114 protein-coding genes, 3 pseudogenes and 1 riboswitch (1 of these 118 running past the window's edge) are annotated in these 111,698 nt (G+C 70.2%); of the genes and pseudogenes, 61 read left to right on the top strand and 56 right to left on the bottom strand.

The annotated features are described in order from the left end of the window. On the bottom strand, positions 1–219 hold a 219-nt coding region (locus C2865_RS41145), incomplete at its 3' end, for a hypothetical protein (RefSeq protein ID WP_232835957.1). A 12-nt stretch (positions 220–231) separates the two neighbouring features. Between C2865_RS41145 and C2865_RS41650 the strand changes: the two genes are divergently transcribed. From C2865_RS41650 to C2865_RS34295, 4 genes are all read left to right on the top strand, one after another. Continuing rightward, the gene (locus tag C2865_RS41650) at positions 232–357 is read left to right on the top strand and encodes a hypothetical protein (protein ID WP_269802768.1); all 126 of its coding nucleotides are present in this window, start codon (positions 232–234) and stop codon (positions 355–357) included. 18 nt (positions 358–375) lie between these two features. Beyond that, positions 376–1,263 carry an aminoglycoside phosphotransferase gene (locus C2865_RS34285; RefSeq protein WP_106402817.1) on the top strand — a complete coding sequence of 296 codons (888 nt, stop codon included), beginning with the start codon at positions 376–378 and terminating at the stop codon, positions 1,261–1,263. Positions 1,264–1,349: 86 nt separating this feature from the next. Further along, positions 1,350–1,700: a class I SAM-dependent methyltransferase gene (locus C2865_RS34290; RefSeq protein ID WP_157964014.1), complete on the top strand. Its 351-nt coding sequence runs from the start codon at positions 1,350–1,352 to the stop codon at positions 1,698–1,700. Positions 1,701–1,703: 3 nt separating this feature from the next. Next, positions 1,704–2,210, top strand: coding sequence for a hypothetical protein (locus C2865_RS34295; RefSeq protein ID WP_106402819.1), 507 nt, complete (start codon positions 1,704–1,706; stop codon positions 2,208–2,210). 1,287 nt (positions 2,211–3,497) lie between these two features. Here the strand turns inward: C2865_RS34295 and C2865_RS34300 are convergent. From C2865_RS34300 to C2865_RS34310, 3 genes are read right to left on the bottom strand one after another with little or no spacing between them, the layout of a single operon-like run. Next, a complete protein-coding gene (locus tag C2865_RS34300) occupies positions 3,498–4,097 on the bottom strand; it encodes a hypothetical protein (RefSeq protein ID WP_157964015.1) in 600 nt (199 codons plus the stop codon). Then, positions 4,094–4,402: a hypothetical protein gene (locus C2865_RS34305; RefSeq protein ID WP_106402821.1), complete on the bottom strand. Its 309-nt coding sequence runs from the start codon at positions 4,400–4,402 to the stop codon at positions 4,094–4,096. Before C2865_RS34305 ends, C2865_RS34300 begins: the two co-directional genes overlap by 4 nt. Beyond that, positions 4,392–9,221 (bottom strand): HD domain-containing protein, encoded by a 4,830-nt coding sequence (locus C2865_RS34310; RefSeq protein ID WP_106402822.1) that lies wholly within the window; start codon positions 9,219–9,221, stop codon positions 4,392–4,394. Before C2865_RS34310 ends, C2865_RS34305 begins: the two co-directional genes overlap by 11 nt. Positions 9,222–9,888: 667 nt before the next feature. Here C2865_RS34310 and C2865_RS39720 point away from each other — a divergent pair. After that, on the top strand, positions 9,889–10,449 hold the full coding sequence (locus C2865_RS39720; RefSeq protein ID WP_157964016.1) for a hypothetical protein: 561 nt from the start codon (positions 9,889–9,891) through the stop codon (positions 10,447–10,449). Between the two features lie 214 nt (positions 10,450–10,663). Beyond that, positions 10,664–11,449: pseudogene (locus tag C2865_RS34315) on the top strand (IS5 family transposase); the annotation flags it as partial. 154 nt (positions 11,450–11,603) lie between these two features. On the opposite strand, the gene C2865_RS34320 reads toward C2865_RS34315, so the two are convergent. Continuing rightward, entirely contained in the window at positions 11,604–12,845 is a 1,242-nt protein-coding gene (locus C2865_RS34320) for an IS256 family transposase (protein ID WP_106402823.1), read from the bottom strand. A 292-nt stretch (positions 12,846–13,137) separates the two neighbouring features. On the opposite strand from C2865_RS34320, the pseudogene C2865_RS39725 reads away from it, so the two are divergent. Further along, a pseudogene (locus tag C2865_RS39725) lies at positions 13,138–13,381 on the top strand (hypothetical protein); the annotation flags it as partial. A 118-nt stretch (positions 13,382–13,499) separates the two neighbouring features. Here the strand turns inward: C2865_RS39725 and C2865_RS34325 are convergent. Genes C2865_RS34325 through cysD form a run of 6 tightly spaced genes read right to left on the bottom strand, consistent with a single transcriptional unit; the run spans position 13,500 to position 19,835 of the window. Beyond that, positions 13,500–14,561, bottom strand: a complete 1,062-nt coding sequence (locus tag C2865_RS34325) for a DUF1214 domain-containing protein (RefSeq protein WP_106402824.1) — start codon at positions 14,559–14,561, stop codon at positions 13,500–13,502. A gap of 38 nt (positions 14,562–14,599) precedes the next feature. Next, complete coding sequence (locus C2865_RS34330) at positions 14,600–15,760, bottom strand: sulfotransferase family protein (protein ID WP_232835958.1); 1,161 nt, start codon at positions 15,758–15,760, stop codon at positions 14,600–14,602. A 21-nt stretch (positions 15,761–15,781) separates the two neighbouring features. After that, the gene (locus C2865_RS34335) at positions 15,782–16,591 is read right to left on the bottom strand and encodes an SDR family oxidoreductase (protein WP_232835959.1); all 810 of its coding nucleotides are present in this window, start codon (positions 16,589–16,591) and stop codon (positions 15,782–15,784) included. Continuing rightward, the gene (locus C2865_RS34340; protein ID WP_106402826.1) at positions 16,588–16,965 is read right to left on the bottom strand and encodes a nuclear transport factor 2 family protein; all 378 of its coding nucleotides are present in this window, start codon (positions 16,963–16,965) and stop codon (positions 16,588–16,590) included. The genes C2865_RS34335 and C2865_RS34340 overlap by 4 nt, the downstream gene beginning before the upstream one ends. Positions 16,966–17,013: 48 nt before the next feature. Continuing rightward, complete coding sequence (gene cysN / locus C2865_RS34345; protein WP_106402827.1) at positions 17,014–18,915, bottom strand: sulfate adenylyltransferase subunit CysN; 1,902 nt, start codon at positions 18,913–18,915, stop codon at positions 17,014–17,016. Continuing rightward, entirely contained in the window at positions 18,915–19,835 is a 921-nt protein-coding gene (gene cysD, locus C2865_RS34350) for a sulfate adenylyltransferase subunit CysD (RefSeq protein WP_106402828.1), read from the bottom strand. The genes cysN and cysD overlap by 1 nt, the downstream gene beginning before the upstream one ends. Before the next feature lie 164 nt (positions 19,836–19,999). Between cysD and C2865_RS34355 the strand changes: the two genes are divergently transcribed. Further along, on the top strand, positions 20,000–20,638 hold the full coding sequence (locus tag C2865_RS34355; RefSeq protein WP_106402829.1) for a TetR/AcrR family transcriptional regulator: 639 nt from the start codon (positions 20,000–20,002) through the stop codon (positions 20,636–20,638). A gap of 320 nt (positions 20,639–20,958) precedes the next feature. Continuing rightward, positions 20,959–21,831 carry a TIGR03619 family F420-dependent LLM class oxidoreductase gene (locus tag C2865_RS34365; RefSeq protein WP_106402830.1) on the top strand — a complete coding sequence of 291 codons (873 nt, stop codon included), beginning with the start codon at positions 20,959–20,961 and terminating at the stop codon, positions 21,829–21,831. A gap of 316 nt (positions 21,832–22,147) precedes the next feature. On the opposite strand, the gene C2865_RS34370 is transcribed toward C2865_RS34365, so the two are convergent. Together C2865_RS34370 and C2865_RS34375 are read right to left on the bottom strand one after the other, a co-directional pair. Next, a complete protein-coding gene (locus C2865_RS34370; protein WP_106402831.1) occupies positions 22,148–22,975 on the bottom strand; it encodes an alpha/beta fold hydrolase in 828 nt (275 codons plus the stop codon). 201 nt (positions 22,976–23,176) lie between these two features. After that, positions 23,177–23,635, bottom strand: a complete 459-nt coding sequence (locus C2865_RS34375) for a DUF4279 domain-containing protein (protein WP_106402832.1) — start codon at positions 23,633–23,635, stop codon at positions 23,177–23,179. 206 nt (positions 23,636–23,841) lie between these two features. Here C2865_RS34375 and C2865_RS34380 point away from each other — a divergent pair, with 206 nt between their 5' ends. Then, positions 23,842–24,285 carry a nuclear transport factor 2 family protein gene (locus C2865_RS34380; protein ID WP_106402833.1) on the top strand — a complete coding sequence of 148 codons (444 nt, stop codon included), beginning with the start codon at positions 23,842–23,844 and terminating at the stop codon, positions 24,283–24,285. A 189-nt stretch (positions 24,286–24,474) separates the two neighbouring features. Continuing rightward, a complete protein-coding gene (locus C2865_RS34385) occupies positions 24,475–25,122 on the top strand; it encodes a DNA-3-methyladenine glycosylase I (RefSeq protein ID WP_269802769.1) in 648 nt (215 codons plus the stop codon). A gap of 96 nt (positions 25,123–25,218) precedes the next feature. Here C2865_RS34385 and C2865_RS34390 read toward each other — a convergent pair whose 3' ends face one another. Further along, a complete protein-coding gene (locus tag C2865_RS34390; RefSeq protein WP_106402834.1) occupies positions 25,219–25,548 on the bottom strand; it encodes a MerR family transcriptional regulator in 330 nt (109 codons plus the stop codon). Between the two features lie 491 nt (positions 25,549–26,039). Continuing rightward, positions 26,040–26,720: a TetR/AcrR family transcriptional regulator gene (locus C2865_RS34395; protein ID WP_232835960.1), complete on the bottom strand. Its 681-nt coding sequence runs from the start codon at positions 26,718–26,720 to the stop codon at positions 26,040–26,042. A 112-nt stretch (positions 26,721–26,832) separates the two neighbouring features. On the opposite strand from C2865_RS34395, the gene C2865_RS34400 reads away from it, so the two are divergent. Then, positions 26,833–27,681 carry an SPFH domain-containing protein gene (locus C2865_RS34400; protein WP_232835961.1) on the top strand — a complete coding sequence of 283 codons (849 nt, stop codon included), beginning with the start codon at positions 26,833–26,835 and terminating at the stop codon, positions 27,679–27,681. Positions 27,682–27,781: 100 nt separating this feature from the next. Further along, complete coding sequence (locus tag C2865_RS34405; protein ID WP_106402836.1) at positions 27,782–28,312, top strand: hypothetical protein; 531 nt, start codon at positions 27,782–27,784, stop codon at positions 28,310–28,312. 48 nt (positions 28,313–28,360) lie between these two features. Here the strand turns inward: C2865_RS34405 and C2865_RS34410 are convergent, their stop codons facing one another. After that, a complete protein-coding gene (locus tag C2865_RS34410; protein WP_106402837.1) occupies positions 28,361–28,960 on the bottom strand; it encodes a Type 1 glutamine amidotransferase-like domain-containing protein in 600 nt (199 codons plus the stop codon). Between the two features lie 578 nt (positions 28,961–29,538). Continuing rightward, a pseudogene (locus C2865_RS34420) lies at positions 29,539–30,120 on the bottom strand (TetR/AcrR family transcriptional regulator); the annotation flags it as partial. Positions 30,121–30,197: 77 nt separating this feature from the next. Here C2865_RS34420 and C2865_RS34425 point away from each other — a divergent pair. Then, the gene (locus C2865_RS34425) at positions 30,198–30,608 is read left to right on the top strand and encodes a VOC family protein (protein ID WP_106402839.1); all 411 of its coding nucleotides are present in this window, start codon (positions 30,198–30,200) and stop codon (positions 30,606–30,608) included. 3 nt (positions 30,609–30,611) lie between these two features. Here C2865_RS34425 and C2865_RS34430 read toward each other — a convergent pair whose 3' ends face one another. The 5 genes from C2865_RS34430 to C2865_RS34450 form a co-directional block, all read right to left on the bottom strand. Beyond that, positions 30,612–31,436, bottom strand: coding sequence for an ABC transporter ATP-binding protein (locus C2865_RS34430; RefSeq protein ID WP_106402840.1), 825 nt, complete (start codon positions 31,434–31,436; stop codon positions 30,612–30,614). After that, positions 31,433–32,512, bottom strand: a complete 1,080-nt coding sequence (locus C2865_RS34435) for a FecCD family ABC transporter permease (RefSeq protein ID WP_232835962.1) — start codon at positions 32,510–32,512, stop codon at positions 31,433–31,435. The genes C2865_RS34430 and C2865_RS34435 overlap by 4 nt, the downstream gene beginning before the upstream one ends. Continuing rightward, the gene (locus C2865_RS34440; protein WP_106402841.1) at positions 32,509–33,549 is read right to left on the bottom strand and encodes a FecCD family ABC transporter permease; all 1,041 of its coding nucleotides are present in this window, start codon (positions 33,547–33,549) and stop codon (positions 32,509–32,511) included. The genes C2865_RS34435 and C2865_RS34440 overlap by 4 nt, the downstream gene beginning before the upstream one ends. After that, on the bottom strand, positions 33,546–34,586 hold the full coding sequence (locus C2865_RS34445) for an iron-siderophore ABC transporter substrate-binding protein (RefSeq protein ID WP_198653809.1): 1,041 nt from the start codon (positions 34,584–34,586) through the stop codon (positions 33,546–33,548). The genes C2865_RS34440 and C2865_RS34445 overlap by 4 nt, the downstream gene beginning before the upstream one ends. Before the next feature lie 210 nt (positions 34,587–34,796). Continuing rightward, positions 34,797–35,570: a helix-turn-helix domain-containing protein gene (locus tag C2865_RS34450; RefSeq protein ID WP_106402843.1), complete on the bottom strand. Its 774-nt coding sequence runs from the start codon at positions 35,568–35,570 to the stop codon at positions 34,797–34,799. A gap of 97 nt (positions 35,571–35,667) precedes the next feature. On the opposite strand from C2865_RS34450, the gene C2865_RS34455 reads away from it, so the two are divergent. The 5 genes from C2865_RS34455 (at position 35,668) to C2865_RS34475 (ending at position 39,521) form a co-directional block, all read left to right on the top strand. Then, positions 35,668–36,300 (top strand): pyridoxamine 5'-phosphate oxidase family protein, encoded by a 633-nt coding sequence (locus C2865_RS34455; RefSeq protein WP_106402844.1) that lies wholly within the window; start codon positions 35,668–35,670, stop codon positions 36,298–36,300. Positions 36,301–36,514: 214 nt separating this feature from the next. After that, positions 36,515–37,135 carry an L-threonylcarbamoyladenylate synthase gene (locus C2865_RS34460; protein ID WP_106402845.1) on the top strand — a complete coding sequence of 207 codons (621 nt, stop codon included), beginning with the start codon at positions 36,515–36,517 and terminating at the stop codon, positions 37,133–37,135. A gap of 7 nt (positions 37,136–37,142) precedes the next feature. Then, positions 37,143–37,661, top strand: coding sequence for a GNAT family N-acetyltransferase (locus tag C2865_RS34465; RefSeq protein ID WP_106402846.1), 519 nt, complete (start codon positions 37,143–37,145; stop codon positions 37,659–37,661). A gap of 121 nt (positions 37,662–37,782) precedes the next feature. After that, positions 37,783–38,484, top strand: coding sequence for a TioE family transcriptional regulator (locus tag C2865_RS34470; protein WP_106402847.1), 702 nt, complete (start codon positions 37,783–37,785; stop codon positions 38,482–38,484). 194 nt (positions 38,485–38,678) lie between these two features. Continuing rightward, positions 38,679–39,521 carry an undecaprenyl-diphosphate phosphatase gene (locus C2865_RS34475; protein ID WP_106402848.1) on the top strand — a complete coding sequence of 281 codons (843 nt, stop codon included), beginning with the start codon at positions 38,679–38,681 and terminating at the stop codon, positions 39,519–39,521. 3 nt (positions 39,522–39,524) lie between these two features. On the opposite strand, the gene C2865_RS34480 is transcribed toward C2865_RS34475, so the two are convergent. Then, the gene (locus C2865_RS34480) at positions 39,525–40,268 is read right to left on the bottom strand and encodes a maleate cis-trans isomerase family protein (RefSeq protein WP_106402849.1); all 744 of its coding nucleotides are present in this window, start codon (positions 40,266–40,268) and stop codon (positions 39,525–39,527) included. Positions 40,269–40,467: 199 nt separating this feature from the next. Here C2865_RS34480 and C2865_RS34485 point away from each other — a divergent pair, with 199 nt between their 5' ends. The 9 genes from C2865_RS34485 (at position 40,468) to C2865_RS34525 (ending at position 49,339) form a co-directional block, all read left to right on the top strand. Next, positions 40,468–40,914 (top strand): phage holin family protein, encoded by a 447-nt coding sequence (locus C2865_RS34485; RefSeq protein WP_106402850.1) that lies wholly within the window; start codon positions 40,468–40,470, stop codon positions 40,912–40,914. After that, complete coding sequence (locus C2865_RS40345; protein WP_106402851.1) at positions 40,911–41,582, top strand: DUF3618 domain-containing protein; 672 nt, start codon at positions 40,911–40,913, stop codon at positions 41,580–41,582. The genes C2865_RS34485 and C2865_RS40345 overlap by 4 nt, the downstream gene beginning before the upstream one ends. A gap of 19 nt (positions 41,583–41,601) precedes the next feature. Next, complete coding sequence (locus tag C2865_RS34495; RefSeq protein ID WP_198653812.1) at positions 41,602–42,627, top strand: YihY/virulence factor BrkB family protein; 1,026 nt, start codon at positions 41,602–41,604, stop codon at positions 42,625–42,627. Between the two features lie 54 nt (positions 42,628–42,681). After that, positions 42,682–43,935: a serine hydrolase domain-containing protein gene (locus tag C2865_RS34500; protein WP_106402852.1), complete on the top strand. Its 1,254-nt coding sequence runs from the start codon at positions 42,682–42,684 to the stop codon at positions 43,933–43,935. Positions 43,936–44,078: 143 nt separating this feature from the next. Then, positions 44,079–45,188 carry a zinc metalloprotease gene (locus tag C2865_RS34505; protein WP_198653813.1) on the top strand — a complete coding sequence of 370 codons (1,110 nt, stop codon included), beginning with the start codon at positions 44,079–44,081 and terminating at the stop codon, positions 45,186–45,188. Beyond that, positions 45,185–45,502: a hypothetical protein gene (locus C2865_RS34510; protein WP_106402854.1), complete on the top strand. Its 318-nt coding sequence runs from the start codon at positions 45,185–45,187 to the stop codon at positions 45,500–45,502. The genes C2865_RS34505 and C2865_RS34510 overlap by 4 nt, the downstream gene beginning before the upstream one ends. Positions 45,503–45,511: 9 nt before the next feature. Further along, a complete protein-coding gene (locus C2865_RS34515) occupies positions 45,512–47,497 on the top strand; it encodes a DNA/RNA non-specific endonuclease (RefSeq protein WP_106402855.1) in 1,986 nt (661 codons plus the stop codon). A 22-nt stretch (positions 47,498–47,519) separates the two neighbouring features. Next, positions 47,520–48,431 carry a hypothetical protein gene (locus C2865_RS34520; protein ID WP_106402856.1) on the top strand — a complete coding sequence of 304 codons (912 nt, stop codon included), beginning with the start codon at positions 47,520–47,522 and terminating at the stop codon, positions 48,429–48,431. After that, entirely contained in the window at positions 48,428–49,339 is a 912-nt protein-coding gene (locus C2865_RS34525) for a hypothetical protein (protein ID WP_106402857.1), read from the top strand. The genes C2865_RS34520 and C2865_RS34525 overlap by 4 nt, the downstream gene beginning before the upstream one ends. Here C2865_RS34525 and C2865_RS34530 read toward each other — a convergent pair. The 3 genes from C2865_RS34530 to C2865_RS34540 are packed head-to-tail and all read right to left on the bottom strand — an operon-like array spanning position 49,336 to position 52,391. Then, positions 49,336–50,898, bottom strand: a complete 1,563-nt coding sequence (locus C2865_RS34530) for a CotH kinase family protein (protein WP_106402858.1) — start codon at positions 50,896–50,898, stop codon at positions 49,336–49,338. The genes C2865_RS34525 and C2865_RS34530 overlap by 4 nt on opposite strands. A gap of 6 nt (positions 50,899–50,904) precedes the next feature. Continuing rightward, positions 50,905–51,582, bottom strand: a complete 678-nt coding sequence (locus C2865_RS34535) for a DUF4956 domain-containing protein (protein ID WP_106402859.1) — start codon at positions 51,580–51,582, stop codon at positions 50,905–50,907. After that, a complete protein-coding gene (locus tag C2865_RS34540) occupies positions 51,579–52,391 on the bottom strand; it encodes a polyphosphate polymerase domain-containing protein (RefSeq protein ID WP_232835963.1) in 813 nt (270 codons plus the stop codon). Before C2865_RS34540 ends, C2865_RS34535 begins: the two co-directional genes overlap by 4 nt. A 111-nt stretch (positions 52,392–52,502) precedes the next feature. Here C2865_RS34540 and C2865_RS34545 point away from each other — a divergent pair, with 111 nt between their 5' ends. The 3 genes from C2865_RS34545 to C2865_RS34555 all read left to right on the top strand — a co-directional run bounded on the left by C2865_RS34545 (position 52,503) and on the right by C2865_RS34555 (position 55,669). Beyond that, complete coding sequence (locus C2865_RS34545) at positions 52,503–53,591, top strand: DNA alkylation repair protein (protein ID WP_106402861.1); 1,089 nt, start codon at positions 52,503–52,505, stop codon at positions 53,589–53,591. Positions 53,592–53,662: 71 nt separating this feature from the next. Next, positions 53,663–54,727, top strand: a complete 1,065-nt coding sequence (locus tag C2865_RS34550; protein WP_157964018.1) for a ligand-binding sensor domain-containing protein — start codon at positions 53,663–53,665, stop codon at positions 54,725–54,727. A gap of 42 nt (positions 54,728–54,769) precedes the next feature. After that, positions 54,770–55,669 carry an LLM class flavin-dependent oxidoreductase gene (locus C2865_RS34555; protein ID WP_106402863.1) on the top strand — a complete coding sequence of 300 codons (900 nt, stop codon included), beginning with the start codon at positions 54,770–54,772 and terminating at the stop codon, positions 55,667–55,669. Between the two features lie 267 nt (positions 55,670–55,936). Here C2865_RS34555 and C2865_RS34560 read toward each other — a convergent pair whose 3' ends face one another. Both C2865_RS34560 and C2865_RS34565 read right to left on the bottom strand, forming a co-directional pair. Beyond that, positions 55,937–58,090: a hypothetical protein gene (locus C2865_RS34560; protein WP_106402864.1), complete on the bottom strand. Its 2,154-nt coding sequence runs from the start codon at positions 58,088–58,090 to the stop codon at positions 55,937–55,939. Positions 58,091–58,285: 195 nt separating this feature from the next. Further along, entirely contained in the window at positions 58,286–58,744 is a 459-nt protein-coding gene (locus tag C2865_RS34565; protein ID WP_106402865.1) for a MarR family winged helix-turn-helix transcriptional regulator, read from the bottom strand. A 51-nt stretch (positions 58,745–58,795) separates the two neighbouring features. On the opposite strand from C2865_RS34565, the gene C2865_RS34570 reads away from it, so the two are divergent. Beyond that, entirely contained in the window at positions 58,796–59,329 is a 534-nt protein-coding gene (locus C2865_RS34570; protein ID WP_106402866.1) for a hypothetical protein, read from the top strand. A 78-nt stretch (positions 59,330–59,407) separates the two neighbouring features. Here the strand turns inward: C2865_RS34570 and C2865_RS34575 are convergent, their stop codons facing one another. Next, on the bottom strand, positions 59,408–60,190 hold the full coding sequence (locus C2865_RS34575; protein ID WP_198653815.1) for an SAM-dependent methyltransferase: 783 nt from the start codon (positions 60,188–60,190) through the stop codon (positions 59,408–59,410). A gap of 329 nt (positions 60,191–60,519) precedes the next feature. Here C2865_RS34575 and C2865_RS34580 point away from each other — a divergent pair, with 329 nt between their 5' ends. The 3 genes from C2865_RS34580 to C2865_RS34590 all read left to right on the top strand — a co-directional run bounded on the left by C2865_RS34580 (position 60,520) and on the right by C2865_RS34590 (position 63,050). Then, the gene (locus C2865_RS34580; RefSeq protein ID WP_106402868.1) at positions 60,520–61,488 is read left to right on the top strand and encodes an SDR family oxidoreductase; all 969 of its coding nucleotides are present in this window, start codon (positions 60,520–60,522) and stop codon (positions 61,486–61,488) included. Positions 61,489–61,554: 66 nt separating this feature from the next. Continuing rightward, positions 61,555–62,349, top strand: coding sequence for an SAM-dependent methyltransferase (locus tag C2865_RS34585; RefSeq protein ID WP_106402869.1), 795 nt, complete (start codon positions 61,555–61,557; stop codon positions 62,347–62,349). A gap of 44 nt (positions 62,350–62,393) precedes the next feature. Beyond that, positions 62,394–63,050 (top strand): pentapeptide repeat-containing protein, encoded by a 657-nt coding sequence (locus C2865_RS34590; RefSeq protein ID WP_106402870.1) that lies wholly within the window; start codon positions 62,394–62,396, stop codon positions 63,048–63,050. Between the two features lie 16 nt (positions 63,051–63,066). On the opposite strand, the gene C2865_RS34595 is transcribed toward C2865_RS34590, so the two are convergent. From C2865_RS34595 to C2865_RS34615, 5 genes are all read right to left on the bottom strand, one after another. Next, positions 63,067–64,311 carry a PP2C family protein-serine/threonine phosphatase gene (locus C2865_RS34595; protein WP_198653816.1) on the bottom strand — a complete coding sequence of 415 codons (1,245 nt, stop codon included), beginning with the start codon at positions 64,309–64,311 and terminating at the stop codon, positions 63,067–63,069. 323 nt (positions 64,312–64,634) lie between these two features. Then, positions 64,635–65,825 carry an FAD-dependent monooxygenase gene (locus C2865_RS34600; protein ID WP_106402871.1) on the bottom strand — a complete coding sequence of 397 codons (1,191 nt, stop codon included), beginning with the start codon at positions 65,823–65,825 and terminating at the stop codon, positions 64,635–64,637. Positions 65,826–66,089: 264 nt separating this feature from the next. Further along, positions 66,090–66,704, bottom strand: coding sequence for a DUF4328 domain-containing protein (locus C2865_RS34605; RefSeq protein ID WP_157964019.1), 615 nt, complete (start codon positions 66,702–66,704; stop codon positions 66,090–66,092). 310 nt (positions 66,705–67,014) lie between these two features. Further along, the gene (locus tag C2865_RS34610) at positions 67,015–67,212 is read right to left on the bottom strand and encodes a DUF397 domain-containing protein (RefSeq protein WP_106402873.1); all 198 of its coding nucleotides are present in this window, start codon (positions 67,210–67,212) and stop codon (positions 67,015–67,017) included. After that, entirely contained in the window at positions 67,209–68,021 is an 813-nt protein-coding gene (locus C2865_RS34615) for a helix-turn-helix domain-containing protein (protein ID WP_157964020.1), read from the bottom strand. The genes C2865_RS34610 and C2865_RS34615 overlap by 4 nt, the downstream gene beginning before the upstream one ends. A gap of 299 nt (positions 68,022–68,320) precedes the next feature. Between C2865_RS34615 and C2865_RS34620 the strand changes: the two genes are divergently transcribed. Continuing rightward, positions 68,321–68,788, top strand: a complete 468-nt coding sequence (locus C2865_RS34620) for a glutaredoxin domain-containing protein (protein WP_232835964.1) — start codon at positions 68,321–68,323, stop codon at positions 68,786–68,788. Here the strand turns inward: C2865_RS34620 and C2865_RS34625 are convergent. Then, positions 68,768–69,205: a helix-turn-helix domain-containing protein gene (locus C2865_RS34625; RefSeq protein ID WP_106402875.1), complete on the bottom strand. Its 438-nt coding sequence runs from the start codon at positions 69,203–69,205 to the stop codon at positions 68,768–68,770. The two genes, C2865_RS34620 and C2865_RS34625, sit on opposite strands and share 21 nt — an antisense overlap. 27 nt (positions 69,206–69,232) lie before the next feature. On the opposite strand from C2865_RS34625, the gene C2865_RS34630 reads away from it, so the two are divergent. Next, entirely contained in the window at positions 69,233–69,985 is a 753-nt protein-coding gene (locus C2865_RS34630; RefSeq protein WP_106402876.1) for an MBL fold metallo-hydrolase, read from the top strand. 32 nt (positions 69,986–70,017) lie between these two features. Here C2865_RS34630 and C2865_RS34635 read toward each other — a convergent pair whose 3' ends face one another. The 3 genes from C2865_RS34635 to C2865_RS34645 all read right to left on the bottom strand — a co-directional run bounded on the left by C2865_RS34635 (position 70,018) and on the right by C2865_RS34645 (position 72,531). Further along, positions 70,018–70,722 carry a dienelactone hydrolase family protein gene (locus C2865_RS34635; RefSeq protein ID WP_106402877.1) on the bottom strand — a complete coding sequence of 235 codons (705 nt, stop codon included), beginning with the start codon at positions 70,720–70,722 and terminating at the stop codon, positions 70,018–70,020. Positions 70,723–70,907: 185 nt separating this feature from the next. Beyond that, positions 70,908–71,888: a hypothetical protein gene (locus tag C2865_RS34640; RefSeq protein ID WP_106402878.1), complete on the bottom strand. Its 981-nt coding sequence runs from the start codon at positions 71,886–71,888 to the stop codon at positions 70,908–70,910. 253 nt (positions 71,889–72,141) lie between these two features. Next, positions 72,142–72,531 (bottom strand): hypothetical protein, encoded by a 390-nt coding sequence (locus C2865_RS34645; protein ID WP_106402879.1) that lies wholly within the window; start codon positions 72,529–72,531, stop codon positions 72,142–72,144. Positions 72,532–72,804: 273 nt separating this feature from the next. Beyond that, positions 72,805–72,884, top strand: a riboswitch (S-adenosyl-L-homocysteine riboswitch). 19 nt (positions 72,885–72,903) lie between these two features. On the opposite strand from C2865_RS34645, the gene metH reads away from it, so the two are divergent. From metH to sigJ, 3 genes are all read left to right on the top strand, one after another. Further along, entirely contained in the window at positions 72,904–76,539 is a 3,636-nt protein-coding gene (metH, locus tag C2865_RS34650) for a methionine synthase (protein WP_232835965.1), read from the top strand. A 264-nt stretch (positions 76,540–76,803) separates the two neighbouring features. Next, a complete protein-coding gene (locus C2865_RS34655) occupies positions 76,804–77,151 on the top strand; it encodes a DoxX family protein (protein WP_106402880.1) in 348 nt (115 codons plus the stop codon). Between the two features lie 17 nt (positions 77,152–77,168). Beyond that, complete coding sequence (sigJ, locus tag C2865_RS34660) at positions 77,169–78,080, top strand: RNA polymerase sigma factor SigJ (protein WP_106402881.1); 912 nt, start codon at positions 77,169–77,171, stop codon at positions 78,078–78,080. A gap of 185 nt (positions 78,081–78,265) precedes the next feature. On the opposite strand, the gene C2865_RS34665 is transcribed toward sigJ, so the two are convergent. Further along, entirely contained in the window at positions 78,266–78,736 is a 471-nt protein-coding gene (locus C2865_RS34665; protein WP_106402882.1) for a MarR family winged helix-turn-helix transcriptional regulator, read from the bottom strand. Between the two features lie 111 nt (positions 78,737–78,847). Between C2865_RS34665 and C2865_RS34670 the strand changes: the two genes are divergently transcribed. Continuing rightward, on the top strand, positions 78,848–79,981 hold the full coding sequence (locus C2865_RS34670; RefSeq protein WP_106402883.1) for an SGNH/GDSL hydrolase family protein: 1,134 nt from the start codon (positions 78,848–78,850) through the stop codon (positions 79,979–79,981). Here the strand turns inward: C2865_RS34670 and C2865_RS34675 are convergent. From C2865_RS34675 to C2865_RS34690, 4 genes are all read right to left on the bottom strand, one after another. Continuing rightward, positions 79,978–81,189 carry a hypothetical protein gene (locus tag C2865_RS34675; RefSeq protein ID WP_106402884.1) on the bottom strand — a complete coding sequence of 404 codons (1,212 nt, stop codon included), beginning with the start codon at positions 81,187–81,189 and terminating at the stop codon, positions 79,978–79,980. The two genes, C2865_RS34670 and C2865_RS34675, sit on opposite strands and share 4 nt — an antisense overlap. A gap of 83 nt (positions 81,190–81,272) precedes the next feature. Continuing rightward, on the bottom strand, positions 81,273–81,836 hold the full coding sequence (gene pspAB, locus C2865_RS34680) for a PspA-associated protein PspAB (RefSeq protein WP_106402885.1): 564 nt from the start codon (positions 81,834–81,836) through the stop codon (positions 81,273–81,275). A gap of 22 nt (positions 81,837–81,858) precedes the next feature. Further along, positions 81,859–82,137, bottom strand: coding sequence for a PspA-associated protein PspAA (gene pspAA, locus C2865_RS34685; RefSeq protein WP_106402886.1), 279 nt, complete (start codon positions 82,135–82,137; stop codon positions 81,859–81,861). After that, the gene (locus C2865_RS34690) at positions 82,134–82,859 is read right to left on the bottom strand and encodes a PspA/IM30 family protein (RefSeq protein WP_106402887.1); all 726 of its coding nucleotides are present in this window, start codon (positions 82,857–82,859) and stop codon (positions 82,134–82,136) included. The genes pspAA and C2865_RS34690 overlap by 4 nt, the downstream gene beginning before the upstream one ends. Positions 82,860–83,347: 488 nt before the next feature. Here C2865_RS34690 and C2865_RS40350 point away from each other — a divergent pair, with 488 nt between their 5' ends. The 6 genes from C2865_RS40350 to C2865_RS34715 all read left to right on the top strand — a co-directional run bounded on the left by C2865_RS40350 (position 83,348) and on the right by C2865_RS34715 (position 87,608). Continuing rightward, entirely contained in the window at positions 83,348–83,497 is a 150-nt protein-coding gene (locus C2865_RS40350; RefSeq protein ID WP_198653817.1) for a GPGG-motif small membrane protein, read from the top strand. Between the two features lie 61 nt (positions 83,498–83,558). Further along, the gene (locus C2865_RS41150; RefSeq protein WP_232835966.1) at positions 83,559–84,278 is read left to right on the top strand and encodes an SRPBCC family protein; all 720 of its coding nucleotides are present in this window, start codon (positions 83,559–83,561) and stop codon (positions 84,276–84,278) included. A gap of 49 nt (positions 84,279–84,327) precedes the next feature. Then, positions 84,328–84,522, top strand: a complete 195-nt coding sequence (locus C2865_RS34700; protein WP_106402888.1) for a hypothetical protein — start codon at positions 84,328–84,330, stop codon at positions 84,520–84,522. Positions 84,523–84,907: 385 nt separating this feature from the next. Further along, positions 84,908–85,432, top strand: coding sequence for a hypothetical protein (locus C2865_RS34705; RefSeq protein ID WP_106402889.1), 525 nt, complete (start codon positions 84,908–84,910; stop codon positions 85,430–85,432). Between the two features lie 59 nt (positions 85,433–85,491). Then, a complete protein-coding gene (locus C2865_RS34710; protein ID WP_106402890.1) occupies positions 85,492–86,169 on the top strand; it encodes a response regulator transcription factor in 678 nt (225 codons plus the stop codon). Next, on the top strand, positions 86,166–87,608 hold the full coding sequence (locus tag C2865_RS34715) for a sensor histidine kinase (protein WP_106402891.1): 1,443 nt from the start codon (positions 86,166–86,168) through the stop codon (positions 87,606–87,608). Before C2865_RS34710 ends, C2865_RS34715 begins: the two co-directional genes overlap by 4 nt. A 46-nt stretch (positions 87,609–87,654) precedes the next feature. Here C2865_RS34715 and C2865_RS34720 read toward each other — a convergent pair whose 3' ends face one another. Further along, positions 87,655–88,614 carry a sporulation protein gene (locus tag C2865_RS34720; protein WP_106402892.1) on the bottom strand — a complete coding sequence of 320 codons (960 nt, stop codon included), beginning with the start codon at positions 88,612–88,614 and terminating at the stop codon, positions 87,655–87,657. Positions 88,615–88,744: 130 nt separating this feature from the next. On the opposite strand from C2865_RS34720, the gene C2865_RS34725 reads away from it, so the two are divergent. The 7 genes from C2865_RS34725 (at position 88,745) to C2865_RS34755 (ending at position 94,548) form a co-directional block, all read left to right on the top strand. Next, positions 88,745–89,674 carry an ion transporter gene (locus C2865_RS34725; protein WP_332873409.1) on the top strand — a complete coding sequence of 310 codons (930 nt, stop codon included), beginning with the start codon at positions 88,745–88,747 and terminating at the stop codon, positions 89,672–89,674. 89 nt (positions 89,675–89,763) lie between these two features. Then, on the top strand, positions 89,764–90,129 hold the full coding sequence (locus tag C2865_RS34730; protein ID WP_106402894.1) for an ArsR/SmtB family transcription factor: 366 nt from the start codon (positions 89,764–89,766) through the stop codon (positions 90,127–90,129). Further along, complete coding sequence (locus tag C2865_RS34735) at positions 90,126–90,611, top strand: SRPBCC family protein (protein WP_106402895.1); 486 nt, start codon at positions 90,126–90,128, stop codon at positions 90,609–90,611. The genes C2865_RS34730 and C2865_RS34735 overlap by 4 nt, the downstream gene beginning before the upstream one ends. A gap of 31 nt (positions 90,612–90,642) precedes the next feature. After that, positions 90,643–91,074, top strand: a complete 432-nt coding sequence (locus C2865_RS34740; RefSeq protein ID WP_106402896.1) for an SRPBCC family protein — start codon at positions 90,643–90,645, stop codon at positions 91,072–91,074. Positions 91,075–91,272: 198 nt separating this feature from the next. Further along, complete coding sequence (locus C2865_RS34745) at positions 91,273–92,223, top strand: ABC transporter ATP-binding protein (protein ID WP_232835967.1); 951 nt, start codon at positions 91,273–91,275, stop codon at positions 92,221–92,223. A gap of 1 nt (position 92,224) precedes the next feature. Beyond that, positions 92,225–93,379, top strand: coding sequence for an ABC transporter permease (locus C2865_RS34750; protein WP_106402897.1), 1,155 nt, complete (start codon positions 92,225–92,227; stop codon positions 93,377–93,379). Continuing rightward, positions 93,376–94,548 (top strand): ABC transporter permease, encoded by a 1,173-nt coding sequence (locus tag C2865_RS34755; protein ID WP_106402898.1) that lies wholly within the window; start codon positions 93,376–93,378, stop codon positions 94,546–94,548. Before C2865_RS34750 ends, C2865_RS34755 begins: the two co-directional genes overlap by 4 nt. 36 nt (positions 94,549–94,584) lie before the next feature. Here C2865_RS34755 and C2865_RS34760 read toward each other — a convergent pair whose 3' ends face one another. After that, a complete protein-coding gene (locus C2865_RS34760; protein ID WP_106402899.1) occupies positions 94,585–95,364 on the bottom strand; it encodes an alpha/beta fold hydrolase in 780 nt (259 codons plus the stop codon). A gap of 262 nt (positions 95,365–95,626) precedes the next feature. Here C2865_RS34760 and C2865_RS34765 point away from each other — a divergent pair, with 262 nt between their 5' ends. Then, positions 95,627–97,120, top strand: coding sequence for an Ig domain-containing protein (locus C2865_RS34765; RefSeq protein ID WP_157964021.1), 1,494 nt, complete (start codon positions 95,627–95,629; stop codon positions 97,118–97,120). 110 nt (positions 97,121–97,230) lie between these two features. On the opposite strand, the gene C2865_RS34770 is transcribed toward C2865_RS34765, so the two are convergent. After that, a complete protein-coding gene (locus C2865_RS34770) occupies positions 97,231–97,821 on the bottom strand; it encodes a PepSY domain-containing protein (protein WP_106402900.1) in 591 nt (196 codons plus the stop codon). A 107-nt stretch (positions 97,822–97,928) separates the two neighbouring features. On the opposite strand from C2865_RS34770, the gene C2865_RS34775 reads away from it, so the two are divergent. Together C2865_RS34775 and C2865_RS34780 are read left to right on the top strand one after the other, a co-directional pair. After that, positions 97,929–98,603, top strand: coding sequence for a response regulator transcription factor (locus tag C2865_RS34775; RefSeq protein ID WP_106402901.1), 675 nt, complete (start codon positions 97,929–97,931; stop codon positions 98,601–98,603). 1 nt (position 98,604) lies between these two features. Further along, entirely contained in the window at positions 98,605–100,023 is a 1,419-nt protein-coding gene (locus tag C2865_RS34780; protein WP_232835968.1) for a sensor histidine kinase, read from the top strand. A 62-nt stretch (positions 100,024–100,085) separates the two neighbouring features. Here C2865_RS34780 and C2865_RS34785 read toward each other — a convergent pair whose 3' ends face one another. Genes C2865_RS34785 through C2865_RS40355 form a run of 3 tightly spaced genes read right to left on the bottom strand, consistent with a single transcriptional unit; the run spans position 100,086 to position 100,971 of the window. Beyond that, positions 100,086–100,277, bottom strand: coding sequence for a CsbD family protein (locus tag C2865_RS34785; protein WP_106402902.1), 192 nt, complete (start codon positions 100,275–100,277; stop codon positions 100,086–100,088). A gap of 40 nt (positions 100,278–100,317) precedes the next feature. Further along, on the bottom strand, positions 100,318–100,767 hold the full coding sequence (locus C2865_RS34790; RefSeq protein WP_106402903.1) for an SRPBCC family protein: 450 nt from the start codon (positions 100,765–100,767) through the stop codon (positions 100,318–100,320). Positions 100,768–100,821: 54 nt separating this feature from the next. Further along, positions 100,822–100,971, bottom strand: coding sequence for a GPGG-motif small membrane protein (locus C2865_RS40355; RefSeq protein WP_198653818.1), 150 nt, complete (start codon positions 100,969–100,971; stop codon positions 100,822–100,824). 290 nt (positions 100,972–101,261) lie between these two features. On the opposite strand from C2865_RS40355, the gene C2865_RS34795 reads away from it, so the two are divergent. Beyond that, positions 101,262–101,453 (top strand): hypothetical protein, encoded by a 192-nt coding sequence (locus tag C2865_RS34795; RefSeq protein ID WP_106402904.1) that lies wholly within the window; start codon positions 101,262–101,264, stop codon positions 101,451–101,453. A 7-nt stretch (positions 101,454–101,460) separates the two neighbouring features. Here the strand turns inward: C2865_RS34795 and C2865_RS34800 are convergent, their stop codons facing one another. Both C2865_RS34800 and C2865_RS34805 read right to left on the bottom strand, forming a co-directional pair. Further along, positions 101,461–102,708 carry a cytochrome P450 gene (locus C2865_RS34800; protein WP_106402905.1) on the bottom strand — a complete coding sequence of 416 codons (1,248 nt, stop codon included), beginning with the start codon at positions 102,706–102,708 and terminating at the stop codon, positions 101,461–101,463. Positions 102,709–102,835: 127 nt separating this feature from the next. Beyond that, positions 102,836–103,390 (bottom strand): hypothetical protein, encoded by a 555-nt coding sequence (locus C2865_RS34805; RefSeq protein WP_106402906.1) that lies wholly within the window; start codon positions 103,388–103,390, stop codon positions 102,836–102,838. A gap of 118 nt (positions 103,391–103,508) precedes the next feature. Between C2865_RS34805 and C2865_RS34810 the strand changes: the two genes are divergently transcribed. Continuing rightward, positions 103,509–104,144 (top strand): NAD(P)-dependent oxidoreductase, encoded by a 636-nt coding sequence (locus C2865_RS34810; RefSeq protein WP_106402907.1) that lies wholly within the window; start codon positions 103,509–103,511, stop codon positions 104,142–104,144. Here the strand turns inward: C2865_RS34810 and C2865_RS34815 are convergent. Next, positions 104,134–104,880, bottom strand: a complete 747-nt coding sequence (locus C2865_RS34815; protein WP_106402908.1) for a phosphatase PAP2 family protein — start codon at positions 104,878–104,880, stop codon at positions 104,134–104,136. The genes C2865_RS34810 and C2865_RS34815 overlap by 11 nt on opposite strands. Positions 104,881–105,251: 371 nt before the next feature. Between C2865_RS34815 and C2865_RS34820 the strand changes: the two genes are divergently transcribed. Continuing rightward, complete coding sequence (locus C2865_RS34820) at positions 105,252–106,163, top strand: UbiA family prenyltransferase (RefSeq protein ID WP_106402909.1); 912 nt, start codon at positions 105,252–105,254, stop codon at positions 106,161–106,163. A 19-nt stretch (positions 106,164–106,182) separates the two neighbouring features. Here the strand turns inward: C2865_RS34820 and C2865_RS34825 are convergent, their stop codons facing one another. The 3 genes from C2865_RS34825 to C2865_RS34835 all read right to left on the bottom strand — a co-directional run bounded on the left by C2865_RS34825 (position 106,183) and on the right by C2865_RS34835 (position 110,042). Further along, a complete protein-coding gene (locus C2865_RS34825) occupies positions 106,183–107,187 on the bottom strand; it encodes an alpha/beta hydrolase (protein WP_232835969.1) in 1,005 nt (334 codons plus the stop codon). A gap of 122 nt (positions 107,188–107,309) precedes the next feature. Beyond that, positions 107,310–108,392, bottom strand: coding sequence for an FUSC family protein (locus C2865_RS40360; RefSeq protein ID WP_106402910.1), 1,083 nt, complete (start codon positions 108,390–108,392; stop codon positions 107,310–107,312). 39 nt (positions 108,393–108,431) lie between these two features. Further along, on the bottom strand, positions 108,432–110,042 hold the full coding sequence (locus tag C2865_RS34835; RefSeq protein WP_232835970.1) for a dolichyl-phosphate-mannose--protein mannosyltransferase: 1,611 nt from the start codon (positions 110,040–110,042) through the stop codon (positions 108,432–108,434). A 124-nt stretch (positions 110,043–110,166) separates the two neighbouring features. On the opposite strand from C2865_RS34835, the gene rsmI reads away from it, so the two are divergent. Next, positions 110,167–111,003 carry a 16S rRNA (cytidine(1402)-2'-O)-methyltransferase gene (gene rsmI, locus C2865_RS34840; protein ID WP_106402912.1) on the top strand — a complete coding sequence of 279 codons (837 nt, stop codon included), beginning with the start codon at positions 110,167–110,169 and terminating at the stop codon, positions 111,001–111,003. Here the strand turns inward: rsmI and C2865_RS34845 are convergent. Further along, positions 110,963–111,698: the 3' portion of a hypothetical protein gene (locus C2865_RS34845; protein ID WP_157964022.1), read on the bottom strand. It continues 638 nt past the right edge of the window; the window shows 736 of its 1,374 coding nt (coding positions 639–1,374); its start codon lies beyond the right edge, outside the window — the gene reads right to left on this strand; it ends in the stop codon at positions 110,963–110,965. The genes rsmI and C2865_RS34845 overlap by 41 nt on opposite strands.

The raw sequence follows: 111,698 nt of genomic DNA on the forward strand, positions 1-111,698 counted from the left end.
GACGACGCGGCCTGAACCACACCGGCCAGGTGTGGTGAAGAGCTGCAAGCTCGGCCCTTCAGGGCCGAGAAGCTGACCTCCACCACCCGCGCCGTCTTCGACCTGTCCGACGAGGAAGGCGACCTGCTCGACGAGCTCTACCACGGCGGCTGGTTCAACGAGACCCGGCGGCTCGAACTCGTCCGCGCCCACACCGCCCTCGGCGGCCGGCTCGTGCACGGCTGCCAGTCGGTGCCCGACCAGACCGGCGGCGCCGTCGTCCCCTACGGCGCTCCGCTCCAGAAGTTCCGCGAGGAACTGGCCAGGATGAAGAGCACCTGGATCGCGACCGTCGAAGCCTGCCGGGTCACCCGATAAGTCCCGAAGGAGCCGTACATGGACACCACCGAAGTCGAGGCGGTACTGGACCGGCTGCTGGGTGGTCTTCCCTCGCCGCCGACCGCTCGTGAGGAGATTCGCGTCTGGGCCCGATCGGGTGTGGAACGCCTTCACCTGGCGGACGGGACCTCGGTGGTGTTCAAGTACGCCGAAGGACCGTTCATGAATGAGCACGCCGCCTTGGACGTGGCTGAGCACGCGGGCCTCCCCGTTCCCGGACGGCTGGGTGCCGTCCGGTCGCGAGATTTGCTGGGGATGCTGCTGGACGACCTGGGACCGGTCATCCGGGAGGCCACTGACCAGGAGGGCGCGGCGTGGGCGGTGGCAGTCCACCGGGTCGGTGAAACCGGCTCCCTTCCTGTAGTGGACGCCCAGGGGCTGGCCGCGATGCCAGGGCGGATGCTCGATCGTTTCCGGCGGCTCGACCTGGCGGATCCCATGCGAGAAGCCGCTCAGGCCCTGGACAAGGTCGCATCCCGGCGAGCCGAGGGAGCGGAGTCGCCACCGTTCGGGCTGTGCCATTCGGAGTGGCACCCCACCTCGCTCCACGTCGGACACGGCGGGGTTCATCTGCTGGACTTCGCACGAGCCTTCCGCGGTCCCGGCCTGCTGGACCTCGCGTCCTGGCACGGAACCCTCGACAAGCCCGACATCGAACGGCTCACCAGCCTGATCGAGGACTACCTGAAAGCAGGCGGCCCGGCCTCAGCGGCAGAGGAACGCGGAGGGCTGCCCGCAGCCCGCTGGGCTCTGGGCTGGCACCGGGTCTGGGCGGCGGACTGGTTCACCTACCAGTTGACCATCGGCTGGGCGGACGGAGCGGAAGAAGCATGGACCACAGCGATCACCCGTCACCTGACCGAAGCGGTCGACCTGCTGGGCTGAGCCGGATCCGCGACCACTTCGCATGGACCCGAGCCCCCGGCCTCGGCCCGCCCCTTTCCCTCCTGGGAGACCTACGAGGAAAACGAGTGGCCGAACTCGGATGCGGCGGCGGCCACAACCTCGCCCACCTGGTCGTCTCCCACAAAGTCCACGGTCTCGGCATCGACCACGATCCGGCCAAGATCCAAAGAGCACGTCACACGTACGGGACCCTCCCAGGCCTCACCTTCATCGAAGCCGCCGCCGCAACCTACCTGGCCTCCCGCCCCGCGGCCTCCCTCGACCTATGCCTCTCGATCTTCGGCGCCTTCTCCTTCAGCACCCCGGCACCCCTGCTCACCGCGACAGCCCACGCACTACGCCCCGGAGGCCTGCTCGCCCTGACCTTCCGCGAGAGCGACGACACCGACCTGGTCCTCATCCTCCGACGGAGATGACACATGTACCTGCTCTGCGACATCGATGGCGTCCACATCCCTTTTCCCGCCCCCAACGGCGAAATCCCCGTCGGCTTCCAGCCTCAGTTCGTCACCCCCACGGGTCACGACGAACCCGTGAAGATCTGGTTGAACCCTGCCACCGGCCGCCTCCTCCTGAACGCGATCGCCGACCTCCCCCTCACCCCGCTGTGGTGCTCCAGCTGGCGCGCCGACTCAGCCCCCCTCATCGGCCATCCCCTGGGCCTCCCCACCTGGGAACACCTCGACCTACCACTCCTGTCCATCACCACCAGCCACCCCAACGGCTACCTCTGGAAACGCGACACCGTCACCCCCTACATCGGCGACCACCCCCTCATCTGGATCGACGACGACTTCACCCCCGCCGACCACACCTGGGCAGCCCACCGCACCACCTCAGGAACCCCGACCCTCCTGATCCAACCGGACCCCCACCAGGGCCTACGCGCAAGCGACCTGGCACCCCTCGAAACCTGGAGAATCTGAACCGCCGTGGGCCGAACCAGTCGATGAACTGCTTGTTCCACCGTTCAGCACTTCCTCGGGAGCTCGGGGAACGACCAAGGCGGTCACGCAGAACCGCGAGCGTTCACTGATCCCGATGACGGCTTGCACCCGATGCCATCGGTCAGCAGAACGCCACCGACGATGTCCATCTGCCACAGCGCCATCGGAGCATCCCGCTTCTCCCTGCGAGGATCTTCCCTCCGACGCCTGCGCCTGCCTGTTCCGCCAGGCCGAGCGCATCAGAACCCGGTAGATGCCCATCCGCAAGGGGACCGGCTCCAGCCCGGCCCGGCCGATCTCATAGACGATCCGTGCAGGCCCCCACTGCGAGTGCTCCCGCCGCATCCCACACCCCACGGCCTCGATCCCGGCGGACATCCGCCCCGGAGACGAGGCCGGCCGCTTGGACCGGTCGGCCAGACCAACAAGCCCTTCCTGGTGAAGCGCTTCATACAGGTATGCACGCTCTGACGCGACGCCCCTGTCCGAAGGGCGGCCTCGGTCACCGGGACCTCTGACAACACCTCCAGCACCGATCCCGGCCCCTGACCTGTGCAACGCCCGCAAACGAACACGCTACAGCCAAGCCGAACAAGCACCCGTCAAGCATCTGGTGGGACAGGGGCGTCAAGTATCTCCCGGGACGGGACAACGACAGCCCGCCGCGCTGAATGAGAACTTTCCTTACGGGTTTCAAGCCGCCCGCCGCTGGCGGGCGGGGCCGACCCGCCGCCGGGCGTGCGGCCTGTTCCGGCCGGTCCCGACGCCCGGTCGGCCCATCTATCGCCATGCAACCGGCTCACGAGGAAGACCACAGGGGCCAAGGACGGACACGGGTAGAACCGGGTAGGGCGCTTCTGCGGGAGCGGATGACCGTAGGCGGTACGTCCCGAATATGAGCCTTCACGTCGGTTACGGGTTGCCTTTCAGTGGCTCAGGTTCCAGAAGCGAAGGAGAGCGTTTTGGTTCGCCGTTACCGGTTTGATCCAGGCGACGGCTGTAGGGATCCCGGGCGGTGCACCCCCACGGGGAGTACGGGGGTGAGAGCTCAGCGGGTCGGTTGAAGATGCGCAGAAAGGACGAGCGGGTCGCTCCTATCCCGAATGGAAGACAACGATGGGCTTCTGAAGGATACGCATCTAGCTGGCATCCCAGTTCTCGCGCAGCTTGCTGCGACGCAGACGCCACGGAATGAACGCGGCAGCTCCGGGAATGTCAAGACCCCCAGCTGAAACCGTACCGGCCCGGTGCTGGACCAAAGTCATATCAGGCGGGGCATTTCTCGACGGTCTCCAGCCTGGTAACATCATCCAGCCTGACAACGTGCCACGTTTTTTCCACGGCGACGACGATCTCCCCGTTCGCGGCTGATACTAGGCGCCCGCAGTGCCGAACGTCTCTGACGTCTACCTGCACGAGCGTCCCGGACGATTCCTGGGCCGGAGCCAGCCACGTCACGCCGACAGCGGTGACTACGGCTGCTACCCCGGCGAGGGTGAGGCCCAGGGCGAGTCGCAAGAATCGGCCGATTCGCTCGACCTCGACACGCGTCCAGTCCCGTAGGTCCTCCGGCGTACCGAGGATCTCGCTGTCGGCCGGCGAGCCGTGGGCGGCTGACAGCGCGAACAGCGCCGCCGCCACCAGCAGCACCAGTGCGAGCGCGAGGAACACAACCGCTGCCCACCGCCACCCGCCCGCAACCCCGCTGAACCCGTCCCGCCCCTTGACGACGAGGACGACCCCGAGGAGTGTCGCCAGCCCAGCCAGGCCCGTTCGCCAACTCTCCGCCTGCCGCCGCGCCACCTCCAGCTGCCCGAATCGAATCTCGTGCAGTTTCCGCGCCCAGTGGTACATGTCGGCGCTCACGGCAGCACGACCTGCCACTGCGCACCGCACCCCTGGTCGAAGAACTCCGGCGGCTTCTCCGGGTGAGTCCTCATGCAGTCGCAGATCACCGTCCGTGGCCCCGGCTGCGGCACCCGTCGCCGCCTCGTCCCTTTCGTTCCCATCAGCCCGAACGTCATCTCCTGACGGATGTGCGCGCCACATCCCGGACACTCGCCCGTCACGCTGTACCCGAGGCCGTCGCTCAAAGCGTTGACGACGAACGCCGTCAGCAGCCCGTGGTTCCGACGTTCGTACTCCACCGCCTGGTGGTTCTCAATCGCCATCAGTGGCTTTCTTGATGCGATAGCCGAACAGTCCTGCATACTTCCGCAGCCGTTCCACCACTTTCTCCTCCGACTCCTCCAGGTCCTCCGCTGCCTTCCGCACGTGCTCCCGCCCCACGAGCCCGCTGACCACCGGCGCCTGCCCGTCCAGCCACTCTGTGACGGCTAGGAGGTCCTGCCAGTACACGATCTCGTCCAGACATGCGTCCCGCGGATATCCCAATTCCAACCCCAAGGGCACGAACCGCGCAAATCTCTCATCCGCATACTTTACGGTCCATCCGAACTGCCCAGCCGTCTGCAAGAGATAGAACGAGTCGACTCGGGTGATGGGGACGGAATCTCCATAGTTAACGACGCTCGTCAGCATGGCGATGTCATAGGCGTCGGGAACGTATGAGGCCAGCGTCTTCTGCTCGGCTTCGGCGAGTTCGGGGACAGGAGCGCCGAGGACACGAAAGCGGGCCAGGTCGTCGAGGAACTCTCCGACCGACAATCGCGCGAGCTGGGAACCCCTCACGATATCCCAGGGTGTGAGCCGCCATGTGAGCCTCTCGCAATTATAGCTGCGGGAACTCCAGGGGCCTAGGAGCGCGTGTGACTCAGCAGCGCTGTCACAGCGCACGGTCGATGCCTGGGCAACGGCAGGAATATCCGTCAGGTCAGCGGTCCCGGGGAAGAGAACCTGGTAGTGCTTGACGGCTTCAGTGAAATTGGACCCCAAGGTCAGGCTGGCATCGAGTAGTTCTGCTGCGGAAACAGGACGCTTGAGCGCACAGATACGCAGAAGCCGCTGGTGCTCGCCCCTGTCTTTCGCGTGGTTGCGACTCTCGGGAACGCCGACCGAATCGATAAGCTGATCAACGACGTTCCAAGCTCCGGGACGATATCGGATGTGGTTCGCGTATTCCTGAAACCGTGCAGAGAGGATGTTCTGCTCGGCCTCAGAGAACTGTTCGTCCACGGCGTCGCCGAGATCGGGCAGGACGAGGAAACCCAAATTCTGAAGTCTTTCCAGTTCATCGGCGACACTGCGTGCTGGCCGGCCAAGCTTGGCCGCGAAGACAACGAATTCAAACTCTGTCAGCTCGGCCCCGAAGTTCGGGATGTAACGCAGCGCCTCAATTTCGGTCGGAGTCGGGGATTCCGGATAAGCGTGATCATCGGGGATCTCGCAGCCGAAGCCCGCCAGGCGCCGGAACATTGGCAGAATTACAGAAAGCGGAAGATCGAGATCAGCGCTCGCTCCAGCGGCGATGCGTGGGCCGATGACACGGCTGCCGCTGTCCCAAGCCCGGTGGAGCAGCCGCAGGTCAGCGGCCGTGACGGTCTCCAGGGGGAGTGTGGCTGTGTCCAGCGGTATCGGAGGCGTCCCGGGGATCAATTGCTCTATTCGCCGGATCGTCTCGGCGACCGGCACATTCAAACGCTGGGAAGCGCGGGCGAGTCCTTGGCCGTCCGGCCATCCCGACGGAGAAGCAGACCACGCCGCCAGAGCGCTGTAGAGGAATCGCTCGTCCTCGTCGAAGGGATGCTCGGGGAGAGGGACTTCACGCAGGCACGAGACGTCCAGACCGGTGATCGCGTATCGGCGCAGCCTCCGCAGCGCCGAGGGCGGCTCATCGTGCTGCTTCTCGAACATTTCGAGGAGCAAGGCGGCGGTCGGCCGAAAATTCGGTGGAGCATCGCGTCGGCTGTTAGCGGTGAAGACCTTAGTAAGAGCCGCTGAGTCCTCTGGCCCTGCTGCGGGGAATCCTGCCAGGTCCTGCGGTACGGGTAGATGGCGTTCTGCACTGACGTTCGCCACCTGCGCCCAGACGCCCTGCCGCCATGCCAGCAGCCATCGGCGATCCGCACTGTGCCACCCCCAACTCTGGATGCCAACGATCATGTGATCGAACGGCAGGCAGCCGAGTTCGGTCAGCGGCGCGCGGGCATCCCCCCGGCTTCCGCCTAGCGGCGTCGGGTGCTGCTCGGCGACGAGGAACCGGTAGATGGACTGGGCCACGCGGGGGGCCGAATCGGTGACCTTCCACAACCATGTCAAGGTCAGTTCGGGCCAGTCGAGCAGAAACGGGAGTGCAGCCTGGATCTGGGCTTCGACCCAAGGCTTGTCCCAGTCCTGAAGGGAGTTGCGGTCGACCGTGAAGCGGGGGCGGTGTTCGCCGCGGAGGTTGATGACGAGGCCGTCGATCTTCTGGTTGGTGCGGATGCCGTCGGCGATGAGGCCCCCTTCGCCGGGAACCCACCAGAAGTCAGCGCCGTGACGGAGCGTCTCGGCACCGGTTCCGCCGGGTGGGTGGAGGTCCTCGGGCAGCCAGGTCTCGGCGCCGGTGCCGTGGTGGTTGACCTGGACCTGAAATTCCGACAGCCAGAGGAGATGGCGGAGGGTGCGGAGGGCGGACACCTCGGTCTCACTGGTGAGGTAGAGGCGAATGGTTGTGCCGCCGCTGGGGACGCCGCCAGCCCTCGTGATCTGGAAGAGGCTGCCGCTGCTGGCGATGCGGATGTGGGATGCGTCGATTCCAGGCTGGTCGTCGTCGCGGACGGCCCGGGTGGTGATCTCAATCTCATCGGCGATCATGAAATAGCTGAAGACGCCAATACCGAACTGGCTGTTGGGGACAAGGCGTAGCGACGAGTCCCTCTCTTGCCAGAGAGCCTGCTCGTACCGGAAGTCCTGGCGGTGGACGAATCGTTCGCCAGCGTTTGCGAATGTGTTCTTGAGGGCGCCGGCGGTCATGCCGACGCCGTTGTCGGAGCATTCAATGTAGGCGCGGCCGTTCTCCTCCCCCTGCGTGAAAGAGATTGACCCTCTCCAGTCCGCGAGGGGCTTGCCAAGGGCAGTCAGGTACTGGCGGCGCATCTGCCGGTAGCGGCAGGCGTCCAGCGCGTTCTGGTAAAGCTCACGGACGGCGAGCGACGGGTCGCCGTAGAGTTGGCGGCCCATGAGGAGTTCGCGGATCTTCTCGTCGGATAGGCGGAACGCCAGGAGCGGCAGCTCATAGAGCTTCTCGTCGTTGCGGTGCTCGGGGCGCAGCCTGCCGTCCGTGAATCCGGCGGGCAGGGCTGAGAGAAGACCGGGGTCGCTGCCCGGAATAGCTGCGAAGGACGTGCGGGCCTCTACCGCAAATGATTTCCGGGCGTCCTCGGTTGTCGCAACGACCGTTTCGAAGGCCCGGTGGACCGCGGGATGGTTGCAGACCGCGTCGAGCGCGAGGACCTCGCCCTCTTCTGTCCAGGAAAGATGCTCGATGGCGCGTTGGAGGGTCGACAGCGGGAGCTCGTCGGTGATTCCGATGTGGTCGGCGACGACGGTGGGCATGCGGCGGGCGTCCACGGCCATGTTTCCGGCGACGGCGAGCAGCGCGGCCAGGGATCGGGCCTCGGGCGTGAAACCGGGCCGGGCGATGCGTTCCAGGAGCCGAGGATCGTCGGCGTTGGAGCCGACCGCGTGCATCAGCGCCTGCGTGACTGACGCGAGTTCCCCGCTCGTGAACGGCCGCTGGGCTCCCGCGGAGGAGAGCGAGGAGGACAGCAGTCGTCCAGCTTCGATAGCGTCGGGCCCCTCCCAGAGGCGGGGTCGCGCGATGAGCCACCGATGGACGAGCCACAGCGCAAGATCGTTGCGTGCCTTGGTGTGGCCGCGATTGGCGAGTCCGTCGGCGCGGCGGCATACGCGCTCGAACATCGAATGGGTGAGTTCGAGGTCGTCCCGGTGCCCACCGGTGAACCTCCGGGTGAAGTCCGTCGGTTCGATGACCGCGGCGTCACGCAACCCCGCCGACATGATCGACTCGCGGAGGAAGGGGACGGCGATGGCCATGCCGAGTTCCTGCGGGGACAGGCGGGCTTCCGCCGGGAAGATCTGGGCGAGCGCGGTGAGGACCCGAATAGGGTACCGGGGGGTGGACCAGCGGTCGTCCAAGCCAGTCCGCGCGCTCAGGAATGCCTTCGCGTCCTGCCAGTCCTCGGCGGCCTTCTCGATGACGTCGACGACGGCGGCCCGGACAGGTGCGATGGCGGCCGGATCGCAGCGGGCACGGTTCCACAGCGGTGAGTTCTCGACGGCCCGCCGCCACGCGGTCCTGACCTCATCTCCTTCGCAGATCGCGAGAGCGCTCTCGGTTCCGTCCACCGCCCACCGGATCTGAGGCTTCTGCGGGTCGGCATCAGTGGTGGCCAGGTGGCGGGAAAGACCCGCGATCGAGGTGTCGAAAACCTCGCGAAGGGTCCGGGCGGGGTCGCGCCGAGCCAAGGCTTCGCTGAGATGCTGGGTGAAGTAGCTGCCGGTGTCGTTGAAGCTGCTGGTCTCGCCGTCGGCGCAGCTGGTGACGAGCGCGAATGCGCCAGCCGGGGGGAAGCGCAGGGTGCCGCCACCGAGGCCCGTTCCGCCGTCTCGGCAAGCGTCGATAATCATAACGATGAGCGCGGCGCGGCATTTCTCTACGGCCCGGGGGACGAGGGGGATCAGACTTCCCCGGTCGGGTCGTTGGTCGTCGTCGAGGTCGGGGTAGACGTCACTCGGAACGAGGTAGCTTTCGCCGTCGACGGCGATGCCGTGGCCGCTGAAATAGAGCAGGAGGACGCTTCCCTCAGGTGCCTCGCGGCACGCATGGTTGATCGCGCGCTGAATCGCACCACGGGTCGGCTGCTCCCGCTGATCGTGGTCGGGGGAACAGTACGCAATGTCGTAGCCGGATTCGGTGAGCGCGTCGTGCATCGCGTCGAGGTCCGCACGGACGGTCGCGCCGAGCGGCTCGAAGAGGTCGGCGGGCGTCTCGGGAACTCCTATGAGAAGCGCGTAGTGTCCGCCCAAGTGACTCCGTCCTTGCCGAGAGAGCGCCGAACGGGCATTCTATTCAACAAATCATGGGAACGGGAAACGGTCTGTGGGTCATTTTCGGTCAGGGTCGGTTCCCTTTTTGGATGTGTGGTTATGGAGCTGGGCCTGCTGCGGTGAGAGTCCAGGCGCCCCCTACGTCCGCTGTCCACGCCCAGCTTGGGACTGGCTAACGGTCTTCTACCTGCCGCTCTACACACCCGAGCTCAAGCAGAAGAAGCCCCTTGGCGAAGCGAGTACGCCGCTCAAAGCTAGTCTAGAGCCGAGGCCATAAATCTGCTGGCCCGGGAGGCGGGCACCTCTTTCTCGATCGATACGTTCTGCAGCTGTTGTCTGAGGGCGAAGGCGGGATAGCCCGAAGAGAAGCACTGCTGATTTTGCTAACGCGATGCTAACGCTGAGGCTGGATCGTTATGGACAGGGGTGGACCGCGGAAGTGCAGCTGCGCTGGCTGGGGGACGGATCTGTACGAGGGTAGATGGTTCTGATCTTGCTTGTAAACAGCAAAGCACACAAGGGCTTCTCTGTTTCTTCTATCTTCAGGGCCGTCACAACCGTCTTGTAACGAGGTGTCTGCCTTGAAGGTGCGTGTCTGCAGATTCCGATAGATTGCGTCGGCCGTTCAGATCTGTGGAGGTTGCTGATGAAGGTCGGGCTTATAGGGATGACTGTGGCCGTTGCTGCAGGTGGCGCACTATTTGCTCTCGCTGAATCCGCCCAGGCCGCCGCCAGCTGCGCGATCGGTTCATGGACGGTCACCCGATACGCAGGTGAGGGCAGCGGTAACCCTCCCACCCCGAGCAGCGGTCGCAAGCGGACCAAGCTCAAGATCTCCAAGACCTCGATGGTCTGGAACTTCAATGGGTCAACAGATCTGATGGTCGGATCATGGGATGACGACGTGCCCCCTATCACTATCACCTACCGCAAGACACTCAAGATGAAGGCACGCATCACCGGGGCGAAGAAGGGCACCATCAAGGCCAAGCCGTCATCGGCCACTGGCAATGCCACCTACAAGATCAACTTGCCGGGCACTCTCTCCAAGGGAAACCTCGTGAAGACCGCCAAGGACGGAGCTGAAAGCCACCTGTACGGCGGTCCCTACACCTGTACGGCGAAAACCCTGAAGATTACCGGCCGCCACACCTACAACGACGGTGAATATGACACCTGGACTTGGTGGCTACGCCGCACCCGGTAGCAGTTGCCCCGCAACGGCGAGCCTTGTAGTTCTCGCGAGAACCGACGAGGAGCTTGCTAACGCCGGTGCTAACAACAATGCTGGACAGCGGTGGACGGCCTGGACGCTACTCGTTTGACTCTTACAGCTCATAACAAAATGCTTCTATCTCGCGACATCAGGTGACGGCCTGCTGTGTGGTGGCCTCGTGAAGAAGGGCGAGCAACCCCCGTGGATCGTCTCTGATGGGTTGTGGGAGCGGATCGAGCCGCTGCTGCCGAAGGTCGAGCGGCGCAGGCGCCACCCGGGCCGTCGCCGGCTGGACGACCGCAAGGTGTTGTGCGGGATCTTGTTCGTGCTGCACACGGGGATCCGGTGGGAGTTCCTCCCGAGTGAGCTGGGGTTCGGCTCGGGCATGACGTGCTGGCGCAGGTTGCGGGACTGGCACGAGGCCGGCGTGTGGGACGCCCTGCACCAGGCGCTGCTGGTGGAACTGCACACCGCGAAGCAGTTGGACTGGTCGCGGGCGGGGAAGCGACAGCTCGCACGTCAGGGCTTTGAAGGGCGGCCCAAAACCGGCCGGAGCCCGGTCGACCGAGGCCGAGCGGGCTCCAAGCACCACGTCCTGACCGACGGCGGCGGCATTCCGCTGGCCGTGTCGCTGACCGGCGGCAACCGCAATGACGTCACCCAACTCGTCCCGCTGCTGGACAAGGTCCGGCCCGTGCGCGGCCGGGTGGGACGGCCCCGCCGCAGGCCAGAGAGGCTGCTGGCCGACCGTGGCTACGACCACGACAAGTACCGGCGGCTGCTGTGGCAGCGCGGCATCAAGCCCGTCATCGCCCGCCGCGGCACCCCGCACGGCTCCGGGCTGGGTGCCCAGCGCTACGTCGTGGAGCGCACGATCGGCCTGTTGCACTGGTTCCGACGCTTGCGCATCCGCTGGGAGATCCGCGACGACATCCACGAGGCCTTCCTGCTCCTGGGCGCATCCCTGATCTGCTGGAGACGCCTCGCCCGCACTTTGTTAGGACCTCTTAATGTCATCGGAACTCTCTACTGTGCTCGTGCGCGCGGCTGGTTCCGGGGCATCCAGATCGGTAAGGAGTGGCAGTCCGGTCACGTCCAGCAGGGTGGTGTAAGAGTTGATCTTCGCGTGATCCTGTTGGTGCAGGTTAAGCGGTCAGTGCCGCTGGCTGCTGGTCTTCCTGCCCCGGCTGGCCGGGGATCATTCGCAGGCGGGATTTGGTGAGGATTTCCGGGCCCATGTAGCGGCGGGCTTCGGTCCATTCGTCGGTCTGTTCCATCAGGACCGCGCCGATGAGGCGGATGATGCTGGCCCTGTCTGGGAAGATCCCGACGACGTCGGTCCGTCGCCGGATCTCCTTGTTCAGCCGTTCCTGGGGATTGTTCGACCAGATCTGCTTCCAGATCTCACGCGGGAACGCCGCGAAGGCCAGCAGGTCTGCGGCTGCTTGATCGAGGTGTTCGGCGGCGGCCGGGTGCTTGGCCTCCAAGGCGAGGACGGCCCGGGCATGGGCGGCGGTGACCTCGGCGGCGTCGGGCTGGTCGAACACGGTCCGGACCAGGGTCGCCACCCACGGCTGAGAAGACTTCGGCACCTTCGTCAGAAGATTCCGCAGGTAGTGGGTCCGGCACCGCTGCCAGGAGGCGCCCGGCAAGGTCGCGGCGATCGCGTCGACCAGGCCGCGGTGGGCGTCGGAGACGACCAGCTGAACCCCGGCCAGGCCGCGAGCGACGAGGCCGCGCAGGAACGCCAGCCAGCCTGCACCGTCCTCGCCGGAGGTGACCTCGCAGCCGAGGACCTCGCGGCGCCCGTCGGCGTTCACCGCGGTCGCGACGAGCACGTGGACGTTCACGATCCGGCCGCCTTCGCGGGCCTTCTGGGTGAGGGCGTCGACCCACACGAACGTGTAAGGACCCGCATCGAGCGGCTGGCTGCGGAACGCCTCCACCTGCACGTCCAGGCTCTTGGCGAGTTCCGAGACCTGGCTCTTGGAGATGCCCTTGATGCCGAGCTGCTCGACCAGCTTGTCGACCCGGCGCGTGCTCACGCCGAGCAGGTAGGCCGTCGCCACCACGCTCACCAGCGCCTGCTCGGCCCGCCGACGGCGGTCCAGCAGCCATTCGGGGAAGTACGAGCCCGACCTCAGTTTCGGGATCGCCAGCTCCACGGTCCCGGCCCGCGTGTCCCACTCGCGGGGCCGGTAGCCGTTGCGGGAGTTGACCCTCTCGTTGCTGCGCTCGCCGTAGCCGGCCCCGCACACGGCATCGGCCTCGGCCGACATCAAAGCGTTCGCCATGGTCTGCACCATGGCCCGCAACAGATCCGGCTCACCAGCCCCGATCTGCTCCACCAGCCACCGGCCAGGGTCCACACTGTCACTCACGGCCATCGCGTTTCTTCTCCTTCGGTTCTTGGTCGATTCGAAGGATCACGCGATGGCCGTCTCATGTCATGACGACACCCCTGAGCTGGGGAAACTCATACACCACCCCCGTGGACGCAACCGGCAGTCCCCTCGGCCTGCACGAAGGTGGCGCTCGTGCCTAATCTGCGACCGGGCATAGCTGGGAGCCAGGGCGAGGCCCGTCAGAGCTGGCCGCGTGTCCGCTCCCCACACCAGTGCTTGTACAGCAACACCGCCGTTCTGTGCGACAAGACCCTCGCCGAGGTCCGGCTCGCACTCCGCGTGCTGGGTGACCGCCAACCCGCCACGCCTCATCGGGGTCTTCGCCGAACTCCTCACCCCCGCAGAAGGGGACGACGCGCGGCTCACCGCCGGGATCGCCGACGCCCGCGCTGCCGACCTACCTCACCTGCACGGCATGCTCACCGGCGTCGACCTTGACAGTGCCGCGGTCGACGCCGTCCTTCCGCAACGATCGCACCGAAGGCGTTGATACCCGCACCGAACGGTTCATGAGATAGATGCACGGCCGAGGCGACTTTGACCGCCTCCGCCGTCGCATCCTTCTTCCATGCATCGCGGAGAGCTACCGCTGATCGCGGGCGGAGCCGTTCGCTGAACGGGCCCGTAAGCGCTCCGTCACAGCTTGATGACCTTGCTCGTGGGGATCGGGTGGGATTCCGCTTTGATCCATCGCAGTGCCCAGGTTCCCTCCGTGTGGGAGTCGGTGTCGATCCAGTTTCCGTATCCGGGGTTCTTGGCCGCGACGACGATGGTGAGGGTGCCGTCCTCGTTCAGCTTGGCCGTGTGGTTGTTGATGTAGATGTTCGTGCGGTGGTAGTCGAGGGACTCCACCCAGAAGTTCTGCAGCACGAAGTTGAAGTATTCGCAGTCCGGGACTTCGGTCTCGATGACCCAGGCTTCGTCCTCGGCGAGCTTCCAGTAGCCGTGGAGGTAGAAGATCGTGGGGTCTCCGCCGGCGTTCTGGAACTGGTCCTGGCCCCTGTCGAAGATCTGGTTGGCGTGCGGCTGGAATTTGCGCGACCACTCAAGGAAGGTGTTCGCGGTGCCGCGGACCATGTTGACGGCGTTGGTGAGGCGCCCCTCCATCTGCTCCGGGGTCAGCGGATCGAACTCGGCATCGGGGTCGAGGCATTCGATGGACAGTTCGGCCGGGACCTCGTTGGGGCGGTCTCGGTAGGTCTGCCGTACGGAGATGAGGTTGCTGTCCGGGGCGAGCGGAAGCCAGGCGCCCGTGGCCGGCTTCTCGACGGAGGCGGTGAAGGAGAACCGGCCGTGCTCGTCGAGTTCGAGGTCGTGGCCGTGCAGATCGCCCGTCTGCGTCATCGTGCCGTCGATGTGGTACCGGTTCACGCGGGAGCCGAAGGTCAGCAGCGGGACCGTTCCCCGGGTCCCGGTGATCCGGTAGCCGTACCGGCCCGAGATGTTCGCGCGCATGTACACGTTGTCGGGGTTGTCGGCGCCGATCTTGGTCATCATGTTGGGGTTCGGCGCCGAGGTGAACTGCGGCCAGCGCGGATCGGTGTACTCCACGCAGTTGATGGTGGCGTAGCGCAGGAGCCGGCTCAGGTAGCGAACGCCCTCGGCCTGCGTGAGCGGGTCCTGCGGGACGATCTCGTCCGACAGGATGTTGCCGAGCGAGAGCAAATCGGCGCAGAACTTGTCCCAGGTGGCATTCAAGTGTTTCTCCCTTGCGCTGGTCGTCGTCGGGCTTCTGTTCAGTTCGTCGCGGAGAATTTCTCCTCGACCTCCTCGGCGGTTACGCCGAAGTCCTCGAGGGAGTACTGGTGTGAGGGGCGTCGGTGATCGGCGAGGCTGGCCCGATGCGCCTCCTCGATCGCCGTGCGAGCCGCTTCGGTGAACGGCAGGCCGAAGGCGGCGTAGAGGTTCTCGACGGTGCCGATCGGGTCTGCGACGAAGTCCCGGTAGTCCACGTCCGCGAACTGGTCGGGGTTGTAGCGGGCGCGGGCCCGGTTGAACTCGGAGTTGCCGCGCGACCACAGGTCGAGATGGGTGCGCCCGATGGTCCTGCGGTCGAACGCGCGCGACATGTCGTGCTTGCCCTGCTCGGCCAGGCTGAAGGTCGAGGCCATCGACGTCTGCGGGTCCCGGAAGGTGCGGACGATCAACGCATCCGGGAAGTTCTTCATGAGCTCGTCGATCGCGAAGACGTGGCTGGGGCTCTTGAGCACCCAGCGGCGGTCGCGGTCGTTGAGCCCTATCAGCTGGAGGTTCTTCTTGTAACGGGCGTAGGTCCCGGTCCAGCCCTGCGCCGCGAGCCAGCGCGAGTAGCTCGGGAGGTAGGCGACCGACTCGTAGGAGATCGACAACATGGTCTGCTGGAGCAGCCGCCAGCACTCCTCCGCTTCTTCGGCGCCCATGAAATGGACCTTCATCAGATCCGCTTCTTTCGCCTGCCGGGCCCGGTAGAAGGCGTCGCAGCGCTGGAAGTCGGCGTTGTGCGCCTGTTCTTCGCGCGACGGCCGGGGCTGCGGGTTCTCCGCCAACCACATCTCCAGCCTCTGGTGCGCGGGGTCGGCGCCCAGCAGGCGTTGCAGGGCGGTGCTGCCGGTGCGGGTCAGCCCGCAGATGAAGATCGGGCGTTCGATGACGACGTCGGCGTGCTCGGGGTGCTTCTTGAAGGCCGCCTCGCTGCGCAGCCGCCCGGTCAGCGCCGAGTGGATCATCGCGCGGGCGATCTGGACGCCGTGCGGCGTGAGGTCCGCCTCCCGCTCGAACGAGTCGATGAGGACGCGCAGGCCCTCGAGGTACTCCTCGTCGCCGAAGTCGTCGAGCCCGGTGGCCTCGCGGGCGGCGCGTCGGAGTTCCTCGACGGTCCCGACGTTCACGGTCCGCCTGGCCGAGTTCAACTGTGTCACCGGTCTTCCTTCCCGTGGTGGTCAGTGGTGGGTGTGTCCGCAGTTGACGTCCAGGCACTGGCCGGTGACGGCCCGCGCCGCGTCGGAGGCCAGGAACACCACGGCATTGGCGATGTCGTCGGGTTCAGGCAGCCTGCGAAGGTCGGTCTCGGCGGCCACCTCGTCGTAGATCTCCTGCGGGTCGATCCCTCGCTCCCGGGCCAGCCGGGCGAACATCGCCTTGACCGAGTCCGCCCAGATGTATCCGGGTGCCACGGAGTTCACGCGCACCCCCAGCGGCCCCAACTCGACGGACAGGCTCCTGGCGAGCGCCAGCAGCCCGGCCTTCATCACGCGGTACGCCCCGAAGTCGGGCAGCCGGTTGCGCAGCACCATCGAGTTGATCATCACCACGGAGCCGTGGTGCTCCTGGAGGCCGGGAGCGAACGCGCGCACGAGCTCCAGCGCGGCCAGAAGGTTGATGTCGGAGCTCTGCCGGACCGTGTCGGAGTCGGTGTCGAGCAGCCGCTGATGCGGGGGCCTGCTGAAGGCGTTGAAGACGACGGCGTCCACCCGGCCGAACCGCCGACGGGTCCGGTCCACGAGGCCGGTGATCGAAGCCCGGTCGGTCAGATCGACGGGCACCGCCGCGGCGGTGCCGCCGAGACGGTGGATCTCCTCGGCGATCTCCTCGAGCCGGGCGGTCGACCGTGCCGCCACGACGACCTTGGCGCCCGCCTGGGCGCTGCTCACGGCGATCGCCCGGCCGAGGCCGGGTCCGGCGCCGGAGACCACCACGACCTTGTCCTCGAGCAGCGCCCACGGCACGCGGCCGGCTTCCTGCGGGGTCACGCCGGCTCCGGTCCGCCGACCGTCGCCTGCAGGTCGGGGAGGACCTGCAGGGAAACTATCTTGCAGTCGTCGTCGAACTCGAACAGGTCGGTCGCGACGAAGTCGGGCATCCCCTGTGCCGACACTTTCAACTGGGTGGCCGCGAACCTCCCCACGACGGTGATCGGCGAGAGCCGGCTGACGGTGAAGTCCATCTGCGCGTTCTCGGTGTCGAACCGGCGGATCTCGTCGATGCCTCGGTAGCTCCGCACGCCCAGGGGCTCGTGCTGGACGGCGTCTTCATGGAACAGGGCGACCAGCCGGTCGACGTCGTGGCTCCCGAGGAACGAGACGTACGCGTCGATCGCTCGGCAGATGTCGGTTCGGGTGGGCAACGGGGACTCCTTCGTTCGGTGCCGTGCGGGGTGTCGGATCATGGTCGCTCAGGCGATGATCTGGCGACGGCGCAGGTGTTCGATGATCAGGTCGGCCGCCTCGGCGGGAGACGTCGCGGTGGTGTCGATTCGCAGTTCGGGAGACACCGGGGCCTCGTAGGGCGAATCGACACCGGTGAAGTTCTCCAGATCACCCTGCCGGGCCTTCTTGTACAGGCCCTTCGGGTCGCGCCGCTCGGCGACGTCCAGGGGCGTGTCGACGTGCACCTCGCAGAACCGGCCCTCTCCGATCACCTCACGGGCGGCGTTGCGTTCGGAACGGAACGGCGAGATGAACGAGGCGAGGACGATGAGACCGGCGTCGGCCATCAGACGTGCGACCTCGGTGACGCGCCGGATGTTCTCGACCCGGTCGGCCGGGGTGAATCCGAGGTCGCGGCCCAGACCGTGGCGGACGTTGTCACCGTCCAGGAGGTAGGTGTGGCAGCCGAGCGCGTACAGCCGGCGCTCCACCTCGTTGGCGATCGTCGATTTGCCCGAGCCCGAGAGGCCGGTCAGCCAGACGACCTGGGAGCGGTGGCCGTTCAGGCGCGTGCGCGCCTCCTCGTCGATGTCCACGGCCTGCCAGTGGATGTTGTGGGATCGGCGCAGTGCGTGCGTCAGCATCCCGGCGCCCACCGTGGCGTTGGTGATCCGGTCGATGAGGGTGAAGCCGCCGGTCTCCCGGTTCTCGGTGTAGGGGTCGAAGGGCACCCGGCGGTCGAAGCTGATGTTGCACATGCCGATCTCGTTGAGAACGAGTGTGCTGGTCGCGGTCTTCTCGAGGGTGTTGACGTTGATCTTGTACTTGGGCTTGGTGATCCGGGCCTGCACGGTCATGGTGCCGATCTGGCACAGGTAGGGGCGCTCGGGCAGCATGTCGTGCTCGCTCATCCACACGACATGGCCCTCGAACTGGTCCGCGACGTCCGGCGGGGCGTCCGCCCCCGCCAGGACGTCGCCCCGGCTGACGTCGATCTCGTCGGTGAGCGTGATCGTCACCGACCGGCCCGCGATCGCCTCCTGGAGATCGCCGTCCATCGTGACGATACGGGCCACGGTGGACTCCCGGCCGGCCGGCAGGACGCGCACACGTTCCCCGACCCGCACGGTGCCGCCGACGATCTGGCCGGAGAAGCCCCGGAAGTCGAGATGGGGACGATTGACCCACTGCACGGGCATGCGGAACGGACCGGAGCAGGCCTCGTCCTCGATCTCGACCGACTCGAGGTGGTCCATCAGGGTCGGCCCGGTCCACCAGGGAGTGTTGTCGCTGAGCTCGGTCAGGTTGTCGCCGACGTAGGCGGACAGCGGGATCGCGACGACGTCGGTCAGCCCGATCTCGGCGGCGAACTCGGCGTACTCGCCGGAGATCCGCTCGAACACCTCCTGCGAGTAGCCGACGAGGTCGAGTTTGTTGACGGCGAGCACCACATGGCGGATGCCGAGCAGCGAGACCAGGAACGAGTGGCGCCGGGTCTGGGGGAGGACGCCCTTGCGGGCGTCCACCAGGATCACCGCGAGGTCGGCGGTGGACGCGCCGGTGACCATGTTGCGGGTGTACTGCTCGTGGCCAGGGGTGTCGGCGACCACGAACTTGCGCCGCTCGGTGGTGAAGTAGCGGTAGGCCACGTCGATGGTGATGCCCTGCTCCCGCTCGGCGGCCAGGCCGTCGACCAGCAGCGCGAAATCCAGGCCGTCGCCCTGGGTGCCGACCTTGCGGGAGTCCTTCTCGAGAGCCTTCAGCTGGTCGTCGAAGAGCATCTTCGACTCGTACAGCATGCGGCCGATGAGCGTGCTCTTGCCGTCGTCGACGCTGCCGCAGGTGATGAAGCGGAGCATGGACTTGTTCGCGTGGCGTTCGAGGTACTGCTCGATGTCCTCGGCGATCAGTTCGGACCGGTGCGCCATCAGAAGTATCCCTCCTGCTTCTTCTTCTCCATCGACGCGGCGCCGTCGTGGTCGATCACGCGGCCCTGGCGTTCGGAGGTGGTGGTCAGGAGCATCTCCTGGATGACCTCGGTGAGCGTCCGGGCGGTGGACTCGACCGCGCCCGTCAGCGGATAGCAGCCGAGGGTCCGGAACCGCACGCTCCGCATCTCCGGCTCCTCGCCGGGAAGCAGCGGCATGCGGTCGTCGTCGACCATGATCAGCGTGCCGTCGCGCTCGACGACCGGCCGCTCGGCGGCGAGGTAGAGCGGCACGATCGGAATCTCCTCGAGGCGGATGTACTCCCACACGTCGAGCTCGGTCCAGTTCGACAGGGGGAACACGCGCAGGCTCTGCCCCGGGGACGTGCGCACGTTGTACTTCTGCCACAGCTCGGGGCGCTGCTGCTTGGGATCCCATCGGTGCTCGGCCGAGCGGACGGAGAACACGCGTTCCTTGGCGCGGGACTTCTCCTCGTCGCGGCGCGCTCCACCGAACGCGGCGTCGAACCTGTAGTAGTCGAGCGCCTGTTTCAGGCCCTCGGTCTTCCACATGTCGGTGTGCGTCGCCGAGCCGTGCGTGAACGGATTGATGCCCTTCTCCACGCACTCGGGATTCTGGTGGACCAGGAGCTCGAAGTCGCCCTTGGCGGCGGACTCGTCCCGCAACTTGTACATCTCGCGGAACTTCCACGTCGTGTCGACGTGCAGCAGGGGGAACGGCAGCGGCGAGGGGTAGAAGGCCTTGCGGGCCAAGTGGAGCATCACGGCGCTGTCCTTGCCGACCGAGTACAGCATCACGGGGTTCTCGCTGCCCGCGATGGTCTCGCGCATGATGTGGATGCTCTCGGCCTCGAGCTTCTCCAGGTGGGTCAGTCTCCTGCTCGCGGTGGCGTCGCTCATCGTCCGAGCACCTCGCCGAGGTTTGCCTGCCGGGGACCGATCGACCCCGTGACGGTGGCTTCAGTGTCCATGGCGGTGACATTAGCGATGGAATGAACATTGTTCAATATGTTGCCGAACATTGTTCACTCTTTGGCCGCACGTCGCGCGGCTACAGTGTGCCGATGGGCGAATCCAGCAACAGGTCGGCCTACGGAGACCCGGAAGCCCGACGACGCCAGACATTGGACGCTGCGGCGGCCCTCCTGGACGAGGGCGGGTACACGGCCCTCACGATCCGGTCGGTGGCCAAGCGGGCGGGCATCAGCGTCGGACTGATCTACCAGTACTTCGTCGACAAGCATGATCTCTTCATCACGCTGCTCAACGAGAGCCAGGTCGAGTCCCGCTCCTTCGTGGCGGCGCTCCCGCGTGACCAGGGCGTGGCGGCCCTGCTCGCCCAGATCATGCCCGAAGCCGCACGCCAGTGGGGCCGGGTGGGCCGTTTCGCGGCGACCTGGCGCGACATCGAGGGCGAGGAGCGCGCCAGACGCGAGTCGATCCATGAGGTGCGCCGCACCGCGAAGGAGTACAACGACACCTTTCACGCCGCCCTCCGCGAGGCGGCGGCCGCCGAGGGGCAAGCCCTGCGTCGCGACCCGGCCGTGCTCCCGTTCGTGCTCTCGACGGTGCAGGGAGTGTCCGACACCATCGTCCACCGCTGGGCCCCGGAGCTCGACCCGGCCGAACTGATCGAGTTCACCTCGGTCTCGCTGAGCCGGACCATCACCGTTCCCGCCGGAGCTCCCGAACACGGCGAGTGAGCCCTCGGCGCGGTCGGGCGCCACGACGCCGACCCGCGGGTGAGCGAGGTACCGCTCACCGGGAAGCCGGCCCCGCCTGCTGAGCCGATCCCTAGCATCCCTCCATGGACGGGCTTTCAGGCGTCGATTTCCTGCTCACCGCGGGCGCATCCGGCATCGGCCGGGCCACCGCCGGATTCCTCGCCGGACGCGGCGACCGCGCCGGCGTTCCGCACACCACATGAGTGCCGGTCTTCGCCGACCGCCGCCGTCCGGTGACGGCAGGAACCCCTGAGCCGCATCCGGCCCTACCAAGCCGCCGAACAACTTACGGAGAACTCATGAAGTGGACGCTGGCCGGGGCGATGCTCGGTAGCCGGGAACTGTTCGAGATCGCTCGTGTGGCCGAGGACGAGGGATTCGACGCGATGGCGCTGCCGGACTCGGTGTTCTATCCCGAGCACGTCTCGGCGGACTACCCGTACTCGCCCGACGGCAAGCGGATGTGGGCGCCGGAGGCGCCGATGCCGGACCCGTTCATCGCGATGTCGGCGCTGGCCGCGGTGACCACGCGCCTGCGGTTCTTCACCACGGTGCTCAAGCTGCCGCTACGCGATCCGTTGCTGACCGCCAAGCAGGTCGCGACGATGGCCGAGATGTCGGGCAACAGGATCGCGCTCGGCGTCGGTCTGGCGTGGATCCCGGAGGAGTTCGCCTTCACCCGCACGGAGATGCGCACCCGCGGGCAGCGCACCGACGAGGCGATCGCGATCATCAAGGCGATCTGCGCCGGCGAGGGTCCGCAGTGGGTGGAGTTCCACGGCAGGCACTACGACTTCGACCGCCTGATGATCAGCCCTGCCCCGGACCGGCCCGTCCCCGTCTACGTCGGGGGACACAGCGAGGCGGCGCTGAGGCGGGCCGCCCGGCTCGGCGACGGCTGGCTCTCCACCAACGCGACGTACGACGAGACGGCGCGCGCGATCGGCAGACTGCGTGAGCTGCGGGCGGAGTACGGCCGGGCGGACGAGCCGTTCGAGCTCGACGTGTCCGTCACCGACGTGACCGACCTGGACGGGATGCGCCGCCTCGAAGATCTCGGGGTGACCTCGATCCGGGCCGTCCCGTGGCGCATGAACAACGCGGTCGCGACTCCTGCCGGGCGCCTGGACGCCCTGCGCCGCTTCGCCGCCGCGTTCGTCCACAAACTGTGACCGCCCGAACGGTATCTGACGTTTCCGGGCGCTGAGGTCGAGGGGGATGCGGCTCGACGTTGACGGTTTCCGCTGTTCGCGCTCACAGGACCGTCAGGTGAAACTCCGTTGCCCGTCTCGGGATCGAGGGCGGGCGGCAGCGGATCGGTGAAGGTCGGCGCCGTCGTCGGGCCCGGCCGGGCGTGTCACCGGATGCGGGGCTGGGAGCGCCCGTTCCTCGGCTTGGCGGGGGAGGGGTGGTCCGGGCGATTCTCGATCGCCCGGACCACGAATGCCGTCTTGTGACGGCTGCTCCGCGTCCGGTTCCTTCCCTGGGTCACCGGGTGAGGAAGTCCAGGAGGTCGGCGTTGAACTTCTCTTTGTCGCCGGGGACCATGGCGATGCCGTGTGAGCCGCCCTCGTAGACCTTGAGGGTGGCGTCGGCGATGATCTCGGCGGATTTGCGGCCGGTGGCGTCGATGGGGACGATCTGGTCGTCGTCGCCGTGGACGACGAGGGTGGGGATGTCGAACTTCTTGAGGTCTTCGGTGAAGTCGGTGTAGGCGAAGGCGTCGACGCATTTGACGCCGGCCTCGATGGATTGCTGCATCGCCATGAACCAGAAGGCGTCCTTGTTGCCCTGGGTGACGTTGTTGCCGGGTTGGTTGGCGGAGAAGAATCCGTCGGTGGTCTCTTCCCAGAACTGCGAGCGTTCGCGCAAGATGCCGTTCTTGATGTCCTGGAAGACCTTGTCGGGCACTCCTTGGGGGTTGTCGTTGGACTTGACCATCAGCGGGGGGATGGCCGAGAGCAGGACCGCTGAGCGCAGGCGCGAGGTGCCGTGGCGTCCGATGTAGCGGGCGAGTTCGCCGCCGCCCATGGAATGGGCGACCAGCGTGACGTCGCGCAGGTCCAGGTGGGTGATGAGGTCGTTGAGGTCGTCGGCGAAGGTGTCGAAGTCGTACCCGCTCCAGGGCTGCTCGGAGCGGCCGTGGCCGCGGCGGCTGTGGGCGATGCCGCGGTAGCCGTTGTCGGCGACGGCCTTGAGCTGGTCCTGCCAGGCGTCGCAGTTCAGCGGCCAGCCGTGGATGAACAGCACGGGACGGCCCTGTCCCCAGTCCCGGTAATGGATCTCGACGTTGTCGCGCGTGGTGAAGAAAGGCATCGCGGAGCCCCTTCGGTCGGCAGTGGGTCTGACCGGGACGGCCGCAGGGCGCTCGAACACCGGCTCCCGAGAGGCCGGCGCGCACCGGCTCGTCCCTCCAAGGCGCTGATCCCCCCGGCCACCCCAAGCCCACCCCGGACCCGGGCAAAAACCCCAGCGGGCACCCCTGCCGGAGGCGATCGCGGGCGTCTTTCCTGTCCGTTAGGACAGGTCGTATTCGTCCACGTCCAGGACCGCGCCGACCGCGCTCATGAAGGCCAGGATGTCGTGGTCGAGGTGCCAGCCGAACAGGTTGGGCCTGTCCGTCGTCTCCACCGACGGATCGGTGTCCGGTGAATCGGCTTCATCGTTGAAGTAGCGAACGACCTGGAGCACGGCCGTGTTCGCGGGCTCTTCCTCGCTCAGCCGCTCGGAGAGTTCAACGATCTTGTCGAGGTGAGGGCGAAGCCATGCCAGTACGCGCGAGATCTGTTCATCGACCGGTAGGCCGTCTTCCCGGCACTCGATCTTCCAAGCGTGGCGAACGGGGAGCATCGGCCGGCTGCGGCGGCTCCCGCGCACCGTGGACGCATCGGGTTCGACACCCAGCCACGCTGTCATTTCCGCCGCGGACACGCGTTCACTGAACAAGCCGAAATAGACGTACTGGCGGACAGCCATCCCCGTACGGTACTCGGCAGGGCCCCGGGCGCGGCCTTCCTCGGCCTCGTCGTCTGTCGGCGCCTCCAGCGCTGCCGTGCGCGCAGGCGACCGATCTCGCTAACGCGCGGGCTCGTGCCGTGGGATCCACGGGCTCGCGGGGCGGAGGAGAAGTCGGTGTCCGATCACCGCCAGCGCCGCCGGGCGTCGGCGGGCACGCTGGTGGCATGATCAGTTCATCTGCGACGGACTCGGTGGCCGTCCTCAAGGGCATGTATGCGGCTGAGGCGAAATACCTGGCGGCCGGGGGGCCGGGCGAGGCGTCCTTCGATCTGCTCGCTCCTTTCTTCGCGCCTGACGTCGTCCTGCATCAGGCCGACGCCCTGCCTTATGGAGGCGTCTGGCGCGGGCATGCGGGCATCGAGCGGTTCTTCCTGGAGATGAGCCGGGCATGGGAGTCGTTCGACATGCTGCGGCAGGAGTTCCTCGCCACCGGTGAGACCGCGGTGGTGCGCACCGAGGTCCGTGCCCGTTCCCGGGCCACGGGCCGTGAACTCGTCTTCCCCATACTGCAGACGATCAAGGTCGGGAACGGGCGGATCACCGAGGTCCGTCCGTTCTACTGGGACACGGCCGCGATCGCCGATGTCTGCACGGCACCGGAGGAATAACAGGGTGGCGACCGTGCAGAGCGGTACGTTCTCGACGGCGCGGCCACTGCCGACGGCACCGGCTGCTCATGACCATCCCGGGCGGCGGGCCCGTTCGTCGTGTCGGCGAGGGAGCCGTACGGTGGCTGACCGGCGACCGTTCTCGCCGGAACCCGCACCGCACCCGCCTGGGACGACACGAGGACCGTGATGGAACCCGCTCTGCCGATGACCGACCCGAAGGCGCCGCGCTGCGCGTGGAGCGGCGGATCACCGCAGCTCATGGCCTACCACGACACCGAATGGGGCTTTCCCGTCGGGGACGACCGCCGCCTGTTCGAGAAGTTGTGCCTGGAGGGCTTCCAGTCCGGGCTCAGCTGGCGCACCATCCTGGCCAAGCGGGAGAACTTCCGCGCGGCTTTCAGCGGCTTCGACATCGCCGCCGTCGCCCGCTTCACCGAGCACGACGTCGAGCGCCTGCTCCAGGACAGCGGCATCGTGCGGCACCGCGGCAAGATCGAGGCGGCGGTCAACAACGCCCGCCGTGCCGAGGAACTCCTGCAGGGGGAAGGTTCTCTGGCCGCCTTCGTCTGGCGTTACGAGCCCGCCCCGGCCGACCTGTCGCCGCCCCAGACCGTCTCCACCTCTCCCGCGTCGATCGCCTTGTCCAAGGACCTCAAACGCAGGGGCTGGAAATTCGTCGGGCCCACGACCGTGTTCGCGTTCATGCAGTCCATGGGGTTGATCAACGACCACGCCGAACACTGCGTGTTCCGCCCCGAGGCCGAACGGCGCCGTGCGGCGTTCGTCCGTCCCGGACGGACGGTCTCCCTGCCATCCGCGCCGGCGGCCGGGTGATCGGGCGGACTGACCGGTCGAAGAGGGCCGGGCCCAGACCATGCCCGCCCGTGTTCTTCCTCGGCATGGGGGCCGGGGCCCCGGTCTGGCGGCCGGCTAATCGTCGATCTGCTGCTTGAGCTGGGCGTTGATGCGCAGCGCTTCGGCGAGCTGGTCCTCGAGGATGATGATCCGGCAGGCCGCTTCGAGGGCGGTGCCTTCGTCGACGAGCTCCCTGGCGCGCTGGGCCAGGCGCAGCTGGTAGCGGGAGAAACGGCGGTGGCCGCCTTCGGAGCGCAGCGGCTCGATCAGCTTCGCCGCGCCGAGGGCCCGCAGGAACGCCGGTGTGACACCGAGTGTCTCCGCCGCCATGCCCATGCTGTAGGCCGGGTAGTCCTCGTCGTCCAGCTTGTCCGTTGTGCTTGGTGTTCCTGGTTGTTGTGCCATAGACCTTTCCACAAAACCCGCTATGGGCCCCGGCGCACTCGCGCCGGGGCCCTTCGAATGAGTATCAACACCATCAGCCGACCGTGAGGCCGACCTGTCGTATACGCGTCACCGTCCGTGATGGACGGTTGCGCGGGGATCGCAAATGCTCGACCGAAGACCACCACCTATCTGTGGAACCGCGGTACCCGGTCGTCGATGACCCGACCAGGCGATCCTGATGGCGCCTGCACTCCTTTCTCGACTCCGTACTTCAGGTGTTGCCGAACCGTACTTCCGGACCGGTGGCCAAGCCCCTTCCACTGCGTCGGCCTGGCCGACCGATCCCTCGCCCCCCGCTTGCGGGGCGAGTACCTCCCTTGGCGGCCGTCCCGGCCGCCGGTCTTGCATTCCATCGTTACGGGCAGTTCGTCCTCTGCCTCGATCATGGACTCGTCTTTCCCGATGACAGAAACGCTACCCGACCCGCCACCAAATGTCTACTCCGGCCACTACAGGTTTTCGTCTCCCCTGGCGGCAGACTCCGTCGGCCGCTCGCTCTTCGCCGTCCCGTCGAGGAGTTGGCAGGTCAGCGCGTCGGTGGCCCAGTCCTCCCACTCCCGGGGGCTCCAGCCGCGTTCGTGGACCAGCAGGTGGTAGGTCTCGGGGGCGAGGACGGCGAGGGCGATGTCGGCGGCGCGGGACGCGTCCATTCCGGTGCGCAGGGGGGTCTTGGCGGCCAGGGCCTCGGCGAGGCGCGACTGCACGGTGTGCCGCTGGGCGAGGTTCGTCCGCCACAGTTCGGCGATCTCGGGGTCGGTGGCCGCGGCGGAGCGGACCACCTCCAGAAGGGGGGTGACGCGGTGGAGGATCCGCGCGGCGGCGGCGACCTGCAGGCGGAGCTGGTCGGCCGGGGGCGCCGCCGCGGCCTCGGCGAACCAGGGCCGGTCGAGGGTGGCGACGGGCTCGGTGTCGCCGGCGATCTCGACGTCCAGGAGCTCGGTCAGGATGGCGCGTTTGGTGGCGAAGGTGAAGTAGAGCGTCTGGACCGCCATGCCGGCCCGGTCGGCGATGGCCTTCATGGTGGTGGCGGTGTAGCCGCGGTCGGTGAACAGCCCGCGGGCCGCCTGGAGCATGCGGGTCCGGTTGGCGGCCGTTCTGGCCGCCCTTGCTCCGGGGGTCTTCGCGGGCACGGGCCACCTCCAGTTGACTGGAGAGGCACTCTAGTGGAAATTCCGGGTGGAGCGGCGGAGGATCGGTCACACTCTCGGGGAGTGCGCCGAAAATCCCCCCTTTGGAGGTCTTGTGAAGAACCTCAAGCATGGCGTCGCCGCTGTTCTCCTGGCCCTGGCCGCCGCCGGCTGTTCGGCCAGCGTCGCTCCTGACAGCAAGGGCCTGGAGTACGACGCCGGGCCGCTCTCCTCGACGGAGTTCGACAACTGCAACACCGGGCGGATCTGGCACGGGCCCGCCGACAAGGTGTACGTCTACCCGGTGGGGCAGCGGACCTACCAGTTCGGCGACGACGGCGACTCCGACGCGTTGAAGGTCGTGTCGAAGGACGACCTGGAGCTGACCGTCGAGGGCGTCGCGACGTTCAGCCTCAACGACGACTGCAAGGTCCTGCGCAAGTTCCACGAGGAGATCGGCCTGAAGTACGAGGCCTACGAGGACGACGGCTGGGCGAAGATGCTCCGCGTCTACATCGGCGCGCCGCTGGACCGCGCCATCGACGAGGTGTCGAAGGGCTACTCGTGGCAGGACCTGTACTCCGACCCCAAGGTCAAGCGGGACTGGGAGACCAAGGTCGGGCAGGCCGTCGCGCAGCAGGTCAACGCGATCGCCGGCGACAACTACTTCTGCGCGCCGACGTTCAACGGCTCCGGGGACTGCGGATCGTTCCTGCTGACGCTGCAGCAGCCCCTCCCGCCGGAGAACGTGCGCACCTCGCTGGCGGCCGCGCAGCAGGCGATCGAGGACAACAAGACGCAGACCAACCGCAACAAGCAGATCCAGACCGAGCTCAAGGCCCTCGCGGACTTGAAGAAGGTGCTGGGTGACGCCTACGCGGTGATCCTCTACCAGGCGATCAAGGACGGGAAGATCAAGGTCGTGCCGGTTCCCGCAGGCGGAGACATCAACATCACCGAGTGATTCCGCCGCGAGGGCACGCCACGCGGCGTGCCCTCGCAGCGAAAAGATCGCCGACCGGGCGTCCCCGTGGTGGCTGGCCGTTTCGACGGCGCTGGCGGTCGTGCTCCTGCGCGGCCGGGTGCTCGTGGCCCTGCCCCTGGCCTTGGCCGTCGTGTTCTCGACGGGCCGGGCCATGATGTTCGGAACCGAGGCGACGGGCTGGGCGCCGTTCCTCGGCCCGGCCTACCAGAACTGGGTCTCGTTGGCTCCCTACGGACTGCTGGCCGCCGGAGCCGTGGCCCTCGCGGCCCGCGGTTCGCGAGGGCTGCGCATCCGGCCGTGGTGGTGGCTGGTGATCCCGGCGGCGGCCCTCGTCCTCACCTACGCGCCCGGTTTCCGGGTGTACGGCGAGGCCTGGCAGCTGGCCAGAGCGGGCACGGAGGGCGTCCTCCTGATGGCCGGGCTGTGCGCCACCGTCGTCGCGCGCAGTCCTCGCTGGGCGCTGGCGGCTGCGGTGTACGTCCTGCCGGGCGTGGCCTCGGCACTGGTCAACCCGCCGTCGAGCATGCAGGACATCGGCTACCGGCTGGCGCTCGCCGGTCTCCTGGCGGCCCTGGCCGCGACGGCGTGGCGAACCACGGCCACAGCCTGACGCCTCCGCTGGTCGATGAGGCTGAACAGAAACGAGTGAAAGACCGCATCATGGTGACGCCTGAACCTCCCAGGCGTCGCCCTCCACCACGACCGCCTGGTCGTCATCGATCGAGATGAACCGGTCAGACCCGCCGTACCGGGCGGCGTACCGGTCATGTCGGTCGGCGCGCCCCCGGTCGCGGTGGGGGAGGACGGTGAACGGGACCAGGTCGAGCCCGGTGGTGGAGGCGCAGATCCCGGGGTCCTCGGCATCTTGAAAGAAACGAAGGTCAGGCCCCGCGAGGGCCGCACCCGCCGAGATGCCCGCGTAGGCCAGACGGCCGTCGCGGACGGCTTGGGAGACGAAGCGGTCGAACCCCGTCCTGCGCGCGTGCTGCAGAAGGAACATCGCATAACCGCCGGTCACGAAGACCAGCTGGGCGTCGCGTACGGCAGGCTCGACACCGTCCGCATGCTCCAGGTCGAGGCGTTCGACGACCAGGCCCTCTCCGTGCAGCAGCCGAACGGCCGCGTCGACAAAGGGCGCCGAGGGCAGGGGATTGGCCGCGGTGGGGACGAAAACGACCCGTTCCAGGGCGGAGGGAAGCGAGGCGAGCCAGGCGGGCAGTGCTCCCAGCCCGGCCGAGCCGAGAAAGAGACGTCGCATGACACCTTCTCCACCAGCAGGGCATTCCGCCGTCTTGACTTCAACAAAGGTTGAAGTTCTACCGTGATGATCGTTCGCTTGGCACCCCGCAAGGGTGGGAAGGAGAGCCTGTCATGGTTTTCAAGGAGTACTCGGTTCAGGAGCTCGCGGCTCAGCCCATCGGTTACTGGAGCGGGGAGACCGCCCGCAGGGTGGTCGGGGCTCTGCGTGAGCAGCTGGCTGTGGAAGGGCTCACCCAGCCGCACTGGTGGACGCTCAACCATGTGGCAGGTGCGCCGGGGGCGTGGACGCGCTCGGCTCTGACGGAGAAGCTCGCCGTCTATGACGATTTGGGGATCGATTTCGAGACCGTTTACGACGACCTGGTGGCCCGGGGGTGGATGCGGGAGGTCGGCGGTCTGCTGACGTTGACCGAGGAAGGAGAGGCCGGACGTGCCCGTGCCAGAGAGCGCAATCTGCGAGTCCATGAGCAGGCGCACGCGGGCATCGAAGCCGCTGATTACGCCGCGGCGCTGAATGTTCTGCGTCGTATGGTCGGCAACATGGGCGGCGACAGCGACCTTCCCCGATAAGGAGGCGCGCAGGGCTTCCAGCAGCCGGGACAGGGCGGCCCTGGCGTCGGCGAGGTCCTCGGGATTCGGGGATTCCGCCAGCCAGAGGGCCGCCTCGTTCATCGCTCCGGACAGGAGGCGGGTCAGCGGGGCGACGGGCTGCGGGGCGAGCAGCCCCGCGTCGATCAGCGCGGTGAGCTCCTCGGCGAGGTGGCGGGCCGAAGCGGCCTCGTCCAGTGCGCGCCATTCGTTCCAGCCCAGCACGGCGGGGCCGTCGACGAGCATGATCTGCCGGACGTCCGGGTCGGTGCCCGCGGTGAGGAACGCCTGGCATCCGGCGGTGAACCTCGTCCACGGGTCGTCCTGGGCTTCGGCGGCCGCGGCCACCGCCCGCCCGACCTGCTGCTGCACCTCTTCCACGACGGCGCGGAACAGGGCGGTCTTGCCGTCGAAGTGGTGGTAGAGCGCGCCCTTGGTGACTCCGGCGGCGCGGACGATCTCCGCCAGGCTCACCGCGCCGTAGCCGAACGCCGCGAACAGGCGCCTGCCCTCGCGGATGAGCGCCAGCCGGGTCTGTTCCTTCTGCTGCGCCCTGCCGCCGTCGGCCATCGTGCTCCGTTCTTTGACATACCGGTGGTACGTCAATAGGTTACCTTCACATACCGAAGGTACGTGAAGGAGTCCGTATGAAACTGACCAGCTTCTACCCGGTCGTCTGCACCTCGCGGATCCAGGAGTCCCGCGACTTCTACACCGGCCTGATGGGATTCGAGACCACCTTCGAGGCCGACTGGTACGTGAGCCTGCGCCGCGAGGGGGAGCCGCCGTACGAACTCGCGCTGCTCGACCACACGCACCCGACGCTGCCCGAGGCGTACCGCGCCCCCGTCCGGGGACTGCTGCTCAACTTCGAGGTCGCGGACGTGGACGCGGAATGGGAACGGCTCGTCGTCCGCGGCGGCCTGCGGCCCGAACTGGAACTGCGCGACGAGGACTTCGGGCAGCGGCACTTCATCGTGGCCGACCCCGACGGGGTGCTGATCGACGTGATCACCCCCATCGAGCCCAGCGGGGCGTACGCCGGCCAGTACGTGTGACGGTCAGTCCCGGGCGGCGGCGGACCGGGCCCGGACGTGGTGGCGGCCGATGGGGAGCATCAGGGGGCGGCCGGAGACGGGGTCCTCGATGATGCGGCTCTCCAGGTCGAAGACGGTGCGGACGGTGTCCTCGGTGAGGACCTCGGCCGGGGGGCCCGCGGCGTGGAGGCGGCCGTCGGCGAGGGCGATGAGGTGGTCGGCGTAGCGGGCGGCGAGGTTGAGGTCGTGCAGGACCATCACGATGGTCGTGCCGCGGTCGCGGTTGAGGTCGGTCAGCAGGTCCAGGACCTCGACCTGGTGGCTGGCGTCGAGGAAGGTGGTGGGCTCGTCCAGCAGGAGCAGGTCGGTCTGCTGGGCGAGGGCCATGGCGATCCAGACGCGCTGGCGCTGGCCGCCGGAGAGCTCGTCGACGGCCCGGTCGGCGAGCTCCGTCGTCCGCGTGGCCTCCAGCGCGGTGGCCACCGCGACGTCGTCCTCGTGCCTCCACCGGGAGAACAGGCCCTGGTGGGGGTGGCGGCCGCGGCCGACGAGGTCGAGCACGGTGATGCCCTCGGGCGCGATCGGCGACTGGGGGAGCAGGCCGAGCGTGCGGGCCAGCTCCTTGGCGGGCATGCGGTGCACCTCCCTGCCGTCCAGGACGACGCGGCCGCCGCGGGGGGAGAGCAGCCGGGACAGGGAGCGCAGGAGCGTCGACTTGCCGCAGGCGTTCGCGCCGACGATGACCGTGATCTCCCCGGCCGGGACGGCCAGGTCGAGGGACTCGACGACGACGCGGTCGCCGTAGCCGAGCGTGAGGTGCTCGGTCGACAGGGAGTGTGAGGTGGTCACAGCGCGCCTCCGGCACGGTGGGTGCGGACGATCAGGTAGACGAGGTACGGCGCGCCGAGGACGCCGGTGATGACGCCGACCGGGTAGCGGACGTCGAACGCGAACTGGCCGACGAAGTCGGCGACAAGGACCAGGAGGGCGCCGACGAGCCCGGCGGGCACCAGGAGGGAGCCGCCCGTGCCGAGCAGCCGGGCCGCGATGGGACCGGACAGGAACGCCACGAACGCGATCGGCCCGGCCGCCGCGGTGGCGAAGGCGATCAGGCAGACGGCGGCGACGATCACCAGGACGCGGGTGCGTTCGACGCGGACGCCGAGCGCGGAGGCGGTGTCCTCGCCGAGCTGCATCATCGACAGGTCGCGGGACAGGGCCAGCAGGGCGGGGGTGAGCACGGCCATCGCGGCGAGGGCGGGCAGCGTCTGCTCCCAGGTCACCCCGTTGAGGCTGCCGGTCAGCCAGCGCGTGGCCTCCTGGAGGTCCCATTCGGCGGCCCGTGACAACACGTAGGAGGTGACGCTCTCCAGCATCGCGGAGATCCCGATGCCGATGAGGATGAGCCGCGTGCCGGCGACGCCGTCCCGGAACGCCAGGACGTAGATCAGCAGGGCGACGGCGAGGGCGGAGACGATGGCGAGGGCCGACACCTGGGTGCCGCCGAGGGACAGCGACACGATCGCGATGGCCGCCGCGGCGCTCGCGCCCCAGCTGATGCCGATGATGTCGGGACTGGCCAGCGGGTTGCGGAGCATCGTCTGGAAGGTGACGCCGGCCAGGCCGAAACTGAATCCCGCGACCACGGCGAGCACGGCCCGCGGCAGCCGGAGCCGCCCGACGGTGAAGGACGCGCCCGGCACCTGCTCGCCCAGGATGACGTTGACGACGTCGCGAGGCGGGTAGAACGTCTGCCCGAACATCAGGGTCACGGCGAACCCCGCGACGACGAGCACCGCCAGCGTCAGCATGACGAGGAGGCGCCGGGAGGCGCGCCGGCGGCGGCCGCGGGCGACGTCCCGGACCACGGAGTCCAGGTCGCGGACGGCGGCCTTGGGCGACCGGGCGGCGGCGGGGGCGCTCACAGCTCACGCACCTTCTGACGGCGGACGATGTGGATGAAGAACGGGGCCCCGATCAGCGCCGTCACGATGCCCACCTCGATGTCCGAGGGGCGCGCCACGACACGGCCGACGACGTCGGCGGCGGTGAGCAGGGCCGCGCCGACCAGGGCGGAGAACGGCAGCATCCAGCGGTGGTCGATGCCGACGAGCAGGCGGCACGCGTGCGGGACGACGAGCCCGACGAAGGCGATCGGCCCGGCCACGGCCGTCGCCGCGCCGCACAGCACGACGGCGCCCAGGGCGGCCACGGCCCGGATGACGGCGACGCGCTCCCCGAGCCCGGCCGCGAGCTCGTCGCCCAGCGCGAGCGAGTTCAGTCCCCGCGCGGACAGGAGGGAGACGACGATGCCGGCGGCGAGGAACGGCAGGACCTGCCCGATGCGCTCGTAGGACGCGCCGCCGACCCCGCCGATCTGCCAGAGCTTGAAGCTCCCGGCGATGTCGTTGCGGGGCAGGACGACGGCGCTGACCAGGGACGCGAAGGCCACCGAGGTGGCGGTGCCGGCGAGCGCGAGTTTGAGGGGCGTGGCCCCGCCGCGCCCGAGGGACCCGATGGTGTAGACGAACACGGCGGACACGGCGGCTCCCGCCATCGCGACCCAGATGTACCCGGTCGGCGACGCGAGCCCGAAGAACGCGACGGCGGAGACGATGGCGAGCGAGGCGCCCATGTTGACGCCGAGGATGCCCGGATCGGCCAGCGGGTTGCGGGTCACGCCCTGCATCACCGCGCCGGAGAGGCCGAGCGCGGCGCCGATCAGCACCGCGAGCAGGGTGCGCGGTATGCGCTTGGTGACGGCCGCCTGTTCGAGGGTGCCGTCCGAGCCGCCGAGCGCGGCCCACACGTCGGACCAGGCCACGTCACGCGAGCCGAGGGCCACGGACGCCACCATGAGCACCGCCAGGACCAGCACCGAGACCAGCAGCCACAGGACCCGGACGCGCGCCGGACGCCGCACGAGTGCGGCGTCCGGGTGTTGAGCGGCGACAGATGTCACTTGACCTTGTCCGCGGCTTCGGCGAGGGCCTTGACGTAGTCCTCCAGCACCCACGTGATCGACAGGGGGGTGGGGTTGGCGGCGGTGCCCAGCGGCTTGGTGTCGGGCAGCAGGTAGACCGAGCCGCGCTCGATGGCGGGGATCTTCGACAGCAGCGGGTCCTTGCTGATCTTCGCGAGCAGTTCGCCCTTCTCGTCGCCGTATCCGGTGATGATGTCGACGTCGTCGAACATGTCGATCTGCTCGGAGCTCACCGTCAGGCCGAACTTGTCGGTGTCCTTGGACGCCGCGGTGATGCTGTCGGCGATCTTCAGGCCGAGGTCCTCGAAGAACAGCGTGCGGGTGTCGTGCGTGGTGTAGAAGCCGACCTGGCTCACGTCGTTGGGGTCGAGGTGGGTCATGAACATGACCGACTTGTCCTTGAGCTGCGGGTACTTCGCCACGACCTCGGTGATGTCGCCCTCGATGTCGGTGATGAGCTTCTCGCCCTCGCCGGCGAGCCCGATGGCCTTGCTGTTCAGCCGGATGATCTCGCGCCACGGGGTCGCCCACGCGGCCTCCGGGTAGGCCACGACGGGGGCGATCTGGCTCAGGGTGTCGTAGTCCTGCTGGGTCAGGCCCGAGTAGGCGGCCAGGATCACGTCCGGCTTGGTGTCGGCGACGCCCTCGAAGTCGATGCCGTCGGTCTCGTCGAACAGGACGGGCGTCTCGGCCTTGAGCTCGGTCAGGCGCTCCTCCACCCAGGGCAGGAGGCCGTCGCCGTCGTCGTCGCCGAAGTTCGCGGCGGCCATGCCGACCGGGACGACGCCCAGCGCCAGGGGCGCCTCGTGGTTGGCCCAGTTGACCGTGGCGATCCGCTCCGGCTTCGCCTTGATGGTGGTCGTCCCCAGCGCGTGCTCGATCGTCATGGGGAAGGCGGCGCTCGGGCCGCTGCCCGTGTCCTTCTCGTCCTTGGTCTCCGACGAGCTGCCGCAGCCCGCGAGGCCCACGACGAGGGCCGCCGCGGCGAGGATGCGAAGGCTATGCGGACGCTTCAATCTGTACTCCACTCTCAGAATTCCGCCGGCACCGGTCCTCGCACGTCCCGGATCGCGGTCCTGCGTTCGTGGAGCGGTACGCCGTACTGCGGCAGGCCCCTGGTAGTTAGGTAAGCCTTGCCTTGGTCGAACCCTAAGAGAAGTGGGCGACCTGTCGCAATCAGCCGTTTGGGACAGTCGTTGTCGAGATCGGGACACGGAATCGGAACCTCAACGTGCCCGGAACGTCCCCGGCGTCAGCCCCGTCGTGCGCCGGAAGGCCGCGCCGAACGCGCTCGCCGAGCGGTAGCCGACCTTCTCGGCCACGGCGTCGACCTCCCAGCCGCGGGTGAGCAGCGCGACCGCGTGCTGGACGCGCACCGCCGCGACCCAGCGCGCGAAGCTGGTGCCCGTCTCGGCGTTGAAGGCGCGGGTGATCGTACGGCGGCTCACGCCGAGCTGGGACGCCCAGTTCGCCAGGGTCCGCCGGTCGCCCGGGTCGCTCCGGACGGCGTCGGCGATCGGGCGCAGCAGGTCGGAGGTGGGCATCTGCAGGAGGAGCTCGCGCGAGGAGGGCGTGAGCACGTCGAGCACCATCGCCTCGGTCACCGCGCGCGAGCCGTCGGGCAGTTCCGTGTCGGCGAGCCGCTCCAGCAGCAGCCGGAGCAGGGGGGTGATCTCGACGCCGACGGGGGTGTCGGACAGCGAGGTCATGGTGCCGAAGCCGAAGAAGTTGGCGCGGCACAGGGTGCCGGCGATCGCCGAGCCGGAGTGCAGCGTGCCCGCGGGCATCCACAGGCCCAGGGCGGGGGTGACCGTCCAGGCCCGGGTCCCCACCACGGCCGTGGACGTGCCCCGCTCGTTCCAGAGCAGCTCGTGGAAGGGGTGGGAGTGCGCGTTCCAGGTGGTGTCGTGGGCGATGGTCTCGCTCCAGCCCAGGATCACGAACGGCATCTCGACCGGTCCCGCCGCGAGGGCGGGGAGCGTGCGAGTCTCTCTGGTCATATCAGGACACATGGGGGCACTAGCGACATTCCGCCACCCTAAGGCCTGCGGACATCTCGGCATATACCGCCAGTTAGGCCTACCTTATATTTGGCGAGTGAATCTTTCTGAGATCCGTACGGTGCAGACCGAGGCCGAGCTGCGGGCGATCGTGCAGGAGCCGTCGCAGGTCATGTGGGACAAGGACATCGGCCGGATCGACGAGCACGCGCGCACGCTCATCGCGCACTCGCCGTTCGTCCTGCTGGCCACCGCGAACTCGGACGGGACCTGCGACGTCTCGCCGAAGGGCGACCCCGCGGGGTCGGTGCTGGTCCTGGACGACCACCGGCTGGTGATCGCCGACCGTCCCGGCAACCACCGGATCGACAGCTTCCGCAACGTGCTGGGCAACCCCCGGGTCGGCCTGCTCTTCCTCGTGCCGGGGATGAACGAGACGCTGCGGGTGAACGGCCGCGCCACCCTCGTGTCGGACGCGCCGTTCTTCGACGAGCTGGCGGTCCAGGGCAAGCGGCCGCGGCTGGCGCTTCTCGTCGACGTCGAGGAGCTGTACATGCACTGCGCGAAGGCGCTCCTGCGCTCGTCGTTGTGGAAGCCCGAGACCTGGCCGGACCGCGGCGGCCTGCCCACGCTCGGCCGGATCTCCAAGGACCAGCTGCGCCTCAAGGAGGTCTCCGCGGAGGAGATCGACAAGGGGCTGGACCTGGACGCCGCGACCAACCGGTATTGATCCCCGCAGCACCGGCGGACGGGTCCGAAGCGGTTCTTGCGCGAATCGGCGCGGCCGAACGCGCGAAAAGGTCGCGGTGCGCTCACCCGGGGTCCCGTGGCTCTGACCATCGGCTTCGGGGGGCGCGCCCGCAGAACCGGAAGATTCTTGGAGGTTTTGGACATCTTTCGGGGGACGGGGTGCGAAACGTTCTCGGCCGCTTAAGCTCCGATGCATGGCGAAGTATTTCGATGTGCATCCGGACGACCCGCAGCCCCGGGCGATCCGCCAGGCGGCGGACCTCATCCGTAAGGACGGGCTGGTCGTGTATCCGACGGACTCGTGCTTCGCGCTCGGGTGCCGCCTGGGCAACAAGGAGGGGATCGACCGGATCAAGGAGATCCGCCAGCTCGACGACGGCCACCACTTCACGTTGGTGTGCAAGGACTTCTCGCAGCTCGGCCAGTTCGTCCAGATCAGCAACGCGCTGTTCCGGTCGGTCAAGGCGGCGACGCCCGGCGGCTACACGTTCATCCTCCCCGCGACCAAGGAGGTGCCGCGCCGCCTCCTGCACCCCAAGAAGAAGACGGTCGGCGTGCGGATCCCCGACCACGCCGTCGTGCAGGCGCTGCTGGCCGAGCTCGGCGAGCCGATCCTGTCGAGCACCCTGCTCCTGCCCGGCGAGGAGGAGGCCATGACCCAGGGCTGGGAGATCAAGGAGCGGCTCGACCACGTCGTGGACGCCGTGATCGACTCCGGCGAGTGCGGCTCCATGCCGACCACGGTCGTCGACCTCTCCGGCGGCGAGGCCGAGATCCTCCGCAAGGGCACCGGCGACCCGTCCCTCTTCGAGTAGGGCCGGGTTGATCGTCCGGCTGGAGGCCGGTGAACTGGCCGGATGCCTCGGGGAGCTGGCCGCCCTGTTCGCCGATGCCGTGGCGGCGGACGCGTCCATCGGCTTTCGTGCCGGGACGACCCGGGCGGAGCTCGCCGCGTGGTGGGCCGCTCTGGAGCCCGACATGGCCGAGGGGCGGCTGCTCGTCTGGGTCGCCCGGAGCGGCGGGCAGGTCGACGGGGCCGTGCAGGTGCGCCTGGAGGGGACGCCGAGCCGCACGCACCGTGCGGAGGTGGCCAAACTGGTCGTGCACCGCAGGGCCCGCCGGAAGGGGCTGGCCCGCGGCCTGCTCGCCGTCGCCGAGCGGGCGGCGGCCGAGCGCGGCCGCACCCTGCTGCTCCTCGACGTCGAGACCGCCAGTCCGGCGGAACGCCTGTACCGGGCGCAGGGCTGGACGGAGTACGGGCTGCTGCCGAACGCCACGGCGGGTCCCGCCGGTGACCTCAGATCGACCAGCTACTACTACAAGACCCTCGACGCGGGATGAGCTCCACGAGCACGACGCCGCCCTCCCGGCCCGCGCCGTCCAGCACCACCTGCCGGGGCGGTCCCGCTCCCGCACCCCGCCTGGCCGAGCCGCAGGAACCGCCCAGCCATTGAGACCCGGTATGAGAGAACGCAGACTTCGCCCCGTCGACCTGGCCAGGGAGCACGGGATCTCCACGCAGGCCGTCCGGAACTACGAGGAGGACGGGATCCTGCCCGCCGCCGAGCGCAGCCCGCACGGCTACCGGCTCTACCGGCCGGCGCACGCCGAGGCGCTCCGCGCCTTCCTCGCGCTCGTCCCGGGCCACGGCCACCAGGTCGCGACCGACATCATGCGCGCCGCGAACGAGGACGACATGGAGACGCTCTTCCGGCTCGTCGAGCAGAGCCACGCCCGGCTCCTGGAGGACAGGCGGACCCTCGACGCCGTCGCGAACGCCCTGAGCGATCTCACCTCACCGGACGTCCCCGCCCCGACCGCCAAGGACCTGCACATCGGAGGACTCGCCCGCCGCCTCGGGGTGCAGCCCGCGACGCTCCGGAAATGGGAGAGCGCCGGGATACTCCGCCCGGAACGCGACCGGGCCACCGGTTACCGCACCTACACCGCCGCCACCGTCCGGGACGCGCACCTCGCCCACCAGCTCAGACGGGGCGGCTACCTGCTGGAGCAGATCGCGGACGTCATCGAGAAGGTCCGCACGGCCGGAGGAATCACCCCGCTGGAGTCCACCCTGGAGGACTGGCGTTCCCGCCTCAACGCCCGAGGCCTGGCGATGCTGAAGGCCTCCGCCCACCTGGCCCGCTACCTGGAACACCGCTGAACCCGCCGCCTTCTTCTCTCCTTCTGAGCGGGAAGGAGCACCCGCCACTCGCATCCGGGAGCGTCGTCAGGCGTACATCTCCTGATAAATCGTCGTACACCGTTCGTGCACCCGGTGGGGGATACGGTTCCGGGTTATCCCGCCGGGTCGGATGCCCGGGGCGGGGCCGGTCCTGGTGGGGGAGCACGTCTTTCATGTCCTGGTTCGAAGCGGTGGTTCTGGGGCTCCTGCAGGGGCTGACCGAGTTCCTGCCGATCTCGTCGAGCGCGCATCTGCGGGTGTTCTCGGCGCTGGCGGGGTGGGACGACCCGGGGGCGGCGTTCACGGCGGTCACGCAGCTGGGGACCGAGGCGGCGGTGCTGATCTACTTCCGCAAGGACATCGCGGCGATCGTCAGGGCCTGGACGCTGTCGCTGGTGAAGAAGGAGCACCGGGGGGATCCGAACGCCCGGATGGGGTGGTTCGTCATCGCGGGGTCGGTGCCGATCTGCGTGCTGGGCGTGACGTTCCAGCACAGCATCGAGACGGCGTTGCGGGATCTGCGGATCATCGGCACCACGTTGATCGTCTTCGGTCTCGTCCTGGCCTTCGCCGACCGGTACGCGGCGGCGCGGCGGCCCAGGCCGATCAGCGAGCTGACGCTGCCGCACGCGCTCGGTTACGGGTTCGCGCAGTCGCTGGCGCTCATTCCCGGCGTCTCCCGGTCGGGCGGGACGATCAGCGCGGGCCTCCTGCTCGGCTACGGCAGGGAGGCCGCGGCGCGCTTCTCGTTCCTGCTGGCGATCCCGGCGGTGCTGGCGTCCGGGGCGCTGGAGCTGTTCGAGATCGGCGAGGGACCGGCGCCGGCGTGGGGGCCGACGCTGCTGGCGACCGCCATCGCCTTCGTCGTCGGGTACGCGGCGATCGCCTGGTTCCTCAAGTACATCTCCACGCACACGTTCACGCCGTTCGTGCTCTACCGGGTGGCGCTCGGCCTGCTGATCCTCGGCCTGGTGGGCTTCGGGGTGCTCGGCCCGGACGCCGGGGCCGTCGAGTAGGCCTCAGTGCTCGCGCAGCAGGCTGCCGCTGCCGGTGACGCGGTCGTCGATGCCGTGGTCGCGCAGCGCGTGCCAGAGGGTGGCGGCGTTGATGGCGACGACGGGTTTGCCGAGCTCCGCCTCCAGCTGCTCCGACAGGGCCACGAACGACAGGTTCGTCCCGACCTGGACGATCGCCTCGACGTCGGGCCCGTCCAGGTCGGCGACGACCCGGCGCAGCCGCTCGTCGGGGACGCGGGCGATGTCCATCGCGGTCGGGCAGCGCAGCCCGGTGACGGCCGCGACGTCGAAGCCCGCCTCGGTGAAGAACCTCCCGACCTCCCTGTCGGCGACCGGCTGGTAGGGGGAGAACACCGAGATCCGGCGGCATCCGAGTTCGGTGAGCGCGGCGCGGCAGGCGCTCGCGCCCGTCGTGACGGGCAGCCCGGTGCGTTCGCGCAGCCGCCGCTCGAAGGCCGCGTTGCCCTCGACGCCGCCCCAGAACGTCTCCGCGGACATGCCCATCACCATGCGGTCGGGTTCGGCCGTCAGGACGTCGCGCACCGCGGTGTCGATGGACGCGCGGATCTGGCCGAGCAGCCCCTGGAAGTCCTCGTCGTTCCCCATGGCGGGGTCGGGGATGTACATCGATCCGGCCCGGTGGGCGACGCCGGTGATCCCGGCGCGCCAGTAGTCGTGTTCGACCACGGTGTTGGTGCTGGGCACGATGACCCCGAAGACGGCGCGGGGCCCCACGGCGTTCGTCACTTGTTCTCCTGAAGGAAACGACGTTTCTCTTACGCGAAGCCTACCGCTAGCCCATTTGTGCCTATTTCAAACACCAAGTACTGCAATGTGAGTCATATGTGGAATTTGGGCCGTGCCGGTTTATCGGGCTCTGAACGGGAACGGCTGATGTACGGCCGTTTCACGCGGCCGCTGATCGTCGAGGGGGAGGCGAGAGGACATGACCGAGGGATCCCAGAGGCGGGCCGCGGGAGCGTGGGCCTGGCCGGAGGAGCGGCAGCGGGAGGAGCCCGGGACCGGCGAACTGATCCAGCGGGCCACCGACCAGCTCTCCGACCTGGTCAGGGCGGAGATCCGGCTGGCCGTCGCCGAGGTCAAGGACAAGGGCAAGCGCGCCGGCATCGGCGCCGGGATGCTCGGCGGAGCGGGGGTCGTCGCCGGTTACGGGGTGGCCGCGCTGCTCGTCGCGGCGATCGCGGCGCTCGACCTGGTGCTGCCGCTGTGGGCGGCCGCCCTCATCGTCGCGGCGGTGCTGCTGCTCGTGGCGCTGGCGGTGGGCATGCGCGGCCGCAAGGAAGTGACCGAGGCCGTCCCGCCGACGCCCGAACGGGCCGTCGCCAGCACCCGCAGGGACATCAACGAGATCAAGGAGAGAGCACACCGATGACCACCAATCCTGGTGAGAACAACGGCTGGAAGCCCGTCACGCCCGGGAACACCACCCGGTCGGGCGCCACGGCGCTCAGCACCGAGAAGAGCGGGTCGGCGGAGAGCGGCGAGAACGTCACCCAGCTGCGCGAGGGCATCGAGCAGACCCGCAGGGAGCTCGGCGACACCGTGGACGCGCTGGTCGCCAAGACGGACGTGAAGGGCCGTGCCCAGGAACGCGCCCGCCAGGCCAAGGCCACCGCGCAGGAGCGGCTGCAGACCGCCCGCGGCAGGGCCGAGGAACTGGGCACCCAGGCCAAGGCGACGGTCACCGCCCCCGAGAACGCGCCCAAGGTCAAGGGCGGGGCCGCGGCTGCCGCCGGGGTGGCGGCCGTCGGCGCGGCGATCTGGATGTTGCAGCGGCGCCGCCGTCGGCCCAGGACGCCCTGGGACAAAGCGGTCTGCGCGATGCGCGACGCCGCCGAGCGGGCACGCGGCCCGGTCGGCCAGACCGTCAACGCCATCGCCACCAGCGACGTCGCCGTGCAGGCGGCGGAGAAGGCCAGGCAGGCCGCCGCCGCGCCGGAGGCCAGGCCCCGCGCGGAGGGGGCGGGCGCGGCGCTGGGCGCGCTGCTCGTGCTGACCATCCTGCGGCGGGCGGCCCGGCGGATGCCCGACGGGCGGTGATCGGCGGACGGCCGTGCCGATGGACCTGAAGAAGAAGCAGCCGGAAGCCCCGGACGGGCCGACCGAACTGCCGGGAACGTCCTGGTGGGAGGCGGTGAAGCGCACCGTCGGGGAGTTCAAGAGGGACAACCTCGGCGACTGGGCCGCGGCCCTGACCTACTACGCCATCCTGTCGATCTTCCCCGGCATGCTGGTGGTCATCTCCCTGGTCGGGATGGGCGGCGCGTCGGTCACCGACGGCCTGATCAAGAACCTGGACGACCTGGCGCCCGGACCGGTGAGGGAGATCCTCACCAAGGCCCTCACCGAGCTCCAGAACGCCCAGCTGGGCGCCGGGCTGGTCGCCCTGGTCGGTCTGGGACTGGCGATCTGGTCGGCGTCCGGGTACGTGGCGGCGTTCATGCGCGCCTCCAACATCGTCTACGACGTGCCCGAGGGCCGCCCGATCTGGAAGACGCTGCCGATCCGCGTCGGCGTCACGCTGGTCACCCTGACGCTGCTGTCCGTCTCCGCGGTCGCCGTGGTGGTCTCCGGCCCGCTCGCCCGCAGGGCCGGCGACCTGATCGGCCTCGGCTCGGCCGCGGTCACCACGTTCAACATCGCCAAGTGGCCCGTGCTGCTCGTGATCGTCAGCTTCCTGTTCGCCCTGCTCTACTGGGCGTCTCCCAACGCCAAGCAGGGCTTCCGATGGGTCACCCCCGGCGGGATCCTGGCGATCCTGCTCTGGCTGGCGGCGTCGGCGGGGTTCGCCTTCTACGTGGCGAACTTCTCCTCCTACAACAAGACGTACGGCAGCCTCGCCGGCATCATCGTCTTCCTGGTCTGGTTGTGGATCTCCAACACCGCGATCCTGCTCGGCGCCGAACTCAACGCCGAACTCGAACGCGGCCGCGCCATCACGACGGGGCACCCGCCGGACGAGGAGCCGTACGTGGAGCTGCGCGACACCAGGGCGCTCGACGAGGACGAGCTGCCGGGCCGCGACGACTGCGGCCCGAAAGAAGCCGATCATCACTCACGGTACGGTGACGACTCCCCAGGGTAGTGGGATGATCGGGACGGAATCCCGTTCCGATCATCAGGGGAGAGGTGGCGCGAGATGGCGCGCGGGTTCAGGTACCGGAGTCTTCCTGCGGCCGTGGCGCTCGGCCTGACGGCGCTCGCCGCGGCGTGCGGCGGGGAGGCCGGTCCGGCGGCCGAACGGGCGGGGCTCGGGGTGCTCACTCCGAGCCCCGTGGCCGACCCGCTCTCCGCCCCGGTCACCGAGAAACTGGACCAGGCCGTCGGCCAGGTCATGCGGGAGGCCGAGGTGCCCGGCGCCATCGTCGGCCTCTGGATGGGCGACAGCTCCTACGTCCGGGCGTTCGGGGTGTCCGACAAGGCCACCAAGGAGCCGATGGCCGCCAACCTGTTCATGCGCATCGGCAGCGAGACCAAGACGTTCACCGTCACCGCGCTCCTGCGCCTGGTCGACCAGGGGAAGGTGAAGCTGGACGACCCCGTCTCCCAGCACGTCCCGGGCGTGCCGAGCGGCGAGCGCATCACGTTGCGCCAACTGGCGGGGATGAAGAGCGGGCTCTACCCCTACACCTCCGACCCGCGGTTCCAGAAGGCGGTCCTGGCCGACCCGAAGCGCTCCTTCACACCCCGCGACCTGCTGGCCTACTCCTTCGGGCACCCGCTGGTCTTCCAGCCGGGCGAACGCTTCCAGTACAGCAACACCAACACGGTCCTGCTCGGCCTGGTGATCGAGAAGGCCGGCGGCAAGCCGCTGGCGGAGTTCATCCGGCAGGAGGTGCTGGTCCCGGCGAAGCTGAAGCGGACCCTCTTCCCCAGGGGGACGGAGTTCCCGCGCCCGCACGCCCACGGCTACACCCGCCAGACGGCCGACGGCGGGACCGCCGACGCCATCGGCTGGAACTCCTCCTGGGCCTGGGCCGCCGGGGCCATGATCTCCACCCTGGACGACCTGCGCTCCTGGGCCCCGACCCTGGCCACGGGCACCCTCCTGTCGACCGGCACCCAGGCCGAGCGCATGAAGGACCCGTACGAGCCCTTCCCCGGGCTGCGCTACGGCCTCGGCATGTTCGACGTGCGGGGCTGGCTGGGCCACAACGGCTCCCTCCCCGGCTACCAGACCGTCGTGGTCCACCTCCCCGCGAAGAACGCCACCCTCGTCGTCCTGACCAACACCGACGACAGCCACCAGGGCCGCGACGTCGGCACCCTTCTGGCCCGCGCCGTCACCCGCGTCGCCACCCCGGAGCACGTCTACACCCTCCCCGCCACCCCCACGGCGTCGCCGACCGCGTCGCCGACGGCCTCGCCCTCGGCGAGCAGGGCCCGCGACTGACCCGGAATGGCAGGTGAAAAATAAATAAGTGAATTGGCGCGGTGTTTGTTATTTGTGGGGCTTTGCCTGAAATGTCCAGGGTATGACCGAAGGGTCCGTGAGGAGAGGCGGGTCGCCTTCCGGCGGCCCGGAAGGGGCCTTCCATGGCAGACTCCGGCAGTTTCCCGGCGCCTGTACGTGATCTGTGCGGCACCATGCTCGTCCACCGCAGGCTGCTCAACGAGAGCATGACCTACCGGGGGCAGCGCGCACAAATCGAGAACAGGGCGCTCCAGTATGAGAAAGAGCAGCTCTTCGCGTCTCGCAGAGAAGTGCTCACCATTCCCGTCGTCGTCCATGTGGTACACAATTCACATAATCCTGAACAGGATATCGGCGACGAGCAGATCCACAGCCAGTTCGACGTGCTGAACCAGGACTTCCGGGCGGCCAACCCCGATGCCTCCCAGGTCCCGGACGTCTGGAAGGCACTGGTGGCCGACGCCCGCGTGGAGTTCCGGCTCGCCACCCGGGATCCGTTCGGAAAACCGACCGATGGGATCATCCGGGTCGAGACGGACGTGCGAGGCTTCGACACCGACGACACCGACGACGCCGTCAAGGCCAGGGCCACCGGCGGCGCCGACCCGTGGCCGAGCGACCGGTACCTCAACATGTGGGTCTGCCAGCTGCGCGGCGGGCTGCTGGGATACGCCCAGTTCCCCGGCGGGCCACCGCAGACCGACGGCGTCGTCGTCCTGCACTCGGCCTTCGGCACCACCGGTACCGCGGCACACCCCTTCGACGGCGGGCGCACCGCGACGCACGAGATCGGCCACTGGCTCGACCTCTTCCACATCTGGGGGGACGACGACGGCGCCTGCAGCAACGGTGACCGGGTGGCCGACACCCCGAACCAGGCGGACGGCAACACCGGTACGCCGACGTTCCCGCACGTCAGCTGCGACAACGGACCTCACGGCGACATGTTCATGAACTACATGGACTACGTCGACGACCGTGCGATGTTCATGTTCACACGGGGCCAGAGCGAGCGGATGAACGCCTGCCTGGAAGGGGCGCGCGCCTCCTTCCTCGTCACGGAACGGGTCGGCGGGCCCGCCGCGGAGCCCGTCAGAGAACCCGAGATGGCGGCGGCCGGAGCAGGGCGTGACGGAGACGTGAAGCGGTTGCTCCAGGACACCGAGCGGCTGACCAAGGAGATCCTCTCCGAGATCCACGACGCGCTCGGGCTCGTCACCGGCCGCAGATGAGCGGTGCGCCGTCCGACATCACCGGTTCCTGGCTGCACTCCTTCGAGGAGGACACCGGGACGACGGCGGTCTACCGGCCGTCCGACCACCCCTTCCGCCCCGCGCGCAAGCCGCGCCGGGGCCTGGAGTTCCGCCCGGACGGGACGTTCGTCGAGCTCCGTCCCGGTCCCGACGACCGGTTGCGCGAGGTGGAGGGCCGCTGGGAGCGGCACGGAGCCGACCGGGTGGACGTCACCTTCCCCGAAGGACGGGGGACGCCCTTCGGGATCACCATCGTGTCCCGCACGGAGGACACGCTCACGATCGAGAAATGAAGGCCTGACATGGTGGAGACCAAGAAGGCGGAGCGGCCGGTCGAGGAGGCCGCCCAGCGGGTGCGGGAACGCGCCGCCGAGCGCCACCAGAACGAGTCGCTACTGGCGAGGCCGGGCGGGGTCGCCGCCGCGGACTCACCGGAGCGCATCAGCAAGCGCGTCGACAGGCTGAGCCGCTTCTACGGGAACGGCGGGCTGCCGGCGCCGGAGACGCCGCAGGGCGCCGCCCAGCTGGAGAAGATCATCAACACCGCGGACTTCGTGGGCGTCCGGTACCTCGACGCCGGGGTCGCCGCCGCACGCGGGGTGGGCCGGGTGAACGTCCGCGACGACCGGGAGAATCTGCTCGGTTACGGCACCGGATCGCTCGTCTCGCCGGTGCTGCTGCTGACCAACCACCATGTGCTGCCCGATGCCGGGACGGCGCGCTGCAGCGTCATCGAGTTCGACTACCAGGACGGGATCGACGGCAGGCCGCTGCCGTCCCGGGTCTACCCGTTCGATCCGGACCGGTTCTTCCTCGCCGACCCCGGCCTCGACTTCGCGCTGGTCGCGGTGGACGCGCCGCCCGGGGGACTGGCGGCCTTCGGGTTCAACCGGCTCATCGAGGCCGAGGGCAAGGCGATCATCGGGGAGTTCGTCACCATCGTGCAGCACCCGCGCGGGGACAAGAAGCAGGTGGTGCTCCGCGAGAACCGGATCGTGGACATCCCCGACAGGTACCTGCACTACACGGCGGACACCGAACCCGGGTCGTCCGGTTCGCCGGTGTTCAACGACCAGTGGGAGGTCGTCGCGCTGCACCATGCCGGGGTGCCGGTCCCCGGAGGCGAGGACGGGAGGTTCGTCAACGAGGGAGTGCGGATCAGCCGGATCTGCCGGTTCCTCCGGGACGCCGCGCTGCAGCCCGCGCAGCGGATGCTCGTCGACGAACTCTTCGCCGCCGAGAAGTCGGCCCGGAAAATGGCGTCCGAAACCTCCGTGCCGATGGGACCGGCGAAGGCGCTGGCGGCGGCCCCGGGTACGGCGGGCCCTGTCGTGACCGCGGAAACGGTGCCCGCGCCCGCCCCCGACGGGCGGACTGCCTCCCTCCAGGACGGGCAGGTCAGGCTCTCGGTCCCGTTGGAGGTGACGATCCGGATCGGGGACGTGATGCCTGCCGGGGCCGAGAAGGCGAGGACCGCGCAGGACTATGCCGACCGCGGGGGCTACGACCCGGACTTCCTCGCCCATCCGCTGCCGATGCCCACCGTGTCCGGTGCGCTGGCGGCGGTCGCGTCCGCCGAACTGCGGTACCACCACTTCAGCGTCGTCATGCACCGGAAGCGCCGGGTCGCGCTGCTCACCGCCTGCAACATGGACGGGAAGCTCTCCCGGCGGCCGGACCGGGAGGGCGACTGGACCACCGACCCGCGCCTGCCCATCGGCGAGCAGACGACCAACGCGGACTACGCGCACAAGGACATCGACCGGGGGCATCTGGTGCGCCGCCTCGACCCGGCGTGGGGCACCGAGTCCCAGGCCAAGGCAGCCGACGAGGACACGTTCCACTTCACCAACGCCGCCCCGCAGCATCACTCCTTCAACGCGGGCTCGACGCTGTGGCTCGGCCTCGAGGACTACGTGCTGAAGAACGCGGACAACCATGATCTGGCCGTCAGCGTGTTCACCGGCCCCGTTCTGGCCCCCGACGACGAGGTCTTCGGGGGTGTCCAGCTGCCCCGCCAGTTCTGGAAGGTCGTCGCGATGGTCAAGAAGTCGGGGGAACTGTCCGTCACGGGCTACCTGCTCAGCCAGGCGGCCCTCATCGAGGATCTGCTGACGCGTGAGGCCTTCTCCTACGGCGCCTACCGGACGTTCCAGGTCCCGGTGCGCAAGGTGGCCGAGCTCACCGGCCTCGGCTTCGCCCCGCACATCGTGGCCGACCCGCTGGAGAAGCTCGAGGCGACCCCGTTGCCGCGGGAAATCCTCCGTCCCGAGGACCTGGTGCTCTGACGGCCGAGGCCGGAGGAAACATATGGATGCCTTGAAGAACAAGAAGACGCTGCTGGCGGCTCTGATAGCCGTGGTCTTCGCCGCCAGCGTGATCCTCGTCGTGGTCCTCACCATCTCCAGGAAACCGGGCAAGGAAGGGACGACCTGGCCGGTCAGCGGGGCGACGATCGACAACCAGTACACGGTCGAGGGCTGGTCGGAGGAGGGCTTCGACGGTGACGAGGCCTGCCTGATGCTGAAGAACAAGGGGGAGCGGCTGCCGGTCACGGTGAAGAAGGCGGAGGCGGGGCCGCCGGACGTCTACGAGCAGGAGGACTGCGGCGATGGCACGCAGGCTCCCGGAGGGAGCGGACGCAATGGCCTCCTCGCTCTCGCCCGGGTCGTGCCGTGCGCGACGGGTGTCGTGCTGAAACCGGGGGAGAACTGCTCGCTGGGCGTGCGCCTGGTGGCATCCGGCACCCCGAACGGGAGCCTCGGCGTCACCACCGAGGTCATGTGCGCCTCGCGGGAGATCGCCCCGTGCCAGCTGCTGAAGGAAGGGCTGAACCCGAGCGAGCAGAAACCACTCGCGCTGACCGTCGAGCAGGAGAGTCAGTTCCCCAAGTCCGATTCCGAGTTCCAGATCACCACGAAGGAAGCGGAGCTGACCGCCGTGAAGGCGGAGCCCGACGACAGGACACCCGCCCCCGGGCCCGTCCCGGACACCGGGGAGCCCACCACCGAGCCGGCCCCGGACGAGAGGACCGAGACGGTGACCCCGCCTCCTGAGACGGTGACTCCGCCTCCCGTGACCGAGACGGAGCAGCCGGGGCCGACCGATGAGACGCCGTATCCCGGAGGGCCGGACGACACCGATGAACAACCGGGACAGGAGCCCGAGAACCCCCAGGACCCGGATGAAGGCCCGCCTCCGCCCCAGGTGCCCGCGTCATGACGGAGCAGAACACCGAGAAGGAGCCCGAACACGAGCCGCTCATGGCGCGGCTGGCGCCGATCATCAGCGTCGTCGCGCCGACGACGCTCGTCACGGCACTGCTCCTGTACTTCGGTTATCTGGCGACCAGGGCCAGGTTCAATTACTTCGGCGCGCCCCTCGACCTTGTCAACCCCTCGTCGACCGATCTGCTGTTCTACGGGTCGGAGGCGGTGTTCAAGGCGATCTTGACGCTCGCGCTCGCCACGCTGGTCGGAGTGGGGCTGTATCTGGTGGGCAGATGGCTCATCGCCGATCCCCGAAGGGACGCCGTCACCGGCTGGATCAGCCTGGCGCTGTTCTACACGGGACTGGTGATGTTGGCCATCGTGCTGGTGGTCGTCTTCCACACGCACACCCCCCTGACGAACCGGCCACTGGAGACCCCCGTACTGCTGATGCTGAGCGCGCTGGCACTGAGGTACGGGCTCTGGCTCTGGCAGGCCAGAGCCGAACGCCGGGGAAGAGCCCGGTGGCTTCCCCCCGAAGCCGTGGACATCATCCGGGCCACCCTTCTCATCCTGCTGATCGCGGGTCTCTTCTGGACGTGCAACCTCGCAGCCGCTCTCTACGGCAGGAACAGGGGGGTGGAGACGGCCAGGACCCTGCCGCTCCACCCGAAGGTGGTCCTCTACACCCAGGACGCGATCGACAGCCTGCCCCGCGAGGTCGACCACACCGACCTGGGCGAGGGCCGGAAGTTCCGGCACCGCTACGGTGACCTGCACCTGCTCGTCGAGTCCGACCGGCGCCTCTTCCTCGTCCCGGTCCCCTGGTCCCCGCGTAACGGCCGCGTCCTGGTGGTCGAGAACTCCGCCGACATCAGGCTCCAGCTCATTCCGCCCGAGAAGACCAGGAGGGGCGGCTAGCCGGTGACGGTCTCGTCCGTGCTCAGGGACTCGATCCGGGCCCGCAGCGTGGTGCGGAGGGCGGCGGCGTCGGAGGCGGCGCGGTCGGTGTCGGCGCCCTCGTTGAGCCGGTAGGACTCGATGATCCCGTCGAGGACGGACGCGGCGGTGCCGTCGGCCAGGAGGTCCCGGTAGAGCAGCCGGTACTGCTCGGCGTAGACGTCCTTGAAGGCGGCGCTCTTCAGGAAGCGGTCCTTCAGGGCGTGACCCATGCGCATGCCTCCGCCGGGGTGGTCCTGCCGGGCCGGTCGCCGGTCCTGCGTGTCCTGCCGGGCCTGACCCTGCGGGCGGCCGCCGTTCCGGCCGCCCATGGCGAGGGAGTCGGTGGCGCCGGCCTCGGCGTCGCCGTTGAAGGCGTAGTTGAGGTCCCAGGAGACGACCTTGAACTTCTTCGCGGTCAGGTCGTACCAGAGGTAGTAGTTGCGGCCGGGACCGCTCATGTCGTCGAAGTTGGTCATCAGGTTCTGCAGGGCCAGGTAGCGGGCGAAGGACTCGGTGTCCAGGCGGTCGGCCAGGCCCTGGGCGAACTCCTCGTCGGAGCTGTCCTCCGTCCATCTGATGAGATCGATGACGGGCTGGAGGTCGCGGGCGCCCTTGCGGTTGATCTGCTTGAAGTCGTCGGCGTAGTCCGTCTGGTCCTCGCCCTTGTAGGTGAAGGAGCCGGAGGCCAGTGACTTGTAGAGCACGCCGTCGCCGAGCTCCTCGGCGTACGCCTCGTCCGGGTGGCCGATCAGCAGGCGCGGGGCGGAGGAGCGGCCGTTGACGGTGAAGGAGCCGTAGGCGTACTCCTGGGTCGGCTCGCCGGCCTCCCCGGTCAGGGTGAGGGCGAGAGCCTCGTTCAGCAGGGTCGAACCGTTCAGGGACGGGCGGACGGCGAGCTGGGAGAGGCCCTGGTAGCGGCGGCCGTCCACGAACTCGTCGAAGCTGATCAGCCAGGGGAGGTCCTCCGGCTCCTCGGCCTTGAGCTGCTGCCGGCCGCCGCCTCCGGGCGGGCCGCCCTCAGCGAGGCCCTCCGGCATCCGGCCTCCCTCCGGCGGAGCCGCTCCCTCCGGCACGGCCGTCCCCCCGGGCGGCTCCATGCCCGCGGGCCGCCCGCCGCCCCGGGCGCCGCTCGTCTCGCCCTTCCAGGTCAGGCCCATGAGGGTGGAGTTGCCCTTCAGCCGGACGCCGACGCTCGGGACCGCGGTCCCGTCGATGACCAGGTCGGCCTCCACGTACTTCTTGCCGCCGTCCTCGAAGTACTCCTCCAGCATGTCCTCGTAGGCGGCGTCCTTGAACGTGAGCGTGACGTCGTGCGCGGCGGAGCGGTCGAAGACGTCCTCCAGGCCCGCGATGTCCTGGGTGACGGTCTCGGCCGCGGCGATCTCGGCGGTGGTGGCGTAGGGCCGGATGGTCTCGGTGCCCAGGCCCACGCCGAGGACGAGGACGAAGGCGCCGGAGGCGGCGACCAGCCGCCAGTGGTGGCGCAGCCGTACGGGCAGCCGGTGCCGGAACTTCGGCCGGTGCGGGGGAAGGGGCATGGCCGCCTACAGGTCCGTCTGGTCGTAGCCGGTCAGGACGGTGACGGGCTGGCCGGCGTTGCGGGCCCGCAGCGCGGCGATGAGCTCGCCGGGCTCGCCGCCCTTCTTGATCCGCACGGTGTACATCAGCTCGACCAGCGCGCCGCCGCGGATCGACTCCATGCTCACCAGCTCGAACTCGTCGGTGTACCGGATGAGCACGTCCTGGACGGTGTGGCTGTAGTCCTCGTCGGAGGGGACCTGCACCTTGACGACCTGGCGCTGCACGTTCAGCGCGAACCAGTTGAACCGGTGCATCAGCACGACCACCAGGCAGATGGCCAGGCAGGCCACGACGGCCAGCACGTAGAAGCGGGTGCCGGCGGCCATGCCGACGCCCATCACCAGGAAGATGAACCCGACGTCGCGGGTCTCCTTGATGGCGTTGCGGAAGCGGACCACCGACAGGGCGCCGACCAGGGCGAACGCGCGGGCGATGTTCGAGCCGACCACCAGCATGATCAGCGAGATGAGCATGCCGAGGATGACGAGCGTCTGCACGTAGGACTGGCTGTAGGAGACGTTGCGGTGCGTCGCCCGGTACACGAAGCCGATGATCACGCTCAGGACGAACGAGAGGGACATCGCCAGGGCTACGTCGAGCACGCTGAAGGTGCCGGAGAGGTCTTGGAAGTCGAGGTTCACGGGGTCGGTGCCTTCGTCAGGGGGAACTGGACGTCGTGGCCGGGGACGTGGAAGACGGAACGGGGCGCCCGGCCGTGCGCCTCCACGCTCTGGCAGTACTTGGAGACCCGCACGACCTGGAGTTCGCGGCTCGCGGTCAGGTCGGTGAGCCAGTAGGGGACGCGTTCGTTCGCCTTCACCTCCATGACCACCTTGTGCGGGGGGATGATGAAGCGGTTCTCGGCCGGGGCGCCGAGGCCGAAGTCGCGGTCGCGGCCCCTTACGCGCTGGTCGAAGGTGACGCGCAGGCCGACGTCGGCGCCGCGGCCCAGGTAGGCGTGCCGCTGGTAGCCGGTGATCGCCGTGGCGCGCAGGTCGAGGCGGCTCGTGAGGTCGAGGACCTCGTCGATGAACGGCGCCTCGTCGGCCGAGTGCTCGACCCTCTCGCGCCCGTCGCACAGCCGCAGGGCGTCGCGGTAGCGCATCCGCACGCGGCGTTTCTGGGTGACGCGGTTGACGCGCTGCTTGATCTCGACGAACACCGGGCTGTCGGCGCCGATGGCGAAGCGGTCGCCGTAGTGCCTGATCCGCAGTTTGCGGCGGAACCTCAGGCCTTCGATCTTCTCCCAGTAGAAGCGCAGCTGCCGGGTGTCGTAGTAGACGCTCCAGATGCTGTAGCCCTCGGGGCCGCTGTGGGCGTCGCGGTCGAGCCGCGCCTCCAGGTCGGCCCGCAGGCCGTCCATCCGGTCCGCGTCGACCAGGTACTTGATCTCGTACCGGTTGAACGCGTGCAGCCTGCTCGGCGCGCGCAGGGCATGGCCGGGATCCATGGGGTCTCCTTTCCGGCGGATGCGCATATGCCATCCCACGAATCTGAGAAACATCTGTGAACGTTCTGGGAACGGATCAGAAATGTCAGTGCCGCCTGTGAGGATGCCGAGGTGGCGGAACCTCTGAAGGAACGGATCAACACCGGGTCGGTCGGTGTCCTGGCCGAGGGGCTGGCGGCGGTGTGGACGCCCTTCGAGCGCGAGGCGTTCGTGCGGGACGCGCTGGCGGGGCTGGCCGGGCTGGAGCTCAAGGCACGGGTGCGGCGGGTGGCAGGGGCACTGGAGCGGTGGCTGCCGCTGCCGTTCCCCGAGGCGGGGGCCGTCCTGCGGGAGTGCGCCGAGAAGGTGCGGTTCGACCTCTGGAGCGGCTGGCCCGCCACCGAGTACGTGGGGACGCACGGCACCGCCCATCTGGAGGAGGCGATGGAGACCCTCGCGGTGATCACGCCCTTCTCCACCGCGGAGTTCGCGGTCCGGCCCCTGCTGGAGCGGCACCGGAAGGACGCGCTGGAGATCATGCTCGGCTGGGCGTCGTCACCGGACGAGCACCTGCGGCGGCTGGCGTCGGAGGGCACCCGGGCGCGCCTGCCGTGGGGCTCCCGGGTGGGGTGGCTGATGGAGCCGGGGCCGACGCTGCCGGTCCTCGACGCGCTGCGGGACGACCCCAGCGAGTACGTGCGGCGCTCGGTGGCCAACCACGTGAACGACCTGGCGAAGGAGCACCCGGAGTTCGCGGTGGAGCTGCTCGCCCGGTGGCGGGCCGAGGGCGGCTCCCACGTGGAGGCGGTGCTCCGGCACGCGCTGCGCGGGCTGCTGCGCGCCGGGGACACCGGGGCGCTCGCCCTGGTGGGCGCGGTGCCCGGCAACGGGAGGGTCGAACGGCTGGAGATCGCCGAGCCGGTGGTGCCGGTCGGCGGGCGGTTGCGGTTCACGGTGGCGCTCAGCGCGGAGGAGCCGGGACCCCTCGTCCTGAAGTACGTGCTCCGCCGGGACGGCTCGCGGCGCACGTTCCACCTGGCCAACCGCACGGCCGCCGTCGCGGGGGAGCGGTTCACCCTGGTCAGGGCGCACTCGTACCGGCCGGTCACCACCCGGCGCGAGCCGCCGGGTCCGCGCGTCCTGGAGGTTGTCGTCAACGGGGAGGTGAGGGCGAGCGCGTCGTTCACGGTCATAAATCAGACCGGAGTGGGAGAACCGTAGTGACGGTGCTCCCGGGTGATGCAGTATGGGGCCTTCTGGGTTCTGGCGAGGTGACATCCGGGAGAAGACGCATGGCAGTGGGTACGGCCCCGACCGCTCTGGCACGCCGGTTCGTGATCGTCACGGTCTGCACGTCCGTCGCGGTCACGACGGTCCTGGCGGGCGATGCCGGCGCCACTCCCCGATGGCGGGTGACCGAGAACGTCAAACAACGCATCGACGGCGGGCTCGCCAACTTCGACGCGCTCACCGCGGTCTCCCCGAAGCTGGCCTGGTCGGTGCTGGGACACGGGATGGGCGCGGGCGGGGCGGCCCTGCTGCGCTGGGACGGCACCAGGTGGAACAGGCAGGAGATCCCCGAGGGCATCGCGAACTCGTCCGTCAGCGACCTCGGCGCCTCGTCCCGCACCAACCTGTGGCTGGCCGGGCAGAACGAGGAGATGACGCGGTCGTACGTGGCGCACTGGGACGGCAGGGCGTGGGGGGCGCGGCTGCTGCCCGAGGGCGACACCGTCGAACGCCTGCTGGTGCGCGGCGCCAAGGACGTCTGGTACTTCACCCTCAAGGGCAAGGCCGGGCACTACGACGGGAAGAGGTGGCGCGTCCACGACATGGGGTTCACCGCGTTCTCGGCCGTCGCGTCGGGGGCGAAGGTGTGGGCCGTGGGCGGTGACACCGACAGCGGCATCCCGCGCGCCTCGGTGTGGAACGGCAGGAAGTGGAAGAGCACCCGCGTGCCGGGCGAGGGCACGCTGTACGGGGTGACGTCGTCGGCCGGACGGATCTGGACGGCGGGGATGGTCTCCGGGAGCTCCACGCTGCTGCGCTGGAACGGCAAGGCCTGGAAGAAGATGAAGTCCCCCCATGCCGCGGTGAAGGACCTGGTCCCTGACGGCTCGGGCGGGTTGTGGGCCTCGTCGTGGCCCGGCCACCCGGCTTCGCAATCAGGGATCTACCACTTCAAGAAGGGGCGTTGGTCTCAGGCCTCCATCAAGGGCGTGCCCGACAGCAAGCACCCCCTGGCCGTCAACAGGCTGGTGCGCATCCCGCGGACGAAGGCGTCCCTGTGGGCGGTCGGCGGGCACGACAACGGCGAGACGGACACCACCGCGCTCATCATGAAGTGCGGTTCGTAGGCGGCGGGAATCTTTGTTCCGGCGGGTGCGGTTGGAAAGGACATGCCGGACTACGGGCACGATCTGATCTTCGGTTCCTTCCTCACGCCCGCCAACGCGGCGCCGCAGGAGGCCGTGCGCCTGGCGCAGGCCTCGGAGACCGCGGGGCTGGACCTGGTGACCTTCCAGGACCACCCGTACCAGCCGGGCTTCCTCGACACCTGGACGCTGCTGTCCTACGTCGCGGCCCGGACGCAACGCGTCCATCTCTCCGGGAACGTCGTCAACCTGCCGCTGCGCCAGCCGGCCGTGCTGGCCCGCGCCGCCGCCAGCCTGGACCTGCTGAGCGGCGGCCGCTTCGAGCTCGGCCTGGGCGCCGGCGCCTTCTGGGAGGCCATCGAGGCGATGGGCGGCCGCCGCCTCACCCCCGGTCAGGCCGTCCAGGCGCTGAGCGAGGCCATCGACGTCATCCGCGGCATCTGGGACACCGGCGACCGCGCCCGCCTCCGCGTGGAGGGCGAGTTCCACGCGGTGGACGGCGCCAAGCGCGGCCCTGCCCCCGCCCACGACATCGGCGTCTGGCTGGGCGCCTACCAGCCCCGCATGCTCCGCCTGACCGGCGCGAAGGCCGACGGCTGGCTCCCTTCCCTGTCCTACATGAGCGACCTCGACCAGCTCGCCGAGTCGAACTTCATCATCGACGCCGCCGCCCACCAGGCCGGCCGCGCACCCACCGCCGTCCGCCGCCTCCTCAACGTCTCCGGCACCTTCGCCCCGCTCCCCTCCTCCGACCGCTTCCTGCACGGCCCGCCCGACCACTGGGTCGAGCAGCTCGCCGCCCTCACCCTCGACCACGGCTTCAGCGGCTACATCCTGCAGACCGACGACCTCCTCGACCTCACGCGCTTCGGCCAGGAGGTGGCCCCCGCCCTCCGCGCCCTCGTGGCCGCCGAACGCGCCTGACCCGCCGTCCTTCCCCGATCGGGCTTCCTCGTCCGGCTCGGGCCTCGACCCGTGCTGCCGAGTTCGGGGGCGTGCGGTTTCCGGCCGGATTCCCGCCGGATTCCCGCCGTTGAGGAAGGTCCGTCGCGGCCATCTTCCCTCTCGGGGAGAGCGGGCGGGCCCGTTGTCCACAGGCTGTGGACAACGGGCGGGTTCTCGGCACGGCGGTGATGGAGGCCTCGCACGGTCGCGAAGGAGAGGCCGGACGGCCTGAGGGAGAAGGGGCTCTTAGGGGAGGGCTTCTTCCGCGCCGATCGAAACCAGAAGGTTGCGGGCAGCGGCACGGAGGACGCCGTCGGCGGCGATGTCGTGCGGAGAGTGTTTGCGGGGAACGCGCTGCTCGTGGGTGGCGTAGCCGTGCAGGAGCCTGCGGTGGACCTCGGTCAGGTGCTCCGCGCCGAGTTCGGCGATGACCTCGAAGGCGGGCGAAGGGTCCCGCGCCTCACCCGCGCAGGCGAGGAGAAGGTCGATCAACCGCGCGGGAGAACACCCCGCGGGCGGCCGCCGCCCGTCCGAACAGACCCCGACCAGCGCCCGGACGGTCTCCGGCACCTCGTAGAGGTCGTAGAGCCGGCAGGCGACGCGCTCGGCGAGACCGGAGGCCGCGGACCCCAGCTCCCGTACGGCCCGTACGGCCTTGGCGGCGGAGGAGGGGGCGGCCAGCGCGGCGTCCAGGACGGGCAGCACGTGCTCGCTCTCGCCGGTGAGCCGCCAGACCGTCACGGCCACGTCGACCAGCCAGAAAAGCCTGCGCGGCTTGGGCCGCGCCAGGAGCGCGAGCAGGACGCCCAGCAGCGGCCGGGCGTCCTCCCCCAGCTCACGACACGCTTCCGCGGCCTCCTGCCGCAGAGCCTTGTCCTCCCGCGAGCTCTTCCCCTCGGGCTCTTGGTACGCAGCGGCGGTGTTCTGCCGTGGGGTCTCGCCTTCTTGAGGGCTCTTCCCGCTGGGCTCTCGGTACGCGGTGACGGTGTTCTGTCGCGGGGCCTTGTCCTCCCGGGAGCTCTTGCCGTCGGACTCCCGGTACGCAGCGGCGGTGTTCTGCCGTGGGGTCTCGCCTTCTTGAGGGCTCTTCCCGCCCGGGTCTCGGTACGCGGTGGTGTTCTGCTGGAGGGGGACGGACCGGCGGGTGGCCTTTCCGCCCAGTAGTACGGCTAGTTCGGCGAGGAGAGGCGCCGCGTCCCCGGTGAGCCGCCACAGTGCGCGGGCGGCTCCCAGTCGCGTCCGGGCTTCGCCGCCGGACACGGCCTGCCGCAGGGCAGCCTCGGCTCGCCTCCGCCCGGTCTCGGAGTCGCAGACGGCGGCCAGGGTCGCGGCCAGCCGCTCCAGGACGCCGTCGTCGAGCGTGCGCGTCTCAGCCGGTGTTCGGCTCGGTTCCGGGACGAGGGGGCGGTCGGCGGTCGTCGCGGCACTCGCCCGCTCCCGGCTGGAGAGGGTGCTCTGCGCCGGTGTCCGGTCTGCGGTCCGTGTCCGCCCTCGGGGTGCGCCTTGGCTCGGGACCGCTGCGGACTTCGCCCGTTCCGGAGCGGTGCGGGCGGCGGGCGGTGTCGCGGGAGCCTCCCCTTTCAGGGCGTCGCACAGCTCGGGGAGCGCTTCGCGGGCTTGGGGCCCCCAGGAGCGCAGAAGGGCGAGCATCAGGGCAAAACGTTCGGTTCCGTCCTCCGGCGGGCCCGCGGTCCGCTCGTTTTCGCCGGAGGCGGACGTTCGCAGGTGTTCTCTGATCGCGGTCAGCAGGACGGGGGCGAACGGCAGGCCGTGGTCCACCGCTGACCGCAGCGCGCGAGGGCGGTCGGGCAGGTTCTCGGCGAGCAGGGACGGGCTTCGGTCGTCACCGAGCCTGATGAGGGCGGCGAGGGCACGGTCGGCGTTCTCGGGCGGGACCGCGTCACCGGCGAGTGAGGCGAGCGCGTCCAACGCGGGCGCGGCGTCCGTGCCGAGCTGTCCGATCAGCTCGGCGGCGTCCCCCGGCAGGGAAGCGACCCACGGATGGACGTGCGGCCCCTCGCCGCGCCACGCGAGCACGGTACGCAGCGCCGGAAGCAGCCGAGCCGGAGCCGAGCGGAACTCCCCGCACAACCGCTCCGCCGTCCAGAACGCCTCGTACAGTCCCTGGCCGCCCGCGGAGCAGGCCCGCAGCAGCGCCGCCTCCACCAGTTCGCACGCGGTCTCCCACGCGTTCCGCCGCGCCAACGCGGCGACCACCACGTCCAGCGCGCAGGGATCTTCGTCGAAGGAGTCCAGTGGCACCGCGGTGAGCGCGGGCGTCCATCTGCCCCCGGACGCGAGAAGGGCGGCCACCACCTCTGCCCGCCGCACGGTCCGCCCCGCGGGCCGGGGATCCGCCAGTGCCTCCGCCGCCGCTGCGGCTCCTCCTTCGGCGTCCATCCTGGTGAGGGTATCCAGAATCTCCGCCGCACCTCCGGTAACTCGCCAGGTCTCCCGTTGTCAGAGCCCCGGCGAAGAAACCACGGCCACCTCAGCGGTGACGACTGGGAGGCCGCCTTCGGGGAGGGGCTTGCCTTTCTTCTCGACGGCATCGAGGTCGCGTTGGGGCGGGGGAGGGGAGGGGCGTCGCCGCTCTCATGAGGAGAGGCGGCGGGTCTGGTCGCGCAGGACGGTGGTGGTGTTCTGGATGAAGTCGGCGATGGCGGCCAGTTCGCGTTCGTCGTAGGCGGCGGTGACGGCGGCCATGCGGGATGACAGGTCGGCGAAGGCCGCTATGACGTCGGCGGGGAGTTCGCCGGTGGCGGAGATGGCGGTGCGGCGGCGGTCGGCGGGGTCGGGGGCCCTGCGGGCCAGGCCGGCGTGTTCGAGGCGGTCGACCAGGCCGGTGACGGCGCCGGGGGTGAGGCCGGTCAGCCGGCTCAGCGCGGTGGCCGTCAGGGGGCCGTGGAGGCGGATCAGGGTCAGGGCGCGGTGGTCGGCGGGGGTGAGGCCCAGGCGGCGGCCGACGGCCTCGTGGAAGAGGACGACCGCGGCGCTGAACTCCTGGCCGAGGATCGCGCCCGGGTCGGCGGGCCGGTCGGCGGGCGGCGTCATCGCATCACGTCCATTATTTCAGTCTGCTGAACTATTTAGTATGCTGAAGTCATGGCATTCTCCACCGAGTTCCGCCTCGCCGTCGACATGCCCCGCCGGGCGCTGGTCTTCTACCGGCGCCACCTTCCGGTCATCGGGGGGATCTCGCTGATTCCAGGCCTGGAGCGGTTCGTCTCCGTGCAGGCGGACCTCTCGGGGTTCGTCCCGGTCCTGCTGGAGGTGCTGACGACGGCCGTCCGGGTGGTGCTCCTGGCGGTGATCGCCCGCCTGGCGTTCCGGGAGGAGCCCGTCCGGCCGAAGGGCGATCCGGGGAGGTTCCTGGACGAGCGGTGGCCGAGCCTGGTGCTGCAGAGCGCGATGCTGGTGGCGCTGACGGCGGTCTTCAACATCCTGCCCGAGCGGGTCTTCGCCACCTGGGTGCCCGACGGCGCCGAAGACCTCTACCTCGCGGTGCTGCTCCTGGTGAAGAACGTGACGGTGATCGCGTTCGCCTTCGTGTGGGTGGTGCTGTGCGTGCGCGAGGCACTGACCTACGCCCCTCCGGCTCCGGGCCCCTCGGCCGCCGGAGCGGCGCCGCCGCGGTGATCCGTCCGGCGGCGGTCGCGCGGACGCCCCGCCGTGGCTCGGCCGGGGCCGGGATGGGGCGGGGCGCCGCGGTGGTCGTCAGGGCTTGCGGCCGATACCGCAGACGATGGGCAGGCCCTTGAACTCGGCGGGCGCGCCGGGCCAGTCCTCGTAAGGGACGAAGCCGGGGCCGACGAGGTCGAGGCCGGTGAAGAACTCCCGGATCTGGTCGGCGCCGCGGAGCTTGTAAGGGATCGCCCCGGTGTCGTCGTAGCCCTGCTGGGCCTCGTTCAGCGCGGCGTTCTCGTCGTGGCCGTCGTACAGGGCCAGGTAGCTGCCCGACGGGAGGCCGGCCAGCAGGCCCCGCACGGTCGCGAGCGCCTCGCCGTCGTCGGGGACGTGGCCGAGGCAGCCCATCATCATCAGCGCGATCGGCCGGTCGAAGTCGAGGGTCGCGGCGGCGCGCTCCAGGACGGGACCGGGGTCGCGCATGTCGGCGTCGAGGAACGCGGTCGTGTCCGCGGGGGCGTCGGCCAGCAGGGCGCGGGCCTGGACGAGGACGAGCGGGTCGTGGTCGACGTAGACGATCCGCGCGGCGGGGTCGAGCCGCTGGGCGAGCTGGTGGGTGTTGTCGGCGGCGGGCAGCCCCGCCCCCACGTCGAGGAACTGGCGGACGCCCTCCACGCGGACCAGGTGCTCCACCGCGCTCGACAGGAACGCCCGTCCCACCTTGGCCATGCCGACGATGCCGGGGAACACCTCGATGTAGGCGTCACCGGCCTCCCGGTCGACCTCGTAGTTGTCCTCGCCGCCCAGCCAGTAGTTCCAGATCCGCGCGGAGTGCGGAACGCTCTTGTCGATCTCGGGTCCGTCGTCGGCCACGGTCGCTCCCTTGCACACTGTGACGAGTTCGAGGTGATGGGCTCACCGCAAGATTGTCCGCTTTGCCAGAAAATTACAAGATCCAATAGAGAGTCTCCTTCATCACTCTTATGGGGATATCACCAGGGGTGTGGCCTCTCCGCTCGGAGGCGCACGTGCGCCGGGACATCACCGTCGGCCGAGGGTGCGCGTACGGCCGCACGGCCGTCGCCGGGAGGCCGCCCGCCGCCGTGTCCGGCCCGTTTCGGCCGGAGGAGGTGGGGCAGGAGGGACAGTGGGGGCAGGTCGCCGCGAAGAGGTTGATCTCTCGCGTCAAGGGGGATGGCGGGATGAAGGTCAAGGGGAAGGTCGTGGTGGTGACCGGAGCCTCCAGCGGGATCGGGCGGGCCGCGGCGGCGGCGTTCGCCGGGGCGGGCGCCTCGGTGGTGCTCACCGCGCGGAACGCCGAGGCGCTCGACGAGGCCGTGCGGGAGTGCGAGAGGGCGGGCGGGCGGGCCTGGGCGGTGCCGGCCGACGTGACGGACGCGCGTGCGGTGGACCACGTGGCGCGGCGGACCGTGGAGCGTTTCGGCCGGATCGACGTGTGGGTCAACTGCGCGGCGGTCGCCGTCTTCGGGTCGTTCGGCGAGGTGCCGCTGGCCGACTTCCGGCGGGTGCTGGACGTCAACGTGATGGGCTACGTGCACGGGGCCAGGGCGGCGCTGCCGTACCTGCGCGACAGGGGTCGGGGCGTGCTGATCAACGTCTCCTCGATCGTCAGCGCGGTGCCCCCGCCCTACGGGCACGCCTACGCCATGTCGAAGTTCGCCGTCCGCGCCCTGAGCATGAGCCTGCGCCAGGAACTCGCCCTCGAAGGTGCCCGGAAGATCCGGGTCTGCACGGTCATGCCCGCGACCATCGACACCCCGTTCTTCCAGCACGCGGCCGACTACACCGGACGCCGCCCCGTGGCGATGCCGCCGGTGCACGCGCCGGAGCGCGTCGCGCGCGCGATCGTCAACCTGGTCCGGGTGCCCCGCAGGGAGGTCGTCGTCGGGTCCGCGGGCCGGCTCCTGATGGCGCAGGCCAAGGTGCTGCCCGGTCTCACCGAGCGCATGCTGGCGGCGCAGACGGACCGCGCCCAGCTGTCGCGGACCGAGGCGAAGCAGGACACCACCGGCAACCTGTACGACCCGGCTCCGGGGCGCGGCTCGATCGACGGAGGCTGGCACGGCAAACGCCGGACGGCCGTGCGTCGTGCCGCCACCGTGGCGGCCCTGGCGGGCACCGCGGCCGGGGTGCGGCGCGCGCTCCGGTGAGCTCCCGGCCGTGTCCAGTCGAACTATCCTGACAAAAGCGGAGCTAATACGGTAATTAAGTTACTCATGACAAACGAGACACCCAACCTCAACTCCGATATCCCGCAGACCGCCCGGATCTGGAACTACTGGCTGGGCGGCAAGGACAACTTCGCCGTGGACAGGCAGGTCGGCGACGACATCCTGAAGGTCATCCCGAACATGGCGCTGTTCGCCCGCGCCACCCGCCAGTTCCTCCAGCGCGCCGTCCACCACCTCGCGGCCGACCTCGGCGTGCGGCAGTTCCTCGACATCGGCACCGGCCTCCCGACCGCCGACAACACCCACCAGGTCGCCCAGCGCGCCGCCCCGTCCGCCCGCGTGGTCTACGTCGACAACGACCCGCTCGTCCTCGTCCACGCCCGCGCCCTGCTCGACAGCTCGCCGGAGGGCGCCACCGCCTACCTGGAGGCCGACCTGCGCGACCCCGAGAAGATCCTCGCCGGCGCCGCCGAGACCCTGGACTTCGAGGAGCCGATCGCCCTGCTCCTCATGGGCATCCTCGGCCACATCACCGACGACGACGAGGCGCGCTCCCTCGTCCGCCGCCTCACCGACGCCCTGCCCAGCGGCAGCCACCTCGTCCTCTACGACGCCACCAACGTCGTGGACCCGGCGTCCGCCGAGGCCATCGAGATCTGGAACCGCTCCGCCGAGCCCCCCTACATCCTGCGCTCCCCGCAGCAGCTGGAGGGCTTCTTCGAGGGCCTGGAGCTCCTGCCGCCCGGCGTCGTCTCCTGCCCCCTGTGGCGCCCCGCGCCCACCGACATCGGCGAGGCCGTCGAGATCGACGAGTTCGGCGGGGTGGCCCGCAAGCCCTGACACATCAGCCGGACCTGATCGGTCGCTCGCATAGTATTCCTGCCATGCCCGTCCGCCAGGGGAGAACGCGCGAGCCGATCGCTCCCAAGATTCCGGCCTCCCTGGAGCGGGGTGACGCCCTCGAGGAAGACGGGGTGTACCTCTCCACCGACTTCAGCGACCGCGACCTGTCCGGAACGCGGGCGGACGGCGTCGAGATCGAACGGGCGAGATTCACCGGGACCCGTGTCTCCGGTTGCGTCCTCGACGGCGTCCGCCTGACCGACGTCGTCTTCGAGTCCGCCGACATGGCGAACATGGTGCTGCCGCGCGGCCTCGTCTTCAACACGCTCGTCGACCGCTGCCGCCTGACGGGGGCGAACCTGCAGGACTGCAGCCTGCGGGAGGTGGTCTTCCAGGGCTGCCGCGCGGACCTGGCCTCGTTCAGGTTCGCGAACCTGCGGAACGTGGTCTTCCGCGACTGCAACCTCCAGGAGGCGAACTTCCAGGAGGCCAGGTTCCAGAGTGTCCGCTTCGAGGGATGTCGGCTGAGCGGAGCCCAGTTCAGCGGCGCCCAGCTGGCGGGGAACCGCTTCTCCCGCTGCGACCTGTCGGGAATCGCCGGGGTGGGCTCCCTGAAGGGCGCCGTCGTGTCCAGCGCCGACGCCCAGAGCCTCGTCTACGACCTGGCGTCGGCCCTGGGCATCCGCGTGGAGGACTGAACGCCGGGAGCCGGGGCTAACAGGTCTGGGGCACGGGCGGAGGGCCCTTCCATTCCAGGAGCAGGACGGTGGCGTCGTCCTGCAGGGGCTGGTCGTGGTGGTCCAGCAGGGCGCGGACCAGGCGGCGGAGGGTCTCGGGAATGGGAAGGCCGTCGGCGATGTGGCGGATGACGAAGTCGACGAAGCGCTGCAGGCCGAACTCGCGGCCGTGGCGGTCGCGCGCCTCGACGATGCCGTCGGTGTACAGCAGGACCCGGTCGCCCGGTTCGAGCTGCTCGGTGCACAGGACGACCGGCAGGTCCATGTCCAGGCCCATGGGGTGCGAGGGCGGGCAGGACAGGCTGGTGGTCCAGCGGCCGCCGCGGATCACCACCGGAGGGTGGTGGCCGCGGTTGATCCAGGTGAACATGCCGGTGGCGGTGTCCAGGTCGGCCATGATCGCGGTGACGAACCGGGTGCGGCTCCCGAACTCCTTCAGCAGGACGGCCTCGATGCACTGGCTGACCTCGTCGAGCGGGGTGCCGTGGCGGCGCTGGTTGCGGCAGGCGGCCATCGCCAGGTTCGCCGTGATCCCGGCGGCCACGTCGTGGCCCATCGCGTCGAAGACGGCCAGGTGGACGGTGTCGCCGGAGACGGCGTAGTCGAAGGCGTCCCCGCCGAGCTGGTAGGTCGGCTCCAGCACCGCGCCGATCACCACCCGGTCGCCGGCGAACGTCAGCGGAGGCAGCAGATTCCACTCCATCTCCGCGGCCACGTTCATCCGCTGGGTGCGCACCAGCCGCGCGTAGGAGTCGCTGTAGGGCCGGGTGCTGACCAGCATCAGGGCGACCAGCGAGGCCAGATGCTCCATGCGCTGGACCACCGAGTCCTCGCCCGCCGGCCCGGCGGTGCGCACCCGCATCACTCCCAGCCGCTCGGTGCCGTCCAGCAGCGGCACCCACCAGTACCGGTCCTCGTCGGCCTTCGCCTCCTCAGGCCCTCTGGTGCCCAGGACGCGCACCTCCTGGAACGCGCGCCCGCCCAGCGTTCCCTCCACCCGCAGCTCGGAGACCTCCGGGGCCGCGCCCTCACCGGCGTTCCGGCCGTGGCCGGTCACCAGGCGCAACACGCTCTGCCGGAGATCGACCAGGTAGATCAGCACCTCTTCCATGCCCGCCATGCGCGCGTGCGCCGAGACCAGCGAGGGCAGCTGCTCGAAGGTCGCCAGATGGCTGACCTTCAGCAGCCCCGTCAGCATCCGCTCGATACCGCCGTCGTCCATCGGTCCCACCTGCCGTTCCCCTGGAGTTCTTTGGCCGTACCCACCTTTATGGCAATTTCTTATGATGTGAATATGTGTTCTAGGTCATGCTGCGGGCTCGGTACCGAGATTTCGATGGTATCCGGCGAAACCTGAGGGAGGCCTTTTCGTTCCGCGGACCGGGGGCGGAGCGGATTCCGGTGCGGTGCGCCGAATTTTCGGTTCGGTATGGATAGGGCCTGGTGCGCTAATGGGAGGATCTTGGAATTTCTCCTGATCGGTAATGGTTTCCGGGCGCGTGGCGGAGGCATTCGTGAAGGACGGCCGGCCGCACACGACCGCGGTCAGTAGTCCTTGACCGAGTAGGAGGCGACGACCTGGGTGAACTCCTCGGCGCCCGCCTCCGCCAGGGCCTCGGCGGCCTCGGCGGCGCCGGCGGTCTCCTGGGCGATTTGCGCGCGGCGCTGACGCATGTTGGTGATCGCGACCTGCTGGTTGGCGTGGACGTAGTCGCGCAGTTCCTTCTCGTAGGCGGTGAAGGCAGTGACGTGGTCGCCGTCGGCGGCCTTGAGCTCACCGGCCAGCACGTAGCCGCCGACCATGGCCATGGTGGTGCCCTGGCCGGAGAGGGGAGACCCGCAGTAGCCGGCGTCGCCCAGCAGGACGACCCTGCCCTTGGACCAGGAGTCCAGGTGGACCTGGGCGGCCGAGTCGAAGTGGAAGTCGGGGGCCGAGCGCATCAGTTCCAGCAGGCGCGGCATCTCCCAGCCGTCCCCCGCCAGTTCCCGGGCCACGAGTTCCTTCTGCGCGCGGACGTCGCGGTGGTCGTAGTCGACCGTCCCGGCGGGGTCGAACATCAGGTAGGCGCGGGCCTCGGTGTTGTCGCGCGCGCTCATCACCATGGCGCCGCGCAGCCCGCCTCCCGGCATCTGGTGCATGACCTGCCAGTGGTCCAGGCCCAGGAAGTTCGGGACCGTGCAGACCGCCATGCAGGTCCCCAGGTGCCGGATGGACACCTCGGACGGGCCGAAGACCAGACGGCGGGTGCGGGAGTGCAGCCCGTCCGCGCCGACCACGAGATCGAAGGAACGCCGCAGACCGCTCTCGAACACGACCCGCACCCCGTCTTCGTCCTGCTCCAGAACGGCGATCGAGTCGTCGAAGAGGTACTCGATCCCGTCCCCGCCCGCCGCCGCGATGATCTTCGCCAGGTCATCACGCAGGATCTCGACGTCGGCGCTGTCCAGCTCCCCGCCGCTCACCGTGCGCTCCTGGCTCCGGTACACCTCGACGCCGTCACCGTCCACCACGGACATGCCCCGCATCCCGGTCCCCTTGGCGCGCACCTCCGCCAGAACCCCCATCCGCTCGGCCACCTCCAGCCCGGGCCCGCGCACATCGACCGCCTGCCCGCCGGGCCGGATCCCCGCCGCCCGCTCCACGACGGCCACCTCGAACCCGTACCGGTCCAGCCAGTAGGCGAGCGAAGGACCGGCGATACCGGCACCGGAAACGAGGACACGGGTGTTCTTCATGAGGACTCCATCAGCTCGGTCATCGCCGGCCGTCCCGGCGACGGTCAAGAGCCTCGCCGCCTGCGCTGACCACCCGCTGATCGATCGCTGACCGCCCGCTGACAGAACCCGGTGCGCGACGCGAGGGAAGCCGTAGACCGGCGGCCTCCGTCCCTCCAGCCTCACCAGACCGGAAGCGGCACGGGAGCAGTGCATACCCCGTCCGTCCAGGGACAGCGGGTGGGGTCGAAGTCCTCCGTCACGTGACCGCGCGGGAACGCGGTGTCAGGCGTGCGGTGTCGGGACAGGGACGGATCCCGCTGTAGCGGCCTGCTCCCGCAGTCCGCGGTTCACTCCAAGAACGATCCGCGCGGCCAGGGCCGCCGCGGTGATGGTGACCGCGCCGTCGGCGACCGCGGCGCAGGCCCGCACGTTGAAGTCCCAGACGCTCTGCGTGTCCAGGTTTCCGGCGATCCTGCCCACGAACCAGGAGAGCAGGAGGAACATCCACCAGTAGTCGACCAGTGAGGTGGACGTGTGCTCCGGATCGTCGTCGTCCGCGGGGTTGCCGCCGATCCACAGGTCGGCGACGATCCGGTGCGGGATCACCAGGTTCGCCAGGGGGATAACCCATCCGAAGAACAGCCAGGGCCTACCCCAGCTCTGGGCGTGCCGGCCGAAGGCGTCGACGTCGGCGCGGGCCAGGAAGAGCCAGACGATGAAGACGGCGGCGCACAGGGGCCAGGTGACGGCAACGCCGATCGCCGCGACGCGGTCCAGGTCGGCGAAGGTCTGCAGCTGGACGGCGCTGAGATTCAGCAGGTCACCGTGCAGTCCCCGGCTGATCACCAGCCAGGCGACGGCCGAGAACACCTCGATCCCGGCCGGAACCGCGGTCAACGCCAGCGCTCCCACCACCGCCGGGCCGAGCCTTTCGGCAGGACGCGTCGACCGGTACCGCGCGGGCGGGGGCACAGGGGAATTCACGTTGCATGATCTATCGAAAAAGCATCATCGGCACCAGGTTTCCGACCATATGAAAAGCATGCCGGAGTAGATGGGTTCGGGTCCGTGTGACGAGGCATGAGGGGCCGCGTGTAAGGAGACCGGGGCCGGGGCGTTCCGGTTTCACCCATGTGGAAGCGATGCAGCCGTGGTGAGGGGCGGTGAACGGCCTCCGGCCGGGTGGCCGGAGGCCGTTCGGGCGACGTCAGGAGCCGGTGCGGAGGTGACGGGTGAAGGAGGCGAAGGCGGTGTGGGAGAAGGCCAGCCTGGGACCGTCGGGGTTCTTGGAGTCCCTTACCGCGATCACCCCGGGGAGCCCGGCGACCTCGACGCAGTTGTCACCGGAGGGATCGCTGTGGGTGCTCTTGCGCCAGCATGCGGATGACAGGTCAGGTGTACTCATTCATCCTCCATGATCGTACGGATCAGGTTCTCGGTCTCCTCCGCGGGCAACGCGTCGGACCGGATTACGTTGAACAGTACGGCAAGTCTCCGGACGACTCCGGGCTCGGTGAGTAGTCGTCCGTTTCCATCAGAACCTTCCATGTAGGCGACGTCTGCGTCTTTGTCGAAGTTGAGGACCTGGAAGCCGGTGGGGTGAAAGACGCGTGCGCTCTTCGGGATGATCTGGATGGAGATTTTGGAGAGGCTCATCAAGTCCAAGAGCCGCTTGCACTGTCCAAGACGGACGTCTGGGAGCAAGTCCCTGATGACCGCTTCACGGATCAGCAGGAAGGCCCAGGGAGGGTTCTCCTTCAGGAAGATCGCCTGCCGCTCCAGGCGGATGGCGACCAGCTCTTCTATCCTGTCCGGGCGATGGCCCGCACTGAACATCAGCCGCGCATATTCCTCTGTCTGGAAGAGGCCGGGGATCAGCATGGGCTCGTAGAAGCTGATTCCTGTTGTTCCTTTTTCGGCATCGATCAGCCGGCGGAAACCGCTGGGCATCAGCCCGCGCTTCCGTGCGTCGATGATCTCTTCCCAGAGCCGGTGGAAGGCGCCTCCGGCCTTGAAGTAGGTGTCGAGATCGTCGGCGAGTGCTTCGGACGGCGTCTTGTCGTAGGTCTCGACCTTCGCCAGCCACTGCGGTGTGCAGCCGAGGGCCTCGGCGAGTCTGTTGCGGGACAGGCCCGCGGCCTCGCGCCGGGCGCGCATCTCGAGGGCGAACATCTTCTGGGGCCAGAGCGGCTCGTCTTTGCGTTGAGGTGCCATCGGGGTTCTCCCGTGGACGGGTCCGCCGGGATTCCGGGTGTCGGCCACGGAAAGCGGGTGCGGACAGAGGAGTACGCGGTTCGTGGCCGAGAGTAATCGCTTCTTGTGAGGGTGGTCACAAGAACGCACTCGAAACCCAAGGAAACTCATCCATGAACGAGCAGGAATGCGCACCACTCCAGCGGAAGCACCCGAACTGGAACATCCGCCCCTTCGCAGGTCAGGGCTGCTACGGGGTGCCTTGAAGCCGCCGACGGCGAGGTGGTACAGGTGGCAGGGGGCCGTGCCGGTGCTCGGTCGTGGGCTCGGTCCTGTCCGGTGTGGGTAGCGTGCGCTTTGTGATGCGCGGATGGATGGTTTCCCTGCTGCTCGCGGTCGTCGGTCTGGCCGTGGCCGTTCGGCGGGTGGGTGAGGGGGCGCCTGGGCAGGCCGCCGTCTGGCTGGTGGTGTTCCTTGTGATCGCCGTGGGGCTGTCGCCGTTGGCCTTTCCCCGGTCGGTCGGTGCGGCGGAGGCGCGGCGCCGCAGTGCGGAGGACGGGCGGCCGATCGTCTACTGGAGGCCGGGGTGCCGGTACTGCCTGCGGTTGCGGGTTCGGCTGGGGACCGCCGCGCGTCGGGCGCACTGGGTGGACATCTGGCGTGATCCGGAGGGGGCGGCCGCGGTCCGGGCCGTCACCGGAGGCGACGAGACGGTACCGACGGTGGTGGTGGCGGGCCGGTCACGGGTCAATCCCGATCCCGCGTGGCTACGTCGTCAGCTTCGTTGAACGGGCCGGGGGCCGTTCGGGTGCAGGGGGGATGCGGGCGGTGATCCGTTCGCGGGCGTGCTCGCATTCGGCGAAGGTGTGCGGGCAGGCGAGTGCGTGCTCGATGAGGTCCCTGGCCGCCTGCGCCCGCGAAATGCGCTGGTCGAGTCGCCGGACGTGGCGCTGCAGGAGGTCGCGGTGGTCCATCGGGTCGCCGGTGGACAGCAGCGTGCGCAGCTCGCCCAGCGTGAAGCCGGCCTCCTTGCCCATCAGGATCAGGGCGACGCGCGCCAGGTCGGCCTGCTCGTACGAGCGTTGGCCGCCCGGGTCCCGCGCGGGTTCCAGCAGGCCCCTGCTCTCCCAGTGCCGCAGCACATGCGTGGCGAGCCCGAAGCGTTCCGCCAGTTCGCCGATGGCCATTCCGTCGCTTGACTTCATGTGTACATTAACCGCCACCCTGACGGCATGATCAAGACATCGATCGCGGTCACCCGCGTGGTCAACTCCTGCGTGCTGCTGGAGCTGGACGGCCACGCCGTGCTCACCGACCCGTGGTTCACCGAGCGGTGGTGGTTGCGCCGCGGCGAGCCGCTGGGCCTGCGGATCGGGGACCTGCCCCCGCTCTCGGCCATCGTCGTCACCAACCCGGCGACCAACCACTGGGATCTGCGCGGGCTGCGCGGCCTGCCGGCCAAGGAGACCACGCCCCTGTACGTTCCGACCCCCGGCATGGCCCGCCGGGCCAGGCGGCTGGGCTTCCTGCGCGCCGAGCACCTGGGCTGGGGGCGGATCCGCGACATCGCCCCCGGCGTCTCCATGCTGGTCGTGCCCTCCGGACGGACCCTGGTGTGGCCCAACAACGCCTACGCGTTCGAGGCGGCGGGCGGCAGGGTCTTCTTCGGCGGGGAGATCGCCGAGGTCGGTCCGGTGGAGGAGTACCGGGCCGGACGGCCGCCGGTGGACCTCGCCGTGCTGCCCGTCAACGGGCTGCGCCCGCTCTTCGGCCCGCGCCTGGTGATGGGCCCGGAACAGGCCGTCGCGGGGGCGTCCGCGCTCGGCGCGCGGGTGCTGGTCCCGGTGCACGACGCCCACGGGCACGACCCGCTCTCGCGGTTCTTCCGCACCGGGGGCACCGCCTCGGACGCCGCGCGGCTGGCCGGTCCCGGCCTGCTCGTGGCGGACCTGCCGACCGGCGAACGGTGGGAGCCGTCCTGCTGAGCCCGTTCCCGCCGTGACGGTCGCCGGGCCGGTCAGCCGAGGAGGCGGTGGAGGAAGGCGAGGGTGGTGGTCCAGGCGTGTTCGGCGGATTCGGCGTGGTAGGAGGGGCGGGCGTCGTTGAAGAAGGCGTGGCCTGCCGGGTAGATGTGTATTTCGGGGTCGATGCCTGCCTGTTCGTTGAGGGCGGCGCGCAGGCGTTCCAGTGCCTCCGGGGTGATGCTCCTGTCCTTGGTCCCGTAGTGGCCGAGGACCTGCGCTCTCAGGCGGGAGAAGTCGGGGATCTCCTGCATCGCCCCGTAGAAGGACACCGCGGCGGTGACGCGCGGGTCCGCGGCGGCCAGGCGGAGGACGAAGGCGCCGCCCATGCAGAAGCCGACGGCTCCCACGCCCGTGGAGGTGGTCTCGGGGAGTTCCAGGAGGTACCCGACGGCTCCGGACAGCAGGCGGACGCCGCGTTCCACGGGCAGCCTGCGGGTCATGCGCCTGGCCTCGTCGGGGTCGTGGGCGACGCTTCCGCCGAAGAGGTCGGGGGCCAGGGCGACGAAGCCCTCCCGGGCCAGCCGTTCGGTCACGTCGGCGATGTGGTCGTTCAGGCCCCACCATTCCTGGATGACCAGGACGCCGGGGCCCGAACCCCCGGGCGGCAGGGCCAGATAGCCGTGGGCGGTGCCCTCCCCGCTGGGGAACGCCACGTTCTGCCGGGTCTCCGACCCGCTCGGTTCAGGCATCTCGGACATGGGTCGCTTCCTTTCCCGGCTTCTCCGGCCCCGTTCGAGAGGGTTCCCCGCGAAGGGGCTCCTGACCGGTGTGAAGTCACCTGAAGATTCCGAGAGCACCGGTCCCGCGGACGGGAGCGGGTGCGGCGACGCAGCGGTCCATGCCGTTCCCGGCTTCCATCGCCTGACGACCGAGCAGCGTCGGATCAGGACGGGAGGCGGGAGAGGAGGGCGTCGATCGCGGGCGGGACCGCTCTGCCCGTGGAGAGCCAGTAGGCGGACGCGCCATCGCAGGCGGCGCGGGCGATGTAACGGTCGGAGGTGCGTCCGGTCACGTCCGTGAGGTGGAGGGAGTCGACGGCTTTGACCGCCTTGAGCCGGGACGGCCACACGCATCGTCCGGCAGGGCGCCGGTCGCGTTTCTTCAGGGGCTCGCGCAGGGATTCCAGTTCGGTCCGGGTGCCGGTGTGGAAGCGCAGAGTGAGGCGGCCTCGGGCGTCGGCGGTGTAGCGGCAGGCGCGGACGACGGCTAGAGGCATCGGCAGGGCCTCCGACGGTATGTGCGGGAGGCGCGCGACGACGTCGGGGGCCGGGTGGCCGAGAAAGCCGTCGCCCGGGTCCGGGAGGGTCGGGCTGCACTCCACGGGCGGCACCGTCCGCGGGTCTGCGGCCGTGTGCTCGGCCCGCCAGAGCCGGGTGAAGACACGGGTGACCTCGGCGGCGCTGAAGCGGACCGTGTGGTGCGTGGCGACCGCGTCGCGGTTGAACTCGAACGTCATCACGGTCGGCCGGCCGTCGGGGTAGTGCAGGACCAGGTTCACGAGCGGGAACCCCGGAAGGACCCATGAGTCCTTCGGGTTCCTGCGCGGAAGTCCTTCCAGGGTCTTCTCCAGCTCCGCGAGCCCCTGCGTGAGGCGAAGCGGCGGCTCCAGGGACGACCCCGGGGCGGCTTGGCAGTAGACGGCGTGGCCGGCTCCCGGTTCGATGAACTCCTGCCAGGAGGAGGGGCCCCACCTTCCGGCGTCCTGCGGCCACGGCTCCTTGCGCTCGTAAAGGCGTGTCGGACAACCGGACGCGTCGAACTCCAGGTTCGGGGCGGAGGGCTCCCGCACGTAGGCGACCCCGGTGGCGGCACCGGCCACCAGTACCGAGGAAGTCGCGGCGACCGTCGTCTTCTTGAACCGCATGAGCCCTCCCCGGCTGCCTCTCGACGGACCGGGAGGAGACCAGCGTGATCATTCCGAGGGACGTTAACGGCCATGGTCGGGATGGGGCAAGAGCCTGTCCGCAATATGGGTGAATAAGTGGCACGGACCAGAAGATGGTCGCGGCGGAAGCGGGTTGCCGATCATTTCCATGGACTCCGGCACTTCGTGAGCCGGACGTTCCGGAGATGTCGTGGACATGGCTCTGGAGCGCGGGTGCCCCCGCGGGCGGAGGTCAGACGATGGCGAGGACCTGGCGCCGTGTCACGTAGTACACCGACGGGTTGTGGTTGTGCGGCCCGTAGCCGACGCTTCCGGCGAGCATCAGATAGGCGCCTGCGGGAACGTCCGACCAGTCGTGGAACCAGGCGTCCTGCTCCACGCCGGTGGCGTCCCAGATGATGATCGCCTTGGCGCCCCGCCTGGCCCGCTGGTATACGCGGTCGACCACCGCGAGGTGTCCGGCCCGCCCGTCGGTGCGGCGGAGCTCCTCGACGGCCTGCCGCCGCTGCGCCTCCCGGACCGCCCGCTGCGCCCGTCGCCGACGGCTCCTCACCACGAGCGCCACGTAGGCACCGATGATCGGCGAGAAGAAGAGGAAGGGGATGAGCGCGTCGATCACCACGCACGCCCCTCGCCGGCCCGGGTGCGTTTTCCGGCGAGAAGTGCGAATTCTCCGATCACCGTTCTCACTCTCCGTGCTTCCTGGCGGGCCGACCGTGGCATTGTGGACAATTTTCACACGTATCGCATAAAGGAGGTGATCGATCTGCGAAGTTTGTCAGGCGGTCCTCTCGCGAGCGGCCGTGCCATGGCCGCCCGCCGGCCGGGCGCGCGGGAGCGGTGGCCCTCGGGGCGGCCGACCCCTCTTCCCGGGCGTCGCGGTAGGATCTGACGTCAGGTCGAGAGGCGCTGCAACGGGCGGGCCGCCCGCCACGCTCGGCCTCCCTGCGAAGGAAACAAGGGCGCCTCCCGGATGATGATGGGAGGAGCCGGAGTGCAGGAATCAGCGCAGGTCGTCCAGGGTCGTGCGGAGCGGACGAGGCGGCTGCGGGAGATCCTCGAGCAGCGGATCGCGGTGCTGGACGGGGCCTGGGGCACGATGCTCCAGGGCGCGGACCTCAAGCCCGAGGACTACCGGGGCGAGCGGTTCGCCGACCACCCGATGGACGTGACCGGTGACCCGGACCTGCTGAACATCACCCGGCCCGACGTCATCCTCGACGTGCACCGGCAGTACCTGGCCGCCGGGGCCGACATCACGACCACCAACACGTTCACCGCCACGAGCATCGCGCAGGCCGACTACGGGCTGCAGCACCTCGTGCGGGAGATGAACGTGCAGGGGGCGCGGCTGGCCCGGCAGGCCGCCGACGAGGCCGGCGGCAGGTTCGTCGCCGGGTCCGTGGGGCCGCTGAACGTCACGCTCTCCCTCTCGCCCAAGGTCGACGACCCGGCCTACCGGGCCGTCACGTTCGACGAGGTCGAGGCCGCGTACGCCGAGCAGATCGAGGCGCTCGCCGAGGGCGGGGTCGACCTCCTCCTCATCGAGACGATCTTCGACACGCTCAACGTGAAGGCCGCGATCTCCGCGGCGCAGCGCGTCGCGCCGGACCTGCCGCTGTGGATCTCGGTGACGATCGTCGACCTGTCGGGGCGCACGCTGTCCGGCCAGACGGTCGAGGCGTTCTGGAACTCCGTCAAGCACGCCGAGCCGCTCGTCGTCGGCGTGAACTGCTCGCTGGGCGCCACCGAGATGCGCCCGCACGTGGAAGACCTGGCCCGGATGGCCGGCACGTACACCGCCTCGCACCCCAACGCGGGCCTGCCCAACGCGTTCGGCGGCTACGACGAGACGCCCGAGGAGACCGGGCGGAAGGTCGGCGAGTTCGCGGCCGAAGGGCTCATCAACATCGCGGGCGGCTGCTGCGGCACCTCTCCCGCCCACATCGCGAAGATCGCCGAGGCCGTCAGGGGCAGGGCGCCGCGCCGGGTCGCCGAGCCGCCGAGGCGCAGCCGCTTCTCCGGCCTGGAGACCTTCGAGATCGGGCCCGACACCGGCTTCGTCATGATCGGCGAGCGCACCAACGTCACCGGCTCGGCGCGGTTCCGGCGGCTCATCGAGGCCGACGACTTCCAGGCCGCCGCGGACGTGGCGCTGGAGCAGGTGCGCGGCGGGGCCAACCTCCTCGACGTCAACATGGACGCCGACCTCCTCGACAGCGTCGAGGCCATGACGACCTTCCTCAACCTCATCGCGACCGAGCCTGAGATCGCCAGGATCCCCGTGATGATCGACAGCTCGCGGTGGAGCGTGCTGGAGGCCGGGCTCAAGTGCGTCCAGGGCAACGGCGTCGTCAACTCCATCAGCCTCAAGGAGGGCGAGGAGCAGTTCCTCGAGCAGGCCCGCCGGATCAGGTCGTTCGGCGCGGGCGTCGTCGTCATGGCCTTCGACGAGCAGGGCCAGGCCGACACCGCCGACCGCAAGGTCGAGATCTGCGGGCGGGCCTACGACCTGCTCGTCCAGCAGGCCGGGTTCGCGCCCGAGGACATCATCTTCGACCCGAACGTGCTGGCCGTCGCGACCGGCATGAGCGAGCACAACTCCTACGCCAAGGAGTTCATCGAGGCGCTGCCCCGGATCAAGGAGCGCTGCCCGGGCGCGCTCACGTCCGGCGGCATCTCCAACCTGTCGTTCTCGTTCCGCGGCAACGACGTGGTCCGCGAGGCGATGCACTCGGCGTTCCTGCTGCACGCCGTGCGGGCCGGGCTCGACATGGGCATCGTCAACGCCGGGCAGCTCGCCGTCTACGCCGACATCCCCGCCGACCTGCTCGAACACGTCGAGGACGTACTGTTCGACCGGCGCCCGGACGCCACCGACCGGCTCATCGAGTTCGCGCGGACGGTGTCGGGCAGCGGCACCAAGCGCGAGATCGACCTGACGTGGCGGGAGAAGCCCGTCGCCGAGCGGCTCGCGCACGCCCTGGTGCACGGCATCACCGACTTCATCGAGGAGGACACCGAGGAGGCGCGGCAGTCCTTCGCGAGCCCCCTGGAGGTCATCGAGGGCCCCCTCATGGACGGCATGAAGATCGTCGGCGACCTGTTCGGGTCCGGCAAGATGTTCCTGCCGCAGGTCGTCAAGAGCGCCCGCGCGATGAAGCGCTCCGTGGCCTACCTCGAGCCGTTCATGGAGGCCGAGAAGGCCAAGGCCAAGGCCGAGGGGCGCGCCGAGACGCGCCGCGGCCAGGGCAAGGTCGTGCTCGCCACGGTCAAGGGCGACGTCCACGACATCGGCAAGAACATCGTCGGCGTCGTGCTCGGCTGCAACAACTACGAGGTCGTCGACCTGGGCGTCATGGTGCCCGCCGCGAAGATCCTCGACACGGCGATCGAGGAGGGCGCCGACGTCGTCGGGCTCTCCGGGCTGATCACCCCGTCGCTGGACGAGATGGTCGCGGTCGCCGCCGAGATGGAGCGGCGCGGCATGAAGCTGCCGCTGATCATCGGCGGCGCGACCACGTCCCGCCAGCACACGGCCGTGCGGATCGCGCCCGCCTACACCAACCCCGTCCTGCACGTCCTGGACGCGTCCCGGGTCGTGGGCGTGGTGTCGGACCTGCTGGACGCCGGGCGGGCCGGCGTGCTGGACACCGCCAACCGCGCCGAGCAGCAGAAGCTGCGCGAGGCGCACGAGAACCGGCGGCAGCAGCCGATGCTCACCCTGGAGCAGGCCCGCGCCAACCCCGAGAAGGCGGCGTTCGAGGGGCTGCCCGTGCCGGCGTTCACCGGCCTGAAGACCCTCACGCCCAGCCTCACCGAGCTGCGCGAGATGATCGACTGGCAGTTCTTCTTCCTCGCGTGGGAGCTGAAGGGCAAGTTCCCGGCGATCCTGGAGCAGCCCGCCGCCCGCGAGCTGTACGACGAGGGGCAGGCGCTGCTCGACCAGATCATCGCCGACGGCTCGCTGCGCGCCGAGGGCGTCTACGGGTTCTGGCCCGCGCACTCCGAGGGCGACGACATCGTGCTGGAGGGCGGCACGCGCTTCCCGATGCTGCGCCAGCAGACGGCCAAGCCCGAGGGCCGCCCCAACCGCAGCCTCGCCGACTACGTGGCGCCGTCCGGCGACCACCTCGGCGCGTTCGCGGTGAGCGTCCACGGCGCCGAGGAGCTGGCCGCGGTGTACGAGGCCCAGCAGGACGACTACAAGGCGATCATGGTCAAGGCGCTGGCCGACCGGCTCGCCGAGGCGTTCGCCGAGCTGATCCACCTGCGGGCCCGGCGCGACTGGTTCGAGCCGGAGTCCCAGCCCCTGCTGGAGGACCTGCACGCCGAGCGCTACCGCGGCATCCGCCCGGCCCTGGGCTACCCGGCCTGCCCGGACCACAGCCGCAAGCGCACGCTCTTCGACCTGCTCGACGCGGGCTCGCACGGCATGGCCCTCACCGAGTCGTTCGCCACGACCCCGGCGGCGAGCGTCAGCGGCCTTATCTTCGCCCACCCCGAGGCCCGCTACTTCAGCGTCGGCCGCCTGGGCCGCGACCAGATCGAGGACTACGCCGCCCGCACCGGCATGTCGGTCGAGGAGACCGAACGCTGGCTGCGTCCCAACCTGGCCTACGACCTCTGACCACCGAACCGGCCCGCTCCCCGGAGCAGGCCGGTTTTTTTCTCCCTCGGGATCCGTCCGTTCGCCCGCCGCTCGGCCGCGTGCGAACGGGACCGCCTCGACCACGCTTCTCCGCACCGCCCTGACCGGGCCCGTTCCGTGAAATCCGGGCGGGCCGGATTTTTTTTCCCGGATCTGTCACATTCGCGGGCCGCACGGGTTCGTCATGGTGACGCACTGAAAACGCCGGACGGCTCCGGCGTTCGCATCCGAGGAGTACCGCTGATGTCCACCGCTTACACCGTTGTGACCGTTCTGGGCGCCGTGATGGCCGGGTTCTCGGCCGGGTCCGTCTTCTTCCGCGCGCCGTGGGTGGTGCAGCCGCTGGCCGAGTACGGGGTTCCGCGCTCGTGGTGGAACCTGCTCGGGGCCGCCAAGGCCGCGGGGGCGGTGGGGCTGCTGGTCGGGCTGGCCGTGCCGGCGGTCGGGATCGCCGCCGGGATCGGGCTGGTGCTGTACTTCACCGGGGCCGTCGTCACCGTGCTGAGGGCCCGCGCGGCTTCGCACGTTCCGTTCCCGCTGGTGTACATGGCGCCGGTGGTCGCCTCCCTGGCGCTGGGAGCTTTCGCCTGAAAAGCGATAAAACTGACATGATCGGCGAGGTGGGAGGCGACAGGGTGGACGAGCGGGAGTGGCTGACCGGGCACTTCGAGCGGCAGCGGCCGCGGCTGAGGTCGGTGGCGTACCGGATGCTCGGTTCGGTGAGCGAGGCCGAGGACGCGGTGCAGGAGGCGTGGCTGCGGCTCGACGGCGCGGACACCGGCGAGGTCGAGAACCTCGACGCGTGGCTGACCACGGTGGTGGCGCGGACCTGCCTGAACCTGCTGCGCGCCCGCCGCAACCGGCGCGAGGATCCGGCCGAGGTGCACATGCCCGACCCGCTCGTCGGCCCCGAGGACGCCGCCCATCCCGAGCAGGAGGCGGTGCTGGCCGACTCCGTCGGCCTCGCGCTGCTGGTGGTGCTCGACACGCTCACCCCGGCGGAGCGGCTCGCCTTCGTGCTGCACGACATGTTCGCCGTCCCCTTCGACGAGATCGGTCCGATGATCGAGCGGTCCCCGGCCACGGCCAGGCAACTGGCCAGCCGGGCCCGCCGCCGCGTGCGCGGGCAGGCTCCGGCGCCCGATCCGGATCTCGGCCGCCAGCGCGCCGTCGTCGACGCGTTCTTCGCCGCGGCCCGCGACGGCGACTTCGAGGGGCTCGTCGCCGTGCTCCACCCCGACGTCGTGCTCCGCTCCGACGGCGGCACCGCCCGCGCCCGGCACACCACCGTCCTCACCGGCGCCCGGACCGTGGCCGCGCAGGCCGTCACGTTCGGCGGCCTCTCCCCGTTCGCCCGCCCGGCTCTCATCAACGGCGCCGCGGGCGTCGTCGTCATCGCCCAGGGACGCCCCCTGTCCGTCATGGGCTTCACCGTCGTCGACGCCAGGATCGCCGCCATCGACGTCATCGCCGACCCCGACCGCCTCGCCCGCCTGGACCTCACCCTCCCCGACGCGTGAAGAGACCGCGGACACGCGCCCGCCCCGACCCCGCCGCCCACCCTGAGCAGGCCCGTTCCGCGAAATCCGGAGCGGGCCGGATTTTTTCCCGGATCCGTCACGTTCGCGGGCCGTGCGGGGTCGGCGCGGTGCCGCGCTCAAGACGCCGGAGCCGCGTGCCGACCGGAGCCGAAGGGGCCCGGCGGTCAGTCCGGGGTGTACTCGGTGGCCTCGGGGAAGGCGGCGTCGCGGACGACGCGGAGGGCCTCCACGAGAGAGGCGAGCTGTTCGGGGGCGAGCAGGCCGGTGAACCAGCGGTCGACGGCGGCGAGGTAGTCGGGGAGGGAGCGGGCGAGGCGTTCGGCGCCCTGCGGGGTGAGGACCGCGTAGGTGGTGCGGCGGTCGTCGGGGGAGGACTCGCGGGCGGCCAGGCCGGCGCGGGCCAGGCGGTCGACCAGGCGGGTGACGCCGCTGGTGGACAGGGAGGTCTGGGCGGCCAGGTCGCTCATGCGCAGCCGGCGGCCGGGCGAGCGGCTCAGGCGCATCAGGGCGTTGAGGTCCAGGTTGGACAGGCCGTGCTCCCTCATGACGGGCTCCAGTTTGGCCAGCAGGCCTCCGCTGGCCTCGAGGAGCAGGCCCGACATGGTGAGGCGGGGGTCGGTGAAGAGGTCGTCCATGGGGACGAGCCTATCCCGAGGTGTTTGATGCGGGGATAGTTGACGTGAGGAATAGTTTCGATGCATGATTGCGGCGTCAGCATTCCTCGCGTCAACTAATTGGGAGCGGTGATGACGGAGCAGTGGGTGGCGGGTTTCCGCAGCGCGGTGATCAGCCCTTACGAGCAGATCAAGCTCAGCGAGCCGCGCGGGTTCGCCGGCCAGACGGTGCGGCAGCCGCTGCGGTTGGCCGGAGGGGGCGAGCGGCTGCGGGTGCGGCTGAGCAACCGGTACGGGCGGGAGCCGCTGGTGATCGGGGCCGCGCGGATCGCGGTGCGCAAGGCGGGCGACGAGATCGTGCCCGAGACCGACACCGGGCTGCGGTTCTCAGGCGAGGCGGAAGTGACGGTCCCGGCGGGCGGCGAGCTGGTCGGCGACCCCGTCGAGCTGGCCGTGACGGCCGGCACCGAGCTGATGCTGAGCCTGTACCTGCCGTCCGAGACCGGCCTGGCGACGTACTCGCACATGCCGATGGAGACGGCCTTCGTGGCGGACGGGAACCTCGCCTCCGCCGCGGGGCTGCCGGACGCCGAACGCGTCGAGGCGAGGTTCTACGTGACCGGGGTGGACGTGCTCGCCCCCGAGGGCACCGCGGTCGCCGTCGCGTTCGGGGACTCGTGGTTCGAGGGCGTGGGCAGCACCCCCGACACCCACCGCCGCTCCGTCGACTTCCTCAACGCGCGGCTCGAGCGCGGATGGACGGTCAACCAGGGGATCTCCGGCAACCGGCTGCTGACCGACGAGATCGGCGAGCACGCGCTGGCCCGCTTCGAGCGTGACGCGCTGGAGGTGCCGGGCGTGACGCACATTCTGGTGCACTTCGGCATCAACGACCTGGGCCTGCCCGGCATGGCGGGCCTGCCGCCCGCGACGGCCGAGGACCTGATCGCGGGGTTCACCGAGCTGGCCCGCCGCGCGCACGCGGCCGGGCTGAGGATCCTCGCCGCGACCATCGGCCCGTACGCGGGCGCCGTCTACCCGGGGATCAGCACGCCCGAGGGCCTGGCGACGCGGCGGCGCGTGAACGAGTGGATCCGCACCGGCGGCGTGTTCGACGCGGTCTTCGACGCGGCGCGGGCGGTCGAGGACCCCGCGGACCCCGACTTCATCCGCCCCGGGTACGACGGCGGCGACGGCATGCACCTCAACGACGACGGCGCCCGCGCCATGGCCGAGAGCCTCGACCTCCGGCACCTGCGGCTCTAAGGCCTGCCGAGGGACCAGACTGCGACGTTCAGGCCGCGGGAGCCCTCCCGGGTGCCCGCGGCCCACAGGGAGCGGGTGCCCGGGATGTGGACGAGCTGCTGGACGTTGTTCTTCTCGGACAGGATCCGGCGGGACCAGACGCCCTTGGCCGAGCGGTGGAAGAGGGCGTGGTCGAAGTCCCACTCGTCACCGGAGTCGGAACCCGAGGCATAGGCGTAGAAGCCGCCGGCGCCGTCGGACGCGTGGCCGCTCAGGAAGAAGTTCTGGATGGAGGCGGGGGCCTCGCCCGTCCAGGTGGCGCCGTTCCAGTGGAGCTGGGTGAGGGAGGCCTCGCCGGAGGAGCAGGAGCCGCCCTCGCCCGTGATCGCCGAGACCCGGACGTCGTCGCGGCCCAGGACGCCGAGGTCGAGGATCGTGATCGGGCGGATGGGCGTGGCCCTGGTCCGCGCCGGTCCGGCGGGCGGCACGTCCGGCCGGACGCGCGTCCAGCCGGCGCCGCCGGAACGGGCGAGGGCCACACCGGGCCGGGAGCGGTCGAGGGCGAGGGCCCAGACGTCCCCGCCGGAGGAGGACTCGGCCTTCAGGACGAGGAAGGGCATGGCGTGGCGCCGCCACGTCCTGCCGTCGAAGTGCCAGGAGGCCGGGCCCTTGCGGTCGATGCCGTACACCTGGACGTCGCGAGGTCCGCGGGCCACGACCTCGTTGACGTAGGCGTTCTTGAACGTGCGCACGACGGTCCAGCGCCTGCCGTTCCAGCGCAGGACCTTCGACGGCGTCGCGCCCGCACGGGCCGTCGTGAGGTCCGGTACGGGAGACGTCCTCCGCTCGGCGGGGCAGATGCCGGAGGGCGCGCTGTCCCTGTACTTGTCGAACAGCCCCTCGTTGCCCGTCACGGTCATCCAGACGTTCCTCGCCGAGGAGGCGTCCGCCTGGCCGGGGATGCCCTTCACGCCGCCGGGCAGCGGGCTGCGGCGCCACGTCTCGCCGTTCCAGCGGAAGGCCAGCGGCCGGATGCCGCCGCGGTGCTCGCGCATCGCGAACACGAAGGCGCTCCGGCGCGAGGGCGCGACCGCCGAGGTCACCGTCTCGTCGCCCGCGAGCCGGAACGTCTTCGCCGGTTCGAGCGCGCGGAGCCCGGCCGAGGCCGGGTCCGCGAGCAGGGACGAGGACAGCACTCCGGCGAGGGCGGCGGCGACCAGACGCTTCACAGGCATTCCTGACAAAAGGGGGTTCGTGGTCCGACGAACCTACCCCTCGTCTCCCGGCCGCCGCGGCCGCCACGCGGCGCGCCTCACAGGTCGGGGGCCGACCAGAGGGGGAACCAGCGGCCGAGGTCGGACTCGACGGGCAGGACGCCGGCCAGGGCGGCCCTGACCTGGAACTCGAGGTGGTTGTTGCGGCGCTCGTTGGGCAGCGGGGCGAACGGGTAGAAGGTCCCGCACTTGTAGAGGTAGACCAGGGCCAGGGGGCGGGCGGAGGGGTTGCGGAAGGCGACCAGCGTGCACAGGAGGCGGTCGGCGAAACCGCCGTCCTGCAGGACGGCGCTCATGGCGCGCAGGTTGTCGACGAGTTCGGGCAGGTCGTCGGGGGCGTGGTGGGCCAGGAGCCAGGTGTAGCCGCGGGCGTCCTCGGTGAGCGTCATCGTCGGAGCGTCCGGGGTGGCGTCGAGCATGTCCTGCAGTTCCCGGCAGAGCCGTCCGGGATCGGCGTCCTCCGGCGTGGCGAAGCAGACCGCGCCGACGCCGGTGGGCGCGTAGCCCGTGGTGGTCTGGACGACGGCCGCGGCCTCCGGAAGGACGGACAGGCGGTCCAGGTCGGCCTTGGCGCGGCCCAGCAGGGTGTCCAGGAAACCCACGGAACTTCTCCTCTCTGGGATGTCACCCGGGGATGAGGCCCTCGGACGACAGCAGCTCCTTCACCTCGTCCAGCGTGGTGTCCTCGTCGGGCAGGACGAGCTCCGACGGGGCGAGCACGTCGGACGGCAGGGGAGAGCCCAGGCGGCGGACGGTCTCCAGCAGCTCGCGCAGGGACAGCGTGAAGGCCTCCTCGTCGCCCCGGTCGACCGCCGCCTGCAGGACGGAGTCCAGCTCGTTGAGCTCGTCCAGGTGGGCGTCGGTGACGCGGTACTGGCCCTCGCCGAAAATCCTGATGATCATCGTCTTCCTTCCGGTAGCTGCCTCTGCTCGGCCTTCAACCGCTCCAGCTCGACGTCCACGTCCCGGCCCCGGGTGAGGGAGTCGAGCTCGGCCTGGATGTCGTCGCGGCCCGGCGGGAGGGTGGCGTCCTCCAGCGCGCCGGACGCCAGGAGCTCGTCCAGGGCGCCGGCGCGGGCCTGCATCTGGTCCGTGCGGTCCTGGACGCGCTGCATGGCCATGCCGACCTCGCCCATCTCCTCGCCGATGCCGCCGACCGCCTCGGAGATGCGGGTCTGCGCCTCGGCCGCGCTGTAGGTGGCCTTGAGCGTCTCCTTGCGGGTGCGGAAGGACTCGACCTTCGACTGCAGGCGCTGCGAGGCGAGCACGAGCTTGTCCTCCTCGGCCTGGAGCGACGCCTCCTGGCTCCGCAGGTCCTCCAGCTGGGAGACGACGCCCGAACGCCGGGCGAGCGCCTCCCGCGCCAGGTCCTCCCGGCCGGCCTCGAGGGACCGGCGGGCCTGCTCCTGGAGCCTCCCGCTGGACTCCTCCAGCTTCGCGACCTGCAGTTCGACGCGCTTGCGGCTGGTCGCCACGTCCGCCACGCCCCGCCGGACCTTGTGCAGCATCTCCGATTGCTGCTGGTAGGAGTAGTCCAGCACCTCACGCGGGTCCTCGGCCTCGTCGAGCGCCCTGTTCGCCTTGGCGCGGAACAGGGTCGCGATCCGTTGCGCGATACCGCCCATGGTGCTCGTCCTCCTTCTCCACCAGATGCCGTAGAAAAGCCGACTGTCACCCACAGTAATGGTCTTAACGTCACTTGCCAGCTATGTAGCGGTATTGGAGTCGTTAGGCGTGCGGCCCGCGGTCCCGCGTCCTCCCGGAACCCCCGGCCGCCGCGCCCTCCCGCGAACATTCCCGGCGGCGGGCGCTCGTCCGCCCTCCGGCGGGCCTTCCCCGGGGCCTAGGGGACGCGGCCCGCACCGGCACCGGTGTTCCCGGACTGTGCGGGCGAATATTAGTGTTCGTAACGTTATCTGACTCACAGAGGGTGTGTGATGTGGATCTCAAAATGCACGTGTTTGATCATCGGATGCGTGCCGGGCGGGGTGCGAAAATCGGGTGCCTACCTGGGGGAACGCCGCCGCGTGAAAGATCGCGGCAGTTTACCGTATGGTCCTGGTAAGTCATTCCCCAGTGTTTCACCGGGGTTGGCCAAGGGCATCGAAAATGCATGGCAACTCTACTTTGGATCATCGCGGTCGTCTTCGTCATCGCCGGTCTCTACACCCTCCTCGCGCGGCGTGACCTGCTGTGGGGCCTCATCCTCATCGTGGTGGGCTTCCTCATCGGTCCGGGCGGGGTGAGCATTTTCAACGTCTAGCGATTCGCGTCGACCAGCGCATCGGAAATTCAACGAAGAAGCCGAAGGAAAGGTACGCGAAATGAGCACCATCGAGCAGATCGTCGATGTGGCGGTCCCCGTGCGGGTCGCCTATGACCAGTGGACGCAGTTCGAGGACTTCCCGAAATTCATGGAAGGCGTCGACCGCATCGACCAGGTCACCCCGACCCGCACCCACTGGAACACCAGCATCGCCGGCGTCCGCCGGGAGTTCGACGCCGAGATCACCGAGCAGCGGCCCGACGAGTGCATCGTCTGGCACACCCTCGGCACGCCGCGGCAGGCCGGCGTCGTGTCGTTCCAGCCGCTCGACCCGGTGAACACCCGGGTGGTGCTGCAGATGCAGTTCATTCCCGAGGGCGTCGTCGAGCAGGTCGGCGACAAGCTGAACCTGGTGGAGAGCCGGGTCAAGGGCGACCTGCAGCGCTTCAAGGAGTTCGTCGAGGAGCACGGCCGCTCCACCGGCGGCTGGCGCGGCAGCGTCGGCACCGACCCGACCCCGGGCTTCGCCGACGCCACCACGCCCGACCTGCGGCCGGACGCCCGCCGTCCCGCCTCGGGCACCCACCCCGCCCCGGACGGCCTGCCCGCTCCCGGCGACCGGCCGGCCCCGGGCGCCCCGTCCGCTCCGGGCGCGCAGCCCGCTCCCGGCGCCTACCCGGCCCCGGGCGCCCAGAACCCGGCCCCCGGCGCCCAGCAGCCCGCTCCCGGCCCGTACCCGACCCAGGACCCGCGCGGCAACCCGGGCTCCGGCTTCTGACGGGAGCCTCCCGGCCACCCGCACTCCTTTCCCAGGAAGGACCCCCACCATGAACCTCACCACCGAACTGCGCCGCCTCACCCGCGGCAACACCCGGACCCGCGGAATCTTCGACCGACATCACCGCGGCGGCACGCGCCCGGCGGCCCCGCGCCTGTCGGCCTTCCGCCGGAGCCGTCCCGCCACCGGCCCCCTCGCCCGCCTGAAGGGCCTGGCCGGAAGGGTCCGCCGGACGCTCCGGTGACACAGAACGCGGAGGCCGCGGTCATCCATCGGGGGGAACCGCGGCCTCCGGCCATGGCAGGACTCCGCTCACGCGTGAACCTTCTCCCGGCCACCGGGTGAGAAGGAAGGAACCGTGCCGAACACCTCGCACGGAGCGCGTGGAGGACGGAGCCGTGGAGAAGCCGGCCCCGCGAGGACGCCGCCGCAGGCGCCGCCCGGCCGGCCGGGCCTCCCCGCCGGACGCACCGGCGGGGAGGCCCTTCGTCGTCCCGGCGGTCGCGGACCGGCCGGCGGCCCTGGAGGGTGGCCGCCCGCCTCCTGCAGAAGGATGCGGATTCTCAGGGTTTTGCCAACTTCGGTCTCTATAGTCGCCCTCGTCAACCGATGCCAACGAGAGGTTTCCCATGCAGAGCCGTATCGTCATCTCCGCGGTCATGGGGGCCGTGGCCGGGGCGAGCGTCCTGGTCGCGAGCGCGGGAGCGGCTTCCGCGACGACCCCGTCCTGCGACACCCGGGTGTGGGCCGACGACCTGCAGGGCCGCCCCGCCGGGCTCAGCAAGCACTCCAAGGGCGGCGTGTACCTGTGGCACGCGCGTGACGGCTTCCACCTGCGGGTGACGCACCGGTTCAACGACAGGCGCGTGTACGCCGGCTCGATCGTGTCCCCGGTGCGCATCCACGGGGTGGAGCGGATCCGCAAGGAGTGGCGGGACAGGGTCTGGCTGTCCAAGGACCGCAAGACCCTGCACTTCCGGTTCGTCAACCGCGGCAAGATGGACGGCGTGAACTTCCGGACGGCGTGCGCGAGCAGCCTGACGGTCACCGCCGCCAAGGGCGGAGGCAGGACGCTGCCGCCCAAGCGCGTCTACCTCGGCGTGGACCGCGTCAATCCCGAGTCCGTCCCGTTCACCGTCCACCGCCAGGACTGACCGCACGCCCGACGCCGCGCCGGGCCCGTACCGTAGGACGGGTGGCGAGGAGGAGCCGGATGAGCCGGCATCGGATACTCGCGGTGGACGACGATCCCGCGATCCTGCGGGCTCTGCGGCGCGGCCTCACCCTGGAGGGGTTCGCGGTCGAGACCGCGGACGGCGGCCGCGCCGCGCTGGCGGGCGTGGCGGGGGCGGACGCGATCGTGCTGGACGTCTCGATGCCGGACCTGTCCGGCATCGAGGTGTGCCGGACGTTGCGGGCGCGGGGCTCGGACGTTCCGGTCCTCATGTTGTCGGCACTGGACGAGGTCGCCGACAGGGTGGCGGGACTGGCGGCCGGCGCCGACGACTACCTGGTCAAGCCGTTCGACTTCACCGAGCTCGTCCTGCGGCTGCGCGCGCTGCTGCGCAGGGCGGGCGCCGCGCCGGGCGACTCGGTGCGGGAGGGGCCCGTGGCGCTCGACCCGGCCACCCGGCGGGCCTGGCGCGGGGAGCGGGAGCTGGAGCTGACCCGCCGTGAGTTCGACCTGCTGGAGGTCTTCGTCCGCAACGCGGGGACGGTGCTGACGCGGGGCGTGCTGCTGGAGGAGGTCTGGGGGTACGACTTCGCGGTCACCGACAACGCGGTCGAGACGTTCGTCGGCTACCTCCGCCGCAAGCTGGAGGCGGGGGAGGAGCCCCGGATCCTGCACACGGTCCGGGGCGTCGGCTACGTCCTGCGGGAACGGCCATGAGGCTCTCCACCCGGTTCACCCTGTGCGTCGCCCTGCTGGTGTCGGTGCTGGTGGCGCTGTCGGGGCTCCTGGTGCTGCGGATGGCCGTCGACGGCCTCGCGAAGGAACGCGACCACCGCCTCACCGTCCGGCTCAGGTCGCTGGAGCCCATGGCCGCCATCTACGCGCGGCGCGTCGTCCGGCGCAACACCGGGGACGCGGCCGGGCAGCGGATCAGCGCGGCGGCGACGGGTTCGGGCGGTGTCCTCATCGCACCGGCCGGTGCCGAGCCGCTGGTCATCGGCACCGTCCCGGGGGAGCTCCCTGCGCTGTCCGGGGAACCGGCGACCACCTCCGACGGGCGGTGGCGCCACGCCGGCACCGGGCTGGGACGCGACGGCGGGCTCGGCACGCTGTGGGTCTTCGAACCGGAGGCCGTGCTGGCGCGGCAGGCCTCCCGGCTGCGGAACAGGCTGCTGCTCGCGACGCTGGCGGCGATGCTGCTGTCCGCCGCCGCCGGGTACGGGATCGGCCGCGTCGCGGTCCGGCCGCTGTCCCGGCTGAGCGGCGAGACCTCCCGGATCGATCTGAGCCCCGGTGGCGGAAGGCTCCCCACCTCCTCGGGAGTCACCGAGATCGACGACCTCGCACGCCTGGTCAACGACCTGCTGGAACGCCGGGACGGGGCGGTCGCGCGCACCGGTGAGGCTCTGGAGGCGGCCCGCGCCTTCGCCGCCACCGCCGCCCACGAACTGCGCACCCCGCTGACCAGCATGAGCGCGAACGTCGGCCTGCTGTCCCACCCGGAGCTCCCCGAGGAGGACCGCGAGGAGATCCTCGAGGACCTCGCCCGGGAGCAGGCCAGGATGCAGCGCCTCATCACCATGCTGCGGCAGCTCGCGCGGGGCGAACTGCTGGATCCGGCCTCCTTCACCGAGGTCGACCTGTCGGCGCTGGCGGGCCTCGCCGTGGAGGACGCCCGGCGGCGGCACCCCCGCGCCGTGGTCGTCGCCGACCTCCCCGGCCGGGTGGCGGTCCGCGGCTGGCCCGAGGGGCTGCGCCTCCTCCTGGACAACCTGCTCGACAACGCCGCCCTCCACGGCGCCGACCCCTCGGGCGGCGCCCGCATCGACATCACCCTGCACCCCGCCGGGGAGACGGCGCTCCTGCGCGTCCGCGACCGCGGCCCCGGCATCCCCCCGGACCACGCCGCCGAGGTCTTCGAGAGGTTCCGCCGCCGCCCCGGCAGCCCGGGTTCGGGCCTCGGCCTCACCCTCGTCCGGCAGCAGGCGGTCCTCCACGGGGGGACGGCCTTCCTGGCACCGGCCCCTCCGGGCGGCGGCGCCCTCCTCCACGTGGAGCTGCCGCTCCAGGGCCGGGCGCCGTCCCCGCTGGCCGCCTCGTCCTGGCGCACCACCCGCCCGCCCCCGCCCGCGGAGACCGCGAACGAGGACGGGTGAGCCCCGTTCCGGACCGCCGCCGCGGCCGTCCGGAACGGGGCAGGGCTCAGTCCTCGCCGCCCTCGTCGTCGTCCTCGAACACCTCTTCCACGATCTCGGCCGCGACCATGCCGCCGACGAAGCCGACGGCCGCGCCGGCGACGACGCCTCCCACGCCGGGGCCGCCGTGCCCGTGGTGTCCGTGGTGCCCGTCGTGGTAGGGGTCGTGGGAGTGCTGGAAGCCGGTGAAGGCGCCGCCCTGGGTGAGGGACTCCAGCCAGGAGTGGAGGTGGGAGACCCAGTCGGTGGTGAGGGCCTCCTCGTGGGAGAGGGTGAAGCGGCCGACGGCGTCGTGGCCGCCGCCGAACGCGCCGCCGCGCTTGTCGGCCTCCAGGACGACGGTGAGGTGCCACGGGGTGGCGTGGAAGGTGAGCTCCACCTCGTTGATGCGGCCTTGGTACTGGCCGGGGGGATAGAACTCGATCTCCTGGTAGAAGGGGATCTGCTGCTCGACGCCGGCGAGGCGCCCGTGCTCGACGTCGGCGCTCTTGAACTGGAAGCCGAGCTGGGAGAAGGCCGAAAGGACGTGCTGCTGGGACGGGAGCGGCTCGACCGTGAGGAGGTCGAGGTCGCCCTTGTCGACGGCCTTGGCCACGGCGAGCTCGGTGCGGACGCCCAGGGTCATGCCGTGCAGGTGGGTGCCGAAAACCGAGGTCAGCGGGGTCTCCCAGGGCACCTCGAACGTGAAGGGGATGCTCTGGTCCCGGCCCGGCTGGAGGGAGAAGGCGCCCGCGACGTCGACCCGGTGGAACTCGGCGGCGGTGTTCACCTCCTCCTCGCCGTGTTCGGACTCCATCCGGGTGACGAGGCCGAGCGTGATCCGCTGGATCTCGACGGGGTAGTCCGCCGCCTTGACGAGCACCTGCCCGTCCAGCGTGCCGCCGGGCCGGCAGACCGGCCGGGTCAGGACGGTGTCGACCGACGGGCCGCCCATGCCGAGGCTGCCCAGGATGCGTTTGAAGACCACGAGATTCCTCCTGCGCGCTCGCCTTCGGCGGCGCTGACGGGGATGACCGACCAAGATATTATTACACTTGTAGTTTATCAATGCGCCCGGGAGTTGATCTTCAGACCCGCGTGCCGGTTACCCTCGAAGCGTGTGGTCCCCCCGTGCGCCGGAACGTTCCGCCTCCGCTGCCTGGCCCTTCCTGGAGCCCTTCGTGCCCGGACGTGCCCGTGTCCGTACGCTCGTCGAATCCCGCCGTTTCCAGCGGTTCGTCACCGCGGTCATCCTCGTCAACGCGGCCACCCTCGGCTGCGAGACCTCGCCTTACCTGCTCGCGGAGTACGGCGGCCTGCTCCACGCGGTCGACCGCATCGCCCTCGGTGTCTTCACCGTGGAGCTGGCGCTGCGGCTCCACGTGTACCGGAGGCGGTTCTTCTCCGACGCCTGGAACTGGTTCGACCTGGTCATCGTCGTGATGGCGCTGCTGCCGTCCGGCGGCGGCCTGTCGGTGCTCAGGTCGTTGCGCATCCTGCGGGCGCTGCGGCTGGTCTCGATGATCCCCAGCATGCGGCGGGTGGTCTCGGCGCTGCTCTCGGCCCTGCCGGGCATGGCCTCGATCACCGGCCTGCTGGCGCTCATCCTCTACGTCGCCGCCGTCATGGCCACCAAGCTCTTCGCCGCCACCGACCCGGAGCACTTCGGCGACCTGGGCGCTTCGGCGTTCACGCTCTTCCAGATCATGACGGCGGACGGCTGGTCGGAGATCGCCCGGGGCGTCATGGCCGAGCAGCCCTTCGCCTGGATCTTCTTCGTCCTCTATATCCTCGCCTCGACTTTCGTCGTATTGAATTTGTTCATCGCCATCACCGTCAGCGCGATGGAGCCGCAGGTCGTCGGGGAGATCCACGAGGACCTGGAGCGGCTGGACGAGCGCGAGCAGCGCACGGACACGCTCGTCCTCAGTGAACTGCGCGCGCTGCGCGCCGAGGTGGAGGCCCTGCGGGCGCGGATCCCTGACGCCGCGGCGGGGGGCCGTACCGCCCCGGAGCCGGAGGGAAGGACCGACGCCCTGCCCGCCTGACCGGCTTTATCAACCATTTGGTTGTCAACGGGGGCGGATCCGCGTATGCTCTTAATCAACCAACCGGTTGAATACAAGAAGGAGGCAGGGTGGCCGAGCTCTCGACGGAGCGGCTCTCCCGGGCGTTCGCGGCGCTCGCCGACCCCACCCGGCGCGACATCGTGGCGCGGCTCGCGCAGGGTGACGCGACGGTGGGGCAGCTCGCCGAGCCCTACGGGGTGTCCGTCCAGGCGGTCTCCAAGCACATCAAGGTGCTGGAGGAGGCCGGCCTGGTCAGCCGCTCCCGCGACGCCCAGCGCCGCCCCTGCCACCTGGAAGCCGAGGTGTTCGACCTCATGACCGGATGGATCGAGCGCTACCGCCGCCGGGCCGAGGAGCGTTTCCAGCGGCTGGACGCGGTGCTCGCAGCGATGGACGACATGCAGGACGACGACCAGCAAGGAGTCGCATCATGACCACGAAGACCCGCGAGACCACCATCGAGGCCGACCCGAACCTGCCGACGATCCGCATCGTCCGCGAGTTCGACGCCCCGCGCGACCGCGTGTTCCGCGCCTGGACCGACCGGGGGCTCGTCGCCCGGTGGCTGGGTCCCAGGGACCTCGAGATGAGGATCGACGCCTGGGAGATGGAGACCGGCGGCCGCTACCGCTACGCGTCCGTCCAGGACGGGCAGGAGGTCGCCTCCTTCTACGGCTCCTTCCACGAGGTCCGCCCGGCCGAGCGCCTCGTGCAGACCTTCACCTGGGAGGGCGCCCCCGACGGCGTCTCCCTGGAGACCGCGACCTTCGAGGACATCGGCGGCGGCCGCACCCGCGTCTGCCTGCTGTCGGTGGTGGAGAGCATGGAGATCCGCGACCAGATCCTCTCCAGCGGCATGGAGGTCGGCGTCAACGAGGGCTACGAGAAGCTCGACGAGATCCTCGCCGCGGAGTGATCGGAGCCCTCCGCCGGGCAGGAACCACTGCATGACCACGCCCGCGCGCCGGCACGTCCGGATCGAGACGGATCCGGACGTGCCGGCGATCCTCATCGTCCGCGAGTTCGACGCCCCGCCCGACCGCGTCCGCCGCGCCTGGACCGACCCGGCCCTCGCCGTCCGCTGGCAGGGCCCCAAGCACGTCACCACCCAGGTCGACCCCGGCCCCGGCCCCGCCCCCACGGGCGACGGCGGCAGGCCCGCGGCGCGCCTCGCCCAGACCTACACCTACGAGGCCGCCCCCGACGCCACCTGCCTGGAGACCGTCGCCTTCGAGGCGCTCGGCCCCCGCCGCACCCGCGTCACGTCCCTCTCGGTCATCGACACCCTGGACCACCGCGACCAGCTCACCACCCGCGGCCTGGAGCGCTGGGTCACCGAGAGCTACGCCGCACTCGACGTCCTCCTGGCCGAGGACTGACCTCCTCGGGCCCCGCCCGCCCTTTCCCCGCACGAGGGAGAACCGCCGGGCCGGATCCCGGCCGCGGTGCCGTCCGGCATGGCCTGCCGGACGGGGTTTCCTACCTTGAAGCGATATGCCGTTTTCTTATGGACTTCGCCTCCCTGGGATGTCAGGTTGGAGCGCACAGAGGTGAGGCGTTCTGGGGAGGCGGAAGGCGTGCCGGGAACAGAGGATGCCGTTCTCCGCTGCGAGGGCCTGCGCAAGAGCTTCGGGGCGTCGGTGGCGGTCGACGGGCTCGGCTTCCACATCGGGGAAGGCGAGACGTACGGCCTGCTGGGACCCAACGGGGCGGGGAAGACGACATCGATCTCGATGATCTCCGGGGTCCTGGCGCGGGACGGTGGAGAGGTGCTCATCGACGGGGAGCCGTTGACGGGCGGGAGCGTGCGGCTCAAGTCGAAGATCGGCTACGTGCCGCAGGACCTGGCCGTCTACCCGGACCTGACAGGACGGGAGAACCTGCGCTTCTTCGCGCGCCTCTACGGGCTGAACAGGCGGGATGCGGCGCGGCGGGTCGATGAGGTGCTGGAGGTCGTCGGCCTCTCGGACCGCGCCAAGGACCTGGCGAAGAACTACTCCGGCGGCATGCAGCGGCGGCTGAACGTCGCGCTCGGGCTGCTGCACCGGCCGCGGCTGCTGATCCTGGACGAGCCCACCGCGGGAGTGGACCCGCAGAGCCGCAACTCCATCCTCGACAGCGTCGCGCAGCTGGCGGCGCAGGGGATGGCGATCCTCTACACGACGCACTACATGGAAGAAGCCGAGCGGTTGTGCGACCGCGTCGGGATCATCGACCAGGGGCGGTTGCGGGCCGAGGGGACGCAGCGGGAGCTGGTCGCGCTCGTGGGGGAGCAGGACCATGTGACGCTGACCGGTGACGGCGACCTGGAGGCGCTTTCGGCCCGGCTCGCGGAACTGGACGAGGTGACCGGCGCCGGCGTCACGGACGGGCGGATCGAGGTGTTCACGCACGACGCCCGCGCCCTCCTGCCCAGGCTGCTGCACGTGGCGGAGGCGGAGGGGACGACGGTCAGATCCGTCCAGGTCGTGGAGCCGGATCTCGAAGCGGTCTTCCTGCACCTGACGGGGAAGGCGCTGAGGGACTGACATGCGCACGGCTCTCCTCATCGCGGGCAAGGACTTCAAGCAGCGTCTGAGGGACAAGACGCTGCTCATGTACGCGCTGCTCCTGCCCCTGGGGCTGGCGTTCGTGTTCAACCTGGTCTTCGGCGGTGTGGACGAGCAGAGCGCGACGCGGATCGGCCTCCTTGACGCCGACCGCGGCACCGCGGCCTCCCGTTTCACGGACGGCGTGCTGCGGCCCGTGGAGGCTTCGGGGGCGATCGACCTGCGCACGGTCCAGAGCCGTGAAGAGGGCGAGAAGCTGGTCGAGGACGGCGACCTGACCGCGCTGTTCGTCATCCCCCAGGGCTTCACGGCGGCCGTCGAGTCGGGTGCGGAGACCGCCATCGTGATCGTCGGTGACGAAGGCTCTCCGACGGGCACCTCGGTGGCGCGGGCGATCGCCACCTCCTACACGTCACAGGTCACGACCGTCCGGCTGGCCGTCGCGCTGGCGGGCGGCGGCGATCCGCAGGCGGTCCAGCAGGCCGTGGCGTCGTCGGAGGCCGTCGCCGTCGAGCGCGTCGGGACCTCCGACAAGCAGCTGGACTGGGGGACCTACATGGCCGCCGGGATGGCGGTGTTCTTCCTCTTCTTCACGGTGCAGTTCGGTGCCTCGGGAATGCTCGAAGAACGGGAGAACGGCACGATGGCCCGGCTGCTGGCCGCGCCCGTGTCCCGTACGGCGGTCCTCGCGGGCAAGCTCCTGCTCAGCGTGTTCGTCGGTGCGGTGAGCATGGCGCTGCTCATGGCCGCGATGGCGCTGCTGTTCGACGCGCAGTGGGGAGACCCGGTGGGGCTGGCGCTGGTCGTGCTGACGGGGGTGGTCGCCGCGACCGCGCTCATGGCCTCGGTGGCGGCGTTCGCGCGCGGGCATGAGGCGGCGAGCAACCGCCAGGCGGTGCTGGCGATCGTCCTGGGCGCGCTCGGCGGCGCGTTCTTCCCGGTGGCGCAGCTCGGCGGGCTGATGAGCCAGATCAGCAAGATCTCCCCGCACTACTGGTTCCTGCAGAGCCTGGCGGACCTGTCGGGCGGGGCCTCGGTCGGGGACGTGCTGCCGGGCGTGGCGGTGCTCGCCGCGTTCGCCGCCGTCGCCGGAGGGGTGGCGGTGTACGGCTGGAGAAGGGAGGCGGGCGCGTGAAGGCGCTCGCGATCGCCGGTACCGAGCTGCGGATGATGCTCCGCGACCGCGGCAGCGTGTTCTTCATCTTCCTCATGCCGATGATGCTGATCCTCGTCGTCGGCGTCGCCTTCGGCAGCGGCGGCGACGCCAGGGTGGGCCTGGTGGTGCAGGACGGCGGACCGCTGGCCGCGCGGATGGCCGCGGAGCTGCGTGAGCTGTCCGGCCTCCGGGTCAGGGTCGTGTCCGACGTGGAGGATCTCACCGCGGACGTCGAGCGGGGACGGCTGGAGGCCGGAGTCGTCATTCCCGACGGGTACGACCGGGCCGTGCGGGCGGGCTCGGCGGGCGTCGTGCGGTTCGTGAGCCGGGAAGGGGCCATGGACGGGGTGCGTCTGGGCTTCCGGGTCCAGGCGGTGGCGGGGCAGGAGACCGAACGGCTGAAGGCCGCCCGCTACGCGGCTTCGCAAGGGGACGGCCCGCTCGACGAGATGCTGGCCCGCGCCGACCGGACGGCGCCCTCCGTTCCCGAGGTGGCGGTGGAGACCGTCACCGTCGGGGAGGAGCAGATATACGCGGACGCGGAGCAGTTCGACGTGGGGGCGAGCCAGCAGCTCGTGCTCTTCATCTTCCTGACCGCGATGAACGGCTCGGTCGCGATGATCGTCTCCCGCAGGCTGGGGATCGCCAACCGGATGCTGGCCACCCCCACCCCGGTGCGCACCATCCTGGCCGGGACGGCGCTGGCCCGGGTCGGGCTCGCCCTGTTCCAGGGACTGGTGCTCATGATCGGCTCCGCGGCGCTGTTCGGCGTCGGCTGGGGCTCTCCGGCGGGCGCCGCCGCCCTGCTCGTGGCGTTCTGCCTGGCCGGCGGCGGCGCGGCGATGCTCGCAGGCGCGATCTTCCGGACCGAGCAGCAGGTCAACGGGGTGGGGCTGCTGCTCTCGCTCGGGCTGGGCGCGCTCGGCGGCTCGATGATGCCGATGGAGTTCTTCTCGCCGGCCCTGCGCACCGTGGCCTTCCTCATCCCGCACGGCTGGGCCAACGACGGTTTCGCCGTCCTGGTCCTGGAAGGCGGGGGGCTGGGGGACATCCTGGTCAACGTGGGGGTGCTGCTGGCCTACGCGGCGGTGCTGCTGGCCCTGGGAACCTGGCTGCTGCGCCGCGCCCTGCTGTCGGGGGTGCGCTGACGCCCGGACCCGCGGAGCCGGGGAGGAGGCCGCGGGTCAGCGCACCGGGTCGCTGCCGCGCAGCAGGAGCCTCGAGACCAGCGCGGGGTCGTCGACCATGGGGACGTGGCCGCAACCGGGGAGGCGGAAGTGCCGGGCGTGCGGGAAGCGGCGGCGGGCCACGGACGACTGGTAGAGGGGGAGGACGAGGTCGTACCACCCCCAGGCGATGGTGACGGGGACGTCGCGGGAGACGGTGGCGCGCAGGGGTTCGCGCTCCTTGATGAAGCGTTCGACCGTGGGCAGCGCGCGCAGCAGCCCCTGGAAGTCGCCGAGGGCGAGTTCGGGCAGGGCGGTGTGGGGGCGGGCGTGGATCCAGCCGAAGGCCAGGGCGCGGCCCGCCTTGGTGGCGATCAGCCGTTCGGAGCGGGTCTCGAGCCGGGCGGCGAGAGCGGTGACCACCTGGAACAGGGAGCGGGTGTAGGCGAACTCGGCGCCGGAGTTCCAGAACCCGGCGGGGGAGAACACGGTGGCGCTGCGGGCCGCGCCCTGGGCGGCGAGCTCCAGGGCGAGCCTGCCGCCCAGGGAGTTGCCCGCCACGTGCGGACGGTCAAGACCGAGGTGGTCGAGCAGGAGGCGGATCTCCTTGAGCATGGCCTCGGCGGGTGCGCCCGGCCCGAGCTCGGGCGACTCGCCGTGTCCCGGCAGGTCCACGAGGACCACCTCGCGCCGTTCGGTCAGCCGGTCCAGCACCGGGTACCAGCCCTGCCTGCGGTGGGACAGCCCGTGCAGCAGCACCAGCGGCTCGCCCGTCCCGACACGCTCGTAAGCCAGCATGTTCGCTCCCTCTTCCACGGCGGGACGACCAGTTCATCCCAGTGGCAGCTGGGATGATACCGCGCTTGTTGTACGGATTGTCTACTTATAGGGCGCAATTAATTCAGCCACAACTGGCATCAAGTGGGGGGTTGCCAAGCTTTCAGTGTTCCCGCTGCGTTTGATCATTCTTTTCCGAATTGCCGGAAATTTCGCAATGGAACGATCTACTCTGGCCCGGCGGACGCCCGGACGGCCGGGCGCCGGGAGAAGGAGTGATCACTTGCGACGCACCACGGGGATACGGCGCTGGGGAGGCCGAGCGGTGACGGCCCTGTCGCTCACGGCCGTCGCGGCCTACGCGACGGCCGCGGCACCGGCACAGGCACGGGAGCCGGCCGACACCGTACGTCCCGCCGGGGCGGCGGCGCCCGCGACGTCGAAGATCAAGGGCTTCAACAAGACGCTCAACGGCGGTTCGTGGAACACCAGCCACGTCCAGGGCATCGCGGTCGACCAGAAGAACGGGTTCATCTACTACTCGTTCACCACGCTGCTGGTGAAGACCGACCTCGAGGGCAAGGTGATCGGCACCCTCGGCGGCTTCACCGGCCACCTCGGCGACCTCGACTTCAACGAGGAGGACGGCCGCGTCTACGGCTCCCTCGAGTACAAGGCGCAGGAGGCCTTCTACATCGCGGTCATCGACGTGGACAAGGTGGTCCGGCCGGGAATGGAGGCCCAGAACTCCGAGATCTTCCAGACGGTGCACCTGGACGAGGTCGTCGACGACTACACCGCCGACATGAACGGAGACGGAGTCTTCGACGGCAATGTCGGCAACACTCCCGACCACCGCTACGGCGGCAGCGGCATCGACGGCGTCAGCTTCGGCCCGAAGTTCGGCGAGACCGGCGGAAAGCAGTACCTGACCGTCGCCTACGGCATCTACTCCAACCTCGACCGCACCGACAACGACCACCAGGTGCTGCTGCAGTACGACATCGCGGACTGGGCCTCCTACGAGAAGCCGCTCAGCGAGACGACTCCGCACCGCAGCGGCCCGGAGGCGGTGTCCGGCAAGTACTTCGTCTTCACCGGCAACACCCGGTACGGCGTGCAGAACCTGGAGTACGACGGCTTCCTTCAGCGCTGGTTCATGGGCGTCTACAAGGGGTCCAAGCCCGCGTACCCGAACTACACGCTGTTCGCCGTGGACGCCGCGACGAAGCCCGTGCAGGGGGAGCTCGCCGGTACCGGGGGCGAGCAGGGCCGGCTCATCGCACTGGCGAAGGACGGCCGTACCGATGCGGCCACGGGCATCCGCGGCTGGGTGCAGAAGGCCGACGTCGGCATCGAGTCACTCGGCGACGGGCTGTTCTACCTGGCGAAGGACAGCAAGGTGAACGGCCTGCAGACCGCCGACATCACGCTGCACCGCTGGACGGGCGACCCCGAAGCCCCGTTCGTGGTGGCGAAAAGCGAGTCCGAGCTGCACCGCGCCCCCGTCTTCACCTCCGGGGAGCCCGCTGACGGGATCCGGGGCCAGGCGTACGAGCACACCTTCACCGCGTCGGCCTTCCCGAAGGCGGTCTTCAAAGTCGGCGGAGGCAGGTTCCCCGAAGGACTGCGCCTCGACGAGGAGACCGGCGTGCTGTCGGGCGCCCCGGCGAAGCCGGGGAGGTACGCCTTCACCGTCACGGCCGCCAACGGGGTCGGTTCCGCGGCCTCCCAGAAGGTCATCCTGAAGATCAAGGGTGGCCCGAAGGCCGGTTGAGCGCCCTCTTCACGCTGACGGCCCCCGCGGTGAACGTTCCGTGGGGGCCGTCAGCGCGCCGGCCGGTACGAGGTGCCGGACCCGCGCCGCGCGGGGCTCGGCCCGAGCGCTCAGTCGTCGCCCTCGTCGTCGGAGTCGACCTGGCTGGAGACGACCTTGCCGTCCACCGCGTCGACGACCACCGCGTGCTCGACGCCCTCACCGTTGCGGACCTCGACGTCCCAGGCGGCCGGGACGCGGCCGCCGTCCGCCAGGTCCACCGAGGTGACGGTCCCGGGGACGGAACCGAGCGCGGCGGAGGCTGCCTGGACGGCGGAGACCTTGGCCGACTTCAGCGCGTCGGATTCGATCTTGTCCTCCGCCCTGTCCTCGGCGTCGTCGTCACCGGTGTCCTCGGCCTTCTTCGTGACCTTGCCGGCGGCGTCGATCTCCACCTCGTGCCAGGTCCCGTCCTCGGCCAGCACGTCGAGGTCCCACCCGGTGCCGCCGTCCTCCAGCTCCACGGAGCCGACGGTGCCCTTGACCGCCTCCTGGGCCTTGGCGACCGCCTGCTCCAGGGTCAGGTCGGTCTTGGCGGGCTCGCCGGTGACGGTCCGGGTGACCCGGCTGACGGCCTCGTCGTCGGCCACGGCCACGGCGGTCCCGCCGCCCAGGGCGACGACGCCGGCGGCGGCGATCACGATCAGGGTGCGCTTCTTCACTGCGTGCTCTCCTTCTGCTGGGATGCTTCCACCCTGCCCGAACGGTGCTGAAGGTTCGCTGAAGCAACCTGAAGCCCGCTTCAGGTGCGGTTTGGCAAGCTGGCGGTATGCGACTTCTGATCGTGGAGGACGAACGACGCCTCGCCCTTTCGCTCGCGCGTGGCCTGACCGCCGAGGGGTTCACGGTGGACGTCGTCCACGACGGGTCCGAGGGGCTGCACCGGGCCACCGAGGAGGAGTACGACCTCCTCGTCCTCGACGTGATGCTCCCGGGCATGAGCGGCTACCGGATCTGCTCGGCCCTGCGCGCGGCGGGCGACGACACCCCGATCCTCATGCTCACCGCCAAGGACGGCGAGTACGACGAGGCCGAGGGCCTGGACGTGGGGGCCGACGACTACGTGACGAAACCCTTCTCCTACGTCGTCCTGAGGGCGCGCATCCGCGCGCTCCTGCGCCGCCGGACCCGGGGCGGGTCGCCCGCGATCACGATCGGGGACCTGACGGTGGAGCCGGACGCCCAGCGCGTCCTGCGCGCCGGGGAGGAGATCACCCTGACCGCCCGGGAGTTCGCCGTCCTGGAGCACCTCGCGCTGCACGCCGAGCAGGTCGTCTCCAAGCGGGAGATCCTGGAACACGTGTGGGACTCCGCCTACCGGGGCGACCCCAACGTCGTGGAGGTGCACATCAGCGCGCTGCGCCGGAAGCTCGACATCCCCTACGGGCGCAGGTCGATCGTGACGGTGCGCGGCTCCGGCTACCGCCTGACGGCCGGAGGCTGACGTGAACCTGAGCTCGGTGCGCGCGCGCACCACGCTGGGCGCCACCGCCGTGGTGGCGCTCGTGCTGGCGGTGACGGGTCTGATCGTGGTCCTCTCGCTGCGCAGCGACCTGGTGCACACCGCGGATCTGGAGGCCGAGGTCAGCGCCCGCAGGGTCGCCTCCCAGATCGCGGGCGGTGTCGCTTTCGGCGATCTGCGGCTTCCCGACGAGGACGAACCCGTCCAGGTCATCGGCCCCGGGGGCCGGGTCGTGGCGGCGACGGAGGACCTGTCGTCCGTCGCGGCCGGCGGGCAGGACCGGACCCGCCGTGACGACCTGGACGATGACGACGACGAGGACGGTGATCCGGGCAGGGGAGAGGTCTCCACCAACGCCGTCTTCAGCACGCGCGAGGCGGTGATCGACGGCGTGGCCGGCGAGTACAGGTTCGCCGCCGTGGAGGCCACCGCTCCCGACGGCACGACCGTCCTGGTCTACGCGGGGACGGACCTGACGACGACCCGTAACGCGGTCTCCGCCACGGTGCGGACGATGCTCCTGGGCCTGCCGCCGGTGCTGCTCGTCGTCGCCGTGGCCACCTGGCTCGTCACCCGCAGGGCGCTGCGTCCCGTGGAGGCGATCCGGGGCGAGATGGCCTCCATCACCGAAGCGGGCGACCTGGCCCGCAGAGTGCCCGTCCCGGACTCCCGCGACGAGATCGCCCGGCTGGCGGCGACTACCAACCGGACGCTCGCCGCCCTGGAGTCCTCGGTCGAGCAGCAGCGGCGTTTCGTCGCCGATGCCTCCCATGAGCTGCGCAACCCGATCGCGTCCCTGCGCGCGCAACTGGAGATCGCGCTCGAACACCGGGAACTCCTCGATCTGCCCGGCGCCGTCGAGGACGTGCACCGGTTGCAGCAGCTCACGACGGACCTGCTCTTCCTCGCCCGCGCGGACGCGGGAGAGGCGCGGCCGCCCGCTTCGGAGATCTCCTTGACGGAGCTCGTGGCGGGCGAGCTGGCGGCCAGGCCGGACGCCGACAGGGTCCCGATCACCGTTGATCTGGCCGAGGACGTCCGGGTGCAGGGCCACCCCAGGCAGCTCGCCCGCGCGCTGTCCAACCTGGTGGACAACGCGCAGCGCCACGCTCACTCGGAGGTGAGCGTGGCGCTGCACGCTCGTGGAGGCCGGGCCGTCCTTCGCGTCGCCGACGACGGGGAGGGCGTCCCTCCCGCCGACCGCGAGCGGATCTTCGGGCGTTTCGTGCGTCGTGACGACGCCCGGACCCGCGACGAAGGCGGTGCCGGCCTCGGTCTGCCCATCGCACGTGAGATCGTCGTGTCCCACGGAGGCACGCTCCGGGCGGTCGAACCGGCCGCACGGGGTGCCGTCTTCGAGATCACCCTGCCCCTGAATCCCGCCGTGCCGGCGGAAGGGTGATCACGCGAGGCAGAGGGAGGGGAGACCGCGGGACCCCCGACACCGCGGCCTCCCTGGCTCTGTCACCGGGTGCTGCGCCGGATGTCGCGAGCGGCGTCCTTCACGCGCTCGCCGACCTGCTTGGCGCCGCCCCGGAGGCGGTCGGTCTGGCCTTCCGCCTGCATTTCGGGGTCGCGGTTCTGCCTGCCGAGGTTCTCCTTGGCGCGGCCCTTGCCCATGGTCGCCTTGTTGCGGAGCTTGTCGAGGAAACCCATGTGACTGTTCCTTTCGCGGGAGCGGAGGGGCGGGCGGCGGTCAGCTGACGTCGCCGCGCCAGGCGCCGGTGGCCTGGCCCCTGCTCTCGATGAAGTCCTTGAAGCGGCGCAGGTCGCCCTTGACCCGGCTCTCCACGACGTGGAGCTTGTCGCCTGCCTGCTCGGCCAGCCCTTCGGGCTCGAAGTCCATCTGCAGCATCACCCGGGTGGTGCCGTCGTCGATCCGGTGGAAGGTGACGACCCCCGCCTGGCGCGGCTTGCCCAGCGTGTGCCAGGCCACGCGCTCGTCGGGGTGCTGTTCGTCGATCTCGGCGTCGAACTCGCGGTGGACGCCGGCGATGCTGGTCTTCCAGTGGGTGCGGGTCGGCGTGACCTGCTCGATCCGGTCGACCCCCTCCATGAACTTCGGGAACTCCTCGAACTGGGTCCACTGGTTGTAGGCCGTGGTGACCGGAACGTCCACCTCGACGGACTGCTCGATGGTGCTCACTCTTCTTTCCCACCTTTCTTTTGGACCTTTTTTGGATTTCCGTGGCCCGCCGGATCAAGGATTGAAGATGCTGACGCCGCCGGGGCCGATGAGGAGCCCGACCACGATGAGAATGATTCCCCACAGCAGGTCGCGTCGCGCCAGCAGGGTGTAGAGCCCCGCCAGTACGAAGACCACTGCGATGATCCACAGAATTGTCGCCATGTTTTTTGCCTGCCCTGAGTTTCTTCGCCTAAACGCCGCAATCGGGGACGAAGGGGGCAGGTTGGAGATCAACTCACCACGGGGGCGCCGCGTTTCCGCAGGTCAGCACCTATTCCTGGCGACCGGGGGTGAAGGTGAAATTTTCCTTGACTGATCCGCTGCTCACCGATCCGGCTCGATAGTGACCGAACCGAGATGTGAGTTGGATTACTTTGGCATGCGGCGGGGATTGGCTTGGCCGGGAAATGAGAAAGGTTGGGCGCGCCCGTGCGCGGGCATAGGAGGACACCATGGGCACGAAGAAGAACGATCATGACGGACGGCGGGACGAGCCGGAGAGCGAGCGCGCCGCCGAACGGGTGTCGGACGCGCTGGAACGCGGCGTCCCCGAGGAGGAGCTCGACCCCGCCGACGCCGAGCGGACCGCGCACGCCACGGTCTCCCCGCAACCGGAGCCGGACGAGCGCCCCGACCGGCCCTGAACCGGGTTCAGGGGGCCAGCACGACCGGCAGCCGGGCGAAGCCCCGCAGGGCGAGGCCGCCGTCCCGCACGGGCGGTCCCGCCAGGGCGCAGCGCGGGTGGTCCGCCACCAGCCTCTGCAGGAGGACCTCGAGCGCCAGCCGCGCCAGGTGGGCGCCCAGGCAGCAGTGCGGCCCCGCCGCGAAGGCCAGGTGCGCGGGCGCCGGACGGGGGGCGCGGGCGACGTCCAGCCGGTCCGGCTCCTCGTACAGGCCGGGGTCCCGGCCCGCCGCGCCGAGCAGCGCCAGCACCGTCCGCCCCGGCTCCAGCTGCACACCCAGGAAGGCGAACGGCTCCAGCACCGACCGCGCGGCCGCCTGCACGGGTGCGTCGTAGCGCAGGAGCTCCTCCACCGCGCCGGGGATCAGCGACGGGTCGCGGCACAGCAGCTCGAACTGGCCCGGCTCGGCGAGCAGCGCGTGCAGGGCGTTGCCCAGCAGGTGGCCGGTGGTCTCGCCCCCGGCTCCCAGCAGCAGGAGGGCCGCCCCCACCGCCTCGTCCGCGGTGAGCGCGTCGTCGGCGCGCGAGGCGGCCAGCCGGGAGAGGAGGTCGTCACGGGGCCGGGACCGCCTGGCGGACAGGAGCCCGCCGAGCAGGTCGGCCAGCGCCGCCTGGGCGTGCGCGGCCCGCGACCGCGCCGGGCGGCCGGCGTCGGAGCGGAAGGCCGCGTTCATCTCCCCGACCAGGGGGAGCAGCGCGGCCCGGTCGGCTTCGGCGAAGCCCAGCAGGTCGGCGAGCACGTCGACGGGCAGGGGCAGGGCGAGCCCGGTGACGAAGTCGGCGCCGGGCGTCTTCGCCAGCGCCCGCAGACGGGCGTCCACCCGGGCGGTGACGGCGCGGCGGAGCCCCTCGACGTGGCGCCCGGCGAAGGCCGAGGAGACCAGCCGCCGCAGCCGGGCGTGCCCGGACGGGTCGGCGAACGCCATGCCGTCCTGCACGGTCCGCAGCGCCAGGACCAGCTCGTCCTCGGGGAGGCCGGTCGCGCCGAGGCCGGGCGCCCCGCCCCGGGCGCCGAGGAGGGGGTGGCGCAGCGCCGCGGCGCAGTCGGCGTGGCGGGTGAGGACGAGGACGCCCTCCCTGGTGAGCAGGACGGGTGCCTTCTCGCGGAGGCGGCGGTAGCCGGGATAGGGGTCGGCGTCCCGCAGGGCGAGCATGGTCTCGTGGAAGATCCGCTCGGCGCCGGGGGCGGAAAGGGCGCTGCCGGAGACGGGGGGCATGGGCCGGTTCTCCTGGGTCGGGGGCGGGTGGAACCGTGTCCCTCAACCTCCTCCCGGGGGCCGGGCCGGTCAAGTGGCCCGGCGGCCGCTCCCGAGGGAGCGGCCGCCGGTCTCGGCGGGCGGCGCGTCAGGAGGCCCTGACGGTGCCCTTCGGGCGGACGCCCCGGGGCGCGAGCTTGCGCGTCTTGGGCTTCTGCGCGGGCTTCAGCTCCCGCGGCTTGTAGGTCTCGTGCCGCTTCTTGCTCTTGTGGTTCTTCTTGTTGTCGTACAGGTGGATGTGGAGGTCCTGGCCCTGCTTCTGCTTGAGCTTCTCCTGCTTGTTGTGCTTGGTGTGCTGCTCGTGCCGGTGCCACTTGTAGGGCTTGAAGGTCCGGTCCTGCAGGTCCCACCACTCCGGGCAGTCCTCCAGGCTGTCGATCCGCCCGTCCACGCCGTCGACGAGGTCGCGGAAGCCGTGCCTGTCGGTGTAGGAGCGGTGCTGGAGGTGCCTGGTGAACTGCACCGAGTCCCGGCGCACCTTCAGCAGCTCATACGGGTGCGCCAGCGAGGACGTACGGTGGCAGATCTTCACCAGGCCCCGGGAACCGTGGCCGGGGTCGGCCACGGCGACCGCCCCCGAGCCGCCGGCCAGGGCCAGGGCCAGCGCGCCGGCGACCGTGCCGGCGCGTCGAGATGTTCTCATTGCGCGTCTCCCTCCGCCGCGAGTGATGATCACGCGGCGATCCTCACTTTAGGTAATCGTGGGAACGCGCAGAGCCGTGACACGCGGCCGCCCGCGTGTCGCCGGGTAGGGGCACCTCATGCAGGTCACCGTGTTCGGCGCCACCGGGCGGATCGGCTGGCTGGTGGTGGAGCGGCTGCTGGCCGACGGGCACGGCGTCGTGGCGTTCGTCCACGACCCCGGCAGGGTCCGCCGCGCCGACCCGGCCCTGCTGCCGCTGCCCGGACGGCTGACCGACCGGGCGGCGGTGGCCGAGGCGCTGCGGGGCAGCGGCGCCGTCATCAGCGCGCTGGGCCCCTCCCTGCGGCGGGGCGGGGCGATGGACCTCGCCGACGGCGTCCGGGTGATCGTCACGGCCATGCGGGGCGCCGGGATCGACCGGTTCATCGGCCTGGCGACCCCCTCGGTCGCCGATCCCCGGGACGCCCCGCACTGGAAGCGCAGGATCCGCCTCCTCATGGGCCGGGCGATGTTCCCCCACGCGGTGCACGAGCTGACCGAGATGGTCGACCTGGTCGTCGGCTCGGATCTGGACTACACCCTCGCCAGGGTCGTCGCCGCCGTGGACGGGCCGCGCCGGGGCACCCTGCGGGCGGGGTTCCTCGGCCGTGACCCGATCGCGATGTCGTCGACCCGTGCCGACATCGCCGACTTCCTCGTCGACCAGCTCACCGACCGGCGCTTCTCCCGGGCGATGCCGGTGGTCAGCGGTTGAGCGGCCGGCCGCCCTCCGGCACGGCGGGGGAGCCGCCCCCCAGCCGGGCCAGCAGCGGGGCGACCAGCCGGGTGGCCGCCGGGGCGAACATCAGCAGCGCCGCCACCGCGAAGCACGCGCCGAGGACCGTTCCGGCCAGCACGTCGTGCGGGTAGTGCACGCCCACCGCGACCCGCAGGACCGCGGCGGCCAGCCCGAGGGGCAGGACGAGCGCGGCGAGGCGGGGGCGCAGCACCGCCAGCCCGACCGCGGCGCCCACCGCCAGGGTGGTGTGGTTGCTGGGGAAGGACCAGTCGCCCAGCTCCGGGCAGGGGGCGACGGCCGCGGCGTCCGTCAGGGCGCGGCACGGGCGCTCCTGGTAGACGAGCAGCTTCAGCCCCTCGCTGAGCGCGTAGGCGCCCACGGTGCCGACGCCGATCATCATGGTCCCGGCGACGACGGGCGCGTCCCGGCGGCGGACGGCCAGCGCCCACACCACCACGAGGGTCAGGGCCAGCAGTGCCACGGAGGCCTCGGAGGCCAGCTCCAGCACGGTGTGCAGCCAGTGGGGAGCGCCCTCCACGGCCTCGGTCATCGACCGGTAGACCGACACCGAGGCGCCGTCCCGGACCCGTACGGGGGTGTCGCCGCCGCTGCCCTGGGGTGCCAGCCAGAGGGCGCCTCCCGCGCCCACCCCCACCAGGATGAGCGCGGCGGGCAGGTGTCGGCTGAGGTAGTTCCCGGAGTCCAGTGCCATAGGGGCTGATTCTAGGGAACAACAGGAGGCTGAATTCTCGGTTAACGCCCAGGTGGGCTGGTATTACGGAAGAATCGGGGCCGCGGGCGGCTCCGGCCCCGGTGCGGCCGACCGGTTCCCCGCTTCCCCTCGCCCGGCTCCGCGCCGGGCCGTAGGATCGAGGGGGGACGCCTCTCATTGGACCAGGTGTCAAAAGACGCACCGTCATCATATGGAAGCAAAGCCGATACGGTGTGGTCTGCACCACTTATCTTCGCTCAGTTTTAGCGCGATTAATTACCGTTCCGGGAACAATCTCCCCGGCGCTCCGAGGGCATAATCTCGGCCAGCATCTTTCGCCGGCGTAACACCCCCCATTCGCGAGGTAACTGATGGTGACGGCCACTCCCCAGGTTCTCGGCAGGGCCCGGCAATTGTTCCTGGACCTCTGGGAGATCTCACGCCCCGGCGTCTACGCGGTCTCCCTCGTGCCCTTCTACCTGGGTTACCTGCTGGCCAGCGGAGAGCTGGTCGGACCGGCCACGGGCCTGCTCGGGCTGGTCATCTGGGGGCCCCTGGTCTGGCTGGCCGTGCTGGCCATCAACGACGCCTACGACCTGGAAGGGGACCTGCTCAACCCGCGCAAGAACACCCCGCTCACCGCCGGCCGGATCTCCGAGGGCGGGGCCAAGGCCGCCGCCTACGGCGCCGCGGCGCTGGCCCTGCTGCTGTCCCTGGCGGTGCGCCCGGAGATGGCGCTGGCCGCCCTGGGCTTCCTGGCGTGCGGCTGGATCTACAGCGTCCCGCCGCTGAAGTGGAAGAACCGGGCGGGCCTGGACGTGCTGAGCAACTGCACCGGGCTCGCGTTCCCGGTGCTGGGCGGCTGGGCCGCGGTCAGGCCGCTCGACGGGTTCCCCTGGGCGGCGGCCGCCGCGGTGCTGCTGGTGGAGATCGCCCTCTACACCCCCACGATGATCCCCGACATCGAGAGCGACCGGGCCAGCGGGTACACCACCATGGCGGTGCGCATCGGCGCCGGGCGCACCTACCTGGTGGGGCTGGTCTGCTGGGTCGGCTTCTGGCTGCTGACCGTCGCGATGGCGGCCGTCGGCGAGGTGTTCCCGCAGTGGATGGTCTGGCCGTGGGCGGTCTGCGCCCCGGTGTTCGTCTGGCTGTACCACAGCGGCCTCAGCAAGGCCCGCGAGCCCAAGGACGTCGGCAGGGGCATGCTGCGGGTCGGCAAGCTGTTCCTGGTGCCCTGCCTGGTCTTCGCCCTCGCCTACACCGAGGTGATCTCCTTCTGACCCGCGCGGCCCGCGGGCCTCAGAGCCGGCGGGCGCCGATCCGCTGCATCAGCGTCGGCCAGAGCTTCTTGGAGACCCGCCGCCACGCCGGCCAGTTGTGCCGGCCGTCGCCGTAGAGCCGCGCGGTGTGCGGGATGCCCAGCTCCTTCAGGCGCCTGCCGAAGTCCCGGTTGGTCTGCCCGACGGCGCGCTCCCCGAACAGGCCGACGTCGACCGGGCCGACCTTCGGGTCGCCCGGACCCGGCCGCCCGGTGGTGCCGGCGGAGAAGAAGACGCCCACGCCCCGCAGCCGGGGGGCGAGCACGTAGGGGTCGTGCGCGCGCCAGTTGGCGTCGTCGACGCCGGGGACGCCGTAGATGGCGGTCGGGTCGTGCAGGTTCGCCGCGTTGGTGACCATGGCCAGCGCGGGCATGCCCGGCGCGGTGAGGTGCAGGATGCCGCTCAGCGACGCCGCGTAGCGGAAGAGCCCCTTGTGCCGCGCGGCGTAGGAGAGGGAGCCCATGCCCCCCGCGGACACGCCGATCGCCGCGCGCCGGCCGCCGCCGTGGTAGTTGCGCTCGACGAGCTGGACGACGTCGGAGGTGTGGAAGGTCTCCCAGCGGGGGACCCCGCCCCTGCCGTGGTTGTGCCAGTCGGTGTAGCTGCCGTCGCTGGCCTCGGGCATGACGACGATCACGCCGTAGCGGCGCGCCCACTTCTCTATGTCGGTGCTGCGCGTCCAGGAGACGTAGCCGTCCTGGCCTCCGTGGAAGGCGTACAGGACGGGCCAGGTCCGCTTCGTCTTCTTCCGCCAGTTCGCCGGGAGCAGGATCCTGACCTTCACCTGCTCGGCGAGGTGGGGCGAGCGTACGGTCAGGTCGCGCATGTACCGCCCGAGCTTCTCCTCCCGGACGATCCGCGCCCCGCTCTCGGCGGGCCGCCGCGCGGCGGCCTCCGCGGGGACGACGCCCAGCAGCGGGGCGACGAGCGCCGCGCCCAGCACGGCCACCGCCCCCGGACCGAGTGATCTGACCGTTGCGTCCACGGGGCACCTTCCTCCTCAGGAGGTAAGAGTGTGCGCGTTGTGGATCTCCGAAGCTATGTACAAAAGTGAGTGATAACGGATGTTTCCCCACTAAGTGCTGAAGGGTCTGCGGCGCGGCGGCCTCAGGCCGGGCCGGGGCGCACGCCCAGCTGGATCGGGGCCAGCCCGTCCAGCAGCCGGTCCAGATGCGCCAGCAGCTCCCCGTGCAGCGGCCAGTGCCCCGGGTCGTCCCGCAGCAGCGACCCCAGCGCCTCCCGGTGCCCGCGGCCCTCGACCAGCAGGTCATGGGCGGCCTGCCCGTACCTCACCCGGGACTCCGGTCCGGGCGCGGTCGCCGTCGCGGCGAACAGCCGGACCGCCCCCGACAGGCAGCGCAGGGTGAGCGCGAGCTGGGTCCGCACGTCCGTCGCCCACATGTCCGAGCCGAGCCCCGTGCGGTCGTGCAGCTGCAGCCACGTGCGGTCGGCCATGCACAGGGCCAGCCCGCGCAGCCGGATGGCGCCGTGCTCCAGCGCGGTCACCGCGGCGCGCAGCGCCTGCGAGGGGCCGCCGGCGATCCTGGCCCTGGGATTGAGGCGGGCGCTCTCCTCGGCCTCGCTGAGCTTGGTCTCGGTGTCCCTGGCCCGCTCCGACAACCGCCTGCTGCGGCCCAGCCAGGTGGTGGCGTGCACGTTGCCCGGCTCCAGGTGCAGATCGTCGGCGAGGGAGTCCAGCAGGTCCGCGGTCTCGGACGCCAGGTCCAGCAGGCCCTTCTCGGCGGTCTCCACCCTGACCGGCGAGGTCAGCAGCACGCCGATCAGGCCGACCAGCGCGCCGATGAACGTCTCGATGATCCGGTCGAGCGCGCCCGCCGGGGTCTGGGAACCCAGCTGCAGGATGAGCATCGCGCTGATCGGCACCTCCAGCACGTGGTCACCGAGTTTGAACAGCCGCCCCAGCAGCAGCGAGATCGCGATGACCAGGCCGAGGCTCCACCAGCTGAAGTCGATCGGCACCGCCACCACCACCGCGACGACCACGCCGGTGGTGACGCTGAGGACGCGCTGGAGGGAGTGCCGGAGCGTCTGGTAGAGCGAGACCTGGACGATCAGCAGTGCGGTCAGGGGCGCCAGCAGCGGGATCTTCACCTCGGTCAGGACCCCGTCGGCCACCAGGTACGCGGCGACCGCGGTGACCACCAGCCGGACCGAGGTGCCCCAGTTCACCCTTCCCTTGATAGGCGATCCGCGGCGCGGGCACCAGGCTCAGGAACCGGAACTGGAGGGCTCTTGGCTCCAGTTTGGATCTCCTAAAATCCAGGAGTCCAGCCACATCCGGGAGTGCCAGGTGTCGTAGGGGATGGTCTGGGCGGTCAGCACCGGGTACAGGTACCAGAAGTTCAGCAGGACCAGCAGCACGTAGGCGCCCGCGATCGCCGAGCCGACGGCCCGGCGGGACCGCGGATGCGACCGCTCCGGGCCGATGATCAGCCCCAGGACCAGGACGACGCCCAGCACCATGAACGGGGTCAGCGGCAGCGCGTAGAACATGAACATGGTGCGGCCGCCGAAGGCCGAGGGGAGCCAGGCGGCCCAGCCCGCCACGTAGGCGGCCAGGACGGCGCCGGCCCGCCAGTCGCGGTAGACCAGCCACAGGAAGGCGATCACCACCAGGGCCGCGAGCGCCGCCCACCACAGGGCGGGGGTGCCGATGCCGAGGATCTCGCGGGAGCACTTGTCCGCGGAGCAGCCGGTGGGCGGCTCGCTGTAGAAGAACGCGACGGGACGGCGCAGGACCGGCCAGTCCCACGGCCAGGACTGGTAGGGGTGCTTGGAGGTCAGGCCGTTGTGGAACTCCAGGATCTCCCGGTGGTAGCGCACGAGGTCGGGCAGCCCCTCGAACGGGCGCAGCAGCACGTTCTTCGCCGGGGTGCCCCGGCCCCAGCCGCCGCTGGTGAACAGCCAGCCCGACCAGGTCGCCACATAGGTGACCACCGGCAGGACGCCCAGGCTCAGCAGCGTGGCGGCCCCGTCCTTGGCCAGCGCCCCGCCCACCGGGAACTGCACACGGGCCGCGCGGCGGGCGCCCACGTCCCACAGGACGACCATCAGCACGAAGACGGCCAGGAACGGCGCGGCCGACCACTTGGTGCCGCAGGCCAGGCCGAAGCAGAGCCCCGCCAGGACGCGCCAGGGGTGGCCGAGCCAGGGGCCGAGGGAGAAGCCGCGGGACGGGTCGGCGTCCAGCTTCACCGCCAGGACCCGCCGGGAGCGGTCGCGGTCGGCGACCAGGCAGGCGAAGCCCGCCAGGATCCAGAACATGAGGAAGACGTCCAGCAGCGCCGTGCGGCTGGTCACCAGGTGCAGGCCGTCCAGGGCCAGCAGCAGGCCGGCCGCGCAGCCCAGCAGGGTGCTGCCGGTCATCCGCCGCGCCACCCGGCACAGGATGAGCACCGACAGGGTGCCGGCCACCGCGGCCATGAACCGCCAGCCGAACGGGGTGACCTGGAAGAAGTACTCGCCGATCGCGATCATCCACTTGCCGAACGGCGGGTGGGCGATGAACGAGCCGCCGCCCTCCCAGATCTGGTCGGCCTTGCCCTCGAGGAACAGCTCGTCCGCCAGGTGCTCGGGCTCGCGCACCCAGGAGTGCTCGTAGCCGAACCTCAGCAGCGCGTAGGCGTCCTTGGCGTAGTACGTCTCGTCGAAGACGACCGCGTGCGGTACGCCGAGCCGGTCGAAGCGCAGGAAACCGGCGAAGACGGTGACGAGCAGCGGACCCAGCCAGCCCCAGAGCGCGCTGCCGGGCACCCGCGGCGCCAGCCTCTCGCGCAACGTGGGGGGCGCCGGTGCCGGTTCGGTCTCGGTGACAGCCACCCGGCCATCGTAGGGGGGCCGGGCGAGCGCGAGGAGTGGCCCTGTGGAACGCGAGCGCGCGTCCGGGCGCCGGGGGCCGCCGCGGCGTGCGCCGTCCCGCGGGCGGAGGAAGGAGAATGGACCGATGAGCACAGGCACCCTCATTCTCGCCGCGGCCCCCATCGGGCGGGCCGACGACGCCTCGCCCCGGTTGCGGGACGCCCTGGCCGGGGCCCCCGTGATCGCGGCCGAGGACACCCGGCGGCTGCGCAGGCTCGCCGCAGACCTGGGGGTGACGCCGGCGGGCAGGGTCGTCTCCTACTACGACCAGAACGAGCGGGACCGCGCCGCCGAGCTGCTGGGCGACCTGCGCGAGGGCAGGGACGTCCTGGTCGTCACCGACGCGGGGATGCCCGGGGTCTCCGACCCCGGCTACCGGCTGGTCGTCGAGGCCGTCGCCGCGGACGTCCCGGTCACCGTCCTGCCCGGCCCGTCGGCGGTGACGACCGCGCTGGTGCTGTCGGGGCTGCCCACCGACCGGTTCTGCTTCGAGGGCTTCCTGCCGCGCAAACCGGGCGAGCGGGCCTCCCGCCTGGCCGAACTGGCCGACGAGCCGCGCACCATGGTCTTCTTCGAGGCACCGCACCGGCTGGCGGCGTCCCTGGAGGCCTTCGCCGAGGCGTTCGGCCCGCAGCGCCGCGCCGCCGTCTGCCGGGAGCTCACCAAGACCTACGAGGAGATCCGCCGCGCCCCCCTGGCCGACCTGGCCGCGTGGGCGGCGGACGGCGTCCGGGGCGAGATCACCCTGGTCGTCCAGGGCGCCCCGCCCCGCGAGACGCTCTCGGACCCCGCCGAGCTCGCCGCGGCGGTGTTCGCCAGGGAGAGCGCCGGAATCACGCGCAAGGAGGCGATCGCCGAGATCGCCAAGGAGAACAAGGTGCCTAAGAAGGCTGTCTACTCCGCGGTACTAGAGGCGAAATGACCGGTAGCTCGTCGTCGCGGGTCCGGAGGAAGGCGTATCCGGCGGCGAGCGCGACGACGGGCGTCGCGGTCAGGGCGTACCGGTAGTCGAAGTCGACGGTCAGGGGCGGGACCGCCAGCAGCGCGGCTCCGGCGGCCCAGGGCAGGACCGCGGGGGACGGGGACCGGCGCCGGTACCACAGGAAAGCGGGCAGGAGCAGGGCCGCCGCGAGCACCGGCCCGCGGACCGTGAAGACCTCCTGGTAGAGGCGCATGAACCCGGCGTAGGGCTCGACGATCTCCGTGCCGGTGTCCGGATCCACCTGAGGGTCGTAGGCGGTGAGCACGTCCGACGGGGTGCCGCCGCCGAGCACGGGCCATGCCGGAAGGTCGTCGGCCTGCTCGGGGAAGAGGTACTTGCGGGCCGTGACGGCGGTCGGGTGGTCGTCGCGCTCCCAGCGGAAGGTCCGGACGAAGAGGTCGTAGGCGACCGTCTGGGCGTAGTCGAAGGGCTGCTCCAGGAGCGCGCGCACGGCGAAGCGCTGGGCGTCCGCGTTGATCCGAGGATCGAACGCCTCGCCGAAGTCCCAGCCGATGGGGGACTCCGCCGCCCATACCTGGGACGAGGACGCCTTGCGCTCCTCCGGCTCACCGGAAGGACACAGGTATCGCAGGTGCTCAGGGATGTTCTCGCAGTGCACGAAGGCCGCGGTCCGT

It is taken from the genome of Actinocorallia populi, from assembly GCF_002995495.1.
Classification (GTDB): Bacteria; Actinomycetota; Actinomycetes; order Streptosporangiales; family Streptosporangiaceae; genus Actinocorallia; species Actinocorallia populi.

Bases quoted from the DNA above. Each gene is read 5' to 3' on its own strand.
- C2865_RS34450 (WP_106402843.1), bottom strand. From the start codon at position 35,570: ATGACCAGAGAGACTCGCACGCTCCCCGCCCTCGCGGCGGGACCGGTC.
- C2865_RS34370 (WP_106402831.1), bottom strand. From the start codon at position 22,975: ATGCCTTTCTTCACCACGCGCGACAACGTCGAGATCCATTACCGGGAC.
- pspAA (WP_106402886.1), bottom strand. From the start codon at position 82,137: ATGATCATCAGGATTTTCGGCGAGGGCCAGTACCGCGTCACCGACGCC.
- rsmI (WP_106402912.1), top strand. From the start codon at position 110,167: ATGAGCACAGGCACCCTCATTCTCGCCGCGGCCCCCATCGGGCGGGCC.
- C2865_RS34580 (WP_106402868.1), top strand. From the start codon at position 60,520: ATGAAGGTCAAGGGGAAGGTCGTGGTGGTGACCGGAGCCTCCAGCGGG.
- C2865_RS34670 (WP_106402883.1), top strand. From the start codon at position 78,848: ATGACGGAGCAGTGGGTGGCGGGTTTCCGCAGCGCGGTGATCAGCCCT.
- C2865_RS34555 (WP_106402863.1), top strand. From the start codon at position 54,770: ATGCCGGACTACGGGCACGATCTGATCTTCGGTTCCTTCCTCACGCCC.
- cysN (WP_106402827.1), bottom strand. From the start codon at position 18,915: ATGGCGCACCGGTCCGAACTGATCGCCGAGGACATCGAGCAGTACCTC.
- C2865_RS34320 (WP_106402823.1), bottom strand. From the start codon at position 12,845: ATGGCCGTGAGTGACAGTGTGGACCCTGGCCGGTGGCTGGTGGAGCAG.
- C2865_RS34615 (WP_157964020.1), bottom strand. From the start codon at position 68,021: ATGGCACCTCAACGCAAAGACGAGCCGCTCTGGCCCCAGAAGATGTTC.
- C2865_RS34540 (WP_232835963.1), bottom strand. From the start codon at position 52,391: ATGGATCCCGGCCATGCCCTGCGCGCGCCGAGCAGGCTGCACGCGTTC.
- C2865_RS34515 (WP_106402855.1), top strand. From the start codon at position 45,512: ATGGTGGAGACCAAGAAGGCGGAGCGGCCGGTCGAGGAGGCCGCCCAG.
- C2865_RS34590 (WP_106402870.1), top strand. From the start codon at position 62,394: ATGCCCGTCCGCCAGGGGAGAACGCGCGAGCCGATCGCTCCCAAGATT.
- C2865_RS34640 (WP_106402878.1), bottom strand. From the start codon at position 71,888: ATGCGGTTCAAGAAGACGACGGTCGCCGCGACTTCCTCGGTACTGGTG.
- C2865_RS34690 (WP_106402887.1), bottom strand. From the start codon at position 82,859: ATGGGCGGTATCGCGCAACGGATCGCGACCCTGTTCCGCGCCAAGGCG.
- C2865_RS34665 (WP_106402882.1), bottom strand. From the start codon at position 78,736: ATGGACGACCTCTTCACCGACCCCCGCCTCACCATGTCGGGCCTGCTC.
- C2865_RS34635 (WP_106402877.1), bottom strand. From the start codon at position 70,722: ATGTCCGAGATGCCTGAACCGAGCGGGTCGGAGACCCGGCAGAACGTG.
- C2865_RS34750 (WP_106402897.1), top strand. From the start codon at position 92,225: ATGCGCACGGCTCTCCTCATCGCGGGCAAGGACTTCAAGCAGCGTCTG.
- C2865_RS34585 (WP_106402869.1), top strand. From the start codon at position 61,555: ATGACAAACGAGACACCCAACCTCAACTCCGATATCCCGCAGACCGCC.
- C2865_RS34805 (WP_106402906.1), bottom strand. From the start codon at position 103,390: ATGAGAACATCTCGACGCGCCGGCACGGTCGCCGGCGCGCTGGCCCTG.
- C2865_RS34740 (WP_106402896.1), top strand. From the start codon at position 90,643: ATGACCACGCCCGCGCGCCGGCACGTCCGGATCGAGACGGATCCGGAC.
- C2865_RS34375 (WP_106402832.1), bottom strand. From the start codon at position 23,635: ATGGCTGTCCGCCAGTACGTCTATTTCGGCTTGTTCAGTGAACGCGTG.
- C2865_RS34470 (WP_106402847.1), top strand. From the start codon at position 37,783: ATGAGAGAACGCAGACTTCGCCCCGTCGACCTGGCCAGGGAGCACGGG.
- C2865_RS34655 (WP_106402880.1), top strand. From the start codon at position 76,804: ATGTCCACCGCTTACACCGTTGTGACCGTTCTGGGCGCCGTGATGGCC.
- C2865_RS34800 (WP_106402905.1), bottom strand. From the start codon at position 102,708: ATGCCCCCCGTCTCCGGCAGCGCCCTTTCCGCCCCCGGCGCCGAGCGG.
- C2865_RS34565 (WP_106402865.1), bottom strand. From the start codon at position 58,744: ATGACGCCGCCCGCCGACCGGCCCGCCGACCCGGGCGCGATCCTCGGC.
- C2865_RS34520 (WP_106402856.1), top strand. From the start codon at position 47,520: ATGGATGCCTTGAAGAACAAGAAGACGCTGCTGGCGGCTCTGATAGCC.
- C2865_RS34775 (WP_106402901.1), top strand. From the start codon at position 97,929: ATGCGACTTCTGATCGTGGAGGACGAACGACGCCTCGCCCTTTCGCTC.
- C2865_RS34715 (WP_106402891.1), top strand. From the start codon at position 86,166: ATGAGGCTCTCCACCCGGTTCACCCTGTGCGTCGCCCTGCTGGTGTCG.
- C2865_RS34570 (WP_106402866.1), top strand. From the start codon at position 58,796: ATGGCATTCTCCACCGAGTTCCGCCTCGCCGTCGACATGCCCCGCCGG.
- C2865_RS34500 (WP_106402852.1), top strand. From the start codon at position 42,682: ATGGCGCGCGGGTTCAGGTACCGGAGTCTTCCTGCGGCCGTGGCGCTC.
- C2865_RS34530 (WP_106402858.1), bottom strand. From the start codon at position 50,898: ATGCCCCTTCCCCCGCACCGGCCGAAGTTCCGGCACCGGCTGCCCGTA.
- C2865_RS34495 (WP_198653812.1), top strand. From the start codon at position 41,602: ATGGACCTGAAGAAGAAGCAGCCGGAAGCCCCGGACGGGCCGACCGAA.
- C2865_RS34810 (WP_106402907.1), top strand. From the start codon at position 103,509: ATGCAGGTCACCGTGTTCGGCGCCACCGGGCGGATCGGCTGGCTGGTG.
- C2865_RS34475 (WP_106402848.1), top strand. From the start codon at position 38,679: ATGTCCTGGTTCGAAGCGGTGGTTCTGGGGCTCCTGCAGGGGCTGACC.
- cysD (WP_106402828.1), bottom strand. From the start codon at position 19,835: ATGAGCGACGCCACCGCGAGCAGGAGACTGACCCACCTGGAGAAGCTC.
- C2865_RS34785 (WP_106402902.1), bottom strand. From the start codon at position 100,277: ATGGGTTTCCTCGACAAGCTCCGCAACAAGGCGACCATGGGCAAGGGC.
- C2865_RS34550 (WP_157964018.1), top strand. From the start codon at position 53,663: ATGGCAGTGGGTACGGCCCCGACCGCTCTGGCACGCCGGTTCGTGATC.
- C2865_RS34460 (WP_106402845.1), top strand. From the start codon at position 36,515: ATGGCGAAGTATTTCGATGTGCATCCGGACGACCCGCAGCCCCGGGCG.
- C2865_RS34295 (WP_106402819.1), top strand. From the start codon at position 1,704: ATGTACCTGCTCTGCGACATCGATGGCGTCCACATCCCTTTTCCCGCC.
- C2865_RS34595 (WP_198653816.1), bottom strand. From the start codon at position 64,311: ATGGACGACGGCGGTATCGAGCGGATGCTGACGGGGCTGCTGAAGGTC.
- C2865_RS34560 (WP_106402864.1), bottom strand. From the start codon at position 58,090: ATGGACGCCGAAGGAGGAGCCGCAGCGGCGGCGGAGGCACTGGCGGAT.
- C2865_RS39720 (WP_157964016.1), top strand. From the start codon at position 9,889: ATGAAGGTCGGGCTTATAGGGATGACTGTGGCCGTTGCTGCAGGTGGC.
- C2865_RS34525 (WP_106402857.1), top strand. From the start codon at position 48,428: ATGACGGAGCAGAACACCGAGAAGGAGCCCGAACACGAGCCGCTCATG.
- C2865_RS40355 (WP_198653818.1), bottom strand. From the start codon at position 100,971: ATGGCGACAATTCTGTGGATCATCGCAGTGGTCTTCGTACTGGCGGGG.
- C2865_RS40350 (WP_198653817.1), top strand. From the start codon at position 83,348: ATGGCAACTCTACTTTGGATCATCGCGGTCGTCTTCGTCATCGCCGGT.
- C2865_RS40345 (WP_106402851.1), top strand. From the start codon at position 40,911: ATGACCACCAATCCTGGTGAGAACAACGGCTGGAAGCCCGTCACGCCC.
- C2865_RS34510 (WP_106402854.1), top strand. From the start codon at position 45,185: ATGAGCGGTGCGCCGTCCGACATCACCGGTTCCTGGCTGCACTCCTTC.
- C2865_RS34820 (WP_106402909.1), top strand. From the start codon at position 105,252: ATGGTGACGGCCACTCCCCAGGTTCTCGGCAGGGCCCGGCAATTGTTC.
- C2865_RS34700 (WP_106402888.1), top strand. From the start codon at position 84,328: ATGAACCTCACCACCGAACTGCGCCGCCTCACCCGCGGCAACACCCGG.
- C2865_RS34600 (WP_106402871.1), bottom strand. From the start codon at position 65,825: ATGAAGAACACCCGTGTCCTCGTTTCCGGTGCCGGTATCGCCGGTCCT.
- C2865_RS34815 (WP_106402908.1), bottom strand. From the start codon at position 104,880: ATGGCACTGGACTCCGGGAACTACCTCAGCCGACACCTGCCCGCCGCG.
- C2865_RS34795 (WP_106402904.1), top strand. From the start codon at position 101,262: ATGGGCACGAAGAAGAACGATCATGACGGACGGCGGGACGAGCCGGAG.
- C2865_RS34385 (WP_269802769.1), top strand. From the start codon at position 24,475: ATGGAACCCGCTCTGCCGATGACCGACCCGAAGGCGCCGCGCTGCGCG.
- C2865_RS34390 (WP_106402834.1), bottom strand. From the start codon at position 25,548: ATGGCACAACAACCAGGAACACCAAGCACAACGGACAAGCTGGACGAC.
- C2865_RS34760 (WP_106402899.1), bottom strand. From the start codon at position 95,364: ATGCTGGCTTACGAGCGTGTCGGGACGGGCGAGCCGCTGGTGCTGCTG.
- C2865_RS34355 (WP_106402829.1), top strand. From the start codon at position 20,000: ATGGGCGAATCCAGCAACAGGTCGGCCTACGGAGACCCGGAAGCCCGA.
- C2865_RS34285 (WP_106402817.1), top strand. From the start codon at position 376: ATGGACACCACCGAAGTCGAGGCGGTACTGGACCGGCTGCTGGGTGGT.
- C2865_RS34705 (WP_106402889.1), top strand. From the start codon at position 84,908: ATGCAGAGCCGTATCGTCATCTCCGCGGTCATGGGGGCCGTGGCCGGG.
- C2865_RS34380 (WP_106402833.1), top strand. From the start codon at position 23,842: ATGATCAGTTCATCTGCGACGGACTCGGTGGCCGTCCTCAAGGGCATG.
- C2865_RS34485 (WP_106402850.1), top strand. From the start codon at position 40,468: ATGACCGAGGGATCCCAGAGGCGGGCCGCGGGAGCGTGGGCCTGGCCG.
- C2865_RS34505 (WP_198653813.1), top strand. From the start codon at position 44,079: ATGGCAGACTCCGGCAGTTTCCCGGCGCCTGTACGTGATCTGTGCGGC.
- C2865_RS34710 (WP_106402890.1), top strand. From the start codon at position 85,492: ATGAGCCGGCATCGGATACTCGCGGTGGACGACGATCCCGCGATCCTG.
- C2865_RS34425 (WP_106402839.1), top strand. From the start codon at position 30,198: ATGAAACTGACCAGCTTCTACCCGGTCGTCTGCACCTCGCGGATCCAG.
- C2865_RS34630 (WP_106402876.1), top strand. From the start codon at position 69,233: ATGATCAAGACATCGATCGCGGTCACCCGCGTGGTCAACTCCTGCGTG.
- C2865_RS34305 (WP_106402821.1), bottom strand. From the start codon at position 4,402: ATGGCGATTGAGAACCACCAGGCGGTGGAGTACGAACGTCGGAACCAC.
- C2865_RS41150 (WP_232835966.1), top strand. From the start codon at position 83,559: ATGAGCACCATCGAGCAGATCGTCGATGTGGCGGTCCCCGTGCGGGTC.
- C2865_RS34365 (WP_106402830.1), top strand. From the start codon at position 20,959: ATGAAGTGGACGCTGGCCGGGGCGATGCTCGGTAGCCGGGAACTGTTC.
- C2865_RS34410 (WP_106402837.1), bottom strand. From the start codon at position 28,960: ATGCGACGTCTCTTTCTCGGCTCGGCCGGGCTGGGAGCACTGCCCGCC.
- C2865_RS34735 (WP_106402895.1), top strand. From the start codon at position 90,126: ATGACCACGAAGACCCGCGAGACCACCATCGAGGCCGACCCGAACCTG.
- C2865_RS34625 (WP_106402875.1), bottom strand. From the start codon at position 69,205: ATGAAGTCAAGCGACGGAATGGCCATCGGCGAACTGGCGGAACGCTTC.
- C2865_RS34610 (WP_106402873.1), bottom strand. From the start codon at position 67,212: ATGAGTACACCTGACCTGTCATCCGCATGCTGGCGCAAGAGCACCCAC.
- sigJ (WP_106402881.1), top strand. From the start codon at position 77,169: ATGATCGGCGAGGTGGGAGGCGACAGGGTGGACGAGCGGGAGTGGCTG.